Genomic DNA, 113,016 nt, shown 5'->3' on the forward strand with positions numbered 1-113,016 from the left:
TGACCACCCACCTTTCGATTCCCTCGCGCTATCTGGTGCTGCTGCCCTACAGCACCGTGCTTGGCGTTTCGGTGCGCATCGAGGACGAAACCGAGCGCATGCGCCTGAAGGAGATCCTGGCCGAATCGATCGGCGGAAATCCGCTCGGCTATATCGTGCGTACGAACGCCGAAGGGCAGACCCGCGAGGCCCTGGCCGAAGACATCGACTATCTCGGCAAGCTCTGGCGTTCGCTGCTCGACGGCATGGCGACGGCGCGCGTCGGCACGCGTGTCTACGAGGACCTGCCGCTGGCCTTGCGTGCACTGCGCGACCTGATGCGGCCCTCGATCGAGAAGGTCCGGGTCGATTCGCGCGAAACCTACGACAAGGCGGTCGAGTTCACCAGCCAGTTCATGCCCGATCTTGCCGATCGCATCGAGCACTATCCGGGCGAACGCCCGGTCTTCGACCTGTACGGCATCGAAGATGAAATCCAGCGTGCCCTGCGCAAGGACGTTCCGCTGAAATCCGGTGGCTACCTGATCGTCGACCAGACCGAGGCGATGACGACCATCGACGTCAACACCGGCAGTTTCCTCGGCACCCGCAACCTCGAAGAGACCGTCTACCGGACCAACCTCGAAGCCGCGCAATCGGCAGCACGCCATCTGCGCCTGCGCAATCTCGGCGGCATCATCATCATCGACTTCATCGACATGACCGACGAGGAGCACAAGCGCCAGGTGATCCGCCAGCTCGAAAAGTCGCTGGCCCGCGATCATGCCAAGACGACCGTGTACGACATGTCGCCGCTCGGCCTGGTCGAGATGACGCGCAAGCGCACCACGGAAAGTCTCGAACGCCAGCTCTGCGAGCCCTGCCCAGCCTGCAGCGGGCGCGGCACGATCAAGACCGCAGAGACCGTGACCTACGAGATCTTCCGCGAAATCACCCGCGCGGTGCGCCAGTTCGACGCCGAAAAGCTGCTGGTACTGGCGACGCCGGAAGTGGTGGCGCGCATCCTCGACGAAGACTCCACCGCGGTTGCCGAACTCGAGGAATTCATCGGCAAGACGATTCGCTTCCAGCCCGAAGAGCACTATTCGCAGGAGCAGTTCGATGTGGTGCTGCTCTAGGGAGGCTCTGAACAAGTGGCGCAACCGTCACGACACCTGCCTGCGCGCAGATCGCGACGCGCCGGCGCAGACAGACTGGCCGTCTCTCAAGTCGGCGCAACAAAGAGCTGCGCGCAAGCAGGCGTCGCCCAAGCGCTTGATCCGATGGATGAAGGGTGTCGTCCAGAAGGCCCGCCAAAGGCACCGCGCGGCTCGTCAAGACAACCAGCCTTCACTTCGCCACGCACTACGTTTGGCGAGCCTTCTGAACGCCATGACGATTGCGCCACTTGTTCAGAGCCTCCCTAGCGAAGGCCTGCTCCAATGGCGCAAGCGTCGAAATGCGCCGCTGCCCGGATCCCGCCTGGCGCTGGCGTGGCCGATGCGCGTCGGTCCGTCCCGATGACCCCATTTCGCCGACGTCTGCGAAAACTGCGCTTTTTCCTGCAGGCGGCGGTCGTCACCCTGATCATCACCGCCGCCGTGCTGGTCGGATTCGCCCAACTGGCCTTGCCGTGGCTGGCCGACAATCCGCAACGCATCGAAGGCTGGCTGTCGCAGCGGCTCGCGCGACCGGTCAGCATCGGCCATGTCGGCAGCCTGTGGACGCGGGCCGGACCACGCCTCGTACTCGACGATCTGCGGATCGGGACCGCTACCAGTGGGGAGTCCGCGCTGCTGCTGCCGCGCGCCGAACTCGCCCTGAACCTGTATGCGGCTTTCCAGCGCAACCGGGCCTGGAACGAATTCCGCCTGGTCGGACTGGACCTCAGCCTGGTGCGCGGCGCCCAGGGCGAATGGCACCTTCGCGGCATCGATGCGAGCAGCAGCACGGGCGGTTCGATGGGCGCCCTCGGCGCGGTCGTCCTGGTCGACCTGAAACTGGCGGTGGTCGACGAGCAACGCGATCTCAAGCTCGACCTGCGCGTACCCGAATTGCGCGTGGTCAACCTCGGCAACATCACCCGCATCCTCGGCCAGGTCGGCAGCAGCAACGCCGGCGCCTCACCCCTGACCCTGGTGGCCGACGTCGACGTCGCCGAGCGTTCGGGGCAGCTGTATGTCGGAGGCCGCAATCTCGATCTGGCCGAACTCGCGGCTGGACATTCGATCGGCGGCACCCGCATCGTCTCGAGCAGCGGCGATATCGGCATCTGGAGCAACTGGCGCAGCGGCCGCATCGAGGACATCTGGACCCGGCTCGCACTTTCCGCGACCGTGCTCGAGGCCACCAGCGAGGTGCAGGTAGACGACGGGCTTGCGGTGATCCCGCGCAGCGCATTCGACGAACTTGGCCTGACCGCCCACTGGCAGCGCGCGGGGCAGGGTTGGACGCTCGACGTCGCCGACGCGACATCGACGCGCCAGGGTCTCGCCAGTGCACCCGCCCGGTTCACCGTGCAGCGCATGGACGACGCGACCGAGCGCTACCAGGCCGCTGGAAACGCCATCGATCTCTCCGCGCTCGGCAGCCTCGGGATGCTCTCGAGCGTTGTTCCGGATGCCCTGCGCCACTGGCTGTATCTCGGCAATCCGCGCGGCAGGCTCAGCGCCATCGACCTGCACTGGAATTCCGCGCAGGACTTCGACATCGACATGCTGGTGGACGGATTTGGCTGCCGCAATGCCGGTTCGATTCCGGGCATCGAGCCGCTCGACCTGCGCCTGACCGGCGATGCCGGTGCCCTGCTTCTGGCCATACCGCGACAGGCGACCCAGGCGAGCTATCCGAAGGTCTTCCGCAAGCCCTTCGACTGGACCGCATTCGGCGGCGACCTGGTGGCCTGGCGCGATGGCGACGGTTGGCGCGTGCAGACCGACAGGATCTCGGCGGAGGCCACCAACTATGCGGTCGAGCTGCGCGGCGGCATGGAGCTGCAGGGCGACGGGTCGCGGCCGCTGCTCGATCTTGCGGCCCTCGTGACGCGCGGCGATGTCGAGGCCGCGAAATTGTTCTGGACGGTCAATACGATGCCGGCCAGTTCGGTCGACTGGCTCGATCGTTCCCTGGTCGCCGGCAGCGTGACCCGTGGCCGCGCCCTGGTTCGAGGCGATCTGGACAACTGGCCTTTCGACGACGATTCCGGTCGCTTCGAGGCGCGTGCGGACCTGCACGATCTCGAACTGGCCTACCTGCGTGACTGGCCGAGCGGTGAAAAGCTCGACGTGGTCGCGCGCTTCATCAACAACGGCATGCAGGCCGAGGCCAGCAGCGGCCGCTCGATGGGCGTCACCCTCGACCACGTCGACGCGACCATCGGCAACTTTCATGAACCGTTGCTGGAACTGGCGATCGACGGCCAGGCCAGTGGAGCCGATCTGCTGAGCTATCTTCGCGCGACACCGATCGGCACGCAGCATGCCGCGTATCTGGACGGACTCGGCATCGGCGGTCGCGGGCGTGTCCACGTCGACATCGCGGCACCGCTGAAGGACAGCGACAAGACGACACTGCAGGGGCGCGTCGAACTCGCCGACGCGGACCTCGACGAGTCGACCTGGGATCTTCATTTCAAGCAGGCCAACGGCCGGGTCCGGTTCGATCGGACCGGCGTGCTCGCCGAGCCGCTGTCTGCCCAATACGAGGGGCAGCCGGTCACACTCGGCATTGCCATCGGCAGTTCGGCGACCGATCCGGACAATGCCTTCGAGGGCCGCCTCGACGGAATTCTTCCGACCAGCCTCGTATTCGCGCGCGCCGCAGACCTCGCGCCCGCCATGCCCCATTTCCCAGGGGCAGCGAACTGGCACGTCGACCTGGCGATCGGCGCCGAACACGGTGCCGCCAGCGAGCGCAAGCGCTTGCGCCTGGAGAGCGATCTCGAAGGCGTCGCGATCGACTTGCCCGAGCCGCTCATGAAGGCCGCGACGACGAAAATGCCGTTCGCGCTCGAACTGCAGATGCCGCCGCTCGGGCAGCCGTTCACGGCCTCCCTCGGCGATGTCGCGCGTGTGCGCGGGCGGCTGCCCGGCCCGGCCAGCCCGCTGTCGGCACGTCTCGATCTCGGTCCCGGCAGTGCAAGCGAACCACCGCCGGAGAAGGGCCTCTACGTTGCCGGGCATCCCGCGATCGTCGATGCGGATGGCTGGATCAAGCTGTTCACCGCCGGTGGAACAGGCGGCGATTTCCTCAACGGCATGGCCATCGATGTCGACGATCTGCGCATGGCCGGCCGATCCTTCCCCAACCTGCATGTCGATCTCGTACCGCAAGAGGAAGCCACCTCGATCCGCGTACGCGGCGACGCGCTCGAGGGCGAGCTGGCCGTCTCGACGGTCGACCTCGCGCGGCGCGGCATCACCGCGCAGATGAAACGCGTGCGTTGGCCGGACCTGCCCCCTGGCGACGAGGATGCGCCGGCCCCGCTGTCCGGCGTCGCCCCGGCGACGCTGCCACCGCTGCATTTGTGGGTCGGTGAGCTGCAACTCGGCACTTCGAATTTCGGCGACATGCGACTGGAGACCTTTCCAACCGCGGACGGCATGCGCATCGATCTGCTCGAATCGAAATCGGCCAACCTGGACATGCGGGCGACCGGCGACTGGCAAGGTCCGGCCGGCGAGAACCGTTCGCACCTGGTCATCGACATGACCGCCAAGAGCCTCGGCAGCATGCTCGACTCGTTCGGCTATGAGGGCATCATCGAAGGCGGCCAGACCTTCGCCCGCATCGACGCCTCATGGCCAGGCGCCCCGACCGCGTTCGCGCTCGCCAACACCAGCGGGACGCTCGAGATCGGCGTCGAGAACGGACGCATCCTCGACGTGGATCCGGGCGCCAGCGGCCGACTGTTCGGGTTGCTGTCGCTGCGCGAGATCCCGCGACGACTGTCCCTCGATTTCAGCGACCTGTTCAAATCCGGCATGAGCTTCAACTCGATCAAGGGCTCGTTCGTCCTTGCCGACGGCAATGCGACGACCAGCGACCTGGTCATCGCCAGTCCGGCTGCCGACATCACGATCAGCGGCAGGACCGGATTGCGCGCCAAGGACTACGACCAGGAGATGGTCGTCGTGCCGCGAGCCGGCGTGGCCTTGCCGGTTGTCGGCGCACTCGCCGGCGGGCCCGTGGGGGCCGCAGCGGGCATCGTCGTGCAGACCCTGCTCGGCAAGAAGCTCAATCAGGCGACGCGCTCGCGCTATCGGGTCACCGGGAGCTGGGAGAAGCCCGTCATCGCGCTGGTCAGCAGGGAGTCCGCCAAGGAGCGGCGCAGTCCGGCTGCCGAAAAGCCGGCCGGACCGGAGCCTGCTCCGGTGGGCGTGCCTGGCGGGTTGGCCGAGGACCCCGAGAGAGCAGAAGGCGGTTCCGAACGCGGACCCGAGCCAACGCCACAGTCAAACGGCAGCGCGCCCAGTGGGACAGCCATCCTGCCAGCGCAGGCGCTGCCCGCGGCCGCTCCTCCTTCCGCGCCGGAGACGGTCAAACCCACCGACCCGCCAGCCGTCTCCGTGCCCCCGGCGGAAGATGATCCGGACCCGCAGACCGGAGCGCCTGCGCGTCGTGGTTGAGCCCGCCGCAGGACCGGCTGCCGATCAGATCCGCGAGTAGCTCCACGACTGCATCTGGCCGTCCCGATAGGGCATGACGCCATGGAATGTACGCGGATCGGCATCGAACACGAGCGGCAGGAAGTGGCGGTCGCCATCCCACAGCGGCAGATCGAGGATACGGTCGAGGGCGACCCATTCGAGGCGGCCTTCCTCGTTGCTATCGGGCGGCGTGCCGGTGTAGCGTTCGATCAGGAAGACGAAGCCTAGCCAGTCCTCGCCCTGCTTGCCGAATCCGGGCCAGCTGATCGTGCCGCGCAGGCTCATGCGCGTGCACTCGATGCCGGCTTCTTCATGGATTTCGCGGCGCATGCAGGCGACCACATCTTCTCCGGGATCCATTTTTCCGCCGAGGCCGTTGTACTTGCCGAGGTGCTGGTCGTTGGCGCGGGCATTTCGATGGACGAGCAATACCTGTGAGCGGTCCTCGGAAAGCACGTAACCAAGGGTGGCGACGATCGGGGTATAGGGCATGGGAACGGATGGGCGCGTGATGTGATCGACCATTTTCGCAGATTTGGCGCTGTTATCCGGCTTTGCCTCGCAGTCGGTCCGTGCCTGCATGCTCGAAATCCGTGGCGCGCAGGTGCGGAGACTTGCCCGGTTTTGGAGGGCTTGCGCTCCGCGCGCGGAATGCTGTGTAGTGAGTGAGTCCATTTCGGCGCGTGCGGCCACCTGGAGCGGCGTCTTTGCCATCCTGCTGTGGTCCTCGCTGGCCCTGCTGACCGTGGCCACGGCCGCGCTGCCGCCGTTCGAGGTGCTGGCCCTGAGCTTTGCTGTCGGTGGCCTCAGCGCGCTGTGCATTCCGGTCGCCGGCGGTGGCCGCCTCGCGGCCCTGCGCCAGCCGTGGCCGTCGTTCGGGCTCGCCGTTGCCGCGCTGTTCGGTTACCACGCCCTGTACTTCATCGCCTTTCGCCACGCGCCGGCGATCGAGGTCAACCTGATCAATTACCTCTGGCCGCTGCTGATCGTGGTGTTTGCCGCTTTCGTGCCCGGGGTGCGCCTGCTGCCTGCGCAACTGGCCGGAACCCTGCTCGGTCTGGCCGGCGTCGTGTTCATGGTTACGCGCGGCCAGGGACCGCGTATCGAGGCCGCTCATCTGCCGGGCTATCTGGCCGCACTCGGTGCCGCAGTGACCTGGTCGAGTTACTCGGTCCTGAACCGACGCTTCCAAGCAGTGCCAAGCAGCGCGATCGGTGGCGTGTGCCTGGCGGTGGCCGTGCTCGCCTTGCTTTGCCACCGGCTTTTCGAGAACTCGGTGATGCCGGGTCCCGGGCAATGGCTGGTCCTGGTCCTGATGGGGCTCGGCCCGGTCGGGGTGGCGTTCCGGCTCTGGGACCGCGGCACCAAGCACGGCGATCTCGCCCTGCTCGGCACGCTCTCGTATGCCGCGCCCCTGCTTTCGACCCTGCTGTTGCTGGGCAGCGGCCGGGTCGACGCGCACTGGAGCCAGGGCCTGGCCGTGCTCCTGCTGCTGGCCGGTGCCTGGCTCAGCGTACGCGCATCGATGCGCAGCAGGACGGCGCCTCGCTGATCCGGCTCAGCCTTTCGGCGGATGCGCTCGCTGCGCGGCGGCAAAGGCCTCGAGCTGTTCGGCGCTGGCTTCGCGTTGGTGACGTGCCTTCCAGTCGGCGAACGGTTCGCCGTAGATGCGCTCACGCGCCTGCTCCTTGCCGATATCGAGGCCGCGCTTCTCGCCGGCCTCGCGATACCAGTCGGCCAGGCAATTGCGGCAGAAGCCGGCCAGGATCATCAGGTCGATGTTCTGCACGTCCGGGCGCTCGCGCAGGTGTTCGAGCAGCCGGCGGAAGGCCGAAGCCTCGAGTTCGGTGGTGATGTCGTTCATCAGACTGCTCCGCTCGTCTGATTGCAATCCTAGCATCCCCGTTTGAGCGCGCTCGGCCGGGCATGGATAATGCGCGGTCTTCTGCGGGAGTACCGATGAGCGCACGTCTGCTGGACGGCAAACGTATTGCCGATGAACTGCTCGATCGCCTCGCCGTGCGCGTGCGCGACCGCATTGCATGCGGCAAGACCCAGCCCGGCCTCGCTGTCATCCTGGTCGGCGACGAGCCGGCCTCGGCGGTCTACGTGCGCAACAAGCGACGTGCCTGCGTGCGCGTCGGATTCTCCTCGATGGCCTTCGATCTGCCCGGCGACACGCCCGAATCCGAGCTGGTCGCGCTGGTCGAGCGCCTCAACGCCGATCCGACCGTGCACGGCATCCTCGTGCAATTGCCCCTGCCGGATCATGTCGATGCCAATGCGCTGATCAACCGCATCGATCCGCGCAAGGATGTCGACGGCTTCCAGGCCGAGAATGTCGGTCGCCTGGTCCTGCGCCAGCGCGGCCTGCGCCCGTGCACCTCGAAGGGCGTGATGACCCTGCTCGCGCACACCGACCGGCCGGTGCGCGGCAAGCATGCGGTCGTCGTCGGCGTCTCCAACCATGTCGGCCGGCCGCTCATGCTCGAACTGCTGCTGGCCGGCTGCACGACCACGGTCTGCCATCGTTTCACGGTCGGGCTGGCCGATTTCGTCGGCGCCGCCGACATCCTGGTGGTCGCGGTGGGCCGCCCGGACCTGGTCCGGGGCGAATGGATCAAGCCCGGCGCGATCGTCATCGACGTCGGCATCAACCGGCGCGCGGACGGCAGCCTGACCGGCGACGTCGAGTTCGCCGCCGCCGCCGAACGCGCCGCCTGGATCACCCCGGTGCCGGGTGGGGTGGGCCCGATGACCGTAGCCACGCTGATGGAAAACACGCTCGAGGCGGCCGAGACCTTCTTCGACTGAGCGGCGTCGGTCCGGGGAGGATCCCTGACGGCAATGGCGGGGCAGGGCCCGGAAACGATAGAATGGCGGATCGTCCCGCCGCCCCGCTCGCCCATGCGTCTACTCGCCGAAGCCCTGACGTTCGATGACGTCTACCTCGTTCCCGGTCATTCCGTCGTCCTGCCACGCGATGTCGACACCTCGACGCGACTGACGCGCAGCCTGAACGTCAATGTGCCGATCATCTCGGCCGCGATGGATACCGTGACCGAAGCCCGGCTCGCCATCGTCATGGCCCAGTGCGGCGGCATCGGCATCATCCACAAGAACATGAGCCTCGACCAGCAGGCCGCCGAAGTGCGCCTGGTCAAGAAATTCGAGGCCGGCGTGATCCGCGATCCGCTGACCGTGCGCCCGGACACGACGATTCGCGAGGTCATGCGCATCACCCGCGAACACGGCATCTCGGGCGTGCCGGTGGTCGACAAGGAGGAACTGGTCGGCATCGTCACCAGCCGCGACATGCGCTTCGAGAAGAAGCACGACGATCCGGTCAAGAACATCATGACCCGCAAGGACCGCCTGATCACGGTCAAAGAAGGCGCCAGCGAGGACGAGGTGCTGGCCCTGCTGCACAAGTACCGCATCGAGAAGGTGCTGGTCGTCAACGACGCCTTCCAGTTGCGCGGCCTGATCACGGTCAAGGACATCCAGAAGGCGCGCGACAATCCGCACGCCGCCAAGGATGCCCACGAACGCCTGCGCGTCGGCGCCGCGGTCGGCGTCGGTGGCGACACCGAGCGTCGCGTCGCGGCTCTGGTCGAAGCCGGCGTCGACGTGATCATCGTCGACACCGCACACGGCCATGCGCAGTCGGTCATCGACCGCGTCGCCTGGGTCAAGAAGAACTTCCCGAACACCCAGGTGGTCGGCGGCAACATCGTCACCGCCGAAGCCGCTCTGGCGTTGCGCGATGCCGGTGCCGACGCGGTCAAGGTCGGTGTCGGCCCCGGTTCGATCTGCACGACCCGCATCGTCACCGGCGTCGGCGTGCCGCAGATCACCGCGATCGACCTCGTCGCGAATGCGCTGAAGGACGAGATTCCATTGATCGCCGATGGCGGCATCCGCTATTCGGGTGACCTGGCCAAGGCGATCGCCGCCGGCGCATCGACCGTGATGCTCGGCAGCATGTTCGCCGGCACCGAGGAGTCGCCGGGCGATGTCGAACTGTTCCAGGGCCGCTCCTACAAGAGTTACCGCGGCATGGGCTCGATGGGGGCGATGGAGAAGGGTTCCAGCGACCGCTACTTCCAGGACGCCTCCGATCCCGAAAAGCTCGTGCCGGAAGGCATCGAGGGCCGCGTGCCGTACCGCGGTCCCTTGCGCAGCATCATCCATCAACTGATCGGCGGCCTGCGCGCCTCGATGGGCTATTGCGGCTGCGCGACGATCGAACAGATGCGCACGCGCCCGCAGTTCGTCCGCGTCACCAGCGCCGGCGTCCGCGAAGCCCACCCGCACGACATCCAGATCGTCAAGGAAGCGCCGAATTACCAGTTGAGCTGATTGGGGGCCGGGATTCGGGATTCGAGATTCGGGATTCGTCGAAGCGGTTCTTCGCGAATTGCCGGGACTGGCCTGAAATCTCGCTTCTTGCTCTTGCGAATCTCCAATCCCGAATCCCGAATCCCGAATCCCGGCACCATGAACCTTCACGACGACAAGATCCTGATCCTCGATTTCGGTGCGCAATACACGCAGCTGATCGCGCGGCGCATCCGCGAGATCGGCGTCTATTGCGAGATCTGGGCCTGGGATCACGATCCGGCCGAGATCGCGGCCTTTGGGGCGAAGGGCATCGTGCTTTCGGGAGGGCCGGAATCGACCACGTTGCATGGGGCGCCGAAGGCGCCGCAGGAAGTGTTCGACTCGGGCCTGCCGATCCTCGGCATCTGTTACGGCATGCAGACCCTGGCGGCCCAGCTCGGCGGGTCGACCGAAGCCGCCGACGCGCGCGAGTTCGGTCATGCCGAAGTCGAGGTCATCGACCGCGATGAATTGCTGCACGGACTCAACGACCATCCGGGCAAACCGCCACGGCTGAACGTTTGGATGAGCCATGGCGATCATGTCGCCAAAGCACCGCCCGGTTTCGTCGTCACCGCACGCACCGACCGCATCCCGGTGGCCGCGATGGCCAACGAGGAAAAGCGCTGGTACGGCGTGCAGTTCCATCCGGAAGTCACCCATACGCGCCAGGGCGAAACCCTGCTGCGCCGCTTCGTCGCCGAGATCTGCGGCTGCCGCACGCTGTGGACGGCGGCCAACATCATCGACGACCAGATCGCCCGCGTGCGCGAGAAGGTCGGCAATGACGAGGTCATCCTCGGCCTCTCCGGTGGCGTCGATTCCTCGGTCGTCGCCGCCCTGCTGCATCGGGCCATCGGCGAGCAGCTGACCTGCGTATTCGTCGACACCGGTCTGCTGCGCTGGCAGGAGGGTGACCAGGTCATGGCCATGTTCGCCGAGCACATGGGCGTCAAGGTGATCCGCGTCAACGCCGCGCAACGCTATTTCGATGCGCTGAAAGGCGTTGCCGACCCGGAGGCCAAGCGCAAGATCATCGGCAACCTGTTCATCGAGATCTTCGACGAGGAGTCCGCGAAACTGGCCAATGCACGCTGGCTCGCGCAGGGCACGATCTATCCCGACGTGATCGAGTCGGCCGGCAGCGGCACCGGCAAGGCGCACGTGATCAAGAGCCACCACAATGTCGGTGGCCTGCCGGCGCACATGAAGCTCGGCCTGGTGGAACCCTTGCGCGAACTGTTCAAGGACGAGGTGCGCCGGCTCGGCGTGGAACTCGGCCTGCCGCGCGCGATGGTCTATCGGCATCCGTTCCCGGGGCCGGGCCTCGGCGTGCGCATCCTCGGCGAGGTCAAACCCGAATATGCCGAACTGCTCGCCCGTGCCGATGCAATTTTCATCGAGGAACTGCGCAAGGCCGACCTCTACGACAAGACCAGCCAGGCCTTCGCCGTGTTCCTGCCGGTCAAGTCGGTCGGCGTGGTCGGCGATGCGCGCGCCTACGAATGGGTCATCGCCCTGCGCGCGGTCGAGACCATCGACTTCATGACCGCGCACTGGGCCCATCTGCCGTACGACTTCCTCGGCACGGTATCGAACCGCATCATCAACGAACTGCGCGGCATCTCGCGCGTGGTCTACGACATCAGCGGTAAACCGCCCGCGACGATCGAGTGGGAGTGAATTGACGCGCCGTGCCGTCGGCACGGCTGATCGAGGTCGCACGGGATCCGGTCGGCTTGACTGATGTGACCGACATTGTGGGCGTGTCGAAGCAGAGCATGCGCAAGTCGATGCTGGCCCATCCGGGCGATTCCAGGCGTCGGTACATGAGGGCAGCGCGTCACCATTGCCCCACATTCATGCTCACGCATCGCGCTGTTCCGGGCCTCCGTCTTTGCTTCGCACTGCTCGGATGGCCCTCCAGCCCCGTTTTGCGATCGCGGCCTGCGCGCTCCACTTGCCCGGCAAGTCCGCGTGGGAGGAGAGGGCGCTCTTCCTTTTGTTCCCTTCACCCTATAACGGCGTTCTCGCCGTCAAGGGCTGTGCGCCGCTGGCGCTTGTGGCCTCGGGGCCGGCTTCGGCCTCCTGACTGCTCCCTCTGAGTCGAATCGGGGTTTCCTATAGACAGACACGATCGGGGGTGTACTCGACGCAGTGTCGTCGGTACTCGATTTTTCGCCAGCAAGCCGAAGGCCGCGCCATTGCGCGGCCTTCTCATGTTCGAAAACCACCGGGTATCAGAGCGATTGCCCGCCCGAGACCTCGATGCGGGTGCCGTTGGTCCAGTGCATCGCGTCGGACAGCAGGGCCGTGATGGCGGCGCCGATGTCGTCGGCTTCGCCGACGCGGCCGAGGGCGGTCGTCGAGGCGACGAGGGCGTTGAGGTCGGCGTTGTCGCGCACGGCGCCGCCACCGAAATCGGTCGCGATTGCGCCGGGGGCGAGGACATTCGCGCGGATGCCGCGCTCGCCGAGTTCGCGGGCGACGTAGCGGGTCAGCACTTCGATCGCGCCCTTCATCGCCGCGTAGGCCGAGTAGCCAGGCAGCGTGAAGCGAGCGAGGCCGGATGAGACGAACAGCACGCTGCCGCCCGTGTTGATCATCGGCACGAGGGCCTGGGTCAGCAGGAACGGCGCGCGGACGTGGACGCGGTAGAGCTGGTCGAGTTGCTCGGGCGTCGTGTCGGCAAAGGCCGTGTAGCCGCCGACGCCGGCATTGTTGACGAGGTGGTCGAAGCGCCCGGTGCCGAATTCGGATTCGAGCGTCTTCTGAACCGCACCGACGAATGCAGCGATGTCGGTGGTTTCGGCGTCGAACGGCAGCATGGCAGCCTTGACGCCGTGCGCGCGGATCTCGCGGGCCACGCTCTCGGCTTCGTCCTTTGCCGATCGGTAGGTACCGATCACGTGTGTTCCGGCGGCGGCGAGGTGCAGGGCGGCGGCGCGGCCGAGGCCGCGGCTGGCGCCGGTGATGAGAGCGATCTTTGCGGTCATGGTGGGGTCCCTTTCAGATTCGAGGCCGAACGGTTCGGCCTCTCGGGACGAAAAGATAGGATCGCGCCCTTTGTTCGATAATATGGATAGAAACGTATACGGCATCCGGATTATCGAACAATGAATCGCGCAGACCTCAATACGCTCTCGCAATTCCTCGCCGTCGCCCGGCACCGCAACTTTCGCCGTGCCGCGGCCGAATTGGCGATGTCGACGTCGACGCTCAGCGAACGCATTCGCGATCTCGAGGAGCGCATGGGCGTGCGGCTGCTGAATCGGACCACGCGCAGCACGTCGCTGACCGAAGAGGGACAGCGCCTGTTCGATCGGGTCGGCGATGCGATCGCCGTGCTCGACGATGCCGTCGGCCACACCGGCCTGCACGTCGGCGACTCGGCACTGTCCGGAATGATCCGCATCAACGGCCCGGCGCCCGCGCTCGAACTCAGGCTCATGCCCCTGATCACGTCGTTCCTGCGCGCGCACCCCGGCGTGCGCTTCGACATCGTCTCGGAAGGCGAACTCGTCGACGTCGTCGAGCGCGGATTCGATGCGGGCGTGCGCTACGACGATACGCTCGACCAGGACGTGGTCGCGGTGCGACTCGGTCGCGAGCAGCGCATGATCATCGCCGGCTCCCCGGACTACCTCGAACGTCAGGGCGTCCCTTCGAGCCCCGACGACCTGCACGACCACGCCTGCATCGCACACCGCTTCGCGCGCGGCAACGTGTTGCCATGGTCGTTGCAGCGTGGCGCGGAAACGATCGAGTTCGTTCCCGATGGACGTCTCAGCGTGAATACGGCGGCGATGGCGCGAATCGGGGCGCTCGACGGCGTCGGACTGGTCTATTCCTTCGATGACGACCTTGAACGCGACCTCGAAGAGGGTCGACTCGTCCGCGTGCTGGGCGACTGGACGCCGCCGTTTCCGGCGCCGTCGCTGTATTTCACCGAGCGGCGACTGATGCCGCGTGCATTCCGGGCGTTCGTCGATCACGTCAGGCGTGAAACGCGGGAGGTCTGACGCTCCTGGCATGGCCTTCCGGCGTCTTCATAGGGCTACACGAATCTCGGAATTGGCCCGTCCCGCGGAGTCTGATCGGGCAAGTCGATCTCGATGCGGTCGACGTAGCACCAGCCCCAGCTTTCGGGTGGATCGTAGCCTCGATGATCGGACGGCCGGTGGCGTCGCAGTAGGCCGTGGCGCGCTTGTGCGGAGACGCGTCGCAGCAATCGGCGGGCCGCAGGTTCGGCACAGGCACGGGTGTGCACAAGCGTCTATCGATCGTCAGGCAGCCCTCAATGCCCGACGCACCGGAGTCACGATTGTGATCGTGGCGGTGAGGTCGCATCCCCTCATGGCGGGGGCCCGTGCGTGGCACTCGGAAATCGGCAGGGTGGGGTGATTTTCGTAGTCATCGCTCCAGCAGGCCAGCATGATCCTGGAACTGTGTAGAAGGCCATGGGATCACCGGAGTGGATGTGACCCGATGTGCCATCGGGACGGTGGAATTGAGTGCGAGCGACGATGGCGGTGAGCAGTCTGATCGCTGCAATGCTGCCCGGGCACTGGCATGATGGCGCGCGTCCTCGCCCCTGAACGTTCAACCTGGCCCGCATCCATCCTCAATGGAACTGACTTTGCCAAACCCTTCGCCGGATTTCTCCGCCGATGACGAGCGCTGGATGCGGCGGGCGCTGGAGCTTGCGGCCCACGCGCGCGACGCGGACAGCGAGGTGCCGGTGGGTGCCGTGCTGGTTGTCGACGGGCAGGTGATCGGCGAAGGCTGGAACCGTAACATCACGCTCAACGATCCGAGTGCGCACGCCGAGATCCTTGCCTTGCGCGATGCCGGTGCCAAGCTCGGCAACTACCGTTTTCCGGGTGCGACCCTGTACGCGACACTGGAGCCGTGCGCGATGTGTGCGATGGCCCTGGTGCATGCGCGGGTCGCGCGGGTCGTGTATGCCGCAGCGGATCCGAAAACCGGTGCTGCGGGCAGCGTGTTCGATACCTTGATCTCGCCGCTGCACAACCATCGCATCGAGGTGGGGGCCGGTCTGCTCGCCGTGGAAAGCGGCACGATGTTGCGCGAGTTTTTCCGCAGCCGTCGCTAGCTTGCCGGCAGCCGGATGGTGGATGCGCTGCGCCAATCCAGCCTGCGCATGGGCGCGATCGATCTGGGTGGAACGCAGGGCGGACACGCTTGGCGCATCCGCTGACCCTGCGTGGCGATCGGCATGCGCCGGCGCGTGACCGGATCGGGCTTGAGTGAGCGCGACTGCACGGCTGCTTAATCGAAGCCGTTGGCGAAGATCCGCACCGGTGCCTCGTAAGCGCCCACGTCGCAGAGTGCGATGCCATCGCCGTCGCCATCCTGCGGGCGTGGCATGCCACGGGCGTCGTTTGTGATGCACAGTTCCTGCCCCAGCGCGGGATCGATGGCGGGCGATCCATAGGCGGGAGCCAGCGTGGCAGGGAACGCCGAACGGTCCAGTGCCAGCGATCCGGTGGGACCGACGCTGCCGCCAGACGCGGAAAGCACGTCGCATGTGCTCTCGAACAGGTTGGCACTGGTCGGGCCGGTCAGGACGATGGATTCCAACGCACAACTCGTCCCCGAACCGGCGGCGGTGGGGCCGAACAGCGACCATGCCCACTCCGTCACCTCCACGCCGCTCAGCGCCAGATTCGCGCCGATGGCGGCCTGGTTGCCCGTGAAGCTCAGGTGTCGGGCACCCAGTCCACCTGGCGCCAACGCGAACAGCGCACCTCCGGCGCCGTCGTTGGCGCGATTGCCGCTGAAGCTGACATTGAGCATGGCCAGGCGCCCGCCCTGGCTGACCAGCGCTCCGCCGCCGATGGTCTCGCCGGAAACGTTGTTGTCGATGAAGCCGACATTGGTGATGTCCAGCAAACACTCGCTTTCCAGGCATGCCACCACCGCCGCGCCGCCAGCCGAGAGTACGCCGTCGGCATCGGCATCAATCACGCGATTGGATTCAAACTCGACGTTTTTGAGCAACACCAGCGAGGTCGTGGCCGCATATGCGGCCCCGCCCAGTCCCTGCACGACACCGCCCACACGCTCCGCCACGTTGTCGGAAAAGCGCGTGGAGGTGATTTTGACGCGCTGGCCATTGAGCGCGACCGCGCCGCCGAACATGTCCCTCCGGTTGCTGTTGCCGACGACGCCGATACTGTTGCCTTCGAAAATGCTGTTGTCGATGAACGTGGTGCTGCCGGCGCTGAACCAGGCGATCGCACCGCCGTACGCATTGCCCTGGTTGGCGACGGCCTTGCAGCCTTCGAAACGCGATTCGTACACGAGGAGATCGGTGCCGGTGGCAGGGGAGGAATACCACAGGCATCCGCCCACTCCCGTCGTTGTGCGCCCGCGCTGGAAGGTGAGGCCGCGCAAGGTGATTTCGCGCGTACCAGCTGCCACCGTGAGGATACGCACGGCGTTGCGTCCATCCAGCACCGGCGCACGGCCATTGCCTTCGATCTTCAGGATGTCGTTCGACCACGTTGGCAACGTGGTCTGCAGTTCGATGACGCCGCCAACAGGGAACGGCGCATTGAACTGGATGAGGCGGGGATACGTGGTATCCGTGCCCGCATCGATCAGCGCCTGCCGCAGCGAACCCGCGCCGCTGTCGGCGGTACTGGTGACGCTGAAGGTGGCCGCGTGCGAGAGCAGGGGCAGCGTGAAGGCGAGGACGACGGGCCATGGGCAGAAGCGACGCATGTACACACTCCGGAAATTCGACGACGAGACGGAAAAAACAGGAAACAGCGCCGAAACCGGACAGGGCGCGGACTTCGTCACGGCTGCGAAGTTGCGAGCCCGGCGTGGAAGCTGCCCGGGAGCCTGGGCGGCAAGAAGCCGACCCGGCTGCAAGCACGCCAGGCGAATCCGCGATTGCGCCTCGTCACGTGCGGAATGACGCCACAAAACCCCCTACACTCCCGCGCATGACCTCCCATGACGCAACGCCCGCTGCCGCTCGTCCTGCGCTCGAAGATCCCGGTCTGCGTGCGCTGATGGATCTGTTTTATGGAGATCTGCGCCGCATTGCGCGCCGCGAGCGGTTCCGCGCCGGGGCAGGTGCCACGCTGTGCACCACGGCGCTGGTCAACGAAGCCTGGCTGAAGCTTCAACGCACTCCCGCCTGGCAGGATCAGCGGCATTTCCTGGCGACCGCCGCCCTGGCGATACGGCAGGTACTGGTGAGCGACGCGCAGGCGCGCTTTTCCTTCAAGCGCGGCCAGGGTGAAAGCCCGATGAGCCTCGGCGAGGAAGGCATGCAGGTTCCGGATGCCGCGGATGAACAGATCGTGCAGGTCAATGATGCACTGGAACGACTTGCCGCCTTGAGTCCGCGCCTGGCGCAGGTGGTGGAGTGTCGCTTCTTCGCCGGCTACAGCGAATCCGAAACCGCGCAGGCGATGGGGCTCACCGATCGCACCGTGCGTCGCGACTGGGTGAAGGCGCGGGCTTGGCTGTTTCGCGAATTGGGCGAGGGCGCAGCCGATGGGCATGTCTGAATCGGCACGCTTCGCCCGCGTCGAAGCCTTGCTCGATGCGGCGCTCGAACAACCCGAAGGCGAACGTGAATCCTTCCTCCATCTGCAGGAATCCGATGCGGCGATTCGCACCGAAGTGCTGGAACTGCTGCGCGCCGTGTCTGCGTCCGAAGGCTTCCTCGAAGCATCCGCCGTGCCAGGAGGCGAACACGAAGGTTGTCGCGTGGGCGCATGGAAGCTGGTTCGCCGCATCGGGCGCGGTGGCATGGGCGAGGTCTGGCTGGGCGAACGCGATGATGGCCGCTTCGAGCAACAGGTGGCAGTAAAGCTGCTGCGCCACGGCGTTGAGGATGCGCCGCGGTTCCTGCGCGAGGCACGCCTGCTGGCGCGGCTGCAACATCCCGACATCGCGCGCCTGATTGATGCAGGCAGCCTGCCCGATGGCGCGCCGTACATGGTGATGGAACTCGTCGAAGGCGTGCCCGTGTCGCGCCATTGCCGCGAGCGCGGGCTGGAACTTCCCGCCCGGTTGGCGCTGTTCGCGCAAATCTGCGAAACGGTGGCGTTCGCGCACCGGCATCTCATCGTCCATCGCGATTTGAAGCCGGACAATATCCTGGTGCGTGCCGATGGCCAGCCCATGCTGCTGGATTTCGGCATCGCGCGTCCGATCGACGCGGCCCACGGCGATACCCGCGACTTGCGCCTCACGCCGCAGTATGCCGCGCCCGAACAGCTTTCCGGTGGCGAACAAAGCACTCTCACCGACGTGTACGCGCTGGGCGTCCTGCTGCATGAACTGCTCATCGATCGTTCGCCCTGGGGCGAGCTGGCCGGCGCGGGCGTGCTGGCGCTGCTGCAACGCGCACAGGCCGGACCGCCGCCGTCGCCAAGTTCGCAAGCGGCATCGAAGACCGCGGCAAGAAAGTTGCGCGGCGATCTGGATGCCATCGTCCACAAGGCGCTGCGGCCCGAACCTGCGGCGCGCTACGAATCCGCCGAGGCCTTGGCGCAGGACGTGCGCCGACATCTTGAGCACGCGCCAGTCGCCGCACGCGGTGGCGCGTTCGGCTATCGTGCGCGGCGCTTCCTGCGGCGCTACTGGCTGGCCGCAAGCGTGCTGCTGTTCGTCTTCGTCGGCCTCGTCGGCGCGCTCGCCGCGATCTCGATGGCGCGCCAGGAAGCACTGCGCGAACGCGATATTGCGCAGGTGGAGGCTCGTCGCAGCAAGGCCGTGCGCGATTACCTGGCTCACATGTTCCGCGACGCCGGGCAGCACGCCCGCGACGGCGAACCGCTAACCGCCAAGCAGGTGCTCGACCAGGCCGCCGCGCGCGTGCAGGACAGTTTTGCCGACGACCCGGCCACCGACGCGCAAGTCCTCAAAGCCCTTGGCGAGCTGCATTTCTATCTGGGTGATTACTCTGCCGCCGAGCCGCTGCTGCGACACTGGCTGGCCTTTGATGCCGTCATTGCCGATCCCGTCGCTGGTGCCGACGTGCGTTTCACGCTTGCCGAAACCGTACATCGCATGGGCAATCCAGACGAGGCTCGTGCGTTGCTCGAACAAGCGCAAGCATTCTGGAACACCGATCCCGAACGCCACGCCGACGTGCTGCTGACCTCGCGTGCCCTGCAGGCCCGCTTGCAGCGCGAGGCAGGCGATACGGCGGCGGCCCTTGAAACACTGGAGGCTGCGTTTGCACAACGCGTACAACACTCCGGTCGCGAACATTTCGAAACCGCCACACTTGCCACCAACATCGGCGCAGCATACGTGCAGGCCGGGCGCATCGATGAAGGCATTGCCGCATCACAGGAAGCAATGGCGCTGTGGCGCGCGTTGAAACTGGGATCCGGCAACGATGCCCTGAACACGCTCAACAACCTCGCCGCCGCGCAGTTCCGCAAGGGTGATCTGGCCGCCGCGCAAAGCGCCTTTGCCGAGGCCCTGGCCCTGCGTCGGCAATTGTTCGGCCCTTCTGCTGCGACGGCGGCATTGATCGGCAACTACGCCCGTACACTGCAAGGCCTGAAACGCTACGGCGATGCGCTGGAATATGCCGGCGAAGCGGAGGCCATGGCGCAACGGCACGCAGGTTCCGCCAGCCCGCTCACCCAGGCTGCACGCATCACCCGAGCCGAATTGCTGCTCGTCCTGCAACGCCACGAGGATGTGGGCGAGCCGCTTGCCGCCTTCATGGCCGAAGACACCAGCGCCTTGCCTGCCTCGCTGCAGCTGCGTGCCGCCTTGGCGCGTACCGAAAACCATCGTCATCGCGGCGAAGCCGATGCGGCGCGGCAGGCGCTGGCGCAGGCCGACGCCCTGTTCGCCACGCTCGGTGCCGAAGCCGAACCTTTCCGTGCCAATCTGGAAGCGCTGCGCGCACCCTGATCCTGACGACACCCTCGGCGGTGGTTGACGAACGGATGGCGTGGCCTGTTCCTGCCTGCAGCGGCGGACATCGATCACGCCTGGCGCTTCGACGTGCCGGATGCCGTGATCGAGAAGAGTGAAATTCGGGTCGAACAGCCGACCTGCCACGCCAGCGCCACTCCGATGACGACCCGCGAACCGCACGGAGGATCGCCAGGGTGGGGATCCTGGCGATTCGCACTCAGCCCCCGATCTTCGGCATCTCCTTCAGCGGCAGCGCAGCAAAATCGAAGCGGCCTTCGATCTGTGGCAGTGTCGTTCCCTTGAGCTTCTTCGCCAATTTCGATGCGGGAACGTTGGTTGCACTGAAGCTGCCTGAAATCGCATAGCTGCCGTCCGAATTCTTCTCGAAGCGCTCGATTGCGACTTCTGGCTGCGCATCCTTCTCGGTTTCGTGGAATTCGAACATCGCGCGCGCGTCAGGCCGATAACTCAGGCTGGCACGGGAAAGTTTCAGGTTCTTGTCGTCGAAGCTCAGTGCGATTTCCAGCTTGCCGCCGTCGGCTGCCTTGCCGCTTAGCGAAACCTGCAGCGACGAGATGATTGCCAGATTGCGCACATCCGAATCGTGGAAGACCTTGCCCGCCATGCCGCCCACGAAATCGCGCACGTCACCTGCGTCGATTCGCGTGCCGGTGCCCAGCTTGTCGAGCTTGCGGTTGGCGTCGTCGAGGGCCTTGCGGCCCGCGCCGGTGTCGAGCCTGGCGTCCATCTGTTTGCCGATGTCATCGGCGACCTTCGTCGCGAGTGAACGGAAGGATTGCATGCCGCGCCCGACGTCAGCCTCGATGGTGCCCTGAACGGTCTGTCCCGGCTGCAATGGCGCATCAGCTGGCGGCGATTTCGTGGCAGCGGCATCGATGACATCGCGCAATCCATCGGCAGGCGCTGCGGTGGTGGATGGGGCTTCCGGGTTGCCGCAAGCGGCCAGGGCGGCGGCGATCGCAAGAAAAAGGACAAATAGACTATTACGCATGGCTCACTCCGTGGGGGATTCGTCGGGGGGCGATTTCACGTCCGGCTTGATGGTGGCGTCCGGGACCTCGCCTTGCTCCGCGCCGCCTTCACTGGAATCCTCCTGCTCCATGATCGCGCTGCAGCCCATGTCGAAAGAACCGAACGGCCGGGCGTAATCGCTGGGCATGCTTGGAAACTGCGAGCCGTCGGGGATGCTGTAGTTTTCGCCATCGTAGCCAGGCTCGGTGAACACAAGGATGCCGCAGCCCGCCTTGCATGCGAGCGATTTGATGCCATTTCGCCACGCTTCCGGTACTTCGCGCACCCTGCTGTCCGCAGAGCCGCCCATCTGCATGCGGTTGCCGGTGTAGTTTTCCTGGTCATAGGCAACGCAGCCGTCGTTGAAATGGATTTCGGCGGTTTTCCCGGGTTCGACCACAGGCGTGGGTTCCTCCGTGATGGTTTGCAAGGCGCGATTGAGCTCGCCCGCGGCCCGTGCGGCCAGGTAGCGCCCGCCAGTGCTGCTGGCCAGGCATTGCAGCTGCTGCTGCGCCTGGCTGCCGGTTTCGATGTCGAAGCCGATCACATGTGCTGTGAAGTCGATGCCCAGCCCTTCCAGTTCCGCGCCCAGCGCACAGGGATCGGCCAGGCAGGTTTCATCGCCGTCACTGACCAGGATCACGGTGGCCTTGTGCTCGGTGAAACGCAGCTGTTCGGCGGCGCGGCGTACGGCGGCGGAAATCGGCGTCATGCCTTTCGGATTCAGTGCGCCAACCTGCCGGTGGATCGCGGCAGGGTCGAACCCGGTCGGCTCGATCAGAAGCTCGATGTCCTCGCAATCTCCCTTGCGTCTGTGGCCGTAGGCCATCAGGCCCAGATTGCCGTCGTTCCAGCCCTCCAGCATCGCATCCACGGCCTCGCGTGCGATCGCGATCTTTGGCTGGCCGTCGATCTGGCCCCACATCGAACCGGACGCATCGAGCACGAGGATGGATCGAGACTCGGCAGGGGCTTGCGCGCTGGCGGGTGCACAGGCCAACGCGCAGGCGGCCTGCAGGCACAGCGCTGACAAGAGGGCAGGTCGCATCGGGAAGTCTCCAGAAAGCCGCGAACGCGCGGCAGGCTTCCGGAGAAACAGGAAAGTGCGGGAAAAGCGGACATTGCCTGTCGCTGTGGAATCGCGCAGCGCATCCGCCGCCAGTCTCATGATCGAGTGAGCGATGTCTCAATCGATCGCGCGGCGGAAATCGAGGTCGTAACGGGCGCCGCCGGTCAGCGAGTGCAGGCGCATGTTGGTGATGCGGATCGGTGCGCCGGGTTCCAGTTCGGCGGCATTGGAATCGGCCATCTCGCTCGGATCGATCATGGTGACGCCGCCGCTGCCGATCACTTCCATGACGTTGTCGGGGCCGATGATGGCCACGGTCGAGGCATCGATGCCGACGCCGAGGGCGAACGGATTCAGCGCCAGCGCGGCGAGCAGGCGGCCAAGACGGTCGCTGGCGTGGCCACCCTGGTCGATCAGCACGCGATTGGTCAGGCCCAGGCCCGGCGCCAGCGAGGCGCTGCCGACCCGCGGCGTCGGACCCTGGGTACCGGACGCGAGCATATGTTCGCAAAGCACGGCCGCGCCGGCCCCGATCCCGCAGACCGGCATGCTGGCCGCATTGCGCTTGCGCAACAGCCGGGCCAGCGTGGTGCCGCCGATCAGGGTGCTCAGCCTGAGCGGTTGCTCGGCGTAGAGGATCACCATATCGGCCTGTTCGACCAGATCGAGCAGCTGGCGCTGTTCGGCGCTGGCGCGCGAGGTCAGGGCATGGCGATGCAACTGCGAACTGCCGGCTGCGGTCAGCATGGCCTCGAGTTCGATATCGTCGTCGTCGGACTGGTCCGGCGCCGAGACCAGGACCAGGCGCGGCGAGTCGCCGACCATGCCTATGATTCGCGCCAGCAATTGCGGCGTGCGCTGGTTCGACGGCAGTTCGCCACAGGCGATGATCGAGCCACGGTTGCGTTCGGGGGCGAGTTTGGCGGGCACGCGGTCGCTTCCGGAAGGGGAACCCGATACTACACCGCGGGTCCGGTCATGTATCGGGATCGAGTCCGGCAGCGATTCCGGGCAATGCGGGTAAGAGCATCGCGCGTGAACGCGCTCCTACGGAGGGCGGCGATTGTGTGACGCGGGCTTCGTGGGCGGGCGATGGGTGGGGCGGGGCTTGAGGGTAGGCGGAGAAGCGACCTTGATGGCGCCCGTCGGGATACTCGTTTCACTGGCTCGCGCGCGCGACCTTGCTCGAGGTTTCGCGGCCGAGCTGCTGCGAAAGCCAGAGCCCGGTCTCGATCAGCCTGTCGAGATCGATGCCGGTGGCGATGCCCATGCCTTCGAGCATGTAGACCACGTCCTCGCTGGCCACGTTGCCGGTGGCACCCTTGGCATAGGGGCAGCCGCCGGTACCCGACACGGCGCTGTCGACCACGGCGACGCCTTCCTCGAGGCAGGCCAGCACATTGGCCAGGGCCTGACCTCGGGTGTCGTGGAAATGCACGGCCAGGGCCTGCATCGGCACTTCGGCCGCAACGGCAAGCAGCATCTCGCGCGCCTTTTTCGGGGTGCCGATGCCGATCGTGTCGCCGAGCGAGATTTCGTAGCAGCCCGCGGCATGCATGCGACGGGCCACGCGAACGACGTCGGCCAGTGGTACCTCGCCCTGGTAGGGGCAGCCGAGCACGGTCGAGACATAGCCGCGCACCCTGACCCCGTCGGCGCGGGCGCGCTCGAGGACCGGGCCGAAGCGTTCGATCGATTCGTCGATCGAGGCATTGATGTTCTTGCGATTGAAGGCTTCCGAGGCTGCGCTGAATACCGCGACTTCGGAGGCGCCGACGGCGCGCGCCCGCTCGTAGCCCTGCTCGTTGGGCACCAGCACCGGGTAGCTGATGCCGGGCTGCCGGCGGATCGCGGCGAAAACCTCGGCGGCGTCGGCCAGCTGCGGCACCCATTTCGGGCTGACGAAGCTGGTCGCCTCGATCGTGCGCAGGCCGGTCTGCGAGAGACGGTCGATCAGCTCGACCTTGGTCGCCGCCGGAATGATCGTCTTTTCGTTCTGCAGGCCATCACGCGGCCCGACCTCGACGATGCGAACGCTGGCCGGCGGGGCGCTCACGACTTGCCGGCCTCGCGCCTGGCCGTGCGCTTGCGTTCGTAGTCCTCGAGGCTGAGCGGAACCTTCCTGACCTCGGCACCGGGTTTGGCTTCGAACAGGTCGTACTTGCGCAGGATCTCGAGGATGCGCGCGCGGTCGCCCTGGACGAACACGTGCAGGTCGTTCTTGCGGCTGTCGATCGTGCCTTCGAGATCCTTGTCGAGAATGCGATGGGCGGCACGCGTGGAGTCGACGCCGAAGATCTTCATGCGCTCGCCCTTCAATTCGTAGCGGGCCAGGTAGAAGGATTTTTCGGGAACCGGATCGACGCCATACACGGGATCGACCTTGACCACCCCCGAGAGCTGGTCGTCGGCGACGACCAGGTAGTGCTTGCCGCGGTCATGGACAAAGTTCAGTGGCACGTGGATCAGTTTCGGCGGACCGTCCTTCTCGGGACGCTCGATCATCTGGAACTGGCACTCGGAATCGACCAGGAAGGCCAGTTCATCGGGTTCGTCCTTTGACGCGTTCCCCGAGGCATCGACCCAGAGGCCCTTCCAGCCGGCATCGCAGGCCTCGATCCTGTCGCCCGGCGGCGATTCGAAGCGGGTCTCGGTGCAAGCGCCAAGGGTCAGCAGCAGGCACGCTCCCAGGGTGAGGCGCAGTTTCATTCGGTTGCCTCCAGTCGGACCAGCACCGCATCGGCTTCGACGAAATCGCCGTCTGCCGCCTGCACCGCCTCGATCGTGCCGACGCGCGGCGCTTTCAAGGTCAGTTCCATCTTCATCGCCTCCATGACCAGCAGTTCCTGACCTTCCGTGACGGCCTCCCCGACCGTCACCTTGACCACGACGACCCGTCCCGGCATCGGAGCCGCCACGCGGTCGCTGTCGACACCGCCGGCAGAGGCGAACGCGAATGCCGGTGCATGCTCGAAACTCTGGCGGAGTTCTCCATCGTGCACGGTGATCCGGTTGCCGTCGACGAATACCCGGTGGCGGCGGGACACGCCGTCATAACGGGCGCTGAGCCATCCCTCGCTGACGCTTGCTCCGACCACTTCGATCGCATCGGGCCCGCTGCCGAGCCGATAGTTGCCGCCGGCACCATGCGCCGACACCTCGACGCGCTCGTTGCCATGCAGCAGCGCGATGATGCGCTTGCCCGGATGGCCGAGCCGCCAGCCGTCGGCGCGCCGCCACGGCGAATGCGGATCGCCACTGGCGTGCGCCCAGGCCAGCGCTGCAGCTTCTTCGTCGAGCAGCGAAACGACTGCCGCCGCATGCAACAGCGATCTCTGTTCGGACGACGACCGGGTAGCGGCATCGTCCCCATCGATGAACTCATCGAGGTGGCGGTCGAGGTAGCCGGTGTCAATCGTTCCGTCGACGACGGCGGGGTGGCGGGCCAGCCGTTCGAGGAAGGCCACATTCGACTTCGGGCCGACCACGCCGACCTCGACCAGGGCTTCGCGCAGGCGCTGCAGGCAGGCCCGGCGGTCGATGTCCCAGACGATCATCTTGGCGATCATCGGGTCGTAGAAGACGCTGACGTTGTCACCCTCGACGACGCCGGAATCGATGCGCACGTGCCTGGACGGCTGCGGCAGGCGCAAGGTCTGCAGGGTACCCGAGCCGGGCAGGAAGCCCTGGTCCGGATCCTCGGCATAAAGGCGCACCTCGATCGCGTGGCCGTTGGCCGGGATCGACTTGTTGCGGATCAGCGAGCCGGGCAGGGCCTCGCCGGCGGCCACGCGCAGCTGCAATTCGACGAGGTCGAGGCCGAGCACCATTTCGGTCACCGGATGCTCGACCTGCAGGCGCGTGTTGATTTCCATGAAATAGAAATCGCCCTGCTGGCCGACGATGAATTCGACCGTGCCGGCGTTCGTGTAGTCGAGGGCGCGTGCGGCGCCGATCGCCGCTTCGCCCATGCGCGTGCGCAGCTCGGGGGTCAGGAACGGCGAGGGCGTTTCCTCGAGCACCTTCTGGTAGCGGCGTTGCGCCGAGCACTCGCGCTCGTTGAGATGGACGATGTTGCCGTGGCAGTCACCGAAGACCTGGAACTCGATATGACGCGGCTTTTCGACGTAGCGTTCGAGCAGCACGCGATCACGACCGAACGCGTTCTTCGCTTCGCGCTGGCATGACGCCAGGTTGGCGGCGAACTCATCGGCGCTGCGCACGATGCGCATGCCCTTGCCGCCGCCGCCGTAGGCCGCCTTGATCATCAGCGGAAAGCCGATGCGCCGCGCTTCGCGGGCGAGCAGGCCGGGATCCTGATCGTCGCCGGTATAGCCCGGCACGACCGGCACCCCATGCGAGGCCATCAGATCCTTGGCCCCGGCCTTGGAGCCCATCTTGCGCATCGAGGTACCGGATGGTCCGATGAAGACGAGCCCCGCCTCCACGACCGCATCGGCGAAATCGGCATTCTCGGAGAGGAATCCGTAACAGGGGTGGATCGCTTGCGCCCCGGCCTTCAGGGCCACCTCGATGACCGCGTCGCCGCGCAGGTAGGACTCGGCCGGGCGTGGGCCGCCGATCGGAAATGCGATATCGGCCTGGCGCACATGCTGCGCGCCGGCGTCGGCCTCGGAGTACACCGCGACGGTCCGGATGCCGAGACGGCGACAGGTGCGGATCACGCGGCAGGCGATTTCACCGCGGTTGGCGATCAGGATCGTGTTGAACATGTCGGAGTCATTGGCTGGAGTAGGGTTTGCGTGGCCGGCTCTGGATCGGATCAGGCCCGTCCGCGCGGCGCACTGCCGGCTTCAGGTCTGCGCCCGATCCGTGGGCGGCCAGCCCATGGTAATGCGGATGGCGCGCCGGCCGCTGCAGCGCGCCGGAATCACAGCCGGGACGACGCGCCATGCTCAGCGCTCCGCGGCCCAGCGCGGTGCGCGCTTGTCGAGAAAGGCGCCCAGGCCCTCCTGGCCTTCGGCGGACACGCGCAGGCGGGCAATCAGTGCGGCGTTTTCGGCGTCGACGGCTTCGGCGCGGTCGGGTGCCATGCCGGCCATGCGCAGGGCCAGCTGCTTGGCCTCGGCCTGGGCCAACGGTCCGCACTTGCGCAGGAAATGCAGGCTGCGATCGACCGCCGCGTCGAGCTCGCCGGCGGCGACCCGCTGATGCAGCAAACCGATGCGCAGCGCCTCATCGGCGTCGAATATCTCCGCACTGACGAACAACCGGCGTGCCTGGCGCACGCCGATGGCGGCAACGACATAGGGCGAAATGACCGCAGGAACGAGGCCGAGCTTGGCTTCGCTGAGCGAGAACTTCGCGCCCTCGACACCGATCGCGATATCGCAGCAGGCAATCAGGCCGACGCCGCCGCCGTAGGCCGATCCGTTGACCCGGGCCAGGGTTGGCTTGGGCAGGAAATTGAGGGTGTGCATCAGGCGCGCGAGACGCAACGAGTCCTCGCGGTTTTCGGCTTCGCTGGCGGACGCCATGGCGCGCATCCAGTTGAGATCCGCGCCGGCCGAAAAGGTGCTGCCGTCGCCGGTCAGCACGACCGCGCGGATTGCATCGTCGGCCGCGGCGGCGTCGAGGGCGGTGGTCAGTTCGCTGATCAGCCGGTCATCGAAGGCGTTGTGCACCGGGGCGCGGTCGAGGCGGATCTCGCAGGTGCCGTCCTGCACGGAAATGCGGATCGAATCGCTCATGCCAGGGTTCCAGGTGGGGAACCGCGATCATAGGGGGTCCTTGCCCGTTCCTGTACCCGGGGCGCCTCCGAACGCCGCCCGTTTCATTCTAATCCATTGTCCGGGCCACGCCTGCCTGCTGGTCGATCCTTGTTGCGTCGGCCCGGGAGACGGCCCGACTGCCTGCGTCTGCGCATCGCGATTTGCATGCAGGAGATGTGACGATCGAGCGACGGGCCCAGAGGCTTTCGGGGCACATTGCCGCGGAAATCGCCGGAATGATCCGAACCGCGTATAATGCGAACCATTCTTATTCGTCGTGGTCTTTACATGCGGTTGTCCGAGCTGGCTCAAGGGTCCGATGCCGTGGTTCAGGAAGTCGAAAACATGACCGAAGGGGATCCGATCGCGCGTCGCCTGCGCGACTACGGCTTCGTGCGTGGAGAGCCGGTCAGGCTGGTCGGACGCGGCCCGATCGGCGCCGATCCACTGCTCGTGCAGATCGGCTTCACCCGCTTCGCATTGCGCCGTGCCGAGGCCGCTCGCGTGATCGTCGAGAAGAGCGCGTGAGCGACGCGGTCGCCAGCCTGCGTCTCGCCCTGGTCGGCAATCCCAATTGCGGCAAGACCGCGCTGTTCAATCAGCTGACCGGCGGCCGCCAGAAGGTGGCCAACTACGCCGGCGTGACCATAGAACGCAAGGAAGGCCGGTTCCACGGTCCCTCGGGCCGGCAGTTCCAGTTGCTCGACCTGCCCGGCGCCTACAGCCTCGAGGCCGCCAGCCCGGACGAAGTGATCACGCGTGATGTCTGTCTCGGCCATTTCCCGGGCGAGGCGGCTCCCGATGTGATCGTCTGTGTCGTCGATGCGACCAACCTGCGCCTGCATCTTCGCTTCGTGCTCGAGGTCCGCCGCCTCGGCCGACCGATGGTGCTGGCACTGAACATGATGGATGCCGCGCGTCGCCGCGGCATCGTCATCGATGTCGGCAAGCTCGAGGCGGCGCTCGATATTCCGGTCATCGAGACCATCGCCGTGCGCCGCGGCGGGGCGGCCGAACTGGTCAGGCGACTCGATGGCGATCCGCCGGCGCCGGCGACCGCCGCGAATGGCGGCGACCTGCACGCCGAGGTGCGCGCAATGATCGCCGACGCCGTGCGCATGCCGCGACGCACCGCCGAGGTCGACGATGCGATCGACCGCATCGTCCTGCATCCGCTGCTCGGACTCGGACTGCTGGCCCTGATCATGTTCCTGATCTTCCAGGCCGTGTTTTCCTGGGCGGCCCCGCTGATGGACGGCATCGATGCCGGCATCGGAGCATTCGGAAGCTGGGTGGGCAGTGGGCTCGCGTCGATGCCACTGCTGCAGAGCCTCGTTGTCGATGGCATCTTCGCCGGTGTCGGTGGCGTGCTCGTGTTCCTGCCGCAGATCCTGATCCTGTTCCTGTTCATCCTCGCCCTCGAGGAATCGGGCTATCTGCCGCGCGCGGCCTTCCTGCTCGACCGGCTCATGTTCAAGGCCGGCCTGACCGGGCGCTCGTTCATCCCGCTGCTGTCGAGCTTCGCCTGTGCGATCCCGGGCATCATGGCGACGCGCAGCATCCAGGATCCGCGCGACCGCCTGACCACGATCCTGATCGCGCCGCTGATGACCTGCTCGGCGCGCCTGCCGGTCTATGCGCTGCTGATCGCGGCCTTCGTTCCCGAGCGCACCGTCGCCGGCGTGTTCAACCTGCAGGGCATCGTCCTGTTCAGCCTCTACGCGGCCGGTATCGTCAGCGCATTGGCCGTGGCCTGGGTGGTCAAGCTGATCCGCCGCGACAAGAGCGAACATGCCCTGCTCATGGAATTGCCGTCGTATCGGTTGCCGCATCCGCGCGACATCGCGATCGGTCTGTGGGAGCGCGCGATGATCTTCCTCAGGCGCGTCGGCGGCATCATCCTCTCGCTGACCATCATCCTCTGGTTCCTGTCGACATTTCCGGCACCACCCGCCGGGGCGACCGAACCGGCCATCAACTACAGCTTCGCCGGTCAGCTCGGGCATGCCCTGCACGCCCTGTTCGCGCCGATCGGATTCAACTGGCAGATCTGCATTGCCCTGGTGCCCGGCCTGGCCGCGCGTGAAGTGGCGGTGTCCTCGCTGGCGACGGTCTATGCGTTGTCGGGCAGCGAGGACGGCCTGCAGGCCATCGTCGCCACGCAATGGTCGATGGCCACGGCGTTCTCGTTGCTGGCCTGGTACGTGTTCGCACCGATGTGCCTGTCGACCCTGGCCACCGTCCGCCGCGAGACCAATTCGTGGCGCCAGGTCTGGATCATGGCCGGCTACCTGTTTGCGCTGGCCTACCTCGCCTCGCTGCTGACCTACCAGATCACCCGGATGCTCGGACCATGAACGCCGCGCTGATGCAGGACCTGATCGTCACGACGATCGTCACGTTGAGCGTTGGCGTGGCCGCGCGCCGACTGCTGCCGGCGCAGTTCCGGCGCCTGCAGGCCGGCCTCGCGCATGCGCTGGGCCAGCCCCGGCGCGGGCGCCTGTTGCGCGCCATCGGGCACTGGCTGCAACCGGCCGAGGCGCGCAATGGTGGCTGCGGCAGCGGCCTCGGGTGTGGCAGTTGCGGCGGTTGCGGATCCTCGACGCCTCCCGGTGATGCGATTCCGCTGGTCCTTCGCCCGCGTCGCGCCGCGGATTCCGCCAGGCACTGATCGGACGGCGCCCGGCATTGACAGGCGACCCGATGGGAGCGGCCAGCGGGGCGGGTTAGACTCTTCACCATGACAACCTACACGTTGCACCAGGGCAGCGCCCCGCTGCTGATCAGCCTGCCGCACGACGGCGTGGCGATTGCGGACGACCTCGTATCGCGACTGACCGATTCGGCGCGACGTGTCCCGGACACCGACTGGCATGTCGCGCGGTTGTATGACTTTGCGCGCGATCTCGGTGCGTCGATGCTGGTACCCCGGTATTCGCGCTACGTCGTCGATCTGAACCGGCCGCCGGACAATGCCTCGTTGTATCCAGGGCAGAACAGCACCGGTCTTTGCCCGCTCGTCGAATTCTCCGGTGCGCCGATCTATCGCGAAGGCGAGGAACCCTCGGCCAGCGAGATCGAGACGCGCGTCGAGCGGTACTGGCGCCCCTACCATCAGGCACTCGCTGACGAGTTGCAGCGCATCCATCGCGAGCATGGCCGCTGCGTGCTCTGGGAAGGCCATTCGATCCGCAGCGTCGTGCCATTCCTGTTCGAAGGTCGGCTGCCGGATTTCAATCTGGGCACGGCCGGCGGCCACAGTTGCAGTGCAACGCTGCGCGATCGCCTGGCCGGCGTGCTCGAAGCGCAGGCCGACTACAGCTACGTCGTCGACGGGCGCTTCAAGGGCGGCTACATCACGCGCCACTATGGCCGTCCGCAGCACGGCATCGAGGCGATCCAGCTCGAACTGGCGCAGGCAAACTACATGGATGAGGAGTCCTTCCTCTTCGACAGCGAGCGTGCGAGTGAAACCCGGGCCGTGATCCACCGGCTGCTCGAGGCAGCCCTCGAAGCCGGATAGGGGGGCGTATGCGGTCTCGTCGCCAGCGCGGTCGCGCGCTCCGGCTGGAATTCTGCAGGCCTTGCCTGGAGCAATCGCCTTTTCCGGCAAGGCGCTCATCGCCAGACTCGCGTAGCGAAACGGTGCCGATGCGATCACCCTGCTTGCCTTGAGCATGGCCGTAGTGCTGCGGCCAGGCGGCTTACGGCTTGCCAGGGAGGGTCTGATCAAGTAGCAGAGTCGTCACGTTGCCCAACTGATTGATTGGATGCTGAAAAGGTGGCGTCCAGAAGGCTCCCCACATGCACCGCGCGCCTCGTCAAGGCAACCCGCCTTCACTTCGCCAAGCGGCACCTGTGGAAAACCTTCTGAATGCCATGACGACTTTGCTACTTGATCAGACCCTCCCTGGCGCTCGTTGACGTGCGCGGCAGGAACCAGGCCAGCAGGCCGATCGCGGGCAGCCAGGCGCAGATCCGGTAGACCGTCTCGATGCCGACATGATCGGCGAGTTCGCCGAGCACGGCGGCGCCGATGCCACCCATGCCGAAGGCGAAGCCGAAAAACAGCCCGGAAATCGTCCCGGTGCGACCCGGCACGAGTTCCTGGGCGAACACCAGAATGGCCGAGAATGCCGAGGCCAGGACCAGGCCGATGACGACCGTCAACAGCGTGGTCCAGAGCAGGTTGGCGTGCGGCAGCAGCACGGTGAACGGCAGCACGCCGAGGATCGAGGCCCAGATCACGTAGCGCCGGCCGATGCGGTCGCCGACCGGTCCGCCGACGATGGTGCCGGCGGCGACCGAGCCGAGGAAAATGAACAGGTGGATCTGCGCGCTTTGCGCCGAGATCCCGAACTTGTGCATCAGGTAAAAGGTGTAATAACTGGACAGGCTGGCCAGGTAGAAATACTTCGAGAAGATCAGCATGCCGAGCACGAGCAGGGCCAGCAGGACCTGGCGCCGTGTCAGCACGGTGCCGGCGTGGCTGCGGGCGACCGTGCGATGGATGTGCGGCAGGCGCAACCGGTACCAGTGGCCGATCCGGGTCAGCAGGATGATCGCGACCAGGGCAGCCAGGGCGAACCAGGCGATGCTGGTCTGCCCGCGCGGCATGATGATGAACGCGGCGAGCAGGGGGCCGGTCGCCGACCCGAGGTTGCCTCCGACCTGGAACAGCGACTGGGCGAGGCCGTGGCGACCGCCTGAGGCCAGCCGTGCGATGCGCGAGGATTCGGGATGGAACACCGCAGACCCGGTTCCGATCAGGGCCGCGGCCAGCAGCAATACCGGGTAGCTCGGGGCCTGCGACAGCAGCAGCAGGCCGGTCAGGGTCGAGCCCATGCCGAGGGCCAGCGAATAGGGCTTCGGGTGGCGGTCGGTCAGGGTGCCGATCATCGGCTGCAGCAGCGACGCGGTGAACTGGAAAGTCAGGGTGATCAGGCCGATCTGGCCGAAATCGAGGGCGAACGAAGTCTTTAGCAACGGATAGATGGCCGGCAGCAACGACTGGATCATGTCGTTGAGCAGATGGCAGAAGCTCAGGCTGGCCAGGATCGGGAAGGCCGTGGCGGCCATATCCGGGCCGGATTCATCGTGCAAGGCAGGAGCGACGGCTTCGCCGGGAGTCGACATGGGACTGTGCTGGATGCAAAAGGAGTGGAACACACGCGCAAGGCGGCAGCACGCAGACGAACCGGGCGTTGGCCGCACCAGACTGCATTATCGACGAGATCGCCGGCCGCGCCCAGACCGCGGCCCGCCGCGCGGCGTTTGCGGCCACATGCGTCAGCGCCGGGCGGCAAATAGAGCATGTGCTCCAGCGCCGGCTGCTATTGGTGGCCATCGGTGGAACCTGTCCACCACGGAATCGATGAGCCATGCTCAAGTCCTTGCCGATCCGGGCCGCGGATCTGCGCGCCTACAACCGGCTCGCGATCGACGCGACCCTCGCCGTCACCGACCTGCTCGAGAACATGCACCACAATATCTCGAGGCTGCCGGGGGTGTTCGCGGCGCCGACGGCCGAACCGGCCCGCGGCATCACTGGCTTCGTCTACCGCAGCATCCGCGGTGTCACGCGCAAGGTCGGCGTGGGAATCGACGCGGTCCTGCGCTCGATCACCCCCGACTCGGCGCGCGACACTTCGTTGCAGCGTGAAATCCTGCTGGCGGCGCTCAACGGCGTGGTCGGCGATCATCTGCTGGCCACCGACAATCCGCTGCGCATCGAAATGAGCCTGCGCCGCGACGGCGCTGCGCTCGAGCTGACGCCTGCGGCGCTCGCGGCGTCGATTGCGCAGCCCACCGGGCGCATTGTCGTGCTGGCCCACGGCCTGTGCATGAGCGATCTGCAATGGCGCCGTCGCGGGCACGACCATGGCGCCGCGCTGGCCGCCGATGTCGGCTTCACACCGGTTTACCTGCACTACAACAGTGGCCTTCACATCTCGACCAACGGGCGCGAATTTTCGTCCCTGCTCGAAGCGCTGGTGGCCGCATGGCCGGTCGCGGTCGAGCAGCTGGTCATCATCGGCTACAGCATGGGTGGCCTGATCGCGCGCAGCGCCTGCGAGGAGGCTCGCCGCAGCGGGCGTTCGTGGTTCGACCACTTGCGCGACCTGGTCTTCATCGGCACGCCGCACGACGGTTCGCCGCTCGAGCGCACCGGCAATCGCCTCGACGCGCTGCTCGGCGCCAGCCCCTACACGGCGGCCCTTTCGCGCGTCGGCAAGGTGCGCAGCGCCGGTATCACCGATCTGCGCCACGCCAACCTCGACGACAGCGAATGGCTCGATCACGACCGCTTCGCCGGGCAGGTGCAGCGGCGCCAGGCCTTGCCGTTGCCGGAAAACGTGCGTTGCTTTGCCGTCGCCGGCTCGATCTCGAAAAAGTCCGGGGCCCTGGCCGAACGCCTGGCCGGCGATGGCCTGGTGCCGCTGTACAGCGCCCTCGGCCAGCATCGCAGCCCGCGCCGCAATCTCGGCCTGCCCGAATCGAGACGCCATGTGGCCTATGCGACGAGCCACCTCGGCCTGCTCGACAGCCGCGAGGTCTATGAGCGGCTGTATGCCTGGTTGAGGCAGGGTGATGGCACGGAAGAGCGCGCGGAAACCGCCGGGTGATTCCGGCGGTCTCCGGTCTCGGAGCGGGCCGTGCCCCGTTCAGCCGATCGCCGCGAGCATCGCTTCGGCGCTGGAAACCCGGAACTCCCCGGGCGCCTCGACCTGCAAGACCGTGACCACGCCGTCCTCGGCGTAAAGGGCAAAGCGCTTGGCCCGTTCGCCCATGCCGAAGGCGCTGGCGTCGAACTTGAGGCCGAGTGCCTCGGCAAACGCGCCGTTGCCGTCGGCGAGCATGGTCAGGCCGTCCGGAACGCCCTGCTGCCTGGCCCAGGCGTCCATGACGAAGGCGTCATTGACCGACATGCAGGCCACGTCGATGCCCCTGGCCTTGAATTCTTCCATTTTCTCCACATAGCCGGGCAGGTGCTTGGCCGAGCAGGTCGGCGTGAACGCCCCGGGGACCGAAAACAGCACGACCTTGCGGCCCTTGAACAGTTCGTCCGTGGTAACGGCCTGGACGCCGTCCTTGAGGGTATTGAGGGTGGCCAGCGGGATCTTGTCGCCTACATTGATGGTCATCGCATTCCTCGGGTTGGGGTGGAGAAGGGCGCCCATCATACGACGCCCCGGGTCCCGGACAGCCGCTCCCGACCACTTGAAACGGCGGCAGGCATCCCTACTTTCTGGCCAAGGCGGTGACGGGTCACCGCAAGCAAACAGAGGAGCACGAACATGAGCAATGCAAACATTTCGCCGTGGAGTGTGGGGAACGGGCTGCAGCGCGACCTGCATCAGGTTTTCGACCGTTTCTTCGCTGGCAATGAAGACGCCGACCAGTCCAATGTGGTCACCAGCCAGTGGGCGCCGCGCGTTGACATCCGCGAAGAAGACAAGCGTTTCGTCATCGTCGCCGATATTCCCGGCGTCGATCCGGCCAATATCGAAATCAACATGGACAAGGGAATCCTGGCCATCCGTGGCGACCGCGTCTCGGGATTCACCGAGAGCGGCGGCAAGTTCACCCGCGTCGAGCGTTCGCACGGTACTTTCCACCGGCGCTTTGCCCTGCCGGACAGCGCCGATGCCGACAACATCAGCGCCACCGGCAAGCACGGGGTCCTCGAGATCGTCATTCCGAAGAAGCCCGAGTCGACGCCGCGCCGGATCACGATCAATTCCTGATTCGGGGGCCAGAGTCGTCATAATCGACGGCCTGCGGCGGGAACCCCGTCGCAGGCCGTTTTCTTTTGGATCCGACAGCCCATGCAGTTCAAGGACTATTACGAAACCCTGGGCGTGAAGCCCGACGCCACCGATGCCGAGATCAAGCGCGCCTACCGCAAGCTGGCGCGCAAGTACCACCCGGACGTCAGCAAGGAGACCGGCGCCGAGGAGAAGATCAAGGCCGTCAACGAAGCCTACGAGGCGTTGAAGGACGAGGATCGCCGCCGCGAGTACGACCAGCTCCGCGCGGGCGGCTATCGTGCCGGCGACGAATTCCGGCCGCCACCGAACTGGCAAGGCCACCCGCGCGGCGGTGACGGGGGCTTCCACGAGACCGATTTCAGCGACTTCTTCGAGTCGGTGTTCGGACGGGGCGGCGGTGCGCGCGCGCATTCGCAGGCCGGGCCACGCCGCGGCAGCGACCTGCAGGCGAGGATCCAGATCGATCTGAAGTCGGCCTTCACCGGTGGTCGCGAGCGCATCACCCTGCGCGATCCGGTCCAGGGCGAACGCACGCTCGAAGTGAAGATACCGGCCGGCATCGAACCCGGGCGACAGATCCGGCTCAGTGGCCAGGGTAATCCGGGTATGCGAGGCGGCCCCGCCGGCGATCTCCTGCTTGAAGTCGGTGTGCGCGAGGACAGCCGCTTCCAGCTCGATGGCCGCAACATCGTTTCGGTGCTGCCGATCGCACCGTGGGAAGCGGCGCTGGGCGCGACCGTGACCGTGCCGACCCTGGCCGGGGAAGTGGAGCTGCGCGTGCCGGCAGGATCGGATAGCGGCCGCAAGCTGCGCCTACGCGGCCGCGGCTGGCCAGGCAAGGAGCCCGGCGACCAGATCGTCGAGTTGCAGATCCGCACGCCCAAGGCCGAAACCGAAGAGCAGAAAGCGTTCTACCAGCGCATGGCCGAGGCGTTTGATTTCGATCCGAGGCGCTGAAGCGCCGGGATTCGGGATTCGGGATTCGGAAAAGATCGATACACCGACCCCGCCGCCATTCCGTTCGCTGCGCTAAAAAGGCGAGGCTAGAATGGACGGGCAGGGAATTCGCAGGCCCGAATCGCGCTGTTACGAATCCCGAATCCCCAATCCCGAATCCCGAATCCCCAATCCCGAATCCCGGCCCTCAAGGCATATGCTCGTTGATCGCCTTGATCAGCTCTTCCTCGTTGATCGGCTTGGTCACGTACGTCTTGGCGCCCTGGCGCATGCCCCAGACGCGATCGGTTTCCTGGTCCTTGGTGGTGACCAGGATGATCGGGATGTGGCTGGTCTTGGGGTCCTTGGCCAGCGTGCGCGTTGCCTGGAACCCATTGAGGTTCGGCATGACGACATCCATCAGGATGAGATCGGGCAGCTCGCGCTTGGCCGTCTCGACTCCAGCCGATCCGTCCTCGGCAGTGATCACCTCGTGACCGAGTTTCTCGGCGATACGCTTCAGGCCGATCAACTGCGAAGGTGAATCGTCAACGATGAGTACTCGCGCCATATCTAGTTCCGTAATCCCCTGGTGCCGGCTGGCTCCTGCATTCTAAACAGGACTTGGCCGCGCCACCAGCGAACGCCGTCAGGCGATGCGAACGAGGCTGCGGCCAAACGACCCACCCTCGAGCATCTTCGAAAAAACGGACGGAAGTTCGTCGAAACCAAGCTCATTTGTTGCTATCGTGTCGAGATGTGCGGGCTTCCAGTCATCTGCCAGATGCTGCCAGAGGGCGTCACGGATATCGCGCGCGGTGCCTGCGGAGGCGATGCCGAGCAGGCTGACCCCGCGGATGATGAACGGCATGACCGTCGTGGCCAGGTCGATGCCGCCGGCGTTGCCGCAGATCGCGATATTTCCATAGGGCTCGATGACACGGGTCAGGCCCGCCAGCATGTCGCCGCCGACGTTGTCGATCGCTCCGGCCCAGTGGGCCGTCTCAAGCGGTCGCTGGCCCCAGTAGAGGTCTTTGCGCGCAATGCATTGGCGGGCGCCCAGTTCGATCAGGAAGTCGAACTGATCGGCCTTGCCGGTAATGGCGTGTGCCGTGTAGCCGGCCCGGGTCAGCATGTCGATCGCGAGCATGCCGACGCCGCCGGTGGCGCCGGTCACGACGATCGGACCCATCTCGGGTGTCTGGCCGTTCTGTTCCATGCGGAATAGCGAGAGTGCAGCCGTGAATCCCGCCGTGCCGAGTATCATCGACTCGCGCAGGCTCAGGCCGGAGGGCAGCGGAATCGTCCATTTCGATTCCAGGCGCGCGTATTCGGCGTAGCCGCCATCGCGCGTTTCAGAAAGCCCGCAGCCCGTGCACAGCACGGCGTCGCCTTCCTTGAACGCCGGATCGCGCGATTCCGCGACATAGCCGGCGAGGTCGATGCCGCCGTTGAGCGGAAACCTGCGCAGGATCTTGCCCTTGCCGGTCCCGGCCAGGGCGTCCTTGAAATTGACCGACGAGTAGGCGACCTTGACCAGCACTTCGCCGGGCGATAGCTCGCTGGCAGGCATCTCCTCGACGCCTGCACGGTAGCCGTCATCGTCGTTGTGGATGCGGAAGGCACGAAACGTCGGGTTCATGGGATGCTCTCATTCCTTCGCCCTCGCCCGGGCGGGGGCTTTCTCCTAGGGTAACCGCTGGAGGCGAATTCGGCGATCCGCGTCATCGGGAATCCGTTGGCGGGCAATGACGCCCGGTCGATACGGGCATCAGGCCAATTGGCATGATCCGAGCGTGGCTTGCCTCGTCGTCACTCCTGCGCAGGCTGAACTGTGCAGGTGGGCTGCCGGAGCACACCGTTCGCTCTGCGAATGGCCCGAAGGGCGAGTCGCGTATGCAGCGCGTCATCCATCCTGACATTCGTCCGTACGTGGCCTCATTCCGGCGCTTCTCCGACCAGCGAAGGATACAAATCCCGCCAATCCGGGTTCGATTCCTCGATCATGCGGATCTTCCATGGGCGCTTCCATGCCTTGATGGCCTTTTCCCGCAGGATGGCGGATGCCATGGTTTCATGCAGTTCGAACCAGACCAGATCATGGACGTGGTATCGGCTGGAAAATCCGTCAACGAGATCGTTGCGATGTTCGAAGATCCGTTTCGGGAGGTTCGAAGTGACGCCCGTGTACAGCGTTCCGCGTTGACCACTGGCGAGGACGTAGACACAAGGTTGGCGCTCGCGCATCAGGGCATGCCGGACTGGCAGGGTGGCTTACGGGAGATCTCGCGGCGCAAAATCTGCGGCATATCCGATCGGGATGATAGGAGTGGAGGTCTCCGGATCCTTGCAGAAGATCAAGATGGATTCCAGCCTGCGCTGGAATGACGTGAGGAAGAGTGCGACATCTGGCAGTAAAACCTGCCGGCAGGCACGCTTTAGGTTCCGGGAACGCTTCGTAGCGCCCTTAGTCTTGGCGAGCAAGCCCGGCCCCACGGTTGTCGACCGCAGGTGCAAGCAAGTCTGCTGCACGTATGCCCTCAACGCCCACACCACCTCTCGTCATTCCAGCGCAGGCTGGAATCCATTTTGACGTTCGAGCCAGCGGAATCTTGCGAGATGTATCGGACCTTGCAGGCAGTTGCCGAACGACGGCCATCCATGGCCTGTCCGGGATGAGCGCATCCTGCGCTCAATTGGCTTTGTGGATGGCGCGCTTGTCGACGGCGAGGGCGGCTTCGTGGACGGCTTCGCTCAAGGTCGGATGGGCGTGGCAGATGCGCGCGAGGTCTTCGGCGCTGCCCTTGAACTCCATCGTGACGACCGCTTCGGCGATCAATTCGGAAACCAGCGGTCCGACCATGTGCACGCCGAGGATGCGGTCGGTTTCGGCGTGGGCGATGATCTTCACCTGGCCTGCCGTTTCGTTCATGGCCACGGCGCGGCCGATGGCCGAGAACGGAAACGAACCGGTCCGGTAGGGGATGCCTTCTTCCTTGACCTGGGCTTCGGTCTTGCCGACCCAGGCAATTTCAGGTTCCGTGTAGATGACCCACGGCACCGTGTCGAGGTTGACGTGGCCCGCCTTGCCGGCGATCAGTTCGGCCACGGCGATGCCTTCCTCGGAACCCTTGTGGGCCAGCATCGGCCCGCGCACGCAGTCGCCGATGGCCCATAGGCCTTCGACGCCGGTCCAGTTGTGTTCGTCGACCTCGACGCGGCCGCGGTCGTCGAGCTTGACCCCGGTATCGTCGGCCAGCAGGCCCTTGGTCGCCGCCCTGCGACCGACTGCAACGAGCAGCTTGTCGACCTCGAGCGTCTGTTCGCCCTTGGCGTCGGAGTAGGTCAGGGCAATCCCCTTCTTGCCGACTTCGGCCTTGGTCAACTTGGTGCCGAGGCGGATGTCGAGGCCTTGCTTCTTGAATTCACGTGCGGCGATCTTGGTGATGTCCGCATCGGCGGCGGCGAGGAAGTCGGGCAGGGCTTCGAGGATCGTGACTTCGGCGCCGAGGCGCTTCCAGACACTGCCGAGTTCGAGTCCGATCACGCCGGCGCCGATCACGCCGAGACGCTTCGGCACGGACTCGAAGTCGAGCGCGCCGGCATTGTCGACGATGTGCTTGCCGTCGAACTTCGCGAACGGCAGTTCGATCGGCACCGAACCGGTGGCGATGATCACGTTGGTCGCCGCGTACTCGCTGGTCTTGCCCTCGCTGTCCTTGACCGAGACGACGCGGCCGGCCTTGAGCGTCGCGAAACCCGGGATCGCGGTGACCTTGTTGGCCTTGAACAGCTGGGTAATGCCACCCGTGAACTGTTTGACGATCTTGTCCTTGCGCCCGACCATCGTGCCGACATCGATCTTCGCATCCCTGGCGCTGATGCCGTGGGCCTCGAAGCCGTGGGTCAGGTTGTGGAACTGCCTGGACGAATCGAGCAGGGCCTTGGACGGTATGCAGCCGACGTTGAGGCAGGTGCCGCCGAGCGCCGGCTTGCCGTCCTTGCCGACGAAGTCGTCGATGCAGGCGGTCTTCAATCCGAGTTGCGCGGCGCGGATCGCGGCCACATAGCCGGCCGGACCGGCACCGATGACGAGGACGTCGTATTTTTCGCTCATTTCATTCGCTCAAAACGGGATTCGGGATTGGGGATTGGGGATTCGTCAGAGCAGGAGCGGGCCGGAGGCGTTTGAACGCCTTTTCCGAATCCCGAATCCCGAATCTCGAATCCCGGTTGTTGCCCGGCATCACATGCCGAGCAGCATGCGCTGCGGATTCTCGAGCTGGTTCTTGATGTCGACGAGGAACAGCACGGCATCCTTGCCATCGATGATGCGGTGGTCGTAGCTGATGGCGACATACATCATCGGCGCGGCGACGACCTGGCCGTTCTCGACGATGGCGCGCTCCTTGATCGTGTGCATGCCGAGGATCGCGCTCTGCGGCGGATTGACGATCGGGGTCGAGAACAGTGAGCCGAAGGTGCCGCCGTTGGTGATCGTGAAGGTGCCGCCCTGCAGGTCGTCGAGGGTGATGCCGCCTTCGCGGGCGCGCTTGGCGAAGTCGATGATCGCCTTCTCGATGTCGGCGAAGCTCATGTCCTGCGCATCGCGCAGCACCGGCGTGACCAGGCCCTTCTCGGTCGACACGGCGATCGAGATGTCCTGGTAACCGTGGTAGATCACGTCATTGCCATCGACCGAGGCGTTGACGATCGGGTGGCGCTTGAGCGCTTCGGCGGCGGCCTTGACGAAGAAACTCATGTAGCCGAGCTTGACCCCATGGGCCTTCTCGAAGGCTTCGCCCAATTGCTTGCGCATCGCGGCGACCTTGCCGAGGTTGATCTCGTTGAACGAGGTCAGCATGGCGATCGAGTTCTTCGACTGCATCAGGCGCTCGGCGATCTTGGCGCGCATGCGCGTCATCGGCACGCGTTCCTCGGAACGTTCGCCCGGCGTCGCGCGGGCCGGCGCAGACTTCGCCGGTGCCGGTGCCTGCGCGTGCTTGACCAGGTCTTCCTTGGTCACGCGTCCATCGCGGCCGGTGCCTTCGACGTCGGCCGGATCGATGTTCTCTTCGGTGGCGACGCGGCGACCGGCCGGGGACAGCTCGTCGACGCCTTTTGCCGGCGCCTTGGCGCCGCCCTTGTCGGCTTTCTCCGCGGCCTTGGGCGCTTCCGCCTTCGCGTCGTCCTTCTTGCCGACCTTTTCGTCCTTGCCGGCGGCTGCGGTGGCCCCTTCCTCGATGATGCCGAGGAGTTCGCCGCTGGTGACCGTGGCGCCGGCTTCCGCGCTGATCGACTTGAGCACGCCATCGGCCGGTGCCGGCACCTCGAGCACGACCTTGTCGGTTTCCAGGTCGACGAGGTTCTCGTCGCGCTTGACCGCGTCGCCGGGCTTCTTGTGCCAGGTCGCGATGGTCGCGTCGGAAACGGATTCGGGGAGGACCGGAACTTTGATTTCTAGGCTCATGGATGCTGTCCTGGGGCGTGCTGACGCGTCAGTTGAATGCGGGGTTGATCGAGTATCGGGGCGGTTATGGCGCTATTCCAGAGCGTAGTCGCTGCTGATCGGCGAGACCAGCGCGAGCTCGACCAGGGCGGCCTGCTCGGCCAGATGCCGGCCGAGATGGCCACAGGCCGGCGCCGGCGAGCGCGGTCGACCGGCATAGGCAACCGTGTGCCTCTCGGCAACCACGGCCTGGAAATGGTGCTTGATCTGGTACCACGCGCCCTGGTTCATCGGCTCTTCCTGGCACCAGATGACCTCCTTCGCCGCCGGGTACTTCTCGAGTTCGGCCTTGACCTCGGTGCGCGGGAACGGATAGAGCTGCTCGACGCGCAGGATCGCGACGTCGCTGATTTCACGCCTGGCCGCTTCCTCGACGAGGTCGTAGTAGACCTTGCCGGCGCAGAACACCACGCGCTTGACCTTCTTCGCGTTCTTCGCGGTCAGGTCGGGGATGACGAGGTGGAACCGGCCATTGACCAGGTCGTCGAGCGAAGACACCGCCATCTTGTGGCGCAGCAGCGACTTCGGCGTCATCACGATCAGCGGCTTGCGCGCCGCGCGCAGCATCTGCCGGCGCATCATGTGGAACATCTGCGCCGGCGTGGTCGGCACGCAGACCTGCATGTTCTCGACCGCGCACAATTGCAGGTAACGCTCGAGGCGGGCCGAGGAGTGCTCGGGCCCCTGGCCCTCGTAGCCGTGCGGCAGCAGCAACACGATGCCGCAGAGGCGGCCCCACTTGGCTTCGCCCGAGGAAATGAACTGGTCGATGACGACCTGGGCGCCGTTGGCGAAATCGCCGAACTGCGCTTCCCAGATCACCAGCGTGTTCGGCTTGGCCGTGGCATAACCGTATTCGAAGGCCATCACCGCCTCCTCGCTGAGCAGGGAGTCGATCACTTCGACGCTGGCGTCGGCGCGGATGGTCTTCAGCGGCACATGGTGCGAGCCGCTCTTCTGGTCGTGCATGACCGCGTGGCGGTGGAAGAAGGTGCCGCGACCGGCGTCCTGGCCGACCAGGCGCAGGTTGTAGCCGTCGGCGACCAGGCTTCCGTAGGCGAGGTTCTCGGCGAAACCCCAGTCGATCTCCTGCTTGCCGGCGGCCATCTTGTCGCGATCGGCGTAGATCTTGGCGACCCGAGAGTGCAGGGTGATGCCGGGCGGAACGCGAAGCAGCTCGGCGTTCACCGCGGTCATCGACTTCTTGCTGATGCCGGTCTTGACCACTTCGAAGATGTCGTTGGCCAGGTGCTTGGACCAGTCGACACCGTGCGGATCGTGGTAATCGGCGTCCACGCCCGGAATCGGCGCGCCGGCCTCGAGCAGCTTGCGGTAGTCGTCGACCATGGCCGTGGCGTCGGCGGCGGCGAGCACGCCCTCGGCGACCAGCGTTTCGCTGTACAGCTCACGCAGCGGCTTGCGCGCGCGGATCACCTGGTACATCAGCGGCTGGGTCGCGGCCGGTTCGTCGGCTTCGTTGTGGCCGTGGCGGCGGTAGCAGACCAGGTCGATGACGACGTCGCGCTTGAACTTCTGGCGATAGTCGAAGGCCAGCCGCGAGACGAACAGGACCGCCTCCGGATCATCGCCGTTCACATGGAATACCGGCGCATTGACCATCTTCGCCACGTCCGTGCAATACAGCGTCGAACGTGCGTCGTGCGGATTGGAAATCGTGAAGCCTACCTGGTTGTTGACGACGATGTGGATCGTGCCGCCGACGCAGAAGCCGTTGGCCTGCGACATGTTGAACAGTTCCATGACCACGCCCTGGCCGGCGAATGCGGCGTCGCCATGGATCAGCACCGGCACCACATGCTCGCGGTCACTGTCGGCGCGATGGGTCTGGCGCGCGCGCACCGAACCGGCCACGACCGGATCGACGATCTCCAGGTGGGAGGGATTGAAGGCCAGGGCAACGTGCACGGTGCGGCCCGGCGTGCGCACGTTGGCGCTGAAGCCCATGTGGTACTTGACGTCGCCGGAATGGGCCGGGTCCTCGGAATGCTCGAAGCGGCCCTCGAATTCGTCGAACAGTTTCGATGGCGGCTTGCCGAGGATGTTGACGAGGACGTTGAGGCGGCCGCGATGGGCCATGCCGATGACCATGTCCTTGAGGCCGGCGCTGCCGCCCCGGCGCAGCATTTCGTCGAGCATCGGGATCAGGCTGTCGCCACCCTCGAGGGCGAAACGCTTCTGGCCGACATACTTGGTATGCAGGTAGCGCTCGAGGCCATCGGCCTGGGTCAGCTTGCCGAGCAGATGCTTCTTTTCGTCCGCGCTGAGGCCGAAGCGGCCGCCGGCGCGCTCCATCTTCTCGTGCATCCACTGGCGCTGGCTGGCGTCGGAGATGTGCATGAACTCGACGCCGATCGTGGTCGCATAGGTCGCCTTGAGCAGGGCGATCAGGTCGCGCAGCTTGAGTCGTTGCGGTCCGGACAGCGAGCCGGTGTTGAATTCGGTGTCGAGGTCGGCGTTCGAGAGGCCGTGGAAGGCCAGTTCGAGGTCGGGCGCGGCCGGCCGTGGCAGCAGGCCGAGTGCTTCGAGTTCTTCCTGGCCGTAGGTGTTGGCGAGGTCAAGCGGATCGAGGTTGGCGGCAAGATGGCCGCGCGAGCGATAGGCGGTGACCAGCTTGAGCACGCCGGCCTGCTTCTGCGCCTCGACATTGTCGACAGCCGAGGACGCGGCGCGACGCTTCGGACCGCTGCGCTGCGCCGCCTCGATGCGGGCGATCACCCCGGAATGGCCGACCTCGCCGTTGGCGCGTCCTTTCAGCGACGTGAAATAGGTGTTCCACGACGGCGCAACCGCGTTCGGATCGTCGAGCCAGCGCTCATAGAGCTCCTCGATGAAGGCCGCATTGCCACCCGACAGGGCGGACGTGGTCTGGAACTGCTCAAGTAGGGTCGAGGAAGTCACGCGGGCTCCGTGAAGGCGGGGAGGGCCGGATTGGGGTTCTGGGAGCCGCTCGGACTTTACTCGACCGGGCTGCGAATCCGTCTGTGTGCTTCATATTTCTGCCGCTTTTCGACCCATGGCGCCACCCTGGGCCTGCAAATCGTCAAAAATCTGCCCACACACAGCCGAATTCTCGCCTCGACCCGCAACGTCCGACAGGCTCCCAGGCGATGGGCTTGATGCGCGGTCGCTCGAAAACTCGGCGGGCCCGCGCACAACCTCAGGATTATAGCCAACGACGCCGGCGATTGCTGCATTGCGTCAGCGTTTACCGGGGATTCCCGGTCGCCGGTTCAGCTCTTGGACATGCCGCCGGCAGGTCGACACCGGGGTTCGACCGGATGGCCGCTCAGATTTCGAGGCGACGCATCTCGCTGCAGTCCTCGCTGCGCTCCCAGACCGCGTTGAAGGCATCGTGCAACTGGGCCCTGCGCCCGGGGCCGTAGGTGCTGCCCTCGCCGTCGAAGCGGCTGGCCAGCGGCCGCTCGAACCAGGCGCCGCGGTCGCTGATCAGGTAGCTGCCGGCGTACTGGCGATCGACTTCCTCGACCGGCGTGCGGAAGGCGAAAATGCTGGTCAGGCGTTGCGACAGCGCCACCAGGCGATGGCCTTCGGCGCGGGCGCGTACCGGTTCGAGCACGAGGATGCGGATGCGCATCTGCGCCTCGCCGATGGCGACCCGCCGGAAGGCGTCGAGCAGCTCGGCATGCTCGAACAGGTCGGGATCGAGGTCGCGCGTGAACAGGCACAGTTCGCGGCGCGCGGTGGCCATGACCGCGAGCATCGCCGCCCGCGCGGTTTCCCGGTCACTGCTCGCCAGCGCGGTGGCTTCGGTGCTGGCGAGCGGTGCGGATGGACGCCGCTCGCCGGGTTCAAGATCGATGCGCATGTGCCGGTGGGCGATGCCGCACTCGTCGAATTCCTCGCCGTAGGCGACGAACCCGGCACGCTCATAGAAGGGCAGGGCGTGGCTCTGGGCGTGGATTTCGATCTGCGCGAAGTGGCGCGTCCGGGCCAATTCGAGGAGCACGCGCAGCAGCGCCTCGCCGACGCCCTTGCCGCGCCATTCGCGCAGCACCGCCATGCGGCCGATGGTTCCCTTCGGGGTCAGTCGTCCGGTGCCGATGGCGACTCCGGAGGCGTCGCGCGCGAGCACATGCTGGGACTGCGGATCGTAGGCGTCCCACTCCTCCTCTTCGGGAACCTGTTGCTCGAGCACGAAGACCTCGGTGCGCACGGCGCGCAATTCGGCCATGTCGGCAGGCCAGGTGGCCGGTTCCACGGTGAATTCGGCGTTGATCATCGCTTGCTCCGCTTGCGTACCAGGGCCAGATGCCCGGCGTTCAGGAGGTTCAGCAGCAGGTCGAGCGTCGGCGGCTCGAGGTTGCCGAGTTCCGCAGCGTCGAGAGGCTCACGCTGGCACAGGCGCTCGGCCAGCGTTCGTGCGCAGTGGAAGCTTTCCCCGGCCACGTACAACGTGGCGCCGCTGCGGGCCTTCGACCACGCGAATCGCGACCATGGGTTCGCCTGGAGGCTCGCACCAGCCTTGAACCTGCGGGTGAATTCGGCGGTACTCAAGGCCTTCGTCGGCGGCACCGCTTCATGGGCCGCACGGTAGCGGGTGATGAATGCGCCGAACCAACCACGAAGCAGCGACGCATCGACCGCCAACGAATCCCGCAGCGTAGATTCGATCTTTTCAAGCGCCTTGTCATCGATCTCCCCCGCCTTCTTCGCCGGCTCGATCCCAGGATCGGCATATCGGACCGATTCGCCCAGTCGCTCGGCGACGAAACCGGCAAAGTCCGCGATCATCTCGGCAACCGCAGGCGCGCGCATGCCGATCGAGAAGGTCAGGCATTCGCCCTCGGCAACGCCGTGGTGCGGAATGCCGGGCGGCAGATAAAGCATGTCTCCGGGCTCGAGCAGCCATTCGTGGGTCGGCACGAATTCGCGCAGCAAGCGCAACTCGACGTCGTCGCGAAATGCGGTCGATGCGGCGCGGTCCGTGCTGATCTGCCAGCGGCGCCGGCCCTGGCCCTGCAGCAGGAATACGTCGTACTGATCGACATGCGCGCCGACCGAGCCACCATCTTCGGCGTAGCTGACCATGACATCGTCGACGCGCCAGCTCGGCAGGAAATCGAATGGCTTCAGGAGTGCCGCGACGTCGGCGTCCCACTTGTCCACGTCCTGCACGAGCAGGGTCCAGTGCGAGGGCGGAAGACCGGCGAAATCGCTTTCCTCGAACGGGCCCGTGCGCACGCTCCAGCGATCGCCGTCCGCATCGTGGATCACGATCCGCGACAAGGCGAAGTCCTCGCAGGCGAGACCGCCGAGATCGTCGGGGCTCAGCGGGCTTTCGAAGTCCGCGAACGCGCGACGGATCAGCAGCGGACGCTGCTGCCAGACATCGCGCAGGAAATCGTGCGGCGACATGCCGAGCGGTGATCGTGCCGTTGCGCTGACTTCGATCATGGCGCGACCTGCCCACGTTCCCTGGCCAGGCGCGCATCGAGGCGTGAGGCCGCCGAATCGGCGTAGCGCCGGCATGCCGCGGTATCGACCAGCGCTTGGCTCGCGGCCGGCCCGATCCGCGCGAGCAGGCCGCTTGCTCCGGGATGCGGGGTCATCAGGATGTCGCAGGGCAGGGCGGCGACGGTCGCGAACGCGGTGCGGAACCGGGCGACGACATCGTCGTGATCGCTGAACCGGTAGTTGTCGCTCGAAACCGCGGTCAGGCTGTCGGCGTAGACGAGCGTATGGCAGGTCTCGCCTTCACAGGCATTCCACGTCCAGCTCGTCGAGCCGGCCGTGTGGCCGGCGGTCGCGTGGGCCGTCAGGCGCAATTCGCCGATGCTCACGGATTCCCCGTCGGCGATGCGGCGCACCTGCGCTACGGGCGAAAAACGTTCAAGCATACCGTTTTGCGGGTCGCTCTCGTCGTTGCTGCCGCGTTCGAGCGCAGTCGCCGCCGGTTCGCGGGCGACGACCGTCGCGCCGCTGTCTTTCGCCAGCCTCGCGAGGCCACCGATATGATCGAAGTGCTCGTGCGAATTGAGCAGATAGCGGATGTCGGCGATACGGAAGCCGAGCGCTCGGATGTTCGCCTCGATCGCCGGCGCCGCGACCTCGGTCGCGGCGTCGATCAAGACGTGCCCCTGCGGCGAGGTGACGAGGATCGCGCTGATCGTGCAGGTGCCGACATACCAGGTACTGGCGAAGATGTGTGCCGGCCGGGTCGGCTCACTCCAGCCCGCGTCGGCCGGGCACGGTCCCGGCAGCGCCAGGGACGCGGTTCGTTCCGCCGCGCACGCGTAATTAGCCGCGGCAAGCAGCACAAATCCAGCAAGAACGGGCAAGCGATTCGGCACGAGCGGGACTCCATGGAACGATGCGATCGAATCGGTGACTGGCGCGGCCTGCCGATCGACAGCACGAAGTCTAGGGCAACGCCAATCAGGTGGCACGACCGTCAGCGCGTCGGGACGGTTCGCCAGCCTTGCTGCGTGGCTAGATCTCGCGTGCGAGCTTCTCTGCGAGTCCGGTGTAACCGCCGGGGCTCATGCCGAGCAGGCGTTGCTTGTCGGCCTCGGGCAGTTCCAGCGTTTCGATGAAAGTCCGCATCGAGTCGCGGGTGATGCCCTGGCCGCGAGTGAGTGCCTTGAGCTGCTCGTAGGGGTTCGGCAGTCCGTGCCGGCGCATCACCGTCTGCACGGCTTCGGCGAGGACTTCCCAGCTTGCCTCGAGGTCGGCGTCGAGACGCGCCGGGTCGACCTGCAGCTTGCCAACGCCCTTGGCCAGCGAGTCGAGCGCGACCAGGCCATGCCCGAATGCCGTGCCGAGTGCGCGCAGCACGGTCGAGTCGGTCAGGTCGCGCTGCCAGCGGCTGATCGGCAGCTTCGCGGCGAAGTGCTCGAACAAGGCATTGGCGATGCCGAAGTTGCCTTCGGCGTTTTCGAAGTCGATCGGGTTGACCTTGTGCGGCATGGTCGAGGATCCGACCTCGCCGGCCTTGAGCGACTGGCGGAAGTAGCCGAGCGAAATGTAGCCCCAGATGTCTCGGGCGAAATCGATCAGCACGGTATTCGCGCGCCGCGTGGCGTCGGCGATTTCAGCAATGCAGTCGTGCGGCTCGATCTGGGTCGTGTAGGAATTGAAGCTCAGCCCGAGGCCCTCGACGAAGCGCTGCGCGAACGTCGGCCAGTCGACGTCGGGATAGGCGACGACGTGTGCGTTGTAGTTGCCGACTGCGCCGTTGATCTTGCCGAGCAGGTCGACCGCGGCGATCTGCCGGCGTTGCCGGCGCAGGCGCGCGACGACGTTGGCGATCTCCTTGCCGAGCGTGGTCGGCGAAGCGGTCTGGCCGTGGGTGCGCGAGAGCATCGGCTTGTCGGCCAGGGCATGGGACAACCCGGTCAGGCGCTCGTCGACGCGGTCCAGCGCGGGCAGCAGCACCGCGTCGCGCGCGTCGCGCAGCATCAGTGCATAGGCGAGGTTGTTGATGTCCTCGGAGGTGCAGGCGAAATGCACGAACTCCTTCGCCGCGGCCAGTTCGGGATGCGCGGCGATGCGCTCCTTGATGAAATACTCGACGGCCTTGACGTCGTGGTTGGTCTCGCTCTCGATGGCCTTGATGCGTTCGCCTTCGGTTTCGCCGAAGGAGGCCGCGATGGCCTCCAGGGCAGTCCGGGCTTCGGCCGTGAACGGCGCCACTTCGACGATGCCGGGCTCGTCGGAGAGGGCGATCAGCCAACGAATCTCGACCAGCACGCGGCGCTGCATGAGGCCGAATTCGCTGAAGATCGGACGCAGCGATTCGACCTTGCTCGCGTAGCGACCATCGAGCGGCGACAGGGCTAGCAGGGGGGAGCTCATTTCGTATTCTGTCCAGTGGCAACGGGGCGATGGGGTTTGACAGTGATGGCCTGGGCCCGTGCGCCCTTCATCGTGCGCACGGTCAGACTGAAGCCGTCGAAGTCGAGCGATTCACCCTCGGCCGGCAGGCGTTCGAGCCGGTGCACGATCAGGCCGCCGACCGAGTTGACCTCGTCGGGCGAATCGATGTCGAGGTCGAGCAGGCGTTCGAGCCGGTAGATCGGCATGCTGCCCGGTATCGTCAGCGAGCCGTCCGGCCCGCGCTGCGGTGCGTGCCCAGGCGTGCTGCGGTGTTCGTCCTCGATGTCGCCGACGATGATCTGGACGACGTCGAACAGGGTGAAGAAACCGACCACGCGCCCGCTGTCTTCGGTGACCAGGGCGAACTGGGTGCGGCCGGTGCGGAAGCGGCGCAGCATCTCGAGGATCGGCGTGTCGAGCGGCACCACGATGGCCGGCCGCAAAAGAGGAACCATGTCCTCGATCTCGCCTTTCTCGGCCATCGCCAGGAGCAGGTCCTTTACATGCAGGATTCCGCGCACGGTTTCGAGCTCGGCGTCGAACCAGGGGTAGCGGCTGAACTGCGACTTGCGGATCTCCGCCAGTACCTCCTGCTGGCTCTGGCCATCGTGCAGGGCACCGAGCTGGTCGCGTGTGCGCAACAGGTCGCCGGCGACCAGTTCGGGCAGGTCGAGGGCGTGGCTCATCATCGCGAAAGTTTCGCTGGAATCGCGCACGGCCCGGTTGGCGTGCAGGATCAGCTTGAGCTCTTCGCGCGAATAATGGTGCTCGTGTCCACTGGTCGCATCGAGGCCGAACAGTCTCAGCATCCAGTTGGCGCTCTCGTTGAGCAGCCAGATCGCCGGATACATGATCCAGTAGAAGACGTAGAGCGGCGTCGCCGTCCACGCCGACATCTGCTCGGGGCGGCGGATCGCCAGCGATTTCGGCGCCAGTTCGCCGAGCACGATGTGCAGGAAGGAGATGATCGTGAACGCGATGACCACCGAGATGACATGGATGGTCTCGGGTTCGAGCCCGCCGAAACGATCGAACAGCGGGCCGAGCAAGCCCGCGAACGCTGGCTCGCCGATCCAGCCGAGAGCCAGTGACGACAGGGTGATGCCGAGCTGGCAGGCGGACAGGTAGGCATCGAGGTGTTCGTGGACGCCGAGCAGGATGCGGCCGCGCCAGCCGATCCGTTCTGCAAGACCGACCGCCTGGGTATGCCGCAGCTTGACCAGGGCGAATTCGGCTGCGACGAAGAAGCCGTTGAGGACGACCAGCAGGAGCGCCGCGAGAATGTAGAAAACGTTGGCGAGCATCGCTCGAGCGAGAGTCTTCGGGCAGCGAAGTCTAGCATTCGATGCACGGCTGCCGGTCCTGTCCGCCCTCTTGAGCGGCGGCCGGAGCGCGACGTTCCGCCGCTCCAGGTCGTCCTGAGCCGGTTGAAGCCGGGTTCGGACGACGGGGTTCCATCGACACCGGCTATAATCGCCGACCCTTCCTTCCGATCATTCTCCAGGATCCAGCGATGAGCGACTTCCGCATCGAACGCGACAGCATGGGCGAGCTCAAGGTACCGGCCAAGGCGCTGTACGGCGCGCAAACCCAGCGGGCCGTGCAGAACTTTCCGATTTCGGGCCTGACCATGCCACGCGAATTCATCCGCGCCCTGGGCCTGATCAAGTCCGCTGCGGCCCAGGCCAACGCCGATCTCGGCCATCTGAAGAAGAGCAAGGCGAAGGCGATCCGCAAGGCCGCCGAGCGCGTGGCCAAGGGCGAGTTCGATGCACATTTCCCGATCGACGTATTCCAGACCGGTTCGGGCACATCGTCGAACATGAACGCGAATGAAGTCATCGCCCATGTGGCCGCCGACGCCGGGACCCAGGTCCATCCGAACGATGATGTCAACAATGGACAATCCTCGAACGACGTCATTCCGACGGCGATCCAGGTCAGTGCCGCGCTCATGGTCAGCGAGCAGTTGCTGCCGGCCCTGACCCACCTCAAGGTGACTCTCGACAAGCGCGCGAAGGAACTGAAAAAGGTCGCCAAGACCGGCCGCACTCATCTGATGGACGCGATGCCGGTCACGTTTGGCCAGGAGCTCGGCTGCTGGTCCGCCCAGATCGGCTCGAACATGGCCCGACTCGGCGACGCGCTCGGACGCGTGCGCAAATTGCCGCAGGGCGGCACCGCCGTCGGTACCGGCATCAACGCCGATCCGAAACTCGGTGCCAGCGTCTGCGCGGAACTCACGCGCATGACCGGCGTGCGCTTCGAAGCCGCCGGCAACCTGTTCGAGGGCATCAGCACCCAGGATGCCGCGGTCGAATTGTCGGGGCAGCTCAAGACGCTCGCAGTGGGCCTGATGAAGATGGCCAACGACCTGCGCTGGATGAATTCCGGGCCGCTTGCCGGCCTCGGCGAGATCGAGCTGCCGGCGCTGCAGCCGGGTTCCTCGATCATGCCGGGCAAGGTCAATCCGGTGATTCCGGAAGCGCTGGCAATGGTATGCGCCCAGGTCATCGGCAACGACACCACGATCACCATCGCTGGCCAGAGCGGCAACTTTCAGCTCAACGTGATGCTGCCCGTGATCGCGCTGAACCTGCTGCAGTCGGTCGAGATCCTGGCCAATGCCTCGCGCGCGCTCGCCGACAAGGCGATCGCCGGCTTCAAGGTTCGCGAGGACACCATTCGCCAGGCCCTCGATCGCAATCCGATCCTGGTCACCGCGCTCAATTCGGTAATCGGCTACGACGTCGGCGCGGCCACCGCCAAGAAGGCCTACAAGGAGGGTCGTCCGATCATCGACGTCGCCCTCGAGACAACCGGCCTTTCGCGCAAGCAACTCGAAACCCTGCTCGATCCGATGGCCCTGACCAAGGGTGGCATCCAGGGTGGTTCGGCCGGCGGCTGAGCGGGCCCCACGAGACTATTGAGGGCCTCTGATCGTTCCGGGGCGCAAATTCGGCCCGATTCTTGCTAGAGGCCGGTGCGCCAGCGTGGCCTATGGCACATGCCGGAATTCTTCAGACAGCACAGCGTTGCAGAAATGATTTCCCGAAATGGATGGATAGTGGAGTGATTCAGATGAACAAGCGTTTTCTCCTGCTGATGGCGTTGCTCGCCAGCAGCGCCTTTGCGCAGCAGAACACCGACATCAGTGCGGAGCAGTTCACCAGTGGCGATGCCAATGGGACATTGTCGGCTCTCGGTCGCCAGGCGGCCGCCTCCGGCAAGCGGCTGGTCGTGACGGCACCGCAGCACTGGCACGCGCAGATTGCCGCGAAGATCCGTGCCGGCGGTAACGCCGATGTCGTCCTCAAGGACGGCTTCTACGAGACCGTCCTCGTGCGCATCGAGGACAAGGCCGCTGAACCGGCCAGGCCTGAACCGAAGCCCGAGGCGACAGTCAAGGCGGAGCCCAAGCCCGCGCCGCCACCGGCACGCGCCAATACCCAGCCGGCCCCGCCACCGCCACCGCGTGTAACCGAAGCGCCTGCTCCGGCACCGGTAGTCGAGCGCGCGCCGCAGACGCCGCCACCGGCAGCCGCTCCGGCGGCATCACCGCCGCCCGCGCCCGTCGAAGCCGCTCCCGAGGCTGCACCGATTCCCGCGGCAGCCGCCACCGAAGCACCCGCAGCAACCGTGGACCCATCGGCGCCGGTCATGCTTCAGGCAGCGGAACCGGGCGACACCGATCCGGTCCGTTCGACCCTCGAGAAGCGCTACAACGAAGGCAAGCGGATCACCGAGCTGCTCGAGACCTCGGCGTTGCGGCGCGGCGACCTGATCTACACGGCCAAGGGTGCGGCCGTCGTGGTTCGGCGCGAAGGCAGCCGGCTCCTGCGTTTCTGGCTGGTCGGCGCGCTCAATCTCAACCAGATCGGCATCGGCAGCGATGGCGTCAACAAGTACAAGGTATTGAGCGGCAAGCTCGAGTGATTGCCGGTCCGGGCGAGCCGTTCGCCCGGACCGACGCACGTTCGGTCCACTGGCCGAACGAAGCCTGGAAAGCGAAGGGCCCGACGCTGGTGACAGCGTCGGGCCCTTTCGTCATGCGTCTCAGCTGGAAGTTTCGATGCGTGAGCGGCGCAGCCAGATTGCCGCAACGATCAGCGCCGTGCCGACGATCGCGCCGACCCAGACCCCCGGCGTAGCCAGCAGTCCATAGACGTGGGACGGGCTGAATACCTCGAGCATGTCGTCCCCGCGGAACACATTGCGGGTGAGGCGGAACTTCTCGCCGCCGTCCTCGAGCCACCAGCCCGGCATGATGCCGAACAGCAGCCGCGAGATGACGTCCTTGTAGAGGAACTCCTTGCTCAGGTGCGGCAGGCCCATCAGGCCGATCCAGCTGTTGGCGATGAACGCGAACAGGGGGACCAGCACCGCCCACAGGAACGGTTTGCTGCGAGCATAGGCCGACCAGAACAACAGCCATCCGACGGTCGGCAGGGCGACCAGGGCATCCACCGGCAGGGTCAGCAGGAACCGCCAGAACAGTCCGAGCGTGTGCGAAGCGCCGATCGCAGGGAGCGGATTGATGCCGTGCAGCAGGGCCCAGATCCCGACGATGACCAGCAATACGATGTAGGCAAGCGTGGCGATGGCCATCGAGATCAATGGGGCCAGCAATACCGCGGCGGCTACCTTCGACAGCACCGTCGAGGTATCGGAGACCGGCAGCGACTTCCAGAACAGCACGCTGCGGTCGCGGCGGTCGTCGTACAGGGCGCCGAGCAGGTAGAAGAACACGACAAAGAAGAACACCACGCAGAGCAGGCCCGCCAGCGCGACATAGGCAACGTCGAGGCCCGTACCCGCATGCACGAAGTCGCCGCTGCTCATGCGCTCGGAAATCTCGCGCCAGGGAATCCCGCCATTGACCTCGATTCGGGAAGCCGCGCTTTCGGCGACGACGATGCCGAGCAGGGTCAGCAGCAGCATGACCCCGCTGACCCAGATCGGCGCCCAGTAGAAGCCGCCCTTGTGCTCCCAGTACTCGCGTTTGACCAGCCATCCAAACGTGTTCATGCGTAGGTTCCTTTCATGGTGGCGACGAACAGGTCGACGATGCTCGGTTTGTGCATCTCGCCCAGCTCGGCCAGGCGCGAGCGGTCGACCCCGTCAAAGAGGAAAATCGACTTGCCGAAGATCTGGCGCTCGCTGAGCGGATTGAGCGCGCGCGCCGCCTCGGCCTTGTCCGGATTGACCATGATTTCCGAATAGCGATCGGCCACTTCGTCCATCGACGCGTCGAGGACGATCCTGCCATCGCGAATGAAGATCAGGTCGGTCAGGATGTGCTCGACTTCCTCGACCTGGTGGGTGGTGACGATGATCGTCTTGTTCTCGTCGAAGTATTCCGAGAGCAGGTTCTCGTAGAAGGTCTTGCGATAAAGGATATCGAGGCCCAGGGTCGGTTCGTCGAGGACGAGGACACGGGCGTCGATGGCCATGACCAGGGCCAGGTGCAACTGCACGATCATGCCCTTGGACAGTTCGCGAACGCGCATGTCCTTCCGGATCTTGGTGTGGCCCAGGTAGGCTTCGCACTTCTCGCGCGAGAAGCGCGGATGCACGCCGGCGACGAAATCGATGGCCTGGCCGACCCGGATCCAGCGCGGCAGGACGGCGACATCGGCGATGAAGCAGACCTGCTCCATCAGCTTGGGGCGGTCCGTGCGCGGATCGAGGCCGAGAACCGACAGCTCGCCGTCGAATTCGCTGAGTCCGAGGATGGCCTTCAGCGCCGTGGTCTTGCCGGCCCCGTTCGGACCGATCAGGCCGACGATGCGGCCGGCTTCGATCTCGAAATCGACGGCATCGAGGGCGACGGTGGTTCCGTATTTCTTGCTCAGTTTTCGCGCGTGGACGACAGCACTCATTGCGCATTCCCCTCGTGTTTCGGTGCGTGCTTGATCAGCGTTTCCAGATCGAGGCCCATGCGTTCGAGACGGGCATGCAGCGGCGGCCATTCCTCGGTCAGAAAGCGCTCGCGTTCGGATTTCAGCAGGGCGCTCCGCGCCCCTTCGGTGACGTACATGCCCAACCCTCTTCGTTTTTCCACGAGGTTCTCGTCGACGAGTTCCTGGTAAGCCTTGGATACGGTGATCGGATTGATCTGGAAATCCGCTGCGACCTGGCGAACCGAGGGCAGCGCATCTCCCTGCTTGAGCACACCGTCGAGGATCATCGCCACCACGCGGTCGCGTAGCTGACGATAGATCGGTGTGTTGTCGTTCCAAACCATGCTCATTGGCTTATTCCTTGATCGCGCGTGGCAGCAGCTTGCCAAAAGAATAGTAGGGCATGTCCAGACGCACATGAGGAAGGGCCGGCATGCCGAGGGCCGGTACGCTGGCCGAGGTCGATGCCACGAGGAATTCGCGTGCCGGTTCGGCCTGAGCAGGCGCGTCGGCGCGCACGACGACGACCGGGAGCGTCGGGATCTCGACCGAAGCGCGAACCATGACGGTCGGCAGCGTCGGGATGACCTCGGCGGGGCGCGCCGTGGCAACGGTAGCAGCCGGGGAGGTCAATTCCCTGGAGCTCGTGCCGGCCAGGCCCAGCGAGCCGACGATGGCGGCAATGGCCAGGGCAAGCATCAGGCGGGTATGGATCGTGCGGTTCATGGCGACCTCCCTGAGGTCATTTGATGAGTTAGTGTTGTAGGCAACTATAACACCTAAACTCGGGGTGTCAAGGGGGAGCCGGGATTCGGGATTGGGGATTCGGGATTCGGAACGACCAGCGGCGCGCCCGAACCTGACGGCGGCGCAAATCCGGTTGGCCTTGCGCCCCTCGCAGGAAGTTTCGGTTTGGATTTCCGTTGCGGATTGCCGGGCGCCTATGGCTTGATGGTCCCGAATCCCGAATCCCGAATCCCGAATCCCGAATCCCGAATCCCGAATCCCGAATCCCGAATCCCGAATCCCGTCCCAAGGAGTCCAAACATGCCCCGCATCCTGTTCGCCCTGTGCCTGCTTGCAGCCAGTGCCGCCTCGCACGCCTGCAGCGACCTGCTGTCCGCCGAATTCCGGCCGCTGGCCGGCAAGGAGAAGGTCGATCTTTGCAAGACCTATGCGGGAAAGGTGTTGCTCGTGGTCAACACGGCGAGCAAGTGCGGATTCACGCCGCAGTACGATGCGCTCGAGAAGCTGCATGCGACCTATGCGGACCGCGGTTTCGCCGTGCTCGGCTTCCCGTCCAATGATTTCGCCGGCCAGGAGCCGGGCACCGAGGCTGAAATCAGGGAATTCTGCACACTGACCTACGGCGTCAAGTTCCCGATGTTCGAGAAGGTCCACGTCAAGGGCGAGGACGCCGATCCGTTTTACCAGAAGCTTGCCGCCGCGTCGGAAGGCCGTGCCCCGACCTGGAATTTCTACAAGTACCTGATCGACCGCAACGGCAACGTCGTCGCCGACTTCGCCAGCAAGGTCAAACCCGACGACAAGGCGCTGGTGGCGAAAATCGAGGCGTTGATCGACGCCTCTGAAGAGGGTTCAGGCAGCGTCAAACATTAAGGAGGGTCTGATCAGGTAGCAGAGTCGTCATGGCGTTCAGAAATTTTTCCAAATGTGTCGCGTGGCTTAGTGAAGCCGGGTTGCCTTGACGAGGCGCGCGGTGCATGTGGGGAGCCTTCTGGACGCCACCTTTTCAGCATCCAGTCAATCAGTCAGGCGACGCCTGCCTGCGCGCAGATCCTTGTTGCGTCGACCTGAAAGACGGCCAGTCTGTCTGCGTCGACGCGTCGCGATCTGCACACAGGCAGGCGTCGTGACGACTTCGCTGCTTGATCAGACCCCACGTAACAGTGCGTTTCCACTGAGCGCGCTCGCCGTAATGTGTGCGGGCTGCACAAATGTATCGTCAATTATGGTGCATGGTCCGCACGCGCTGCTTCAGGCTGTTCCCGAGGTTTGTTCTATGTACGTGCGCCGTTTTGCGAAGGACCTGTCGATCGTCCGAGTTCAGTCAACCTGCGCATTCGCATGCAGCTCGCATTTCGTAGGAGCAGGCTTCAGCCGCGATGCTCTTCGTCTGCTGAGCGAGAAGCATCGCGGCTGAAGACGCTTCCTGCGGGGGCAATCCGCTGGCAGGTGCGGGTCGGGGTCGCTTCTGCAGCTCCCCATTCCCCATTCTCCATTCCCAACTCCCGGCTTTATTGTGCCGGCCGTATCAGTCCGAGCGCCTCGAGCTTGAGCACGATCTGCTGCACCGCCTGGTCGGGCGGCAGGCTGGTGGTGTCGATGCGCATTTCCGGGTTCTCGGGCACTTCATAGGGGTCGCTGATGCCTGTGAATTCCTTGATCTTGCCGGCGCGGGCGAGGGCGTAGAGGCCCTTGCGGTCGCGGCCCTCGCAGGTCTCGAGCGGGGTCGAGACATGGATCTCGACGAACACGCCGCCGGCGCTGACGTTTTCTCGGACGATTTCGCGCGAGCCCTTGTAGGGGGCGATAGGCGCGCAGATCGCGATGCCGCCGTTCTTGGTGATCTCGGCGGCCACGAAACCGATGCGCTGCACGTTGAGGTCGCGGTGCTCCTTGGAGAAGCCAAGCTCGCTGGACAGGTTCTTGCGCACGATATCGCCGTCGAGCAGGGTGACCGGACGCGTGCCGAGCTCGAGCAGACGCACCAGCAGCGCATTGGCGATGGTCGACTTGCCCGAGCCGGAAAGTCCGGTGAAGAACACCGTGAAGCCCTGCTTGTGGCGGGCCGGATGGGTCCGGCGCAACTCCTCGATGACTTCCGGATAGGTGAACCAGTCCGGGATGTCGAGTCCTTCCTGCAGGCGCCGGCGCAGTTCGGTGCCGGAGATATTGAGGACGGTGTCGCCGTCCTTCACTTCATCGGTCGGCATGTACTGCGCGCGTTCCTGCACGTAGACCATTTCCTGGAACGGCACCATCGTGATGCCGAGTTCGGCCTGGTGCTCGGCGACCAGGGCCTGGGCGTCGTAGGGGCCATAGAACGGCTTGCCGGAGCTGTCCACGCCCGGGCCGGCGTGATCGCGTCCGACGATGAAGTGCGTGCAGCCATGGTTCTTGCGGATGATCGCGTGCCACAGGGCTTCGCGCGGGCCACCCATGCGCATGGCCAGATGCAGCAGGGCCAACGTCGTGGTCTGGTCCGGGTAGTGACGCAGCAGTTTCTCGTAGCAGCGCACGCGCGTGTAGTGGTCGATGTCGCCGGGCTTGGTCAGGCCGACGACCGGATGGATGAGCAGGTTGGCCTCGGCGATCTGTGCCGCGCGGAAGGTCAGTTCGAGGTGCGCCCGGTGCATCGGATTGCGCGTCTGGAAGGCGACGATGCGCGACCAGCCCAGCTTGGCGAACAAGGCGCGCAATTCAGCCGGCGTCGAACGCAGATGGCTGAAGTCGTAGTGACGCGGCAGTTCAAGGCCATGCAGCCTGCCGCCGATGTAGACCGGATGGCTGCGCTCGAGCAGGTGACTGACGCCCGGGTGCTTGCGATCGATGGTGCCGAAGACCTTCTCGGCTTCCAGCGCGCGGTCGGGTTGCCAGCGGTCCTCGACGTCGAGGATGGCAAGCACGACCCCTTCCGGATCGCGCAACGCGATCTGCCGGGCATCGCCGATCGCATCGGCGAATTTCTGGTCGACATCGAGGGTGATCGGCATCGGCCACAGGCTGCCGTCGCTCAGGCGCATCTGGTCGCGTACCGACTCGTAGTCAGCGCGGACCATGAAGCCGCGCAGCGGGGAAAAGGCACCGGTCAGCAGCATTTCGAGGTCGCACAACTGGCGCGCGGTCAGGTCCCAGGAAGGCAGCGAACCGGCTGCATGCTTGAGTGATTCGACTTCGGCGGCCGGAACAAGGCCATCGACGAGGTGGCCACCATGGGGAGCGATCAGCTGGGACATCGAGTTTCCTGGCTAGTGGGTCAACGGGACAGTACCTGCCAGCCACGTCTTCGGCGCGACGCGGAGCAGGCGCCGGACGGCGGGCCCGGCATGGGTATCGAGCGCGGATGGAGCGCGGCACTGCGGTGAAACGACCGCGGGGCAGTGCCGGAGCCCGGGGATTATAAGGCCTTGCGCATTCTTTTGCGGTGCGCGCATCGGCCGGGTCGGGTTTTGCTCGACAGAAGAGCACCATCGGAGTGGCCAAGGGCCGGCCCCGGATTGTGCCAGGCCATTACCGGCTCGGCTCCGGCATGGCCGAATGCCCGAAAACGCGGCCGGGTGAACAGAATTTTCCGGATCGTTCAGGAGAATCCGGGAACCCGCGCGCCGCTTCGCGTTCTCAAGGGTCAGCAGGGGCGTCAAGGTACAGGGGGCCCAGGCAGGAATGCCGGTGTTTGCCATCAAAGGCGACCACCGCCACAATATGCGGCCCGCTTGCCCCACGGATTCTGTCGGGCGGCCAGCAGCCGTCCTCAATCGTTTTACCCAGGAGCTCTCATAAATGACCCGTTTCGTCCGCAAGACCCTTATCGCCATGGCACTGACCACGGCATTCGGCGCCGGCAATGCCCTGGCTGTCGATGCTTCGCTCAAGACCGAGAAAGACAAGGTCAGCTACATGGTCGGCGCCGACGTCGGCCGCGGCCTGACCCAGATCAAGGACGAGCTTGATCTGAAAATCGTCATGCAGGCCATGCAGGACGAATTCAACGGCGGCAAGACCCTGATGACCCAGGAAGAGGGCCAGCAGGTCCGCCAGGAGTTCATGCAGAAGCTCCAGGCCAAGCGCGTTGCCGAAGAGAAGGTGGCCGCCGAAAAGAACAAGAAGGAAGGCGATGCGTTCCTCGCCAAGAACAAGGCCAAGCCGGGCGTGAAGACGACCGCCTCGGGCCTGCAGTATGAAGTGATCAAGCAGGGCACCGGTCCGAAGCCGAAGGAAACCGATACGGTCAAGGTCGACTACACCGGCACCAAGATCGACGGTACCAAGTTCGACAGCTCGATCGACCGCGGCCAACCGGCCACGTTCCCGCTGAACGGCGTGATCAAGGGCTGGACCGAGGGCCTGCAGCTGATGCCGGTCGGTTCCGAGTACAAGCTGGTTATTCCGGCCGAACTCGCCTACGGCGAAAATGCGCCGCCGACGATTGGTCCGAATGCGACCCTGATCTTCGACGTCAAGCTGATCTCGATCGAAACCGGTGCCGAGAAGGCTGCGCCGGCCGCTGCCGAGAAGAAGTAAGTCTTAGAACCGCTGCAAACCAGGGGCGTGCCGCAAACGGCACGCCCTTGGCGTTTCTGGGGGCATCCATTGCGCGCGGTCGAGCACGCAAGGGCGATCGTGGCCGGGCGGCGCAAGTGCGGAAGCTGGCGGCAATCCGAGGTCGCCAGTGAGAATCAGGAGATCATGAGATGCGCGTTGCAATCTTTGGGACCGGCTACGTCGGACTGGTCACCGGAACCTGCCTGGCCGAGGTCGGCAACGATGTCATCTGCGTCGATGTCGACGCGCTGAAGGTGGCGCGCCTGGAGCGCGGCGAAATCCCGATCTTCGAGCCCGGGCTGAGCCCGCTGGTCATCGACAACCATGCCGCCGGGCGGCTGCATTTCACCACGGACGCCGAGAGCGCCATCGCGCACGGCGAGATCATCTTCATCGCCGTTGGCACGCCGCCGGATGAGGATGGCAGCGCCGATCTGAGTCATGTGCTCGACGTGGCCCGGACCATTGGCCGCACCCTGCAGCGCCCTGCCGTGATCGTCAACAAGTCTACCGTGCCGGTCGGTACCGCCGACCGCGTCCGCGACACGATTGCCGCGGAGCTGGCCGGGCGCGGGGTCGATGTCCAGTTCGACGTCGTGTCCAACCCGGAATTCCTCAAGGAAGGTGACGCCGTCCAGGACTGCATGCGCCCCGATCGCATCATCATCGGCAGCGACAGTGCGCGCGCGATCACGGCCCTGCGTACCCTGTACGCGCCCTTCAACCGCAATCACGATCGACTCGTGCTGATGGACGTGCGTTCTGCCGAGCTGACCAAGTACGCGGCGAACGCCATGCTGGCGACCAAGATCAGCTTCATGAACGAGATCGCCAACATCGCCGAACGCGTCGGTGCCGATGTCGAGCAGGTCCGCCTTGGTATCGGCTCGGATCCGCGCATCGGCTATCACTTCATCTATCCGGGCGCCGGCTATGGCGGGTCCTGCTTTCCCAAGGACGTCAAGGCGCTCGAACACATCGCGCGCAGCCAGGGCTATGAGCCGCGCGTGCTGAGCGCCGTCGAAGCGACCAATGCGGCCCAGAAGGAGCGCCTGTTCGAACTGCTCGGCAGCTACTTCGAGGCGCAGCTGAAAGGCCGCACGATCGCCCTCTGGGGGCTCGCTTTCAAGCCGAATACCGACGACATGCGCGAGGCGCCGAGCCGGACCCTGCTCGAACAGTTGTGGAACGCGGGGGCACGCGTGCGCGCCTACGATCCCGAGGCCCATGACGAGGTGCGCCGTATCTACGGCATGCGCGAGGACCTGCAGTTGTGCGATTCGCAGTACCAGGCACTGGAAGGCGCCGATGCGCTGGTCGTGGTCACGGAATGGAAGGCCTTCCGCAGTCCGGATCTGGGCAGGATCCGCGAGTTGCTGGCGACGCCGGTCATCTTTGACGGGCGCAACATCTTCGACCCGCAGGCGATCGAATCGGCCGGCCTGGCCTATTACGGCATCGGCCGCGGGCGCAGTGTCGCACGCTTCCAGGAGCGCTCCGGTCCGATGGCGCAATAGCCGCGTTGCAGGTGCGCACGCCTTTCGCCGCGTGCGATTGTCGGCTTGCGGACTGTACCTCGATGTCGGCCGTCGCTAACATCGTCCATTCCCGTCCGATCCGCGCGATCGGCGAATCTCCCTCCGAACGCAGATCCCACGATGGAAAAGAAACGTGCTTTGGTCACCGGCATCACCGGCCAGGATGGGGCATACCTTGCCGAGCTGCTGTTGTCCAAGGGCTACGAGGTGCATGGCCTGAAGCGCCGCGCGTCCTCGTTCAACACCGAGCGCATCGACCATCTCTATCGTGAACTCGACGAAACCGGCCCGTCGCTGACCCTGCACTATGGCGACCTGACCGATTCGACCAGCCTCATGCGCGTGGTCCAGGAGGTCGAGCCGCACGAAATCTACAACCTCGCCGCGCAGAGCCATGTCGCGGTGTCGTTCGAGGAACCCGAGTACACGGCCAACGCCGATGGCCTCGGTACCCTGCGCCTGCTCGAAGCGATGCGCATCCTCGGCATCCAGGAGCGCTGCCGCATCTACCAGGCCTCGACTTCCGAACTGTACGGGCTCGTGCGCGAGACGCCGCAACGCGAGTCGACGCCGTTCCATCCGCGCTCGCCTTATGGCGTGGCCAAACTGTACGCCTACTGGATCACCGTGAACTACCGCGAGGCTTACGGGATGTATGCCTGCAACGGCATCCTGTTCAACCACGAGTCGCCGATCCGCGGCGAAACGTTCGTCACGCGCAAGATCACGCGCGGCCTGGCCCGCGTGATCCACGGGCTGCAGCAGTGCCTCTACCTGGGCAACCTCGACGCGCGGCGCGATTGGGGCCATGCCCGCGACTACGTCGAGGCGCAATGGCTGATCCTGCAGCAGGACAGCGCGCACGACTACGTGATCGCGACCGGCATCCAGCACTCCGTGCGCGAGTTCGTCGTGCTGGCGGCGCGCGAAATGGGCGTCGAGATCGAATTTCGAGGGCAGGGCGCCGACGAGGTCGGCGTGGTCGCCGACATCCGCAACCCGGGTGGTCGCATCGCGCGCGGCGATATCCTGTTGCGCATCCATCCGCAGTACTACCGACCGGCGGAAGTTGAAACCCTGCTCGGCGATCCGACCTTCGCTCGCGAGAAGCTGGGCTGGATACCGAAGACGAGCTTCGCCGAACTGGTTCACGAAATGGCGACGGCCGATCACGCCCTGGCCGCCGGCGAAGCCGCGGGAACACTGGGTGCCCGCCATGGCCGCCACCTGATAGAGAGTCTGCCAAAACCATGAATTCGCTCGAGGAGCGCCTGACCGAGCTCGAAGTGCGGCTCGCCTTCATCGATGACGCGGTGGCCGCACTGAATGCGGCCGTGGCCATGCAGGACCAGTCGATGCTCGGCATGCGCGACGCGATCGACCGCCTGCGCAGCGACCTGCTTGGGCTGCGCTCGACGCTCGGCAACGACGTCAGCAACGAGCCGCCTCCCCCTCACTACTGAGTCCCAGCCTACCGACATGGCCGATTCACTCCGAGATCTACTGCTGAAAAGCGGACTGGTACAGAAGCTCAAGGCGGAAGCACGCGAGGTGCGCCCGGTCGAGCGCCCGCAGTGGCCGGCCAAGGCCAAGCCGCGTCCGGATCGCAAGCGCGTTCCGAACAAGGGCGCAGAGACGCGCAGCCAGGAGGAAATCGATCTCGCCCGCGCCTATGGTCTTCGCGAGCGTGCGGAACGCGAACAGCGCGAGCGGGAAAAGAGGGAGGCGGAGCGGCGCGCGAAGGAAAAGGCCGAGCGCAAGCAGAAGCTGGCCGCGCTGTTCGACGGCAAGGCCCTCAACAAGGAGGACGCCGAGATCGCCCGGCACTTCCCGCACGGCGAAAAGATCCGTCGCGTCTACTGTACGGCCGAGCAACTGGTCGAGGTCAATGCCGGCAGGATTGCCGTCGTGCAGTATCGCGGTCGCTATCTCTTGGTGGATCGGGAGGTCGCCGAACAGGCCCGCGCCATCAGTTCGGAATCGCTGGTGCTGCTGTGCGATCCGGATGCTCCGGCGGACGACGACATCCCGGACGATTTGATCTGGTAGTGACGGGACAATGGGAGAAGTGGTCGCTCCATTCCAGCAGTGGCTCGAACTCGGAACCGGCGAATCGATCCTGTCGACCGTGATGCGGGCAGGTGGAGCCACAGACCCGAGTTTTTCGCGGTAAGATTTTCGGGGCTGCCAATGGGTACCCCGTGACCCAGCGAGTTCGTCGAACACGCGCGGCGGCTTGCCGAACGACAGGAGATGATCGATCCATGGACCGCCGCTCAATCCGACCCCCACGCTTGAGCATGATCCTATTCCTGGCCGCCACAGCGATCGTGTGTGCCATGGAACCTGCATTCCCGGCGTCGTCGAACTGGCATCCTGTCGCCAGCATGCAAGTCCAGCGCAGCCATCACACGGCCACGCTGCTGTTGTCAGGAAAGGTGCTCGTCGTCAGTCATTACGAAGGGGAGGTGTATGACCCCTCGTCGAATACGTGGGCCGTCGCGTCGGGCCTTTCGGTTCCCCGCTTCGATCACACGGCAACGCGTCTTGCTTCCGGCAAGGTCTTGATTGCCGGAGGCTACGCCACGACCGTCGGGTTCTTGAAGAGCGCAGTGATTTTCGACCCGGCCGACAACTCGTGGAGCGACGCCGCGGACATGTCGAATGCGCGGACCGATTTTTCGTCGGTGTTGCTGCCTTCCGGCAAAGTACTCGTCGTGGGCGGGCGTAATGGCGCCGGCTATGTTGCCGAGGCTGAGATCTACGATCCAGCGCTTGATACCTGGAGCCCGGCGGGGAGCCTTGCGCACGAAAGGGTATACGCGACGGCGACGCTTACCGGCACGGGTCAAGTGATGGTGACCGGCGGCGCCCATTTCACGATCCACCTCGCGAGTACAGAACTCTACGACCCGAGCAGTGGACTCTGGACCGAAGTAGGGGATCTGCATACCGGCCGCTACTGGCAGACCGCAACCCTGATGCCATCCGGATCCATCCTGGTCAGCGGCGGTCAGATCGACACGCCGGAGTATTCAACGAGCACCGAGATCTTCGACGCCGGCACCGGAACCTGGAGCCCGGGATCCAGCATGGCCTACGGGCGTGGAATCCACGCAGCCAGTGTGCTCGATAACGGGAAGGTGCTCGTTTCCGGCGGATACTCCTGGAACGGACAGGATGTGGTTGCCGCGACGGAACTCTACGATGAAGTCCGCAACGAGTGGAGCCATGCGGGCATGTTGGCGGCTGGGCGCGTTTTCCATACCTCCACGGTGCTCGACTCGGGCGATGTCCTCGTCGTCGGTGGGATCGGGCCGTCCGGATCTCCGCTGGAAACCGCCGAACTGTACGACTGGGATGGTGAAGCCATCTTCAGCGGCGGATTCGATTGAGTCGACCGAATTGCGGGAGTTGTGTGCGGCACCAGGCGTGCATGCAAGTGAACGGCATTCGCGACGGGAAGGCATTCGTCTACGAAGCCCGAGGCTCGGAAGCCCCGCTTCAGAAATCCATGAAGTATCTGACTTGCGGTCTGATCAGATCTAGCCAAAGCCAGCGAATCGAACTTTGCCCCCTGATATAGCCGGGTTTCCAGCCTAGTTTCGTCTATTGCTGTCCAATGCAATCAGGCGGACAATGGGTAGCCAGAAGGGTAGTCAAGTCGATCAGCTACCCATTTTGGTGGCGACCGATGGCGAAGCGGCAAACCAAGATCCTTTCTGATCCCCAGATTCGCGCGTGGGTCGCTGATGGTGATCCGGTGGCAAAGAGCGATGGCGACGGGCTGACGTTCACCTTGTCCGCCGCAGGTCTTGCGGTCTGGGTGCTCCGCTACCGGATTGGCGGACGCCGTCGGGAATTGACCCTTGGGCGATACCCGGACTTGACCCTGAAAGCGGCGCGCGCCCGCGCTGCGGTGGAACGCATTAAGGTTTCGGATGGCGTAGACGTTGCTGCTGAGAAGCGGAGGGCGAAACACGCCAGCGTGGAAGCATGGACAGTCCGCCAACTGATCCAAGACTACGAATCCAAGAATCTGGCGAATGCTGCGACGTCCACGCGGAAACTCTACAGGGGCTATATCGCCAATTGGGTAGCGCCAAGACTCGGGGCCATGTTGGTTCGTGACGTTGCGCCCGCTGATGTCGTTGTAGTGCTTCGGGAATCCTCCACACGAGGGGCGGGAGCCATGCGCACGACCCATGCAGCTACGCGCGCATTGTTCGAGCACGCACGTGGGCAGGCGATTCGCATTGACAATCCGGCGGCAAACATCAATCGCGACACAATCGCGCCAGCGCCACCGCGAAGAAAGGGACTGTCGTTTGAAGGTGAGAGTTTGGCCGCGTTCGTCCGGGCTATCCCTGATGACGTGAAGGGCTGGGCATTGCGCCTGCACCTGATGACCGGTGTCCGACCGGGCGAGCTATGCGGAGCCGCATGGCGCGAGTTTGACGAAACCGCGGGGACATGGACGCTTCCGGCAGAGCGCACCAAGACCGGCAGCGAATACACGATCAGCCTGCCCGCTCAGGCTTGGGAATTGTTGCGAAGGATTCGGGACAATACGCAACAATCGGCGTTTGTGTTTCCGGCCGCGCGCGGTAGTGATCGCCCAATTCCCTATCAGACCTATCGGGCATGGCTCTGGCGCGTTATGGATGCGCTCGAAATACCACGCAAGACATTCAAGCCGCATGACCTGCGCCGAACAATGCGCGGCGGCCTTGCCTTACTTGGCGTGCGTTTTGAGGTTGCAGAACGCGCGATCAATCACAAGCTGCCCGGTATGGCTGAAATATACGATCGCAACGACTATGCGAAGGAGAGGAAAGCCGCGCTGGCGCAATGGGCGGACTATCTGGACTCTCTGCGAACGAGGGCGAATGTGGTGCCAATCAAGAAAGAGGCGGCAAGCTAGACGGGATCAAAGCGGGTTGGACTTGATTGTTCACAAGTGCGCCCTTAGACTATGTTTCGAGCGCCCCCCTTGAAAGAGGCATGGGCGCGCGCATCGGAAACCATGCGATGCGGTCCGACGTTCACGTTCTACCCTGCGAAAGCGGCAAGGGAACCATAGGCGTCCTAGCTCAGGGCTGCAAAGCATCAAGCGACGAAGCGCAACGGAGCGGATATTTGATCCGCATTTGTTGCCACGGCTCGCTTGATGTATTTCCCAAATACCAGCGAGCCATGTCGGAGTTCCCGCCATGGATTCGAGTGTTCCTGAGTATGGCTTTCTGCGGCTAAAGCAGATTATCGGCAACGCCGATGCACGCATTGACCCAATCATTCCAGTTTCTGCCGCTACATGGTGGGCTGGCTGTGCCAGTGGTAGATATCCCAAGCCGATAAAACATGGTGGCATCACACTTTGGCGTGCGTCTGACATTCGAGACTTGTGCGATCGAATTGCCAGCAACAAAGGGGCGCAGCTATGAGCGTCCAAAAGCAAGAACGAAGCCCGGCGGCAACCGGGCTTCGAGGTGGCACGAGCAGCAATTTACACGTTCAGAATGCCAGCCCCGACGCTCTGTTGCAACGCCTGGACCGCGTGCAACAGTCCAGCGAAACCCATTGGCGCTCTGCGTGTCCGTCATGTGGCGGGCAGTCTCGGAAACTGAGCATTACGTTTCGCGATGGCAAGGTTCTAGTCCACTGCTTTTCCTGCCACGACGCCGAGGGCGTGCTAGCCGCTGTCGGGTTGTCGTGGTCCGACCTGATGCCACCGAGGGCATGGCCCCAGAGCGCGGAAGAGCGGAGGGCCGCACGCCGAGCCGTTCGCGAGCACGCATGGTCCTGCGCCATTGAGATTGTCTGCGTCGAGGCAGTCATTGTGCATTTGGTGGCCCTGCAGATTGCAGCCGGCGAACCGCTGAGTGTCGAGGATTCCGACCGTTTTGCGCTGGCGTGTTCTCGGATTGACGCGGCTGCTCTGATCCTTTCGGGCCGGGACACATGGAAGCCGGACTACTGCTTCAAACCGGATCGCCTGATTGAAATCAAGCGTGGAGCCGTGGCCGCTATCCGGCGCCAATTGGAAGGCGCAGAGCATGAGCTTGCGGAGGTGTCCGCATGAGTAGGCTGGAACAACGCGCATTTGAGGCAACGGAGCAGCCATCCAAGCGGGAGGGGCGCCCCGTTGTCGCAGTCGGAGCACATGACCTGCTAGCGGCTGACTTTCCCCCGCGTGACATGCTGTTGTCGCCGTGGCTGCTGTCGCAATCGCTGGCGATGATTCACGCATGGCGCGGCATCGGGAAAACGCACCTGGCCATGCTCATCGCGTACGCACTCGGAAGTGGCGGACAGTGCCTTTCGTGGTCCGCACCCGCGCCCGTTCCGACCCTGTATATCGACGGAGAAATGCCCGGCGCTGCACTCCGCGACCGACTGGCCCGGATCGTCGAAATATCGGAAGAGGAACCGCCGGAGGGATTCTTGCGGTTTGTGACCCCGGACCTACAGCCGGACGGCATCATGCCGGACCTTTCGACCTATGAAGGGCAGAACGCCATCGAGCGGGTACTAGGTGACGCGAAAGTGATCGTGGTCGACAACCTGTCTTGCTTGGCGCGCACCGGAAAGGAAAACGAGGGTGATAGCTGGCAGCCGGTTGCGGAATGGGCGCTGCGGATGAGGGCGACGGGTAGAACCGTGATCTTCATCCATCACAGCGGTAAGGGTGGAACGCAACGCGGCACGAGCAAGCGTGAAGACCTGCTAGACGTCGTCATGCTCTTGAAGCGGCCCGCCGACTACAACCCCACGCAAGGGGCACGGTTCGAGATTCACTTCGAGAAGGCCCGGAGCCTGTACGGGCAAGAAGTGAAGCCTATCGAGGCCACGCTTGAGACTCTGCCGAACGGAAGGCAGACATGGGCCATGCATGAGGTGTCCGACGTCGCGGACGCCGCCATGATTGAGCTGGCAGAGCTTGGATTGCCGCACGCTGAAATTGCCCGCGAGCTTGGCTGTCACCGTTCCACGGTACTACGGGCATTGCGCAAGGCAGAACAAGAGGGTCGGTTCTCGCCGAAGAAGAAGCCCAAGCGGAAGGAGCGAGACCGCTATGGCGACGACTGAGCGGACCAGCCTGCACGAGTTGTTGCGCGTTGCATTCCCCAGTGTGCGCAACACGCAACAAATGACCAAAAACCGTGCAACAGCACGCGCAACAGGCACGCAACAGACAAGCCTAAAGGTGTTGGCGTTGCTGGCTTTAGGCCGCACCAACACGCGCAACAAGAGCGCAGCCGAGGGAGGGAAACCCGCGCAACAAACACCCGTTTTCGACCCTGCCTTTGTTGCGCAAGAATCCGACGTTCGAGGCCGATTGATCCGCATTGCCGAGGCCGATCTGTTCAACGTGGCCTTGCTTGATTCTCAGGAAGCCGATGATCTGGCGTTGCTGGCCAACCTGGACGACAACGGCCTGCGTGGATTCCTGCAATGCATACACGACGACAGCCTGCGCGTGCATGGCCATTGTTTACCCGACGATACAGCGCGCGCCTTGTGCCGATCCTGCGGCCCAGTCTGGATTGGTCCCGAAGTTGCCGCGCTTGCACCAATAATTGAAGGATGGCCGCGTGTATTGGGTTGTCCGTGGTGTCACGTAAAGAACCGCCAAGCGATGCGACGGCCTGCGATCAATTGCGGGGACTGTCGACACTTCATACCGGACCCCGTCAATCCCGGCGCGGGCATGGGTCGCTGCGGGATTGATCGCGAGCCGAAAGAATCGGAGCCGATGCATTACCCGGATGCGCAACGAGAGTGCGAGAAATTCAATCCAAAGGGCGTAAGGCCATGTCAGTAGGTGGAAAGCGAGAAGGGGCAGGACGCAAGCCCGGCTCTGTGAACAAGATCAGCAAGCGCGCAAGGGAAGCAGCGGCCAAAACTGGCGAACTGCCGCATGAGTTCCTTTTGCGGATCGCGCGCGGTGAAAAGATAGGTGAGCATGAGCCAACCTTTCAGGAGCGCGTTGATGCAGCCAAAGCAGCGGCTCCCTACTACGCAGCGAGGCTTGGCGCTGTCGATGTCAACGCCAAGGTGCGCACGGCTGCTAGATCGTTGCGCGAACTTTCAGACGAAGAGCTGATCCATCTCGCGGCAGGTGGCTCACTGGACGAAATAGGCCTTGGCAACGGTTCCATGCCCATCGCGGCTTTGCCTCCACCAGCATTTCAAATCCACCCGATTCGATCGATGCGGGATGATGAATGAAAATCAGAGATTCAGCCGGAGAGAATTGACGCGTGTAAATTGATTGAAATTGCTAGTCGCTTTTCATACGAAGTTCAACGAGCCGGTACACCTCCGGATCCCAATATGCCCCGAGGTTCCTACTCTTTGACAGAAGCTCCCAAACGACTGCCCAACTGAGAGTCCACGATCCGACGGATGCATAGGCAGTAAGCATGGATTGAAGCGTTTTAGCTGCGCGATACCGCTGTCGCCACTTGAGTCCCTGCACTACAACCGCCAATGCTATGGCGCTTCCAGCAAGCCAAGAAGAATTGAATGCCAATGCTGCGAATAAGATCGCAACAAAGATCAGCCATTTCAGGGCGCGCCATATCCAGCGAAGTGCGATTAACCATCTCTTCTCTGGGCTGCTCGCCATGCTTCCGATCGGGTTGAGAACGGCGGCATACGCGGAAATTTCTGCATACATCAGGACGTTGACGATCAGCCAGTCGAATTCGCGTCGATGAATTCCTCTCAAATGCTCAATGTAGTGCGCGGCTGAGCTTCGCAGTGAATCGCGGTGGTATTCAACTGAGTACAGAGATTCAGGCTCACGTGATGGGTGAAAGTGTCTCCACCCGTCTAACGGTTCCCCGTTTCGCCGTATCGAGGAATAAAAACTATTCAGGAATTCCTGACTCTCATCTCGTAACGAGAGATTCTCAGCCGTATCGTCGTCGGAGATCTGGCTGCGGATGATTCGATTTGCCTGCTCCCAAGAAAGGCTATCCATAAGGCCGTCCAAGACGCGAGTGTGTGATGACTAGCAGAGCATCATCGGCCGGGCTAATCAATCGCAGTCGACTGTACGATGCGACAGGCGAGGAATATTGGTAGCTATCCGGGTAGCTATGCTGAAAACGCAGGAGGATTGAAAGATAAAAATGTTTGAAAACAATATGATAAGTCTATCCGTCAGAAATCCATGAAGTAGCCGCCATTCACCGGAATGTTGGCGCCGGTTATGAAGCCGGAATCCTCGTTGCAGAGGAACTCGACGACGCGGGCGATCTCGGCCGGTCGGCCGAGTCGGCCGACCGGAATCCTCGAAACGATGTCGTTGCGCACGGTCTCGGGTACGGCCATGACCAGCGCGGTTTCGCAGTAGCCCGGCGAGACGCTGTTGACGGTCACGCCCTTGCTCGCGACTTCCCGGGCCAGGGCCATGGTGAATCCGTGCATGCCGGCCTTGGCCGCCGAGTAGTTGGTCTGGCCGAATTGTCCGGTCTGGCCGTTCACCGAGGAAATGTTGACGATGCGGCCGAAGCCGCGCCCGGTCATGCCGTCGATGAGTGCACGGCAGGTGTTGAAAACGCCGTCCAGATTGACCGTGATCACGTCCGACCATTGTTGCTCGGACATCTTGCGCAGGCTCGTGTCGCGGGTAATGCCGGCCGCATTGACCAGGATCGACACCGGTCCATGCCGGGACTGGATGTCGGCCAGGGTCGCCCCGCTGCTGGCATGATCGGAAACATCGAGCGGTTCGAACACGATGGCGTCGGAGAATTCGGCGACCTCGGCCCGGAAGGCATCGATCCGCTCGGCGCGCGCAGCGAGGTCGGCGGCGATGACGCGCTTGCCGGCGCGGGCCAGATGGCGACAGATTTCGGTTCCGAGGCCGCCGATACCACCGGTTACGAGGGCCACATGCGGGTTGCTTTCGGACATGGTCGGCAATGCATCCTGTCGATTCGGACGCAACGGTCACGGCTGCCGATCGTGCTGGCAGTTCGTCTGTGGGTCCGGGGGGAGGGATTTGCTGCGGGAGCTCTCAGGTCTTGCTGTCTTTCTTCGGCTTGGCCGGTGCCGCGCCCTGGCGAGCCTTGGCGACCGCATCGGTGAGGAATCCCTGCTGCACCGATTTCCACGCATCCATATTGCGTTCGGTCATGTCGTTGAGCATCGACCACGGGGTGCGTCCCATGATGTTGTTCAACTGGCTGCGGAACTGTTGCTGCTGGTCGAGGAAGACCTGCAGGCTCTTCTCGAGGTAGCTGCCCATGAACCCCTGCAGCGAGTCGCCGTAAAAACGGATGATCTGCGAAAGCAGTTGGGTGGTGAACATCGGCTGGCCGCGATCCTCGTGCTCGGAGATGATCTGCAGCAGCACGGAGCGGGTCAGGTCCTCGCCGGATTTGGCGTCGCGGACCTCGAACTGTTCACCATCGACGACCAGCTGCCGAACCTCTTCGAGCGTGATATAGCTCGAAATCTCGGTATCGTAGAGTCGACGGTTCGGATACTTCTTGATGATGCGGGATTCGGCCATCCAGCAACGCTAACAGATCGTGTCGTGCCGCACCAGTTTTATGCTGCGCAGCATCGAAACCGCGGTTCCAGGCCCGGGTCAGGGGCCCCCAGACGCCCCTGTCAGGGAGCCGGAGCGGGTCCGGCTCAATCCGTCGAATTGCTGCAGTACGGTGGAAGCAGGGTTCCTTCCACCGTCCGCAGCCCCTTACCAGCCCATGTAGTGGCCGCCATTGATGGACAGGTTGGCACCGGTGATCCAGGAGGCCTGTTCGGCGGTCAGGAAGCCGACCGCGTAGGCGATTTCCTCGGGCTCGCCGAGCCGGCCGACCGGGATCTGGGCGGCGATCTTGGCGCGCACGTCCTCGGGCACGGCGCGGACCATTTCGGTCAGCACATAGCCCGGGGAAACCGTATTGACCGTGATGCCGAATTTCGCGTTTTCCTGGGCCAGGGAGATGGTGAAGCCGTGCATGCCGGCCTTGGAGGCGGCGTAGTTGGCCTGGCCGTATTGCCCTTTCTGGCCGTTGATCGAACTGATCTGGACGATGCGTCCCCACTTGCGCGCGCGCATGCCGTCGATGACCGGGCGGGTCACGTTGAAGCAGGAATTGAGGTTGGTGTTGATCACTTCCTGCCACTGCAGTGCCGACATCTTGTGGAAGGTGGTGTCGCGGGTGATACCGGCGTTGTTGATCAGGATGTCGATCGGACCGAGCTGACTCTCTATTTCACGGACCATGGCCTCCGACGAGGCGACATCGGACACGTCGCCGGCAGCCAGGGCAAACTCGAAGCCGTCGGCCTTCTGTGCGGCCTGCCAGGCCTTGGCCTTGCCCTCGTCGCGGTAATTGGTGGCGACCCGGTGCCCCGCTTGCGCGAGATGTCGGCAGATGGCCGTGCCGATGCCGCCGATGCCTCCTGTTACCAGCGCTACTCGTGCCGTCATGCTGTTCTCCTCTCCAGTGGTGTATTTCTTGGCCGCACATTGGCGATTTGAAGATTGTGCCTGTCGGCCTCGCATTAGTCCTTCCGCAATGCGACATGCGTTTTGCGCTCGCATGGAATCCTGGCCGGGTCGAAGCGGTTCGCCGCAACGCGCAGAAATTCGCCGACGGTGGATTCCCGTGTGGCGTGCTGTCCGAGAAAGGCGAGGGCCGCGCGCAAGGCGGGCAGCGGGTCGGCCCGATCGACCGGACGGGCCAGGTCGTGCTTGCTGAGCTTTCGCCCTGAGGAGTCGAGTACCAGTGGCAGGTGCAGGTAGGCCGGTGTGGGCAGGCCGAGGGTACGTTGCAGATGGATTTGACGGGGCGTGGAATCGAGCAGGTCGGCGCCACGCACGATCTCGGTGACACCCTGGTCGGCGTCGTCGACCACGACCGCGAGCTGGTAGCTGTAGCAGCCATCCGAGCGGCGCAGGACGAAGTCGCCGACGCTTCGGGCCAGTTCCTGCGACTGCGCACCGCAGACGCCATCCTCGAAGTCGACGACGCTGGCGCCGACGCGCAGGCGCCAGGCCGGCGGCCGCCCGTCGGCCGCTCCCGACACGACGCAGCGCGATGGATGCACCCCACCGAATGCGGCGAGGTCGCCTCGGCTGCAGTGGCAGGGATAGGCGAGATCACGCTTGCGCAATTGCTCCAGCGCTCCTGCGTAGCGGACCGAACGTTCGCTCTGCACCAGCACCGGAGCGTCGGACTCCAGGCCGAAAGCCGCCAGGGTTTCGAGGATGTCCTCGGCGGCACCGGGGACGACCCGGGTCGTGTCGACGTCTTCCATGCGCACGATCCACGCACCACCTTGGGAACGCGCGCGCAGCCAACTGCCGAGCGCGGCCACGAGCGAACCGAAATGCAGGCGGCCGGTCGGCGAGGGAGCAAAGCGCCCGCGATGGGTTCCGCCAGGAGGCCGCTGGAGAACTCGGACGGGAACCTGGCTCACGGCTCGAGGTCAATACGCATGGTCTTGCCGTCGACTTGAATTCCCGGGCAGTCTACCCAAACTCCCGGGTGTCGAATGCTCGACACCACCCTGAATCCTGAGCGAGAACGCCATGCGTCGAGTCCTGTTGTTCATTGCAACGAATCTGGCCGTAATGGTTCTGTTGACGATCGTCGTCAAGCTGTTCGGCATCGACACCTACACCTATTCGCGCGCCGGCATCAATTTCAAGGGCATCCTCGTGCTGTCCGCCGTGATCGGCTTCGGCGGTTCGTTCATCTCGCTGGCGATGTCGAAATGGGTGGCCAAATGGCAGACCGGTGCCAGGGTGATCGAAAACCCGACCAATCCGACCGAATCCTGGCTGCTCTCGACCGTGCGCAGGCAGGCCGAGGGCGCCGGCATCGGCATGCCTGAGGTCGCCATCTACGATGCTCCGGAAATGAACGCCTTCGCGACCGGCGCAAGTCGCAACAGTGCCCTGGTCGCGGTCAGCACGGGCCTGCTCCAGCAGATGAGCAGGGACGAGGTCGAAGCGGTGCTGGCCCACGAAGTCAGTCACGTCGCCAACGGCGACATGGTTACGATGACCCTGCTTCAGGGCGTACTCAACACGTTCGTCATCTTCCTGGCCCGGGTCATCGGCACCGTGGTCGATCGCGCGATCAGCGGCAACCGCGACAGCGGTGGCGGCGGGCTGGCCTACTTCGCCATTGTCATCGTCCTGCAGATCGTGCTCGGCATGCTCGCCTCGCTCGTGGTCATGGCGTTCTCGCGTTGGCGCGAGTTCCGCGCCGATGCCGGCAGCGCCCGGTTGTCCGGCAAGGACAAGATGATCGCGGCCCTGGCGCGGCTTGCTCAGGGCCATGGCGAGAACAACCTGCCCAAGGCGATCCAGGCCTTCGGCATCGCCGGAGGCGGCATGCGCAAGCTGTTCTCGAGCCATCCGCCGATCGAGGAACGCATCGCGGCGCTGCGCACGGCGCAGTAGCGATCGGTGGGGCAAGAAAAAATCCCGTCTTGCGGGAATGGCACTTACTTGATACGAGCCGGATGACCATGCACAGGCGCGTATTCGCGCGCCGCAGGCCGCGGCTGCATCAGCAGCGGGTGGGTCTTGGGTCGTCGCTTCACGGTACGAGGCTTGCTGCTCCCCGGTCTTCGTCCGACGCGCCGTTGAGCAACGAGCAGCAGGATGACTTCGCTTGTCACCGCATTTCAATGACTCGCCCGCCACGCCAGTCATAGCTGTACGGCGTGCTTGAAGCTTCGCGGCGCGACGTCGGCGAGCAGTGCTGCGCGCGGCGTCAGGTCGCGCACCAGGTTGTAGGCGAGCAGGGAGATCCTCAGCTCCTTCATCGCCATCTCCAGCGTGCGACAACTCAGCGTTTGCATGCCCAGCGTGGTCTTGATGCAGCGCGGGTCCAACCCGCCGTGCCAGCGCTGCCGATAGCAGCACCTTGAGTTCGTCCTTCGGCGCCTGCCGCGGACACAGCAAGCGGGTCACGAGCAGCAGCTTGTCGCCGGTGCGTTGCTCGCGAACGGTCAGCGGTTCGGGGGCGGCGTAGTGTGCTTGCGACATCCATTCCGGCCGCGCGGTCGGCTGGCGCAGTTCGATGACATGATCCCGTTCGCCCAATCGTCGACCACAGCGAAAGTCGGTGCTGCGTCGGCGCGGTCCGAACTGCTCGAACAGTCGGTCGATGCCGCGACGCTGGAGTTCGGCGAGCAGGAAGTAGGTCGCGAAGAATGCGTCACCGAGCAGCACGTCGCCGGCCTGCGGGTGATCGAACAGCGAGCGCAGCAGGATCTGTTCGTCGTTACCCTTGCCCTGCGCCGGGCAGGCAGCGGTGTCGAGGACGGCGCCGCTGGACAGACACAGGAGCCCGGCAGAGGACACAGCTGAAGGCCCAGGCCGGGCTTCTGGCTGCGCGGCTGCGCGAAGGCGGCCTGGTTGGCCGCCATATCGGGCAAGGGAACGCACGATCCATCGACAAATCGCACCCGGCGTTCCTGCCAGTGGAAGCTGAGCGGAGCCTCGGCGCTCAGGTGATTTCCCGTGAAACGAAGCAAGGATTCCACCATGGCTTCGGGAAGACGTTGTCGTGCACGACAGAAGGCCCCGATCGCTGTGCTGCACGCCGACAGGCCGCCCGCCACGCGATGTGTCACGAAGGTATCCACGGCATGCTGGCAAGACCGATCCGCGCTCAGTGCCTGCGCCAGAAACATCGCCAGGATTTCGGTCGGCGGCAGCAGGCGCTCGCGATGCGCTGGCGGATGCGATTCGACCTTGTCGAGCATCGATAGATCGGCGACTAGGTCGAAGAACGCGTAGGCGTCGATCGAACGAAGGCCACGCTTGAGCGCGCGTCGTTGTCGCGCGCAGGCGCTGCGAACAGGATGCATGAGACCGGTTCCTATGCTCGCGGTGTTGTCTCGCAACTCCAACCTGGCATCGTGAGCGGGCTTTGCTTATGCAGTCAGAGGGTTGGCGCCAAGTCAGTGCCATTCCACACTGGCCCCTGTTTTCTTCCCTCGGGTCGAGGGCGACACCAAGATGCTCACCCAAGCGGCTGTACCCGATCCCTCCGAGTTCCTTCGCCGCCGCCGTTCGACCGGGGCATCGACCCAAGCGTGGCTGAGCTCTGGGCGGATAAGTGAACCTGACCCTGTCTTCCAGTCGAATGCAGGATAGGATGCGCACGCAGCCACCTCTCGTCCCTGCCCGGGACGATTCACCCAGTTGCAGGAGAGCCTCCATGCGCGTCTCGTCCACAGTGCTGTTGCTGGCCGTGCTGGGTGTCGCTGGCTGCGCAAGTGCCCCGAAGCACGAGGTGATTCCGGTACCGAATCCGCTGGCCGAGACCCGCTTCGAAATCGACGAGGCGCCGGATGGCTGCGAGCCTCGTTCGACGGCGCCCTGCTCGCTCGACAATCGCTGCCCGGTTCGCCCACGGCAGCCGCTGAAGTGCTACGGGCCCATCGTCACGCAGTTCTTCTGCTGCTGGAAGCAACCGTACTGAGTCGCCGCTGAGCCACGCACCGGGTCAGAGCACGTTGCGACCGGACGGCGACTCCGCGAAAGTCGCTCTAACCCGGTTCCTGCAAGCGCGCCCGGCCTCGGAACCGGAAAGTGAACCTGACCCGAATGGCACTGACTTGACGCCGTTCTGCAATAATGGGCGGCTCTTCTGTTCCATCAACTCAATCACTTGTGATTGCCCGGGCTGCGGGAAGCCGCTTGAGTCAGTGCCATTCCCGTCATGCGGGAGTTTTTCGGATGCAACCGGTTCCCGGCGATTCAGGTTCCGCCGAAATCGTAGGTCATGACCTGCTCGGGCTCCTGCAGGAAGTTGCCCTGCACGAAGTTGATGCCGCAGGAGAACAGGATCGACATGCTCGCCGCATCCTCGACGAACTCGGCGATGGTCAGCTTGCCGGCGTTGTGCGCCTGCTCGCACATGGCCTTGATGCGCTCCTGGTTTTCCTTGCTCTTCGGCAATTCGGCCATGTAGCTGCGATCGACCTTCAGGTAGTGCGCCGGGATGTGCTTGAGTAGCTGGAAGGAATTGAGCCCGGAACCGAACTGTTCGAGGGCGAAGCCGCAGTGCAGCTGCTCGAGTCCGCGGACGAAGGCGCGCGCCGGCTTGAGGTTGGTCACGACCTTGCTTTCCGGCATCTCGAAAACGAGGGCATCGCCCCGCTGGCGCGCGTTCTTCAGTTGCAGGGCGACCCAGGGCAGCAGGCCCTGGTCCTCCAGCGACTGCGGGGCGAGCTTGATGAAGAAGGTGGTCTTGCGCCCACCCTGTTCGCGTTCGGCCAGGGCACGGATGGCATTGGCGATGACCCAGCGGTCGAGCTGCGGCATCAGGCCATGCTGCTCGGCGATCGGCATGAAGAAGCCGGGCAGGATTTCACCCTTCGGTCCCTTCATGCGCAGCAGGATCTCGTAGTACTCGCCTTCGGCGCCCTGCAGGCTGATGATCGGCTGGAAATAGAGCACATAGCCGTCGTTGTCGAGCGAGTCCTTGATCAGCTTGAGCCAGTGCCGGTTCTTTTCGGCATCGGCTTTGTCCTTGGCCGCGGGGTCGAATACGCGGGCCATGTTGCCGCCTTCGGCCTGGATCGCGCGCAGGGTGACCGAGGCCTGGTCGAGTGCGGCGTTGCCATTGGCGGTCTTCTCTCCGATCAGGGTCGCGGCGACACTGATGGTCAGGTTGATCGAGTTCTTGCCAACTTCGAAAATGCGTTCCTCGAAGGCCTTGCGCAGCGTTTCGGCAAGCTGGCCGACGACTTCGGCGCTGCGATCATGGACCAGGATGCCGAAGGTGTGTTCACCGAGGCGGCCGGGTATGTCGCTCTCGAGAAGATGCCGGCGCAACAGGTTGGCCATGTCGCCGAGCAGGAGGTCGGTATTGCCGAGCCCGATGCCATCGAGCACGGTCTTGTAGTTGTCGAGCTCGAGCAGGATCAAGGCCTGTTCGGTCTTGCCCGAAGCGGCCGCCGCGGCGGCGCGATCGAGCTCGGTGGTCAGGTATTGGCGGTTGAAGAGCTCGGTGATCAGGTCCTTGGAGCGCAGCGCATCCAGTTCCTCAGCGATGCCGGGATCCGTCGCCTGCTGGCGGAACACGATCTGCTGGCAGGGCTCGCCTTCATAGATTGCCTCGGCGAACTCCATGACCGCATCGAAAATGGTGCCGTCGCCGCGTTGCGCCTTGAGGTTCAACTTCTGCGGCGGCCGCTCGCCCTTGGACAGGCGTTTGAGCAGCGACTTGAAGTCCTCGGCATCGTCGGGTGCGACCATGTCGAGAATCGACATGCTCTCGATGTCCTCGAAATCCTCGTAGCCGAAGGTCTCCAGGTAGGCGCGGTTGGCGCGCACGTGCATGCCCTCGTGGACGTAGGCGATCGGATCCCGCGAGGAGTCGAGCAGGTCGCTGCAGCGGCGTTCGGACTCGCGCAGCGCGTTTTCGAGGCGGCGCACGCTGCGCCGCGTGGTCAGCGATTCGAACTCGCGGCGCACGATCATCTGCAGGTGGTCGGCGCGGCCCTGCAGGGCGAGCGCGCGAGCGCCATCGCGAAAGGCCTCGACCACCGCGGCGTCGTCCGGTTTTGCGCCGTAGGCAATCAGGGCGATGTCCTTACCGGTGCGGTTCATGGCTTCGGCTGCCTGTCGCAACGGCAGGTCGCGGCTGCCGAGATTGGCCAGGATCAGATCGGGGGTCTGGCGTTCGAGCAGATCATCGAGTTCGGCCTCGTTGGCCGCCCGCGAGGGACGCACGGCAATACCGCCGTTGCGCAGCATGCTGATGATCTGCTCGGCCTCGTCGGCAGAGTCCTCGATCAGCAGCAGCTTGATCACATTGTCTGGTTTGGTCATGGATTACGCGCTTTCAGGGTAGGTGCGCACGGCACTGCCGGCCGAGGTGCGAGCCCAGACCAGGTCGGAAACTTGTACCGGAATCACTCGGGTATTTCCATACTCGACCGGACTTATTCGCAAATTCATCAAGCGAGGGCCTGAACATGCAGCGCAATCCTCATGGCACTCATAAGGCTCGCCACGAATGCGGCGTGGCGACGTGAAGGCGGGTGGCCGTGGCGTGCCACGCGGTGCCTTTGACAGCCTTCTGGACGCCACCCTAGTTCCATCGAATCAATCGCTTGGGCGATGCCAGCCTGCGCGCAGCTTCTTGTTGCGCCGCCGCCAGCCTGTCTGCGCCAACGCGCCGCGACCTGCACGCAGGCGGGTGTCGTGACGGTTGTGCTATGTGCGCAGAGCCTCCCTCGGCACCGGTGTCTTGCTGGCCGCTCCGGCCACTTCGCGGACCAGGCGCGGGACCAGATATCCCGGCAGGCGCTCGCGCAGGTCCGCGAGCAGGCCGGTGGCGCGATCCTCGGGCACTTCGAAATGGGCCGTTCCGCGCACTCTATCGAGCAGATGCAGGTAGTAGGGAAGCACGCCGCAGTCGAACAGGCGCTCGGAAAGGGAGGCAAGCGTTTCCACAGTGTCGTTGATCCGGCGCAGCAGGACCGACTGGTTGAGCAGGACCGCCCCGGCCCCGCGCATGGCCGCGCAGGCTTCCGCGACCGACTCGTCGATCTCGTTGGCATGGTTGGCGTGCACGACGACGACCTTCTGCATCGGCAGCCGTTCGAGCCAGTCGAGCCATTCCGCGTCCACGCGCTGCGGCAGGACGATCGGCAGGCGGGTGTGGATGCGCAGCCGCCGGACGTGCGGCAGTCCGCACAGGGCTTCGCCGAGCTCGGCCAGCTTGGGCGTGGACAGCGACAGCGGGTCGCCGCCGGACAGGATCACTTCGCTGATCGACGTATCGCCACGCAGGTGCTCGATGGCGGCGCCCCAGCGTGCGCTGGCTGCGGTCTGCTCGGCATAGGGGAAATGGCGCCGGAAGCAGTAGCGGCAATGGATCGCGCAGGAACCGGTGGCGATCAGCAGGGCGCGGCCGTGGTACTTCTGCAGGACACCGTGCCCGGTGCGCGCGGCCAGGTCGCCGACCGCATCGACGCTGAATCCGGGACTTTCGAGGAGTTCGCCCGCGCCGGGCAGGACCTGCAGCAGCAGCGGGTCCTCCGCATCGCCGTGGCGCATGCGCGCCACATAGCCCTGCGGCACGCGCAGGGCGAATCCGGTGTCGGCCGGGGCCAGCAGCCGGTCCGCGTGCCGGCCCAGGCCGAGCATCTCGAGCAAGGCCATCGGGTCGGTGATCGCCTCACGCCACAGGCGCTGCCAGCCGGGTCCGTCGTTGCCGGTCCGCGACGCAGGAATATGGGAGAAAAGCGGGCTTGCAGGTATCATTGTCGATCGGTCGCGGAAATTCCGCCCAGCGAATTCCCCATTCTAGCCGCTTTGCACGGGCGGCTATCCCTCTATCCACAGGAGCGCTCCATGGCTACACATGGAATGAACGACGTCAAGAACGGCCTCAAGATCATCGTCGACGGCTACCCATGCACGATCGTCGATACCGATTTCATCAAGCCCGGCAAGGGTCAGGCCTTCACCCGGGTCAAGTACCGCAACCTGAAGACCGGGCGCACGGTCGAGATGACGATGAAATCGACCGACACGGTCGAGGCCGCCGACGTCCTCGATACCGACATGGAATACCTCTACTCGGACGGCGAGTTCTGGCATTTCATGCACCCGACCACCCACGAGCAGATCGCCGCCGACGAAAACGCCGTTGCCGATGCGGCCAAGTGGCTGAAGGGCAACGAGATGGTCATCGTCACGCTGTGGAACGGCGCCCCGCTCAATGTGACCCCGCCGAACTTCGTCGAACTGCAGATCGTCGAGACCGATCCGGGCGTGCGCGGCGATACCTCGGGTGGCGGCGGCAAGCCGGCCAAGCTCGAGACCGGGGCCGTGGTCCGCGTTCCGCTCTTCGTCAACCAGAACGAAGTGATCAAGGTCGACACGCGCACCGGTGAGTATGTCGGTCGGGTCAAGTGATGCGGGCCGGATGACGGCTCCGCAGACCGTCGATCTGCTGATCGAGGCGCGCTGGGTCATCCCGGTCGAGCCGCACGGCACGGTCCTCGACGCGCACGCGGTTGCCGTCGATGACGACCGCATCGTGGCAATCCTGCCGATCGCCGAGGCGCGACGCCGCTTCGAGCCGCGCGAACGCGCCGAATTGACCGAGCACGCGCTGATTCCCGGGCTGGTCAACGCCCATGTGCACAATCCGATGGCCCTGATGCGCGGACTGGCCGACGACGTCCCGTTCGCGGTCTGGTTGCAGGAGCGGATCTGGCCGGCCGAAGCCAGGGTGATGGGGCCCGAGTTCGTCCGCGATGGCATCGAGCTGGCGATCGCCGAGATGATCCGTGGCGGTACCACCTGCTGCAACGAAAACTATTTCTTTCCCGACGTGCAGGCGGCGACCTATCGAAGACACGGTTTCCGTGCGCGCGTCGGTCTGCCGGTGATCGAGTTTCCGACCGCCTGGGCGCGCAGCCGCGATGAATATTTCGACAAGGCGCTGGCCGTGCATGACGACCTTCGCGACGACGCCTTGATCGGCACGGCCTTCGCGCCGCACGCGCCGTACACCGTTTCCGACGAAAGCTTCGAACGCATCCACCTGCTGTCCGACCAGCTCGACCTGCCGGTGCACCTGCACCTGCACGAGACGGCCGGGGAGATCAGCGACAGCCTGCGCGACCACGGCATGCGCCCGTTCGCGCGGATCAAGCAGATCGGCCTGGTCAACGAACGCCTGATCGCGGTGCACATGACCCAGCTGACCGACGCCGAGATCGCCGAGTGCGCGACCCGCGGCGTTTCGATCGTGCACAACGTCGAGTCGAACATGAAACTTCTCAGCGGATTCTGTCCGGCCGAGAAGATCCGTCGTGCCGGGGTCAATCTTGCGCTCGGCACCGATGGTTGCGCCTCGAACAACGATCTGGACCTGTTCGGCGAAATGCGCAGCGTCGCCCTGGTCGGCAAGCTCATCGCCAACGACGCCGCGGCGCTCGATGCGGCCAGCGTGCTGCGTGCGGCCACCTATGGCTCGGCGCGGGCGATGGGCTGGAGCGAGCGGATCGGCACGATCGAAGTCGGCAAGCAGGCCGACCTCGCCGCGGTCCGGCTCGATGCGATCGAGACCCAGCCGGTCTACAACGTCATATCCCAGCTGGTCTATGCCGCCGGTCGCCACCAGGTCAGCGATGTCTGGATCGCCGGCGTGCGCAAGCTGCGCGATCGCGTCCTCGGCGGATTCGACCTGGTCGAGCTGCTCGAGCGGACTCGGCGCTGGCGCGACCGCATCGCCACGGCATGACACGATGAACACGGGCAACGTCAATCCGGCCGAAGTGGCCAAGTTCGAGCGCCTCGCCAGTCGCTGGTGGGACAGCGAGGGCGAATCGCGTCCCCTGCACGATCTGAATCCGGCCCGGCTCGGCTATATCGCCGAACGGGCGGTTCTCAACGGAGCCCGGGTCGTCGATGTCGGCTGCGGCGGCGGCCTGCTCAGCGAGGCGATGGCGCGGGCCGGTGCCGACGTGATCGGCATCGATCTCGCCGCTGCCGTGCTCGAGGTGGCCCGACTGCACCTGCTCGAGAGCGGGCTCAAGGTCGACTATCGCGAAACCAGCGCCGAGACGCTCGCGCAGACGATGGGTGGACAGTTCGACGTGGTCACCTGCCTCGAGATGCTCGAGCATGTGCCGGATCCGGCCAGCGTCATCGGCGCCTGCGCCGATCTGCTGCGGCCCGGCGGCCGCCTGTTCGTGTCGACCCTGAACCGCACCCCGCGATCCTTCGTCACCGCCATCGTCGGCGCCGAACATGTATTGCGCCTGTTGCCGCGTGGCACCCATCACTATGCGCAGTTCATCAGGCCGTCCGAACTCGGCGCCGACCTGCGCGCCGCCGGCCTGCTCCTCGAGGACCTGCGCGGCATCGGTTACAACCCGCTGACCCGCAAGGCCTGGCTCAGCGATTCGGTTGCTGTCAACTACCTGGCCTGCGCCGTCAAGCCGGCATGAATGCAACGCCGGCGGTGCAGGCCGTCCTTTTCGATCTCGACGGCACCCTGGCCGACTCGGCACCGGACCTGGTCGCGGCCCTGGCTTCGCTGTGTGTCGAAATCGGCCACGCCGAGCCGGATCCCGTCGCGGTAAGGCGGGTCGTCTCGGCCGGCGGGCGCGCGATCCTGCGCTGCGGCTTGCCGGGCATCGAGGAACCCCAGGTCGAAGCCCTGCTGCCACGGTACCTCGATCTCTATGCGGCGCGTGGCAACGCCTCGACCCGGCTCTACGAGGGCATCGACGAAGTGCTGCGCGATCTCGAAGGGCAGGGCATCGCCTGGGGCATCGTCACCAACAAGGTCGGCTGGCTGGCCGCTCCGGTGGTCGAGAAGCTCGGCCTGACCCGGCGCTGCGGTGCGCTGGTCGCCGGCGATACCCTGGCCAGGCGCAAGCCCGATCCCGACCCGGTCCTGCATGCCTGCGCCCTGCTCGAGGTCGATCCGGCGCGTACCCTGTTCGTCGGCGACGACCTGCGTGACATCGAGGCCGGCCGCGCCGCCGGCACGCGCACGATCGCCGCGGCCTGGGGCTATCTGAATGGCGGCGACCCGGCTGACTGGGGCGCCGATGCGATCGCGGCCACGGTGGCCGCCTTGCCCGCGGTCCTGCGCCTGGATTAGGCGCCGTGACCGTCGAGGCACTGTCGAGTTTCGAGGCGAAGTGGGCGCTGGCGCATCCCGAACTGCCGCTGGCCCTGCGTTTTGCCTCGGCGTCGCAACGCCCGCTGATTTCCGCACTGGCCTGCCTCGGCCATGAAATCGCCCATGCCGCATTGCGCATCGATGAACCCGAGGTCGCCAGCACCAAACTGCACTGGTGGAGCGAAGAGCTGGCCGCGCTGCCGGCCGGAGGTTCGAGGCATCCGCTGACCGGCGTCCTCGCAGGCCATGCGCCGACGCGGTCGCTGGGCGCCGGAACCTGGTCCGCGCTCGTCGAGGCGGCGATGGCCCTGCGCGAGGCCGGTCCGGCTTCGACCCTGGAGGAACTGCTGGCCCGCTATCGCGCTTTCGATCTGCCGCTGGCGCGGGCCGAGGCAGCCATCCTGGAGCGCATCGACATCGATGCTACGGCGCAGGCGATGAGTCTGTCGCGGGCCCTGCATGAAACCATCCGGCTTCGCGAAGCGCTTGCCGGATCCGGCCTGCCGCTGCCGCTCGATCTGCTCGCCCGGCACGGCCTCTCGCGCGCCGAACTGGGTCGTACGCATGCCGAACGCGATGCCGCCCTGCGCGAGCATTTCGGCGTCCTGGCCTCGGCCCTGGACGCCAGCGACCACCGGCGCCTGTCGGCGCTGACCGCGATCACCGTGCATGTCGGCGGGCGGCGCGCGCGTCGCGCCGCGCGCGCACGCGATCCCCTTTCCATGGTCGCCCGCGACCTCGATCGCCTGCCGCTTTCGAGCGCATGGGCCGGGTGGCGGGCGGCGCGTCGCCTGCAAGCCGGGGCCTGATCCCGTACCCTGTGCGGCCTTGATCGGGGCGACGGACCACCCCACATCCTCGTTTCGGTGCCGGTGATCCGCGGCGCCGATCCGATCAGACAAGCGGGTAAACCAGATGACGACAACGCCGAACACCGCACGCGTGATGCCCGATATCGCCGCCGAGGCCGATGCCGGCAACGCCGGCCGCCTCGACTGGGTCGGCATGGACGAAATCGCCGTGCCGGTCCGCCTCGCCGGGGGCCATGGCGATATCGTGCAATCGCCGGCGCGCGTGGCCGCGCATGTCAACCTCAAGCGTGCCGACGTTCGCGGCATCCACATGTCGCGCCTGTATCTGCATGTCGATCGGCACCTGTCCAGCGAACCGCTGACGCCGTGTTCGCTGCGCCGCCTGTTGCGTGATTTCCTCGAATCGCATGCCGATCTGTCGGATCGCGCACGGATCAGCGTGCGCTTCGACCACATGGTCCGGCGCCCGGCGCTGGCCAGCGACAACAGCGGCTGGAAGACCTATCCGGTGGTCATCAACGCGAGCATGCAGGACGGTGCATTCGCCTTCGAACTCGAGACCGAAGTCCTCTATTCGAGCACCTGTCCGTGCTCGGCGGCGCTCGCCCGGCAACTGATCCAGGAGCAGTTCGAGGCCGACTTCGGCAAGGATAGACCGCTGGATCGTGGTGCGGTCCTGGAATGGCTCGGCAGCGAAGCCGGAATCCGGGCCACGCCGCACAGCCAGCGCAGCAGCGCGCGCGTGCGCGTGCGCCTGGCCAGCGCTTTCGAGTTTCCGATCATCGACCTGATCGACCTGGTCGAGAACGCGCTGCAGACGCCCGTGCAAACGGCGGTCAAGCGCGAGGATGAACAGGCCTTCGCCCTGCTCAACGGGCAGAACCTGATGTTCTGCGAGGACGCCGCACGACGCATGCAGCGCGCCCTCGACGGCGACGAGCGCATCGTCGATTTCTGGCTGCGCGCCGCGCACCTCGAAAGCCTGCATCCGCACGATGCGGTGGCCTATGCGACCAAGGGCGTCGAGGGCGGCTACACAGCCGACAGCGCCCGCTGAGGGAACCTCGAGGCCCCGTCCATGGTTTGACCCGTGGCGGCTGTTGCGGATGTCTGCGGGCGTCGTTGAGCCCCGCTTCTGCTGACGGTCTTTACCAGGAAGTTGACCGATCGCGATGCGTGCCGACCGGACCCGGTCGCTGACTCAGTATTTCTTGCGTGGCTTGTCGTGGCCGGAGCCGCCGCGGGCAAAGTGCTTCGGCTTGGCCCCCGCTCGCGGCGGTCGCGGGCCGCGCTCGCCAGCCGCATCATCGCGCTCGCCGTGCGGCTCGCCAGCCGTGCCGCGGCTGATGCGCAGGCGCTGACCGGCGACCCAGGCCTTCTTCAGGTGCTGCAGGATTTCCGACGGCATGCCCTCGGGCAGGTCGACCAGGCTGTGGTCCTCGCGGATCGTGATGCGGCCGATGTGCTTGCTGTCGAGCTCGGCTTCGTTGGCGATCGCGCCGACGATATTGCCGGGCTTGACCCCGTGCATGTGGCCGACCTCGACGCGGAAGGTTTCCATGCCCGGCTCGGGCGGCCGATGGTCCGATTCTGCGCGCGCACGCGGCTCGCGCGTCTCGACGGGGCGCTTGCGCCCGTCCTCGGCCGGATTGCTGAAGGCCTCGGTGCGCGCGGCGCGCGGATGGGGCGGCCGGTCGGCGCGCGGCCGTTCGCTGCGCTCGGCACGCAGCGAGCGCTCGTCGCGGCCACGCTCGCTGCGACTGGCGAAATCCTTGCGCTCGCGGCTAGCGGTCGGATCGAACTCGCGGCGCTCGGGCTTGGCCTTGGCCTCCAGCAGCAGCGGCTTGTCGCCCTGGGCCAGCCGGGCCAGGGCCGCGGCGATCTCGATCGCCGGCACGTCGTGCTCGGTTTCGTATTGCTCGATCACGCTGCGGAACACGCCGAGGTCGCTGGCGGCAAGCGCGGTCGTGATGCGGTCCTTGAAGCGGGTGATGCGGCGATCGTTGACGGTCTCGACCGAGGGCAGTTCCATGATCTCGATCGGCTGGCGCGTGGCGCGCTCGATCTGGCGCAGCATGTTGCGCTCGCGCGGCGTTACGAACAGGATCGCATCGCCTTCGCGTCCGGCACGGCCGGTGCGGCCGATGCGGTGCACGTAGGACTCGGTGTCGTAGGGAATGTCGTAGTTCAGCACATGGCTGATGCGCTCGACGTCGAGGCCGCGCGCGGCGACATCGGTGGCGACGAGGATGTCGAGCTTGCCGTCCTTGAGTTGCTGGATCGCGCGCTCGCGCTGGGCCTGGGCGAGGTCGCCGTTGATCGCGGCAGCGGCGAGGCCGCGCGCCTGCAGGCGTTCGGCCAGCTCTTCGGTGGCGACCTTGGTGCGCGCGAAGATGATCATCCCGTCGAATGGCTCGGCCTCGAGGATGCGGGTCAGCGCGTCGAGCTTGTGCATGCCGCTGACCAGCCAGTAACGCTGGCGCGTCTTCGCTGCGGTCGTGGTCTTGGACTTGATCGTGATCTCGACCGGTTCACGCAGATGGGTTTGGGCGATGCGCCGGATCTGGGTCGGCATGGTCGCCGAGAACAGCGCGATCTGACGGGTCGGAGGGGTCTTCTTGAGCACGGCCTCGACATCGTCGATGAAGCCCATACGCAGCATCTCGTCGGCTTCGTCGAGCACGAGGCAGGTCAGTTCGGAAAGATCGAGCGAGCCGCGCTCAAGGTGATCGATGACACGACCCGGCGTGCCGACAACGACGTGCACGCCGCGGCGCAAGCCACCGAGCTGCGGGCCGTAGGCCTGGCCGCCATAGATCGGCAATACGTGGAAGCCCGGGATATGCGTGGCATAGCGCTGGAAGGCTTCGGCCACCTGGATCGCGAGTTCACGCGTCGGCGCCAGCACGAGGGCCTGCGGTTTGCTCTTGCGCAGGTCGAGCCGGTTCAGGATCGGCAGGGCAAACGCGGCGGTCTTGCCGGTACCGGTCTGGGCCTGGCCCAGGACATCCCTGCCTTCAAGCAGATGCGGGATCGTGGCCGCCTGGATCGGCGAGGGTGATTCATAGCCGACCTCGGCAAGGACGCGTTGCAGGGGCTCGCCGAGGGCGAGGTCCTTGAAGCTCGGAATGGCGGGCGTGACGTCGGTCGCCGTGCTGGACATGGGGAATACTCGATGCGCCGACGGCCGGAATCCGGCAGGCCAGCGGGGAAGGAAGGGCTGCCATTGTAACGATTTGGCGGCCCGGCCGCGCGCATTCGCCAGAGCGGGCAACCCGGCGCTTTTGCGCCATTCAGGATTTCGGCGGGTGCTTGCCGCGCCCAGAGCCGGACTTGTTGCCGCCGCCGTCCTCCTTGTTGACGGTGGCCCAGGCACGCTTCTCGGCTTCCTCCTTCGATACGCCCTTCTCGCGATAACCCTCCTCGATATGTTCGGCCTTGCGCTTCTGCTTGTCGGTATAGGCGGATTTGTCTCCACGTGACATGGCTGCCTCCTGATTGCATATCCGGCTCCATCCTGCTCCGGCAGAGCTGACTCCAGCGGTAATCGGACACTGCATTAATCGCCAATAAATCATGGGCTTGCGTGTATCGAGCTTGTATCGCCGGGGGGCCGCCCCCATACGGGGGGTCTTCCCACACGGCAGATCCGACCCCATGAGCGAACTGATTGCGCAGGCCGAAAACCGACTGTTGCGCCCCGGCGGGCTGGCGGCCTCGGATCTCGATCGCGTGTTCGCTCGTCTGATGACACCGGCCGTGGACTGCGCTGATCTGTATTTCCAGCACTCGCGCAGCGAGTCCTGGATGCTCGAGGACGGCCTGGTCAAGGAGGGCAGCCACTCGATTGAACAGGGCGTCGGCGTGCGCGCCCTGTCCGGCGAAAAAACCGGATTCGCCTATTCGGATGACATCGTCATGCCGGCCCTGCTCGAAGCGGCCGGCTCGGCGCGGGCCATCGCGCGCTCCGGCAACGACGGCAATGGCCGCCCGCTGACGACGGTTGCTGCGCGTCCGCTGTATCCGGCGATCGACCCGATCGACACGATGTCGAGCGGGGTCAAGGTCGCCCTGCTGCGCGACATCGATGCCTACACGCGTTCGCTCGATGCGCGCGTGCGCGAGGTGATCGTCAGTGTCTCGGCCACGGTCGACACGATTCTCGTTGCCGCCTCGGACGGCACGCTGGCCGCCGACGTGCGGCCACTGGTGCGCTTCAACGTCCAGGTCATCGCCGAGCAGAACGGCCGTCGCGAGACCGGCAGCGCTGGCGGCGGCGGCCGTTTCGGCCTCGATGAGCTGTTCGCCAACGAACGAGCGCAGTCTCTGGCCCGCGAGGCCGTGCGCTCGGCCTTGGTCAACCTCGAAGCGGTCGATGCGCCGGCCGGCAACATGACCGTCGTGCTCGGGCCGGGCTGGCCCGGCGTCCTGTTGCACGAGGCGATCGGCCACGGCTTCGAGGGCGATTTCAACCGCAAGGGAACCTCGGCGTTTTCCGGCAGCATGGGCCAGCGCGTCGCCGCCAAGGGCGTCACCATCGTCGATGACGGCACCCTGGCCGGACGTCGTGGCTCGCTCAGCGTCGACGACGAGGGCACGCCGTCGAACTGCACGGTGCTGGTCGAGGACGGCATCATGAAGGGCCTGATCCAGGACAAGTTCAATGCGCGCCTGATGGGCGTCAAGGCGACCGGCAACGGTCGTCGCGAATCGTTCGCCCACTTGCCGATGCCGCGCATGACGAATACCTACATGCTGGCCGGCGACAGGGATCCGCAGGAGATCCTGCGCTCGGTCAAGCGCGGCCTTTATGCGGTCAATTTCGGCGGCGGCCAGGTCGACATCACCAACGGCAAGTTCGTCTTCTCGGCCAGCGAGGCCTATCTGATCGAGGATGGCAAGGTGACCCGGCCGGTCAAGGGCGCGACCCTGATCGGCGCCGGTCCCGAGGTGCTCAAGCACGTATCGATGATCGGCAACGACCTCAAGCTCGACCAGGGCGTCGGCGTCTGCGGCAAGGATGGGCAGAGCGTGCCGGTCGGGGTCGGCCAGCCGACCCTGAAGATCGACAATCTGACGGTCGGCGGAACGGCCGCCTGAGCGCGCGCTCAGGCGGAGGCGGATGGATCCGATGCGACCTGCAATTCGCGCAAGGTGCGAAACAGTTCGCGTGAGGCACGCGGCGGTTTCTGGTTCTTCGCTTCGCTGTTGGCCTGACGGATCAGGTTGCGGATGTGCTGGCGGTCGGCGGCTGGGTGCAGCAGCAGCAGCTCGTCGAGCGCGCTGTCGCCTTCGGCGATCAGGCGGTCACGCCAGGCTTCGAGCTGGTGCAGCGCGGCAGTTTCGCGGTTGGATTGCTGGCGATCGCTGTCGAGTACGGTGCGAACGGCGGCGATTTCCTCGTCCTCGAGCCGCCGCAGCAGTTTGGCCAGGTACTGGGTCTGGCGTTTGCGCGCGATCGGCTGCGGGATTGCGCGGGTACGGCGGACTTCATCGATCAACGCAGGTTCGAGCGGAATGCGGACCAGTTGGGCGTCGGAAAGCGTGGCCAGGGTCTCGGCCATCTTGAAAATGGCCATCGCTTCGCGGCGCAGCTGGCTGCGGCTCGGGCCATCGAAGGCATCATCGGTTTCATCGTGGGACATCGGCAATCTGCAGGTAAGGGCCCTCTCGAACAGACAGGGCGCAGGCAATGGATCCAGAGGATAAGGCGTGAACCAGGCAATCACCAATCACGATGACAGCATCACCGAGCTCGACCGGCTGGCGACGCTGACCGAGGACGTCCTGCGGCGCTGTCGCAGCAAGGGCGCCAGCGAAGTCGATGTCGGCGTCGGCGTCGACGTCGGCCTCGAAGTCAGTGTGCGCCTCGGCGAGGTCGAAGCGATAGAGCACACGCGTGATCGCGGACTCTCGTTGACCGTCTATTTCGGCAAGCGCAAGGGCTCGGCGAGTACCGCTGACCTCAATCCCGACTCGATCGAAAAGACCATCGAACATGCCTGCGCGATCGCGCGCCACACCGAGGAGGACCCGTGCAACGGGCTGGCCGATGCGGACCTGCTCGCGCACGAATTTCCCGATCTCGACCTCTGGCATCCCTGGGACATCACCACGGAGGAAGCCACCGAGCTGGCGCTGCGCTGCGAGGCAGCCGGTCGCGCCTTCGATCCGCGCATCAGCAATTCCGAAGGTGCCACCGTGCAGGTCGGATCCTCGCTCGCGGTCGGCGCTACCTCGAACGGCTTCTTCTCGCGCGAACGTGATACCCGGCACATGATCTCCGCGGCACTGCTGGCCGAGGATGCCTCGGGCATGCAGCGCGACTACTGGTACGAATCGGTGCGATGCGCCGGTGATTTCCCCGACGTGGAATCGATCGGTCGCAAGGCCGCCGAGCGTACCGTTGCGCGTCTCGGCGCCCGCAAGCTCGATACCCGGCAATGCCCGGTACTGTTCACGCCGCCGGTCGCGCGCAGCCTGATCGGGAACTTCCTCTCGGCGGTCAGCGGCGGCGCGCTTTACCGGCGCGCGAGTTTCCTGGTCGACCACATCGGCAAGCCGGTCTTTCCGGAGTTCATGCAGATCGTCGAGCGTCCGCATATCCGGCGCGGCCCGGGCTCGGCTGCGTTCGATATCGAGGGCGTCGCCACACGCGATTCCGACCTGGTCAGCGATGGTCGCCTCGCCCGCTACCTGCTCGGCAGCTATTCGGCCCGCAAGCTCGGCATGAGGAGCACTGGCAACGCCGGCGGCGTGCACAACATCATCGTCAGCAATGGCGGCGACGATTTGGCTGCACTGCTCCGGCGCATGGGCAGCGGACTGGTCGTCACCGAACTGATGGGGCAGGGCGTTTCCCTGGTCACCGGCGACTACTCGCGCGGCGCCAGCGGATTCTGGGTCGAGAATGGCGAGATCGCCTACCCGGTCGAGGAAATCACGATCGCGTCCAACCTGCGCGAGATGTTCGCCAACATCGTTGCCGTCGGCAGCGATGTCGATCGCCGTTCGCACGTCATGACCGGCTCGATCCTGCTCGATCGCCTGACCGTAGCCGGGGCATGACCTCCTGCCCTTGACTCGCCGCCACCGCGATCGCACTGTGATCCTGCAAGCTCGGTAACGGAGAACACGCATGAACGTCGAAGTCGAACCGCAGGTCCCTACGCATGACGACGTCGCGCCGGTCGGCGACGAGCGCACCTGGGCCCTGCTGGGCCATCTTTCCGCATTCAGTGCCTTCATCGTGACCGGCCTGGGCTGCGTGCTCGGTCCGCTGATCATCTGGCTGGTCAAGCGCGACACCCTGCCGTTCGCCGGTGATCAGGCCAAGGAAGCGCTCAACTTCAATATCACCGTGCTGCTCGCCGCGCTCGGGTTGTGGATCATCACCCTGATCACGTTGGGGCTCGGCCTGCTGCTGACGATTCCGCTCGGCCTGGCCCTGTTCGTGTACTGGATCGTGTTCACGATCATCGCCGCGGTCAACGCCAACAACGGCATCCGCTACCGTTATCCGATGACCCTGCGCCTGATCAACTGATCGCGAGATCAGTTGTCGCGTTCGGCGATGAAGCGGGCCAGGTCGCGCAGGTCGCGGGCGGATTCGCCCATCGGTTCCAGCACGTTGAGGGCTTCTTCGGTCAGTTCGGCGAGGTGAGCGGCCGAAGCCTGCAGGCCGAGGATGGCCGGATAGGTCGGCTTGGCCTGGTTGGCATCCTTGCCAAGGGTCTTGCCAATGCGTTCGACCTCGCCCTCGACATCGAGGATGTCGTCGCGAATCTGGAAGGCCAGGCCAATGCAGTGGCCGTAGCGTTCGAGGGAACCGAGCAAGGACGGGTCGCTGCAGCCTGCGGCCAGGGCGCCGAGGCGCACCGAGGCACGGATCAGGGCGCCGGTCTTGTGCACGTGCATGCGTTCGAGATCATGCGCACTGAGCAGCTTGCCGACCGCGGCCAGGTCGAGGGCCTGGCCGCCGGCCATCCCATGCGATCCACAGGCATGGCCGAGCACGCGCAGCATCTCGAGGCGGGTACGCGCATCGATTCCGGCCATGGAATCATTGGCCAGCACCTCGAATGCGAGCGCCTGCAGCGCGTCGCCGGCGAGGATCGCCATCGCTTCGCCGAACTCGATATGGCAGGTCGGGCGACCGCGGCGCAGGTCGTCATCGTCCATGGCCGGCAGGTCGTCGTGGACCAGCGAATAGGCGTGGATGACCTCGACCGCCACGGCGCAAGCGTCGAGGCGTTCCAGCGGTGCACCGAATGCGCAGCCAGTGGCGTAAACCAGGAGAGGACGCATGCGCTTGCCAGCGCCCATGACCGCGTAGTGCATGGCCCGGTGCAATTCCACGGGCGGCTGCTGCACCGCGGGCAGGGAACGGGCCAGGGCCGCGTCGGCGTGCGCGGCCAATGCGCGCAGAGTCGGCGTCAGTTCGAATGCTGTGTCGGGAGGATTGATGGCGGATACCTGCGCGGAATTCGGAGCGTGTCCGCGTTAGAAGAGGGCCGGTACTAGGGCGTGTCGGGATCGAACGGCTCGGCCGACTCCGGCTTGGCCGGGTCCAGCAACTGCCTGACCCGCAGTTCGGCCTGCTCGAGCGCACTCTGGCAGTTGCGGTAAAGGGCGACGCCACGCTCGAATGACTTGAGCGATTCGTCCAGCCCCATTTCGCTGTCTTCCATGCGCGAAACGAGCTTCTCGAGCTCGTCGAGAGACTGCTCGAATTCGGCGACCTTGTCGGGGTTTTCAGGGCTGATTGTGGACATGCGGCGAAGGCTAGCCTGCCGCCCTCATGCGGTCAATGCATGGTTCCAGTGCAATTGCCGGCGCAGTCGTGTGAACAGCGAGCGGCCCGAATCGCTCAGCCACAGATCGCCGACGCCCAGCAGCTCGCCATGCTCGTCGAAAACCATCGGAATCCTGCCGCGTTTCCAGGGTGGAATGCCCGCCTCCTGGAACAGGTCGCGCAGTTCGCGTCGGTGCGCTCCGGCCGCCAGCCGCAGGGATTCACCGCCGTGGCGAAAGCGTACGCGCAGGCGTTGGCCGTTCGTCAGCGGCGGGCTTTCTCCATCCACGCCGACGAGGCTAAGGGTGCCGAGTGAAGCCGGCAACTTGAGCGCGCTACCGTCCCAGTCGCGCTCCCAGCCCACGCTCGGCGCGGGCAGCGGCTGCAAGGCGTACACGAGGTCGCGGTAGCGACGCAACTCGGCGCCGGGCCAGCGGATGCAGGGAAGCTTGTCCTCGCCCGCTTCGGCAAGCTGGCGGACCAGCTCGGCGACCTGGTACTGATTCGGCCCGGGCAGCCCGATGCCACGCAGCCACCGCCGCAAGACCGGGTCGCGCAGGGCTTCGGGCAGAGCCAACCAGTCGCGATGGCGCAGCGTGTGCGGATCCAGACCCTGCACCCGCGCCAGGGCCTGGATCGATTCCGCTTCGATGAAATCGGCGGCGGCGCGTACCCAGCTCGCGCTTTGCACGATGCTGGCATCGGCCTCGGGCCAGCGCGCACGCAGTCGCGGCAGGATCTCGATACGAAGGAAGTTGCGGTCGATCAAGGTGTCGGCATTGCTCGGATCGCTGACCCAGCGCAACTGCTGCGCGTCGGCGTAGCTGTGCAACAGCGATCGCGAAATCCCGAGCAGCGGCCGCCAGGCGAGAAACTCGCCGAGTCGCCGCAGCGTGCGCATGGCGCCGAGCCCCTCGGGCCCGGCGCCGCGCAGGAGCTTGAGCAGCACGGTTTCGGCCTGGTCGTCGCGATGATGGGCGAAGGCGACGATCTCCCCCTCGACGAGCGCGGACTGCAGGGCTGCAAAGCGGACACGCCGGGCTGCGGCCTCCAAGCCGCTGCGGCCGCGTTCTACCTCGGTGCGCAGCACGGTCAGGGGCACCTCGCAGTCGGCGCACGCCCGCGCGCACTGTGCCGACCACACGCCACTGTCGGCGTGCAAGCCGTGATCGACATGGATGGCGCGCAGGCCGCGCTGGCGAGCCTCGGGAAGGCCGCTGAGCAGATGCAGCAACACCGAGGAATCGAGGCCTCCGCTCAGGGCCACGGCAATCGGGCCCTGCGGCAGCGTGCCCAGTGCGTTGCGCAAGAGGTCGCGCAGTCGACCGGGCATGGCGGATCTCAGGGCGCCCGGCAGGAACGGTGCCGGTGGCGGATCAATTCCATGAGCAAACGACCTTGCCGCAGTGTCCGGATTCCATCAACTCGAAGCCCTTCTGGAAATCGTCGATCGGAATCTGGTGGGTGAGCACCTTTTGCAGTGGAAATCCGCTGAGGACCATCTGCGTCATCTTGTACCAGGTTTCATACATGCGCCGGCCGTAGATGCCCTGCACGGTGAGGCCCTTGAAGATGATCTTGTCCCAGTCGACGCCGGCGCCGCGCGGCAGGATGCCGAGCAGGGCGATCTTGCCGCCGTGATACATGCATTCGAGCATGTCGTTGAAGGCTCGCGGGTTGCCACTCATCTCCATGCCGACATCGAATCCTTCGATGTGCAGATCCTTGACCACGTCGAGCAGGGATTGCTTGGAGACGTTGACGACGCGGGTCGCGCCCATGTCGGCAGCGAGCTTGAGGCGATAGTCGTTGACGTCGGTGACCACCACGTTGCGGGCGCCGACGTGCTTGGCGATGCCGGCGGCGATGATGCCGATCGGGCCGGCGCCGGTGATCAGGACGTCCTCGCCGATCAGGTCGAATTCGAGCGCGACATGCGCGGCATTGCCGTAAGGATCGAAGAATGCGGCCAGCTCGGACGGGATCTGGTCGGGGATCGGCCAGAGATTGGAAGCAGGCACGGCCACGTATTCGGCGAAGGCGCCGGCACGATTGACGCCGATACCGACCGTGTGCGGGCACAGGTGCTGTTTCCCTGCACGGCAGTTGCGGCAGACGCCGCAGACGATGTGGCCTTCGGCGGAAACCCTCTGGCCGATCTCGTAGCCGCGAACGCCGGCGCCAATTTCGACGATGCGGCCGACGAATTCGTGGCCGATCACGAGCCCGGGCTTGATCGTGCGTTGCGACCACTCGTCCCAGAGGTAGATATGCAGGTCGGTGCCGCAGATTGCGGTCTTCTCGAGCTTGACCAGGACATCGTTGGGGCCGATCTCCGGAAGCGGCACCTGTTCCATCCAGATACCCTTGGCCGCTTCGCGCTTGACCAGCGCCTTCATCGTGTTCGACATGTCCTGATACCTGAAAAACCGGAGCCGCATTATACGGGTTCAGCGGCGACCCACGGCGGCCTTGCCGGGCGGGCCGTTCAGGCGGCCATCACCTCGGTGCTGTCCTCAGGAAACCGGCATCTGCCGGCTTGCGACAGCGGGTTCGCCGAGTCGGAGCAGGTCGATGACGGCATCCTGGGACATCGAGCGATGGAAATGGAAGCCCTGCAGGCGATCGCAGCCGGCCGACTGGAACCATGCCAGTTGCGCTGCGGTCTCGATGCCCTCCGCGACGACCTCGAGGCCGAGGCTGTGGGCCAGCGACAGCATCGCCCGCACGATCGCCGCATCGCGAGGATCGATCAGGACGTCGACGACGAAGCTGTGGTCGATCTTTAGGCCGTCGAAAGGCAGCTGGCGCAGGTGCTTTAGCGAGGAAAAGCCGGTGCCGAAATCGTCCAGCATGACGCGGACGCCGAGGTCCCGCAGGCGGTCGATGCTCAATGCCGCATGCTCCGGATGCCCGAGTGCGATCGATTCGATGATTTCGATCTCCAGGCAGGCCGCGGCCAGGCCGGTGCGCTCGAGCAGGGCATGGATCATGTCGGGGAAGGAGCGACGCTGGAAGCTGTAGGCCGATACGTTGACCGCTACCGTCAGTGCCTCGCGGTCGGGTCGCTGCCACTTCCGGGCGCAGTTGCAGGCCTGTTCGAGCACCCAGATGTCGAGTGCCTCGACCAGGCCGAGCGGTTCGAGCTGGCCAATAAAGGCATCGGGAGCGAGTAGCCCGCGTTGCGGATGCTGCCAGCGCACCAGCGCCTCGAAACCGCAGATTTCGAGGCTCCAGCCATCCAGGATCGGCTGGAATTCTAGGACGAATTCGTTGTTGATGAAGGCGGTCCGCAACTCGGACTGCAAGGCCAGCTGACTGCGTGCGGCAGCATCGAGGTCGGGTGCATAGAAGCGATAGCGCATGGCGCCTTCGGCCTGGGCGCGCGCGCGCGCCATCTCCGCGCACGATTGGAGGGCGTCGGCGGTGACCGCATCCTTGGGCGCGAGGGCTACGCCTACGCTGGCCTCGAGTGCAATCTCGCGGCCATTCCAGAATACCGGCAACGCCAGGGCGGCGAGCACCTTTTCGGCAATGCGCTGGGACACGGTTTCACTGCCCAGGCCAGCGCCGTGCAGGGCGATATGATCGGCGCCCGGTCGCGCTGCAACCATGCCGTTCGACCGAGCCACCTCCTCGATGCGTTCGGCACTGGTTGCCAGTGCGATATCGACGCCATCCATGCCGGTGGCAACGGCGATGTTGCCGAGATTGTCGAGGCGCACGAGCAACAGCACGGCACCGTTCGGATGCTGCATCTGCTGGCCGAGGTGACCCAGCATCTGCGAGCGGTTGGGCAGTCCGGTCAACTGGTCGAACAGGCGCAGGCGTTCGGCGGCATCGGTCGCGCTTTCGGCGCGGTCGCGTTCGTTTTCGAGCAGCCAGATGACCAGGCCGTAGCCAATGAACAACTGCGTGATCAGGCTGAATACGTTGGTGAACTTTGCCCATGGCCAGTTGCTGCCGCCGCTGGCAATCAGCGCGTAGGAGGAAAACACGTGCAACTGGTCGAACCCGTAGAGGGTCAATGCGACCGCGGTCAACTGCTGGCCAAGCCGGCCCCGAGGCCAGACCCGGGCGATCGCAATGCCCATGCCCAATGCGGCCAGTCCGGTGATCAGGTAACGCAGTCCGACCCGGAGGAAATGCCGCTCCTGGGCGTATTGCGGATCAAAGGCAAAAGCCAGGCCGCTGAGCAGTCCGAACAGGCTGGCGAAAATCAGGGCCTGGCCGATCTGGACCCGCGTCCAGCGCTGCGTTCGCCAGATCGCCATCGTGCCCATGATCAGGGCCGCTACCTGGGTGTAGGCGGCGACCAGCGACAGACAGGACAGGCCAAGCCGGAAAGGATGCCCGGAAGGCATGGCATTCATGAGCATCCAGGAGGAGCCGGACGCGGCAAGATAAATCGACAGCGACAGGAAGCTCACCGACCACAGCAACAGGTGGTCGCGTCGGAACAGGCGAAAATAATGCGCAAAGACTATCGCCTGGGTCAGGGCGACCAGCGACCCGACGAAATACACCACCAGGTCGAGGATCGACCAGTCGTTCATTGTGAAGAGTCCGCCCTTGCGCTCGCAGACAGGTATGTGAGCCTAGTGGAGGCGCATTTGTCAAAGTTTTTGCATCAAAGGCCCAAAAGCGCGAGCGGTTAGCCTCAAGCCGACCAGGGACGTGACCGCCGCGTGCTCGCTGCGTGGAATAGAATCGCCCCATGAATCGCGAAGACCGTCGACCGCGCATCATCTTCCTGATGGGGCCGACCGCTTCGGGCAAGACCCGGCTTGCCTGCGGACTCGCCGCTGAGCATCCGCTGGACCTGGTCAGCGTGGATTCTGCGCTGGTCTACCGTGGCATGGATATCGGCACGGCGAAGCCGAATGCGCAGGAACTGGCCGCGCACCCGCACCGGCTGGTCGACATCCGCGATCCCGACCAGCCCTATTCGGCGGCCGAATTCCGCGACGATGCGCTTGCCGCGATCGGCGAGATCGTGGCGGCGGGAAGGATTCCGCTGCTGGTTGGCGGAACCGGCCTGTACTTCCGCGCACTGGAACGCGGCCTGTCGCCGCTGCCGCCGGCCGATGCGGCGCTTCGTCGCCTTCTGGCCGAGGAAGCGGGCCGGCTCGGGAAGGCGTGCATGCACGAGCGCCTGGCCCGGCTCGACCCTGCAACCGCAGCGCGGCTCGATCGCAACGACGGCCAGCGCGTGCAACGCGCGCTCGAGGTCATAGCGCTCAGCGGCAAGCCGCTTTCGGACCAGCACGGCGGGATCCGGTCCCGGCTGCCCTATCGGGTGCTCAAGCTGGCCCTGCTGCCGCGCGACCGGGCGCCCTTGCATGCACGCATCGCGACTCGCTTCGACACCATGATCGAGGCCGGTTTGATCGAGGAATTGCGCCGCTTGCGCGGCCTCGCGGAGGTTTCGGCGGATCTGCCATCGATGCGCGCCGTCGGCTATCGTCAGGCCTGGGCCTACTTCGACGGAAGGATCGGATTCGACCGTTTTCGACTCGACGCCATACACGCCACCCGGCAACTGGCGAAGCGCCAGATCACCTGGTTGCGCTCGGAACTGGATGCGCGTCTGTTCGATCCCGACCTGACCGAGGTTCCGGACCGCCTCGACAGGGCCGTTCGGGACTTTCTCGAAAGCTGAGCGCAATTCCCATGCGAACGTTCTCTTCGGGCGCCCATTGGTTTAGTATTCAGGTCTGTGTGCCGGGGCGCTGCGCGTTCGATCCCTGGCCCCGTTCGGGGCCGGCTCGAAGATGGCGCAGGGCTTTTTTCCCGGTTCGGGGCAAGGGTTCAGGAGAATAATAATGTCCAAAGGACAGTCACTGCAGGATCCGTTCCTCAATGCGCTGAGGCGCGAACGCGTTCCTGTCTCGATCTACCTGGTCAATGGCATCAAGCTTCAGGGCACCGTCGAATCGTTCGACCAGTTCGTCGTCCTGCTGCGCAACACGGTCAGCCAGATGGTCTACAAGCATGCCATCTCGACCGTCGTGCCGAGCCGCAACGTGCGCATCAGCGGCAACGAAGAAGCCGATGCCGGCGAACCCCACGAATCCGAGTAGACGAACTGTTTGATCGATCGAAAAAAGGCGAACGCGCGCTGCTGCTGCAGGCGCAACCGCCCGGTCAGCACGATCCGGCGCTGCTCGAGGAGTTCGCGGAGCTCGCCCGTTCGGCCGGTGCCGGCGTGGTCGGCACGCTGACTGCGCGACTCGACAAGCCCAATCCGCGCTACTTCATCGGCACCGGAAAGGCCGAGGAGCTCAAGGCCCAGAAGCAGGCCCTCGATGCCGATCTGATCCTCGTCAACCACACCCTGAGTCCGGTCCAGGAGCGCAACCTCGAGAAGTTCACCGAGTGCCGCGTGGTCGATCGCACCGGCCTGATCCTCGACATCTTTGCCCAGCGCGCGCGATCGCATGAGGGCAAGCTGCAGGTCGAACTGGCCCAGCTCAAGCATCTGTCGACGCGTCTGGTCCGCGGTTGGACCCATCTCGAGCGCCAGCGCGGCGGTGCGATCGGGCTGCGCGGCCCGGGCGAAACCCAGCTCGAAATCGACCGCCGTCTGCTCGGGGCGCGCGTCAAGCAATTGCAGAAGCGCCTCGACAAGGTCGAGGTCCAGCGTGCCCAGGCGCGCCGCTCGCGTGAGCGCAGTGCGCTGCCCCTGGTCGCCCTGGTTGGCTACACCAATGCCGGCAAATCGACCCTGTTCAATGCGATGACCGGAGCCGGCGTATATGCCGCCGACCAGTTGTTCGCAACGCTCGACCCGACCCTGCGGCGCATCGACGGACTCGAATGCGGGCCGATCGTGCTGGCCGATACGGTGGGCTTCATCCGCGACCTGCCGCACGATCTGGTCGCCGCGTTCCGCTCCACCCTGGCCGAGGCGCGCGAAGCGGACCTGCTCCTGCATGTCATCGATGCCTCGGATCCCGAGCGCGATACGCGCATCGCCGATGTCGAGCGGGTGCTGGCGGAAATCGGTGCCGCCGATCTGCCCCAGGTGCTGGTGTTCAACAAGATCGACCGGTTGCAGTCGGATGTACCGAGAGTCGAGCGCTTCGAGCAGGACGGTCCCCTACGGGCCTGGGTCTCGGCTCGTGACGGGATCGGCATCGGATCCCTGCTCGAGGCGGTCGGCCAGGCCCTGGCCAGCGAGCGGGTACACCAGGTCCTGCAGGTGCCGGCGACCTCGGGACGGCTGCGCGCAAGGTTGCATGAACTTGGCATGGTGGCCTCGGAGCAAGCCGACGAAAGCGGCTGGCGCATCGAGATCGATGCCCCGCGGTCGTTGATCGAACCGCTGTTCGGCATGCCTGGAGGCCATGGTGCATGGTTGAAAGGCGCCTTGCTTGCCCCGACTGATGGGGCTACCTACAATCATTCGAAAGACACTCATTATTGAAGCGCCTCCGCGGCAGTCCAGTCGCGGCTACCCTTGGGCAAGGCGCTTGGCATCAGCTCTCCGGTCTCCAGCGCATGATTCCACCGGAATTGGCGATCGGATGGCGCGGCAGAGTCCAAACAGGAATGGCTCAATGGCTTGGAACGAACCCGGTAGCGGCAAACAGCGCGATCCTTGGAAGGACAATGGAGGCGGCAAGAATGATCTCGACGACGCCATCCAGCGCATCAAGGGCGCGTTCGGGCGGCTGTTCGGCGGTGGCGGTGGCGCCCCAGGCGCGGGCCGCAATGGCGGCGGCGTCCTGCTTGCGATCATCGGCCTGCTGATTGCCTGGGTCCTGTTCGATTCCTGGGTCCAGGTGAACGCCGGCAAGGAAGCCGTGGTCCTGCGCTTCGGCGAGTATTCGCGCACGATGCCGCCAGGCTTCAACCTGAAATGGCCACGTCCGATCGAGAGCGCGAGCGAGGTCAACGTGCAGGAGGTGCGCAACATCTCGGACACGGTGCGCATGCTGACGCGCGACGAGAACATCGTCCAGGTCGAATTCAACGTCCAGTACGAGGTCGCCGATTCGACCTTGTTCCTCTACGCAACCCGCGATCCGGACCAGACCCTCAAGCAGGCGGCGGAAAGCGCGGTACGCGAGGTCATCGGCACCAGCAAGCTCGATGCCATCATGCCGGATCAGCGGGTCGAACCGCTCGAGGGCGAGAAGCCGGTCGCAAACCCCAGCGCCGAACTGGCCCAGCAGGCGAAGAAGGTGCTCCAGCAGACGCTCGAGCGTTACCACGCCGGCTTGCAGGTCAACGACCTCAACTTCCAGAACGTGCGGCCACCGCAGGAAGTGAAGGATTCCTTCGACGACGCGATCAGCGCGCGCGAAGACCGCCAGCGCGCCAGCAACGTCGCCGATGCCTATGCCAAGCGCGTCGTTCCCGAGGCGCGTGGCGAGGCGGCGCGCATCCTGGCCGAGGCGCAGGGCTACAAGGCCGAGCGCATCGCCAAGGCGGAGGGCGACGCCCAGCGCTTCGACCTGATCGCCAGCCAGTACCGTGCCGCGCCCGAAGTGACGCGCAAGCGGCTTTACCTCGAAACCATGCAGCAGGTCGTCAGCGGCACGCCCAAGATCATCGACTTCACTGGCGGCAAGAACCTGTTGCAGATCCCGGTGCCCGCCGCCGGCCCGCCCCCGCCATCGGCCGACGCCGCAGCGGCGATGAGCGCCGCCGAATCCGACAAGGGAGGTCGCTGACATGCGCCCGATCGTGAGCATTCTTATCGCCGGCGTGATCCTGCTGGCGATCAATTGCGTCTTCGTCGTACGCGAAGGGCAGACCGCCATCCTCCTGCAGTTCGGGCGCATCGTCGAATCCGGCTACAAGCCCGGCCTGCATTTCAAGATTCCGCTGATGCAGCAGGCGTTGCGCTTCGACAGCCGGTTGCAGACGCTCGATGCAGCCGCAGAACGCTACCTGACCTCGGAAAAGAAGGACGTCAACGTCGACTTCGTGGTCAAGTGGAAGATTTCCGACCCGACCCGCTTCTACACCTCCGTGGCCGGGGACCAGGACCGCGCGCAGCAGCGACTCGCACCGACGATCAAGGACGGCATGCGCACCGCGATCAATTCGCGCACGCTCAAGGAAGTGGTGTCGAGTGCGCGCTCCGACCTGACCGACACCCTGGTCGAGAACGCCAATCTGAAGACCCGCAACCTCGGTATCGAGATCATCGATGTGCGCATCAAGCGGGTCGATCTGCCCGAGGCCAGTTCGGTGCTGCGTTCCGTGTACGAACGCATGCGCTCGGAACGCAAGCAGGTCGCCGATGCATTGCGTGCTGAAGGCAACGAGGCGGCCGAACGGATCCGCTCGGATGCCGATCGCCAGGTCCAGATCATCAAGGCCGAAGCCTATCGCGAGGCCCAGAGCGGGCGCGGCGAGGGCGACGCCAAGGCCGCCGAGATCTATGCCTCGTCGTACGGCAAGGACGCGGAGTTCTACGCGTTCTACCGCAGCCTAGAGGCCTATCGTGAGGCCTTCCAGGCCAACAACGGCGTACTCGTCCTCGATCCGAAATCCGAGTTCCTGCACTACCTGCAAGACAGCAAGTAGGCCCGGCATGCCGGTCGAACTCGTTTCGGCGCTATGCCTGGTCGTAGTCATCGAAGGACTGTTCCTGTTCGCCGCGCCGGGCGCCTGGAAGCGCATGGCCGACCGCATCCAGCAGATCGACGAGCGCACCTTGCGCATCGTCGGTGCGATCATGATGGGCTGCGGGCTGGTAGCTTTGAAGATGGTGCATTGATGGACGGGAATGGGGAATGGAGAATAGGGAATGGGTTACAGCAGAAGCGGCTTCCCGTTCTGCTTTGCCCACTCCCTATTCTCCATTCTCGATTCCCGCTCCACTGACATCGCCCCATAACGGGGACCGACAACGAACACAAGAGAACATCATGGGCAATTCGGTAGTAATTCTGGGTGCGCAGTGGGGCGATGAAGGCAAAGGCAAGATCGTCGATCTCCTGACCGAGCGGGTCGGCCTGGTTGCGCGCTTCCAGGGCGGCCACAACGCCGGCCACACGCTTGTCATCAACGGCAAGAAGACGGTCCTGCACCTGATCCCCTCGGGCATCCTGCGCGCGGGCGTGCAATGCCTGATCGGCAATGGCGTCGTACTCTCGCCGGCCGCGCTGCGCAAGGAAATCACCGAACTCGAGGAGGAGGGCGTCGAGGTCCGGACGCGCCTGAAGATCAGTCCGGCCACGCCCCTGATCATGCCGTACCACATCGCCGTCGATCAGGCCCGCGAAAGGGCATCGGGGGCCAAGGCGATCGGCACGACCGGACGCGGCATCGGCCCGGCCTACGAGGACAAGGTGGCCCGGCGCAGCATCCGCGTGGCCGACCTCATGTATCCGTCCGAACTGCCCGAAAAGGTCCGCACGGCTGTCGACTACCACAACTTCATCCTGACCCAGTGGCTGAAGACCGACGGCGTCGACTATCAGAAGGTGCTCGACGAAGCGCTCGACTACAGCGAATACCTGCGTCCGATGATCGATGATGTATCGACGCTGCTGTACGACGCGCGCCGGCGCGGCGACCACATTCTCTACGAAGGGGCGCAGGGCGCGTTGCTCGACATCGATCACGGCACCTACCCCTATGTGACGTCTTCGAATACGACCATCGGCGGCGCCCTGGCCGGGACCGGCGTCGGCGCCAGCGACATCGACTACGTGCTCGGGATCTGCAAGGCCTACGCGACCCGCGTGGGTGGCGGTCCGTTTCCGACTGAACTCGACGATGAAATGGGCGAAGCGCTGCGCAAGCGCGGCAACGAATTCGGCGCGAGCACCGGCCGGCCGCGCCGCTGCGGCTGGATCGACCTGGTCGCCCTCAAGCGTGCGACCCAGATCAATGCGATCAATGGCCTGGCCATCACCAAGCTCGACGTACTCGATGGCCTGCCGACGATCAAGGTCTGCATCGCCTATGAGTACCGCGGCAAGCGCCGCGACCTGGCTCCGCTCGATGCGGATGGCTGGGATGAATGCAAGCCGGTCTATCTCGACTTTCCCGGCTGGGAAGAGCCGACCTCGGGCGTGCGAGAATGGAACCGGCTACCGGCAGCGGCGCGGGCCTACCTGCGCGCGGTCGAGGAGTTGTCCGGATGTCACCTCGCGCTCGTCGCAACCGGTGCCGACCGCGACGACACGATCGTCCTGCGCGATCCGTTTGCCTGATTGAAGCGGGAATGGGGAATGGAGAGCAGGGAATAGGGAGTAGGGGAAAGCAGACAATTGAAGGTACGTTGTCGCGATTCCCGGGATTTGAACTCTGGCAGGATCCGTTTCATCCATTTCCGGTTCCCCATTCCCCATTCCCCATTCCCCATTCCCCATTCCCGGATCGAAAAAAAACCGCCTTGCGGCGGTTTTCTTTCGATATGGTGCCCAGAAGAGGACTCGAACCTCCACGGGTCGCCCCGCTAGCACCTGAAGCTAGTGCGTCTACCAATTCCGCCACCTGGGCAAACCCCGACGCGCTGTCGCCACCGGGGGCGCGAAAGATACGTGGGCCATGGCAGACTGTCAATGATCCAGCGCGCACAATGACTCCGGATTCATCGCTTGCCGGTGAATCCGCCTGAACACCAGGCTCCAACCCTGCCTTGCGCAGGCACGAAACAGGACCCGTCCCAGTGCGAAAGAAAACTTCCGGAACCTCCAAGCCCGGACCGAAAAAGACCGCGAAATCCAAGCTGCCGCCGTGGATGCCGCAAAGCGCGACGACCTCGCCGAAGTCCGGCAAGCGCGGCACACCCGGCAAGCCGGACAAGCGCGCGGGGTCTGCCGCCCGCGCGGGCTCGTGGTCGCCCAGGCCGAGCGACCCGTTTGCCCAGCGCGAAGCCCAGCGCTACGAGCGCCCGATTCCAAGCAGGGAGGCGATCATGAGCCTGCTGGCCGAACAGGCCTCCCTGCTCAAGACCGAGGCGGTGGCCGCCGCCCTGGGCCTGCGCAGCGAACAGGATATCGATGCCCTGACCAAGCGCCTCGCGGCCATGGTTCGCGATGGGCAGTTGCTGCAGAACCGTCGCGGCGGCTATGGCGTCGCCCAGAAGCTGGATCTCATTCCCGGTGTCATCATCGCCAATGCAGAGGGCTTCGGTTTTCTGAAGCCCGATGAAGGTGGCGACGACCTGTACCTGTCGCCGGCACAGATGCGCACGGTGCTGCATGGCGATCGCGTGCTCGGCAGCGTCGTCGGCGTCGATCGCCGGGGCCGCCGCCAGGGCGCGATCGTCGAAGTCCTTGAACGGCGTCCATCACGCCTGGTCGGACGCGTCATCGTCGAGGACGGCTTGACCCTGGTCGCACCCGATGACCGGCGCGTGCATCAGGACATCCTGATCCGGCCGGGCGACGAGCAAGGCGCTCGCGCCGGGCAAATCGTGATCGCCGAGATCAGCGACCCGCCGACCCAGCATCGCGGACCGATGGGGCGCATTCTCGCCGTGCTCGGCGAGCGCCTGACCCCCTCGATCATCGTCGAGATGGCGATCGCCAGCCACAACCTGCCGCATGCGTGGCCGGAGGCGGTAATCCACCAGGCAGCCGAGGTCGATCCGCAGGTATTGGCTTCCGAGATCAAGGGTCGCGTCGACCTGCGCTCGCTGCCCCTGGTCACGATCGACGGCGAGGATGCGCGCGACTTCGACGACGCGGTCTATGCCGAGGCGAACGCGAAGGGCTTCCGTCTGATTGTCGCCATCGCCGACGTTTCGCACTACGTCAGGACCGGCAGCGTGCTCGACGAGGAAGCCTACCTGCGGTCCACGTCGGTCTACTTTCCCGGCTTCGTCGTGCCGATGCTGCCGGAGACCTTGTCCAACGGTATCTGCTCACTGAACCCCAAGGTCGACCGCCTGTGCATGGTCTGCGACATGCAGGTCGATCGCACCGGCGAGGTGGTTTCGTCCGACTTCTACGATGCCGTGATGCGCTCGCATGCCCGGCTCACCTACACGCGGGTTTGGGAGGCGGTCGGCGAAAGGCAACCCGATGCGCGCGCCGAACTGGCCGACCTGGTGCCGCGCCTCGAGAGCCTGCATCAACTCTACAAGATGTTGGCCAGGGCCCGCCAGAAGCGCGGCTCGATCGATTTCGAAAGCACGGAAGTCAAGTTCCGCCTGGCTGCCTCGGGCGAGGTCATCCAGCTCGGCTCGGAGCCGCGCAACGACGCCCACAAGCTGATCGAGGAGTGCATGATCGCGGCGAATGTCGAGGCGGCGAAGTTCCTGCTCAGGAAGCGCATCCCGGCACCGTACCGCGTGCATGAGCCGCCACCGGCGTCCAAGTACGAGGACCTGCTCGAGTTCCTGCGCGAGTTCAAGCTCAAGTTGCCGCCGGCCGGCGAAGTCAAGCCTGCCGACTTCGCCGCGCTGCTGCGCAAGATCCGCAACCGGCCCGACGTCAGCCTGATCGAGTCGGTGATCCTGCGTTCGCAGAGCATGGCCGTGTACCAGCCCGAGAACACCGGGCATTTCGGCCTGGCGCTGGACGCCTATGCGCATTTCACCTCGCCGATCCGTCGCTATCCGGACCTGCTCGTGCACCGTGCGATCCGCTTTGCGATCAGCGGTGGCAAGCCGGCCAGCTACACCTATTCGCCAACCCGGATGTCGTCGATGTCGGTGCATTGTTCGCACAACGAGCGCCGGGCCCAGGAAGCCGAGCGCGACGTCGACGAGCGCTACAAGTGCGCGTGGATGGAGAAACACGTCGGTAGCGAGTTCGATGGCGTGGTCTCGGGGGTCACTTCGTTCGGCCTGTTCGTCGAGCTCAGCGAATCGAAGATCAATGGCCTCGTCCACATCACCCAGTTGCCGAACGACTATTATCACTTCGATCCGAAGCGCCACCTGCTCAGCGGCGAACGCCGGGGCCTGTCGTTCCGCCTCGGCGATCCGGTCCGCATCCAGGTCTTGCGCGCAAGCCTCGAGGATCGCAAGATCGATTTTCGTCTGGTGGCCGAACCGGCTTCGGCCAAGGGCAATCGCTAGGAACCGGTTCCGGATTTCCGGACCAGGGCGGGCTGGGGTTTGGCGGGCGGCCTGCCTGGCATTCCGCCTGTGCTCAGTCGGGGCGGCGCGAGCCGGGAATGCAACGGAGATGGGCGTGTGGGCGAACAAGTCGGGGCACCGCAAGCGCCCCTGTGCGGCGCTGCGGCTGGTCGGCCGCGCCGCAAGGCGTCACACTGTGCATTGACCCTGAAAGCGATTTCCAATGAGCACTGAACTCCTGTTTGGCATCCATTCGATCGAGGCCGCGCTGAACTACGATGCCGGCAACATTGCCGAACTCTATGTCGAGGCCGGCCAGCAGAATCCGCGCGTGCGCGATCTCGCCGAACGCGCGCGCGACATGGGCATCAAGCCGCATGCGCGCGACAGGGCGGATCTGGACCGCATGACCGGTGGAGCCCGTCACCAGGGCATTGCCGCCATGTACAGGGCGCCGCCGCCGCGAAGCGAGAGTGAATTGCCCGCGCTGATCGAGCGCGCCGGCGAGGAGGCCCTGTTCCTGGTGCTCGACGGCGTCACCGATCCGCACAACCTCGGTGCGTGTCTGCGCAGTGCCGAGGCGGCCGGGGTCACCGCAGTGATCGTGCCGAAGGACAAGGCCGTCGGCATCACGCCTACGGTTCGCCGCGCCTCGGCCGGGGCGGCCGACCGCGTGCCGTTTTTCGCGGCGACCAACCTGGCACGGAGCCTCAAGGTGCTGAAGGATGCCGGGGTCTGGCTGACGGGCTTTGCCGGCGACGGTACGCAATCGCTGTATGCCGGGGATTTCAAGGGGCCCGTTGGAATCGTCATCGGTAGTGAAGGGGAGGGGATGCGTCGCTTGACCCGCGAGGCCTGCGATTTCGTCGCCCACATTCCGATGCGCGGCAGCGTCGAGAGCCTCAATGTGTCGGTAGCCACCGGGATCGTGCTCTTCGAGGTCCTGCGCCAGCGAACCTTGTAAGAGGAGGCAGGAAGTGCGGATGCCCGGACTTGACCTGTTGCGAATCGTTGCCGGCGTCGCGCTGATCGTCTGCCATGGCGGTTACTGGCTTGCGCCGTTCCATCTGCCGGACACCCTGTGGATGCTGCTCGGGCACATGGGCGTCGAGGTGTTCCTCGTCTCCTTCGGCTTCCTGCTCGCCGAACGTGCACTGAGAAGGACGCCCGCACCTTCCGTGCGGCAGGACTCGCTGCGGTCGCTGGTGCGCCTATGGCCGTTGTACGTGGTATTCCTGCTCTGCAATCTGGTCCTGCTCCCGGCCGACGCGGAACGACCGCACTTGATTGCCTACCTGACCCTGACCCAGAACCTGGCCTGGCCACATCCACGATTCTTCGGCGAAGCCTGGATCGTGGCGGCGGCGGCGATGGTCGCCCTGGCCGTACCGATCACCTGCCGCATGTTGCGTCAACAGACGTTCCGTTCGGGGCTGCTGGTGATTTTCGGCCTGCTGGTCGCGGGTCAAGCCGTGCGCGGCCTTCTGGTGGTGCTCGGCGAGCCCCCGTTCGACGAGGGAGTGCGCAGGATCCTGATCGCGCGCCTGGACTTGCCGTTCTATGGCGTCCTCGTCGCCTGGTTCTGGATCCATCGATATGAAGCCATCATGCGCTGGCGTGGATGGCTGGCCGTTGTGTCGCTCTGCATGCTCGTGGCCACCTCCTCGATCCACCTGTGGGTTCCGCTGGACACGTCGTTGGCGGCCCGGATCCTGCTGTTTCCGCTCGGCGATTTTACCTGGGCGGCCCTGTTGCCCTGGGTGTGTTCGATGGACGCGAGCAGGACGATGGGGCGATCGGCACGCGTACTGGCAGCCAGCGCCTATTCGGGTCTGCTGACGCACATGACCCTGCTTCGTCTGGCCGATGCCAAGGGCCTGTCGATGACCGCGTCCGAACCCGCAACCGGCGTCCTGTTACTACTGTCCTACGCGCTGCTCTCGATCGGTGTGGCCCTGCTGGTCAGCCTTGCGCTCGACCGCAGCCTGCTCGATTTTCTCGCCCGCCGGTTCGCGCCGGTTGCGGAACATGGCGTGCCAGTCGCGGAAAGGTGACAGGGTTGCCCTGAGCGGGCCATTCAGGTCTTCGGCCGAATGCAGTCCCGTAGCGGGGTATTCGCCCTTGCGTGGCCTGCAATAGGTGCCGAACACGAGATCGAAGACTGGAAACAGCGACGCGAAATTGCGATCCGTGTGCTGCGGTTCCACCGAGTGGTGCAGGCGATGCCACTGCGGCCCGGCTATGACGGGTGTCAGCGGACCGAGCGGTAGCCGGATGTTGAGATGCACGTAGTAGCCAATCAGCATCATGCCGGTCGCGATCCAGCCGACGGTAACCGGCTTCTGGTCGAACAGCAGTCCGACCGGCAACAGGATCAGCCAGATCCGCAGAGGTTCCTCCAGCCAGTGATGGCGGAGCGTCGTGGTGACGTTCACCGACACTTCGGAATGGTGGAGCTTGTGCAAGGGCCAGGCGACCGCGAATGTGTGCTGGGCGCGATGGAACCAGTAATAGAAGAAATCGAAGATGAAGAAGAACGCAAGGGCCTGAAGGACCTGCCAGCCGGCCCCGTCCGGAAAGGCGAGGGGAATGGCGAGACCGTGATCGCGGACGATCGGCTGCATCAGTGCCATCAGTGGCGGCAGGATCAGCGTATTGAGAAAAATGACAAACGCGACGTAGGCCAGGTTGAAGGCGATATATCGGAGCGGCTGCCTGCGTTGTGCGGGCATCAGCCGTTCGATCAGCAAACCCGACCAGGAAGACGACAGCGACGATCTTGAGGTTCACCCAGGACTGGGCGAATGCGTCGGCGAAGCGTTGCATGGGCGGGGTGATTCCGGTTCGTGGACCTGCGTTTCCGGCGTCCCCGGGATGGGATTCAGGGCGTGCTGCCGCGCCCGGCGAATTACAGCGCCCAGCCAAAGCAGCGTCGAAGGACCCGGTGGCCGCCCCACAGCCGGGCGGTTGGCCATTGCCGGGCAACTTGTCGCGCCTGGAAACCGTGCCGCACATTGGCGGCCGAACGGGCCAATACTTGTCTGAGCTGGCTGAACAGGACAGACTGATCCTTGCAGTCACAGGGGAACAGGGAATGATTCGAATCGTCCTCATCGACGACCATGAACTGGTACGCACGGGATTTCGCATGATCCTCGAGCAGCAGGCGGACATCAAGATCGTGGGGGAGGCGCCGGACGGGGAGCTCGGCCTGGCCCTGCTCAAGAAGCTCAAGCCCGACCTCGCGCTGGTCGATGTGCACATGCCCGGCGTCAGTGGCATCGAGGTTACCGAACGCGTGCGCAAGCTGAAGCTGAAGACGCGCATCGTGATCGTGACCATGGTCAGCGAGTCGCCATTTCCTCGTCGCCTGCTCGAGGCCGGCGCAAGTGGCTACATCACCAAGGCATGTCCGTCTCCGGAACTGCTGCGCGCAGTCCGCCAGGTCGCAGACGGCCGGCGCTACCTTGCGCCTGGCATCGCAGAGGCGATGGCGCTGGAAGTCGTCGATGGATCTGGACAATCACCCTTCGAAAGCCTGTCGACGCGTGAACTTGAGGTTGCCCTCCTGCTCGCAAGAGGCCAGCCGATGCCCCTGATTGCCGAGCGGCTCAGTCTCAGCAGCAAGACGGTTGCTACCTACAAGTATCGCCTGTTCGAGAAACTGGCAATCGACAACTCGGTAACCCTCGCGCACATGGCCGGCCTGCACGGCCTGCTCGATGCCAACGGCACCCGCTGACGGGGCTGGCCGCTGAAAAGGCTCGCTGGACGGATTGAGGTGCGAGACGCGACAGCGGGCGCCGTCGCGTCTCGCCCGATCGTTAGGGCTTGTCGTTCCTGGACTCCGAAGCATCCTCGCTGACGGTCGACTTCACGCTCTTCTCGGTCGGCGTTGTCGATGCAGTCGCTTCAGGCTTTGTTGCAAAGGTCTTCGCTACTTCGGCAGCGACTTGCGGCTGCATGGCGAGGATCGGCGACGGCGCCGTGATGGGCAATTCGGAGCGGCCACGGGTCGAGCCTGTCGGAACCGAAAACAGGTCCTGGACCGGCGCGTTACCCTGGGGCCGTGTCGGTGTCGGTGCTGGCGTCGGCTTCACCTCGGCGGTGCCGACCGGCGCGGAAACCTGGACCGGAGCCGAAGTCTGGGTCGGAGCCGAAGTCTGGGTCGGAGCCGAAGTC

General features: G+C 65.1%; 98 protein-coding genes, 1 tRNA gene and 2 pseudogenes (1 of these 101 running past the window's edge). 53 read left to right on the plus strand and 48 right to left on the minus strand.

Annotated features, from left to right (window positions below; genetic code table 11):
- Positions 1–1,118, plus strand: partial view of a ribonuclease G gene (rng, locus tag BM125_RS05715; protein WP_092405792.1) — the 3' portion only. The gene continues 361 nt to the left of window position 1, outside the view; the window shows 1,118 of its 1,479 coding nt (coding positions 362–1,479); its start codon lies beyond the left edge, outside the window; it ends in the stop codon at positions 1,116–1,118.
- A 381-nt stretch (positions 1,119–1,499) separates the two neighbouring features.
- The gene (locus BM125_RS05720; RefSeq protein WP_175497929.1) at positions 1,500–5,606 is read left to right on the plus strand and encodes a YhdP family protein; all 4,107 of its coding nucleotides are present in this window, start codon (positions 1,500–1,502) and stop codon (positions 5,604–5,606) included.
- 24 nt (positions 5,607–5,630) lie between these two features.
- On the opposite strand, the gene BM125_RS05725 is transcribed toward BM125_RS05720, so the two are convergent.
- Positions 5,631–6,119 carry an NUDIX hydrolase gene (locus tag BM125_RS05725; protein ID WP_092406035.1) on the minus strand — a complete coding sequence of 163 codons (489 nt, stop codon included), beginning with the start codon at positions 6,117–6,119 and terminating at the stop codon, positions 5,631–5,633.
- A gap of 169 nt (positions 6,120–6,288) precedes the next feature.
- Between BM125_RS05725 and yddG the strand changes: the two genes are divergently transcribed.
- Positions 6,289–7,179, plus strand: coding sequence for an aromatic amino acid exporter YddG (yddG, locus tag BM125_RS05730; RefSeq protein WP_217647811.1), 891 nt, complete (start codon positions 6,289–6,291; stop codon positions 7,177–7,179).
- Positions 7,180–7,185: 6 nt separating this feature from the next.
- Here the strand turns inward: yddG and BM125_RS05735 are convergent, their stop codons facing one another.
- On the minus strand, positions 7,186–7,491 hold the full coding sequence (locus tag BM125_RS05735) for a DUF1244 domain-containing protein (RefSeq protein WP_092405796.1): 306 nt from the start codon (positions 7,489–7,491) through the stop codon (positions 7,186–7,188).
- Between the two features lie 95 nt (positions 7,492–7,586).
- Between BM125_RS05735 and folD the strand changes: the two genes are divergently transcribed.
- From folD to guaA, 3 genes are all read left to right on the plus strand, one after another.
- Complete coding sequence (gene folD, locus BM125_RS05740; RefSeq protein ID WP_092405798.1) at positions 7,587–8,441, plus strand: bifunctional methylenetetrahydrofolate dehydrogenase/methenyltetrahydrofolate cyclohydrolase FolD; 855 nt, start codon at positions 7,587–7,589, stop codon at positions 8,439–8,441.
- 93 nt (positions 8,442–8,534) lie between these two features.
- On the plus strand, positions 8,535–9,989 hold the full coding sequence (gene guaB / locus BM125_RS05745) for an IMP dehydrogenase (protein ID WP_092405801.1): 1,455 nt from the start codon (positions 8,535–8,537) through the stop codon (positions 9,987–9,989).
- A 138-nt stretch (positions 9,990–10,127) separates the two neighbouring features.
- Positions 10,128–11,693: a glutamine-hydrolyzing GMP synthase gene (guaA, locus tag BM125_RS05750; protein ID WP_092405803.1), complete on the plus strand. Its 1,566-nt coding sequence runs from the start codon at positions 10,128–10,130 to the stop codon at positions 11,691–11,693.
- Between the two features lie 557 nt (positions 11,694–12,250).
- Here the strand turns inward: guaA and BM125_RS05760 are convergent.
- Positions 12,251–13,006, minus strand: coding sequence for an SDR family NAD(P)-dependent oxidoreductase (locus BM125_RS05760; protein WP_092405805.1), 756 nt, complete (start codon positions 13,004–13,006; stop codon positions 12,251–12,253).
- 120 nt (positions 13,007–13,126) lie between these two features.
- On the opposite strand from BM125_RS05760, the gene BM125_RS05765 reads away from it, so the two are divergent.
- On the plus strand, positions 13,127–14,032 hold the full coding sequence (locus BM125_RS05765) for a LysR family transcriptional regulator (RefSeq protein WP_092405807.1): 906 nt from the start codon (positions 13,127–13,129) through the stop codon (positions 14,030–14,032).
- A 35-nt stretch (positions 14,033–14,067) separates the two neighbouring features.
- On the opposite strand, the pseudogene BM125_RS20945 reads toward BM125_RS05765, so the two are convergent.
- A pseudogene (locus BM125_RS20945) lies at positions 14,068–14,368 on the minus strand (ubiquitin carboxyl-terminal hydrolase family protein).
- Positions 14,369–14,637: 269 nt separating this feature from the next.
- Here BM125_RS20945 and tadA point away from each other — a divergent pair.
- The gene (gene tadA, locus BM125_RS05775) at positions 14,638–15,126 is read left to right on the plus strand and encodes a tRNA adenosine(34) deaminase TadA (protein ID WP_092405809.1); all 489 of its coding nucleotides are present in this window, start codon (positions 14,638–14,640) and stop codon (positions 15,124–15,126) included.
- 176 nt (positions 15,127–15,302) lie between these two features.
- On the opposite strand, the gene BM125_RS05780 is transcribed toward tadA, so the two are convergent.
- Positions 15,303–16,760 (minus strand): choice-of-anchor Q domain-containing protein, encoded by a 1,458-nt coding sequence (locus BM125_RS05780; protein ID WP_092405811.1) that lies wholly within the window; start codon positions 16,758–16,760, stop codon positions 15,303–15,305.
- A gap of 104 nt (positions 16,761–16,864) precedes the next feature.
- On the opposite strand from BM125_RS05780, the gene BM125_RS05785 reads away from it, so the two are divergent.
- Both BM125_RS05785 and BM125_RS05790 read left to right on the plus strand, forming a co-directional pair.
- Positions 16,865–17,560 carry an ECF-type sigma factor gene (locus BM125_RS05785; RefSeq protein WP_217647812.1) on the plus strand — a complete coding sequence of 232 codons (696 nt, stop codon included), beginning with the start codon at positions 16,865–16,867 and terminating at the stop codon, positions 17,558–17,560.
- Positions 17,553–19,934: a serine/threonine-protein kinase gene (locus BM125_RS05790; protein WP_175497930.1), complete on the plus strand. Its 2,382-nt coding sequence runs from the start codon at positions 17,553–17,555 to the stop codon at positions 19,932–19,934. The genes BM125_RS05785 and BM125_RS05790 overlap by 8 nt, the downstream gene beginning before the upstream one ends.
- A gap of 223 nt (positions 19,935–20,157) precedes the next feature.
- Here BM125_RS05790 and BM125_RS05795 read toward each other — a convergent pair whose 3' ends face one another.
- The 7 genes from BM125_RS05795 to BM125_RS05830 form a co-directional block, all read right to left on the minus strand.
- Positions 20,158–20,952: a hypothetical protein gene (locus BM125_RS05795; protein WP_139224875.1), complete on the minus strand. Its 795-nt coding sequence runs from the start codon at positions 20,950–20,952 to the stop codon at positions 20,158–20,160.
- Between the two features lie 3 nt (positions 20,953–20,955).
- Positions 20,956–22,140, minus strand: coding sequence for a vWA domain-containing protein (locus tag BM125_RS05805; RefSeq protein ID WP_217647813.1), 1,185 nt, complete (start codon positions 22,138–22,140; stop codon positions 20,956–20,958).
- A gap of 18 nt (positions 22,141–22,158) precedes the next feature.
- Complete coding sequence (locus tag BM125_RS05810) at positions 22,159–22,971, minus strand: cyanophycinase (protein ID WP_175497931.1); 813 nt, start codon at positions 22,969–22,971, stop codon at positions 22,159–22,161.
- 229 nt (positions 22,972–23,200) lie between these two features.
- Complete coding sequence (locus BM125_RS05815) at positions 23,201–24,097, minus strand: hydroxymethylglutaryl-CoA lyase (RefSeq protein WP_092405821.1); 897 nt, start codon at positions 24,095–24,097, stop codon at positions 23,201–23,203.
- Positions 24,094–24,750: a hypothetical protein gene (locus tag BM125_RS05820; protein ID WP_092405823.1), complete on the minus strand. Its 657-nt coding sequence runs from the start codon at positions 24,748–24,750 to the stop codon at positions 24,094–24,096. Before BM125_RS05820 ends, BM125_RS05815 begins: the two co-directional genes overlap by 4 nt.
- Entirely contained in the window at positions 24,747–26,774 is a 2,028-nt protein-coding gene (locus BM125_RS05825) for an acetyl/propionyl/methylcrotonyl-CoA carboxylase subunit alpha (protein WP_092405825.1), read from the minus strand. The genes BM125_RS05820 and BM125_RS05825 overlap by 4 nt, the downstream gene beginning before the upstream one ends.
- 183 nt (positions 26,775–26,957) lie before the next feature.
- Positions 26,958–27,752 carry an enoyl-CoA hydratase-related protein gene (locus BM125_RS05830; protein WP_092405827.1) on the minus strand — a complete coding sequence of 265 codons (795 nt, stop codon included), beginning with the start codon at positions 27,750–27,752 and terminating at the stop codon, positions 26,958–26,960.
- A 309-nt stretch (positions 27,753–28,061) separates the two neighbouring features.
- Here BM125_RS05830 and BM125_RS20580 point away from each other — a divergent pair, with 309 nt between their 5' ends.
- The 4 genes from BM125_RS20580 to hutG all read left to right on the plus strand — a co-directional run bounded on the left by BM125_RS20580 (position 28,062) and on the right by hutG (position 31,296).
- Positions 28,062–28,301, plus strand: coding sequence for a FeoA family protein (locus BM125_RS20580; protein ID WP_245778815.1), 240 nt, complete (start codon positions 28,062–28,064; stop codon positions 28,299–28,301).
- Positions 28,298–30,130, plus strand: coding sequence for a ferrous iron transporter B (feoB, locus tag BM125_RS05835; protein WP_245778812.1), 1,833 nt, complete (start codon positions 28,298–28,300; stop codon positions 30,128–30,130). The genes BM125_RS20580 and feoB overlap by 4 nt, the downstream gene beginning before the upstream one ends.
- A complete protein-coding gene (locus BM125_RS05840) occupies positions 30,127–30,444 on the plus strand; it encodes a DUF6587 family protein (RefSeq protein ID WP_092405831.1) in 318 nt (105 codons plus the stop codon). Before feoB ends, BM125_RS05840 begins: the two co-directional genes overlap by 4 nt.
- Before the next feature lie 69 nt (positions 30,445–30,513).
- The gene (gene hutG / locus BM125_RS05845; protein ID WP_092405833.1) at positions 30,514–31,296 is read left to right on the plus strand and encodes an N-formylglutamate deformylase; all 783 of its coding nucleotides are present in this window, start codon (positions 30,514–30,516) and stop codon (positions 31,294–31,296) included.
- Between the two features lie 368 nt (positions 31,297–31,664).
- On the opposite strand, the gene BM125_RS05850 is transcribed toward hutG, so the two are convergent.
- Positions 31,665–32,852, minus strand: a complete 1,188-nt coding sequence (locus tag BM125_RS05850) for an MFS transporter (protein WP_217647816.1) — start codon at positions 32,850–32,852, stop codon at positions 31,665–31,667.
- 302 nt (positions 32,853–33,154) lie between these two features.
- On the opposite strand from BM125_RS05850, the gene BM125_RS05855 reads away from it, so the two are divergent.
- Positions 33,155–34,399 (plus strand): esterase/lipase family protein, encoded by a 1,245-nt coding sequence (locus BM125_RS05855; RefSeq protein ID WP_092405837.1) that lies wholly within the window; start codon positions 33,155–33,157, stop codon positions 34,397–34,399.
- 39 nt (positions 34,400–34,438) lie between these two features.
- Here the strand turns inward: BM125_RS05855 and BM125_RS05860 are convergent, their stop codons facing one another.
- Positions 34,439–34,918 carry a peroxiredoxin gene (locus BM125_RS05860; RefSeq protein WP_092405839.1) on the minus strand — a complete coding sequence of 160 codons (480 nt, stop codon included), beginning with the start codon at positions 34,916–34,918 and terminating at the stop codon, positions 34,439–34,441.
- Between the two features lie 153 nt (positions 34,919–35,071).
- Between BM125_RS05860 and BM125_RS05865 the strand changes: the two genes are divergently transcribed.
- Together BM125_RS05865 and BM125_RS05870 are read left to right on the plus strand one after the other, a co-directional pair.
- Positions 35,072–35,521: an Hsp20/alpha crystallin family protein gene (locus BM125_RS05865; RefSeq protein ID WP_092405841.1), complete on the plus strand. Its 450-nt coding sequence runs from the start codon at positions 35,072–35,074 to the stop codon at positions 35,519–35,521.
- A gap of 81 nt (positions 35,522–35,602) precedes the next feature.
- Complete coding sequence (locus BM125_RS05870) at positions 35,603–36,502, plus strand: DnaJ C-terminal domain-containing protein (RefSeq protein WP_092405843.1); 900 nt, start codon at positions 35,603–35,605, stop codon at positions 36,500–36,502.
- A 187-nt stretch (positions 36,503–36,689) separates the two neighbouring features.
- Here BM125_RS05870 and BM125_RS05875 read toward each other — a convergent pair whose 3' ends face one another.
- Together BM125_RS05875 and BM125_RS05880 are read right to left on the minus strand one after the other, a co-directional pair.
- The gene (locus BM125_RS05875; protein WP_092405845.1) at positions 36,690–37,052 is read right to left on the minus strand and encodes a response regulator; all 363 of its coding nucleotides are present in this window, start codon (positions 37,050–37,052) and stop codon (positions 36,690–36,692) included.
- Positions 37,053–37,130: 78 nt separating this feature from the next.
- Positions 37,131–38,123, minus strand: coding sequence for an oxidoreductase (locus tag BM125_RS05880; protein WP_092405847.1), 993 nt, complete (start codon positions 38,121–38,123; stop codon positions 37,131–37,133).
- Between the two features lie 254 nt (positions 38,124–38,377).
- Here BM125_RS05880 and BM125_RS20950 point away from each other — a divergent pair, with 254 nt between their 5' ends.
- Positions 38,378–38,869, plus strand: coding sequence for a hypothetical protein (locus tag BM125_RS20950; RefSeq protein ID WP_425429597.1), 492 nt, complete (start codon positions 38,378–38,380; stop codon positions 38,867–38,869).
- 304 nt (positions 38,870–39,173) lie between these two features.
- Here BM125_RS20950 and lpdA read toward each other — a convergent pair whose 3' ends face one another.
- From lpdA to BM125_RS05930, 8 genes are all read right to left on the minus strand, one after another.
- Positions 39,174–40,598 (minus strand): dihydrolipoyl dehydrogenase, encoded by a 1,425-nt coding sequence (gene lpdA / locus BM125_RS05895; protein WP_092405853.1) that lies wholly within the window; start codon positions 40,596–40,598, stop codon positions 39,174–39,176.
- A 129-nt stretch (positions 40,599–40,727) separates the two neighbouring features.
- Complete coding sequence (gene odhB / locus BM125_RS05900; protein ID WP_092405855.1) at positions 40,728–41,951, minus strand: 2-oxoglutarate dehydrogenase complex dihydrolipoyllysine-residue succinyltransferase; 1,224 nt, start codon at positions 41,949–41,951, stop codon at positions 40,728–40,730.
- 72 nt (positions 41,952–42,023) lie between these two features.
- Positions 42,024–44,909 (minus strand): 2-oxoglutarate dehydrogenase E1 component, encoded by a 2,886-nt coding sequence (locus BM125_RS05905; protein WP_092405857.1) that lies wholly within the window; start codon positions 44,907–44,909, stop codon positions 42,024–42,026.
- 388 nt (positions 44,910–45,297) lie between these two features.
- The gene (locus tag BM125_RS05910) at positions 45,298–46,251 is read right to left on the minus strand and encodes a GNAT family N-acetyltransferase (RefSeq protein ID WP_092405859.1); all 954 of its coding nucleotides are present in this window, start codon (positions 46,249–46,251) and stop codon (positions 45,298–45,300) included.
- Positions 46,248–47,426: a cupin domain-containing protein gene (locus BM125_RS05915; protein ID WP_092405861.1), complete on the minus strand. Its 1,179-nt coding sequence runs from the start codon at positions 47,424–47,426 to the stop codon at positions 46,248–46,250. Before BM125_RS05915 ends, BM125_RS05910 begins: the two co-directional genes overlap by 4 nt.
- The gene (gene bla / locus BM125_RS05920; protein ID WP_245778813.1) at positions 47,423–48,322 is read right to left on the minus strand and encodes a subclass B3 metallo-beta-lactamase; all 900 of its coding nucleotides are present in this window, start codon (positions 48,320–48,322) and stop codon (positions 47,423–47,425) included. The genes BM125_RS05915 and bla overlap by 4 nt, the downstream gene beginning before the upstream one ends.
- A 139-nt stretch (positions 48,323–48,461) precedes the next feature.
- Entirely contained in the window at positions 48,462–49,826 is a 1,365-nt protein-coding gene (gene purB / locus BM125_RS05925) for an adenylosuccinate lyase (RefSeq protein ID WP_092405863.1), read from the minus strand.
- Positions 49,823–51,151 carry a hemolysin family protein gene (locus BM125_RS05930; protein ID WP_092405865.1) on the minus strand — a complete coding sequence of 443 codons (1,329 nt, stop codon included), beginning with the start codon at positions 51,149–51,151 and terminating at the stop codon, positions 49,823–49,825. Before BM125_RS05930 ends, purB begins: the two co-directional genes overlap by 4 nt.
- A gap of 209 nt (positions 51,152–51,360) precedes the next feature.
- Between BM125_RS05930 and BM125_RS05935 the strand changes: the two genes are divergently transcribed.
- Together BM125_RS05935 and BM125_RS05940 are read left to right on the plus strand one after the other, a co-directional pair.
- Positions 51,361–52,755, plus strand: coding sequence for a class II fumarate hydratase (locus BM125_RS05935; protein WP_092405867.1), 1,395 nt, complete (start codon positions 51,361–51,363; stop codon positions 52,753–52,755).
- A gap of 173 nt (positions 52,756–52,928) precedes the next feature.
- Positions 52,929–53,783 (plus strand): hypothetical protein, encoded by an 855-nt coding sequence (locus tag BM125_RS05940; protein ID WP_092405898.1) that lies wholly within the window; start codon positions 52,929–52,931, stop codon positions 53,781–53,783.
- A gap of 120 nt (positions 53,784–53,903) precedes the next feature.
- Here the strand turns inward: BM125_RS05940 and BM125_RS05945 are convergent, their stop codons facing one another.
- From BM125_RS05945 to BM125_RS05960, 4 genes are read right to left on the minus strand one after another with little or no spacing between them, the layout of a single operon-like run.
- Positions 53,904–54,875, minus strand: coding sequence for a hypothetical protein (locus BM125_RS05945; RefSeq protein ID WP_092405900.1), 972 nt, complete (start codon positions 54,873–54,875; stop codon positions 53,904–53,906).
- On the minus strand, positions 54,872–55,729 hold the full coding sequence (locus tag BM125_RS05950) for an ABC transporter ATP-binding protein (RefSeq protein WP_092405902.1): 858 nt from the start codon (positions 55,727–55,729) through the stop codon (positions 54,872–54,874). Before BM125_RS05950 ends, BM125_RS05945 begins: the two co-directional genes overlap by 4 nt.
- Positions 55,726–56,100: a GntR family transcriptional regulator gene (locus BM125_RS05955; RefSeq protein WP_092405904.1), complete on the minus strand. Its 375-nt coding sequence runs from the start codon at positions 56,098–56,100 to the stop codon at positions 55,726–55,728. Before BM125_RS05955 ends, BM125_RS05950 begins: the two co-directional genes overlap by 4 nt.
- A gap of 4 nt (positions 56,101–56,104) precedes the next feature.
- Entirely contained in the window at positions 56,105–56,476 is a 372-nt protein-coding gene (locus BM125_RS05960) for a hypothetical protein (RefSeq protein ID WP_092405906.1), read from the minus strand.
- A gap of 321 nt (positions 56,477–56,797) precedes the next feature.
- Here BM125_RS05960 and BM125_RS05965 point away from each other — a divergent pair, with 321 nt between their 5' ends.
- Positions 56,798–57,370, plus strand: a complete 573-nt coding sequence (locus tag BM125_RS05965; RefSeq protein ID WP_092405908.1) for a glutathione peroxidase — start codon at positions 56,798–56,800, stop codon at positions 57,368–57,370.
- 638 nt (positions 57,371–58,008) lie between these two features.
- Here BM125_RS05965 and BM125_RS05970 read toward each other — a convergent pair.
- A complete protein-coding gene (locus BM125_RS05970) occupies positions 58,009–59,730 on the minus strand; it encodes a bifunctional sulfate adenylyltransferase/adenylylsulfate kinase (protein WP_092405910.1) in 1,722 nt (573 codons plus the stop codon).
- 544 nt (positions 59,731–60,274) lie between these two features.
- Here BM125_RS05970 and bamJ point away from each other — a divergent pair.
- The 11 genes from bamJ to BM125_RS19720 all read left to right on the plus strand — a co-directional run bounded on the left by bamJ (position 60,275) and on the right by BM125_RS19720 (position 70,806).
- Positions 60,275–61,015, plus strand: coding sequence for a BamJ family beta-barrel-assembly machinery protein (gene bamJ, locus BM125_RS05975; RefSeq protein ID WP_092405912.1), 741 nt, complete (start codon positions 60,275–60,277; stop codon positions 61,013–61,015).
- Positions 61,016–61,185: 170 nt separating this feature from the next.
- Complete coding sequence (locus BM125_RS05980; protein WP_092405914.1) at positions 61,186–62,553, plus strand: UDP-glucose dehydrogenase family protein; 1,368 nt, start codon at positions 61,186–61,188, stop codon at positions 62,551–62,553.
- A 141-nt stretch (positions 62,554–62,694) separates the two neighbouring features.
- Entirely contained in the window at positions 62,695–63,828 is a 1,134-nt protein-coding gene (gene gmd, locus BM125_RS05985) for a GDP-mannose 4,6-dehydratase (protein WP_092405916.1), read from the plus strand.
- Positions 63,825–64,037 carry a SlyX family protein gene (locus BM125_RS05990; protein WP_092405918.1) on the plus strand — a complete coding sequence of 71 codons (213 nt, stop codon included), beginning with the start codon at positions 63,825–63,827 and terminating at the stop codon, positions 64,035–64,037. Before gmd ends, BM125_RS05990 begins: the two co-directional genes overlap by 4 nt.
- Positions 64,038–64,053: 16 nt before the next feature.
- Entirely contained in the window at positions 64,054–64,623 is a 570-nt protein-coding gene (locus BM125_RS05995) for a DUF2058 family protein (protein WP_092405920.1), read from the plus strand.
- Positions 64,624–64,874: 251 nt separating this feature from the next.
- Entirely contained in the window at positions 64,875–65,969 is a 1,095-nt protein-coding gene (locus tag BM125_RS06000; RefSeq protein WP_245778816.1) for a Kelch repeat-containing protein, read from the plus strand.
- Between the two features lie 299 nt (positions 65,970–66,268).
- The gene (locus tag BM125_RS06005; protein ID WP_175497933.1) at positions 66,269–67,498 is read left to right on the plus strand and encodes a tyrosine-type recombinase/integrase; all 1,230 of its coding nucleotides are present in this window, start codon (positions 66,269–66,271) and stop codon (positions 67,496–67,498) included.
- Positions 67,499–68,422: 924 nt separating this feature from the next.
- Entirely contained in the window at positions 68,423–68,656 is a 234-nt protein-coding gene (locus BM125_RS19710; RefSeq protein WP_139224876.1) for a hypothetical protein, read from the plus strand.
- Entirely contained in the window at positions 68,653–69,663 is a 1,011-nt protein-coding gene (locus BM125_RS06020) for an AAA family ATPase (RefSeq protein ID WP_092405930.1), read from the plus strand. The genes BM125_RS19710 and BM125_RS06020 overlap by 4 nt, the downstream gene beginning before the upstream one ends.
- Positions 69,650–70,399 (plus strand): hypothetical protein, encoded by a 750-nt coding sequence (locus BM125_RS19715; RefSeq protein WP_139224877.1) that lies wholly within the window; start codon positions 69,650–69,652, stop codon positions 70,397–70,399. The genes BM125_RS06020 and BM125_RS19715 overlap by 14 nt, the downstream gene beginning before the upstream one ends.
- A gap of 38 nt (positions 70,400–70,437) precedes the next feature.
- Positions 70,438–70,806, plus strand: coding sequence for a hypothetical protein (locus BM125_RS19720; RefSeq protein ID WP_139224878.1), 369 nt, complete (start codon positions 70,438–70,440; stop codon positions 70,804–70,806).
- Positions 70,807–70,858: 52 nt separating this feature from the next.
- Here BM125_RS19720 and BM125_RS19725 read toward each other — a convergent pair whose 3' ends face one another.
- The 5 genes from BM125_RS19725 to gluQRS form a co-directional block, all read right to left on the minus strand.
- Complete coding sequence (locus tag BM125_RS19725; protein WP_139224879.1) at positions 70,859–71,563, minus strand: hypothetical protein; 705 nt, start codon at positions 71,561–71,563, stop codon at positions 70,859–70,861.
- Between the two features lie 182 nt (positions 71,564–71,745).
- The gene (gene phbB / locus BM125_RS06030) at positions 71,746–72,501 is read right to left on the minus strand and encodes an acetoacetyl-CoA reductase (protein WP_092405934.1); all 756 of its coding nucleotides are present in this window, start codon (positions 72,499–72,501) and stop codon (positions 71,746–71,748) included.
- A gap of 103 nt (positions 72,502–72,604) precedes the next feature.
- On the minus strand, positions 72,605–73,102 hold the full coding sequence (phaR, locus tag BM125_RS06035) for a polyhydroxyalkanoate synthesis repressor PhaR (RefSeq protein WP_092405936.1): 498 nt from the start codon (positions 73,100–73,102) through the stop codon (positions 72,605–72,607).
- 186 nt (positions 73,103–73,288) lie between these two features.
- Positions 73,289–74,029, minus strand: a complete 741-nt coding sequence (gene phbB, locus BM125_RS06040) for an acetoacetyl-CoA reductase (RefSeq protein WP_092405938.1) — start codon at positions 74,027–74,029, stop codon at positions 73,289–73,291.
- Between the two features lie 74 nt (positions 74,030–74,103).
- Entirely contained in the window at positions 74,104–75,021 is a 918-nt protein-coding gene (gene gluQRS / locus BM125_RS06045) for a tRNA glutamyl-Q(34) synthetase GluQRS (protein ID WP_092405940.1), read from the minus strand.
- A gap of 112 nt (positions 75,022–75,133) precedes the next feature.
- Here gluQRS and htpX point away from each other — a divergent pair, with 112 nt between their 5' ends.
- Positions 75,134–76,012: a protease HtpX gene (htpX, locus tag BM125_RS06050; protein ID WP_092405942.1), complete on the plus strand. Its 879-nt coding sequence runs from the start codon at positions 75,134–75,136 to the stop codon at positions 76,010–76,012.
- 44 nt (positions 76,013–76,056) lie between these two features.
- Here the strand turns inward: htpX and BM125_RS06055 are convergent.
- Positions 76,057–77,430 (minus strand): annotated as a pseudogene (locus BM125_RS06055) (IS4 family transposase).
- 353 nt (positions 77,431–77,783) lie between these two features.
- Here BM125_RS06055 and BM125_RS06060 point away from each other — a divergent pair.
- Positions 77,784–78,047, plus strand: a complete 264-nt coding sequence (locus BM125_RS06060) for a hypothetical protein (RefSeq protein ID WP_092405944.1) — start codon at positions 77,784–77,786, stop codon at positions 78,045–78,047.
- A 278-nt stretch (positions 78,048–78,325) separates the two neighbouring features.
- On the opposite strand, the gene BM125_RS06065 is transcribed toward BM125_RS06060, so the two are convergent.
- Both BM125_RS06065 and epmB read right to left on the minus strand, forming a co-directional pair.
- Positions 78,326–80,404, minus strand: coding sequence for an EAL domain-containing response regulator (locus BM125_RS06065; RefSeq protein ID WP_092405946.1), 2,079 nt, complete (start codon positions 80,402–80,404; stop codon positions 78,326–78,328).
- A gap of 387 nt (positions 80,405–80,791) precedes the next feature.
- The gene (gene epmB / locus BM125_RS06070; RefSeq protein WP_092405948.1) at positions 80,792–81,844 is read right to left on the minus strand and encodes an EF-P beta-lysylation protein EpmB; all 1,053 of its coding nucleotides are present in this window, start codon (positions 81,842–81,844) and stop codon (positions 80,792–80,794) included.
- A 90-nt stretch (positions 81,845–81,934) separates the two neighbouring features.
- On the opposite strand from epmB, the gene efp reads away from it, so the two are divergent.
- From efp to folE2, 6 genes are all read left to right on the plus strand, one after another.
- Positions 81,935–82,501 carry an elongation factor P gene (gene efp / locus BM125_RS06075; protein WP_092405950.1) on the plus strand — a complete coding sequence of 189 codons (567 nt, stop codon included), beginning with the start codon at positions 81,935–81,937 and terminating at the stop codon, positions 82,499–82,501.
- 10 nt (positions 82,502–82,511) lie between these two features.
- Entirely contained in the window at positions 82,512–83,837 is a 1,326-nt protein-coding gene (locus BM125_RS06080; protein WP_092405952.1) for a TRZ/ATZ family hydrolase, read from the plus strand.
- Between the two features lie 4 nt (positions 83,838–83,841).
- Positions 83,842–84,546, plus strand: a complete 705-nt coding sequence (gene ubiG, locus BM125_RS06085; RefSeq protein WP_092405954.1) for a bifunctional 2-polyprenyl-6-hydroxyphenol methylase/3-demethylubiquinol 3-O-methyltransferase UbiG — start codon at positions 83,842–83,844, stop codon at positions 84,544–84,546.
- Positions 84,543–85,208, plus strand: a complete 666-nt coding sequence (locus tag BM125_RS06090; protein ID WP_092405956.1) for an HAD family hydrolase — start codon at positions 84,543–84,545, stop codon at positions 85,206–85,208. Before ubiG ends, BM125_RS06090 begins: the two co-directional genes overlap by 4 nt.
- 5 nt (positions 85,209–85,213) lie before the next feature.
- The gene (locus BM125_RS06095) at positions 85,214–86,038 is read left to right on the plus strand and encodes a squalene/phytoene synthase family protein (protein ID WP_092405958.1); all 825 of its coding nucleotides are present in this window, start codon (positions 85,214–85,216) and stop codon (positions 86,036–86,038) included.
- A 106-nt stretch (positions 86,039–86,144) separates the two neighbouring features.
- Positions 86,145–87,098, plus strand: coding sequence for a GTP cyclohydrolase FolE2 (folE2, locus tag BM125_RS06100; protein ID WP_092405960.1), 954 nt, complete (start codon positions 86,145–86,147; stop codon positions 87,096–87,098).
- A gap of 144 nt (positions 87,099–87,242) precedes the next feature.
- Here the strand turns inward: folE2 and BM125_RS06105 are convergent, their stop codons facing one another.
- Positions 87,243–89,204 carry a DEAD/DEAH box helicase gene (locus tag BM125_RS06105; RefSeq protein ID WP_092405962.1) on the minus strand — a complete coding sequence of 654 codons (1,962 nt, stop codon included), beginning with the start codon at positions 89,202–89,204 and terminating at the stop codon, positions 87,243–87,245.
- Positions 89,205–89,334: 130 nt separating this feature from the next.
- Positions 89,335–89,526: a hypothetical protein gene (locus BM125_RS06110; RefSeq protein ID WP_217647817.1), complete on the minus strand. Its 192-nt coding sequence runs from the start codon at positions 89,524–89,526 to the stop codon at positions 89,335–89,337.
- 172 nt (positions 89,527–89,698) lie between these two features.
- Between BM125_RS06110 and tldD the strand changes: the two genes are divergently transcribed.
- The gene (gene tldD / locus BM125_RS06115; protein ID WP_092405964.1) at positions 89,699–91,141 is read left to right on the plus strand and encodes a metalloprotease TldD; all 1,443 of its coding nucleotides are present in this window, start codon (positions 89,699–89,701) and stop codon (positions 91,139–91,141) included.
- Between the two features lie 8 nt (positions 91,142–91,149).
- Here tldD and yjgA read toward each other — a convergent pair whose 3' ends face one another.
- Positions 91,150–91,686 carry a ribosome biogenesis factor YjgA gene (yjgA, locus tag BM125_RS06120; protein ID WP_092405966.1) on the minus strand — a complete coding sequence of 179 codons (537 nt, stop codon included), beginning with the start codon at positions 91,684–91,686 and terminating at the stop codon, positions 91,150–91,152.
- A gap of 67 nt (positions 91,687–91,753) precedes the next feature.
- Between yjgA and pmbA the strand changes: the two genes are divergently transcribed.
- Together pmbA and BM125_RS06130 are read left to right on the plus strand one after the other, a co-directional pair.
- Entirely contained in the window at positions 91,754–93,109 is a 1,356-nt protein-coding gene (gene pmbA / locus BM125_RS06125) for a metalloprotease PmbA (protein ID WP_092405968.1), read from the plus strand.
- 70 nt (positions 93,110–93,179) lie between these two features.
- Positions 93,180–93,587 (plus strand): DUF4870 domain-containing protein, encoded by a 408-nt coding sequence (locus tag BM125_RS06130; RefSeq protein WP_092405970.1) that lies wholly within the window; start codon positions 93,180–93,182, stop codon positions 93,585–93,587.
- Positions 93,588–93,595: 8 nt separating this feature from the next.
- Here BM125_RS06130 and ispA read toward each other — a convergent pair whose 3' ends face one another.
- The 5 genes from ispA to BM125_RS06155 form a co-directional block, all read right to left on the minus strand.
- Positions 93,596–94,480 (minus strand): (2E,6E)-farnesyl diphosphate synthase, encoded by an 885-nt coding sequence (gene ispA / locus BM125_RS06135; RefSeq protein ID WP_092405972.1) that lies wholly within the window; start codon positions 94,478–94,480, stop codon positions 93,596–93,598.
- Positions 94,481–94,560: 80 nt separating this feature from the next.
- Complete coding sequence (locus BM125_RS06140) at positions 94,561–94,815, minus strand: exodeoxyribonuclease VII small subunit (RefSeq protein ID WP_092405974.1); 255 nt, start codon at positions 94,813–94,815, stop codon at positions 94,561–94,563.
- 24 nt (positions 94,816–94,839) lie between these two features.
- Positions 94,840–96,168 (minus strand): tRNA lysidine(34) synthetase TilS, encoded by a 1,329-nt coding sequence (gene tilS, locus BM125_RS06145; protein ID WP_092405976.1) that lies wholly within the window; start codon positions 96,166–96,168, stop codon positions 94,840–94,842.
- Positions 96,169–96,211: 43 nt separating this feature from the next.
- Positions 96,212–97,234 carry an L-threonine 3-dehydrogenase gene (tdh, locus tag BM125_RS06150; RefSeq protein ID WP_092406043.1) on the minus strand — a complete coding sequence of 341 codons (1,023 nt, stop codon included), beginning with the start codon at positions 97,232–97,234 and terminating at the stop codon, positions 96,212–96,214.
- Between the two features lie 117 nt (positions 97,235–97,351).
- Complete coding sequence (locus BM125_RS06155) at positions 97,352–99,391, minus strand: putative bifunctional diguanylate cyclase/phosphodiesterase (protein WP_092405978.1); 2,040 nt, start codon at positions 99,389–99,391, stop codon at positions 97,352–97,354.
- A gap of 161 nt (positions 99,392–99,552) precedes the next feature.
- Between BM125_RS06155 and miaA the strand changes: the two genes are divergently transcribed.
- The 7 genes from miaA (at position 99,553) to BM125_RS06190 (ending at position 106,015) form a co-directional block, all read left to right on the plus strand.
- On the plus strand, positions 99,553–100,497 hold the full coding sequence (miaA, locus tag BM125_RS06160) for a tRNA (adenosine(37)-N6)-dimethylallyltransferase MiaA (protein ID WP_092405980.1): 945 nt from the start codon (positions 99,553–99,555) through the stop codon (positions 100,495–100,497).
- A gap of 163 nt (positions 100,498–100,660) precedes the next feature.
- Positions 100,661–100,918: an RNA chaperone Hfq gene (hfq, locus tag BM125_RS06165; RefSeq protein ID WP_092406045.1), complete on the plus strand. Its 258-nt coding sequence runs from the start codon at positions 100,661–100,663 to the stop codon at positions 100,916–100,918.
- 5 nt (positions 100,919–100,923) lie between these two features.
- Entirely contained in the window at positions 100,924–102,264 is a 1,341-nt protein-coding gene (hflX, locus tag BM125_RS06170) for a ribosome rescue GTPase HflX (RefSeq protein WP_092406047.1), read from the plus strand.
- Positions 102,265–102,397: 133 nt separating this feature from the next.
- Positions 102,398–103,516, plus strand: a complete 1,119-nt coding sequence (gene hflK, locus BM125_RS06175) for an FtsH protease activity modulator HflK (RefSeq protein ID WP_092405982.1) — start codon at positions 102,398–102,400, stop codon at positions 103,514–103,516.
- Between the two features lies 1 nt (position 103,517).
- Positions 103,518–104,378, plus strand: coding sequence for a protease modulator HflC (gene hflC, locus BM125_RS06180; protein ID WP_092405984.1), 861 nt, complete (start codon positions 103,518–103,520; stop codon positions 104,376–104,378).
- Positions 104,379–104,385: 7 nt separating this feature from the next.
- Positions 104,386–104,571: a DUF2065 domain-containing protein gene (locus BM125_RS06185; protein ID WP_092405986.1), complete on the plus strand. Its 186-nt coding sequence runs from the start codon at positions 104,386–104,388 to the stop codon at positions 104,569–104,571.
- A 151-nt stretch (positions 104,572–104,722) separates the two neighbouring features.
- Positions 104,723–106,015, plus strand: a complete 1,293-nt coding sequence (locus tag BM125_RS06190; RefSeq protein WP_092405988.1) for an adenylosuccinate synthase — start codon at positions 104,723–104,725, stop codon at positions 106,013–106,015.
- Positions 106,016–106,219: 204 nt separating this feature from the next.
- Here BM125_RS06190 and BM125_RS06195 read toward each other — a convergent pair.
- Positions 106,220–106,304, minus strand: a tRNA-Leu gene (locus BM125_RS06195).
- Positions 106,305–106,545: 241 nt separating this feature from the next.
- Between BM125_RS06195 and rnr the strand changes: the two genes are divergently transcribed.
- The gene (gene rnr, locus BM125_RS06200) at positions 106,546–108,834 is read left to right on the plus strand and encodes a ribonuclease R (protein ID WP_092405990.1); all 2,289 of its coding nucleotides are present in this window, start codon (positions 106,546–106,548) and stop codon (positions 108,832–108,834) included.
- Between the two features lie 223 nt (positions 108,835–109,057).
- The gene (gene rlmB, locus BM125_RS06205; protein ID WP_092405992.1) at positions 109,058–109,798 is read left to right on the plus strand and encodes a 23S rRNA (guanosine(2251)-2'-O)-methyltransferase RlmB; all 741 of its coding nucleotides are present in this window, start codon (positions 109,058–109,060) and stop codon (positions 109,796–109,798) included.
- A gap of 955 nt (positions 109,799–110,753) precedes the next feature.
- Here rlmB and BM125_RS06210 read toward each other — a convergent pair.
- Complete coding sequence (locus BM125_RS06210) at positions 110,754–111,566, minus strand: sterol desaturase family protein (protein ID WP_139224880.1); 813 nt, start codon at positions 111,564–111,566, stop codon at positions 110,754–110,756.
- Between the two features lie 362 nt (positions 111,567–111,928).
- Here BM125_RS06210 and BM125_RS06215 point away from each other — a divergent pair, with 362 nt between their 5' ends.
- Positions 111,929–112,576 carry a response regulator gene (locus tag BM125_RS06215; RefSeq protein WP_092405996.1) on the plus strand — a complete coding sequence of 216 codons (648 nt, stop codon included), beginning with the start codon at positions 111,929–111,931 and terminating at the stop codon, positions 112,574–112,576.
- 82 nt (positions 112,577–112,658) lie between these two features.
- Here the strand turns inward: BM125_RS06215 and BM125_RS20145 are convergent.
- The coding region (locus BM125_RS20145; protein WP_217647814.1) for a hypothetical protein at positions 112,659–113,016 on the minus strand (358 nt) is incomplete at its 5' end.

It is taken from the genome of Dokdonella immobilis, assembly GCF_900115085.1.
GTDB lineage: Bacteria > Pseudomonadota > Gammaproteobacteria > Xanthomonadales > Rhodanobacteraceae > Dokdonella > Dokdonella immobilis.

What these genes read in the sequence shown, in the direction of transcription:
- BM125_RS05720 (WP_175497929.1), top strand. Translation starts at nt 1,500, where the DNA reads ATGACCCCATTTCGCCGACGTCTGCGAAAACTGCGCTTTTTCCTGCAG.
- BM125_RS05725 (WP_092406035.1), bottom strand. Translation starts at nt 6,119, where the DNA reads ATGCCCTATACCCCGATCGTCGCCACCCTTGGTTACGTGCTTTCCGAG.
- BM125_RS05735 (WP_092405796.1), bottom strand. Translation starts at nt 7,491, where the DNA reads ATGAACGACATCACCACCGAACTCGAGGCTTCGGCCTTCCGCCGGCTG.
- folD (WP_092405798.1), top strand. Translation starts at nt 7,587, where the DNA reads ATGAGCGCACGTCTGCTGGACGGCAAACGTATTGCCGATGAACTGCTC.
- guaB (WP_092405801.1), top strand. Translation starts at nt 8,535, where the DNA reads ATGCGTCTACTCGCCGAAGCCCTGACGTTCGATGACGTCTACCTCGTT.
- guaA (WP_092405803.1), top strand. Translation starts at nt 10,128, where the DNA reads ATGAACCTTCACGACGACAAGATCCTGATCCTCGATTTCGGTGCGCAA.
- BM125_RS05760 (WP_092405805.1), bottom strand. Translation starts at nt 13,006, where the DNA reads ATGACCGCAAAGATCGCTCTCATCACCGGCGCCAGCCGCGGCCTCGGC.
- BM125_RS05765 (WP_092405807.1), top strand. Translation starts at nt 13,127, where the DNA reads ATGAATCGCGCAGACCTCAATACGCTCTCGCAATTCCTCGCCGTCGCC.
- tadA (WP_092405809.1), top strand. Translation starts at nt 14,638, where the DNA reads ATGGAACTGACTTTGCCAAACCCTTCGCCGGATTTCTCCGCCGATGAC.
- BM125_RS05780 (WP_092405811.1), bottom strand. Translation starts at nt 16,760, where the DNA reads ATGCGTCGCTTCTGCCCATGGCCCGTCGTCCTCGCCTTCACGCTGCCC.
- BM125_RS05790 (WP_175497930.1), top strand. Translation starts at nt 17,553, where the DNA reads ATGTCTGAATCGGCACGCTTCGCCCGCGTCGAAGCCTTGCTCGATGCG.
- BM125_RS05795 (WP_139224875.1), bottom strand. Translation starts at nt 20,952, where the DNA reads ATGCGTAATAGTCTATTTGTCCTTTTTCTTGCGATCGCCGCCGCCCTG.
- BM125_RS05805 (WP_217647813.1), bottom strand. Translation starts at nt 22,140, where the DNA reads ATGAGACTGGCGGCGGATGCGCTGCGCGATTCCACAGCGACAGGCAAT.
- BM125_RS05820 (WP_092405823.1), bottom strand. Translation starts at nt 24,750, where the DNA reads ATGAAACTGCGCCTCACCCTGGGAGCGTGCCTGCTGCTGACCCTTGGC.
- BM125_RS05825 (WP_092405825.1), bottom strand. Translation starts at nt 26,774, where the DNA reads ATGTTCAACACGATCCTGATCGCCAACCGCGGTGAAATCGCCTGCCGC.
- BM125_RS05830 (WP_092405827.1), bottom strand. Translation starts at nt 27,752, where the DNA reads ATGAGCGATTCGATCCGCATTTCCGTGCAGGACGGCACCTGCGAGATC.
- BM125_RS20580 (WP_245778815.1), top strand. Translation starts at nt 28,062, where the DNA reads ATGCGGTTGTCCGAGCTGGCTCAAGGGTCCGATGCCGTGGTTCAGGAA.
- BM125_RS05840 (WP_092405831.1), top strand. Translation starts at nt 30,127, where the DNA reads ATGAACGCCGCGCTGATGCAGGACCTGATCGTCACGACGATCGTCACG.
- hutG (WP_092405833.1), top strand. Translation starts at nt 30,514, where the DNA reads ATGACAACCTACACGTTGCACCAGGGCAGCGCCCCGCTGCTGATCAGC.
- BM125_RS05850 (WP_217647816.1), bottom strand. Translation starts at nt 32,852, where the DNA reads ATGGCCGCCACGGCCTTCCCGATCCTGGCCAGCCTGAGCTTCTGCCAT.
- BM125_RS05855 (WP_092405837.1), top strand. Translation starts at nt 33,155, where the DNA reads ATGCTCAAGTCCTTGCCGATCCGGGCCGCGGATCTGCGCGCCTACAAC.
- BM125_RS05860 (WP_092405839.1), bottom strand. Translation starts at nt 34,918, where the DNA reads ATGACCATCAATGTAGGCGACAAGATCCCGCTGGCCACCCTCAATACC.
- BM125_RS05865 (WP_092405841.1), top strand. Translation starts at nt 35,072, where the DNA reads ATGAGCAATGCAAACATTTCGCCGTGGAGTGTGGGGAACGGGCTGCAG.
- BM125_RS05870 (WP_092405843.1), top strand. Translation starts at nt 35,603, where the DNA reads ATGCAGTTCAAGGACTATTACGAAACCCTGGGCGTGAAGCCCGACGCC.
- BM125_RS05875 (WP_092405845.1), bottom strand. Translation starts at nt 37,052, where the DNA reads ATGGCGCGAGTACTCATCGTTGACGATTCACCTTCGCAGTTGATCGGC.
- BM125_RS05880 (WP_092405847.1), bottom strand. Translation starts at nt 38,123, where the DNA reads ATGAACCCGACGTTTCGTGCCTTCCGCATCCACAACGACGATGACGGC.
- BM125_RS20950 (WP_425429597.1), top strand. Translation starts at nt 38,378, where the DNA reads ATGCAGCGCGTCATCCATCCTGACATTCGTCCGTACGTGGCCTCATTC.
- lpdA (WP_092405853.1), bottom strand. Translation starts at nt 40,598, where the DNA reads ATGAGCGAAAAATACGACGTCCTCGTCATCGGTGCCGGTCCGGCCGGC.
- odhB (WP_092405855.1), bottom strand. Translation starts at nt 41,951, where the DNA reads ATGAGCCTAGAAATCAAAGTTCCGGTCCTCCCCGAATCCGTTTCCGAC.
- BM125_RS05910 (WP_092405859.1), bottom strand. Translation starts at nt 46,251, where the DNA reads ATGATCAACGCCGAATTCACCGTGGAACCGGCCACCTGGCCTGCCGAC.
- BM125_RS05915 (WP_092405861.1), bottom strand. Translation starts at nt 47,426, where the DNA reads ATGATCGAAGTCAGCGCAACGGCACGATCACCGCTCGGCATGTCGCCG.
- purB (WP_092405863.1), bottom strand. Translation starts at nt 49,826, where the DNA reads ATGAGCTCCCCCCTGCTAGCCCTGTCGCCGCTCGATGGTCGCTACGCG.
- BM125_RS05930 (WP_092405865.1), bottom strand. Translation starts at nt 51,151, where the DNA reads ATGCTCGCCAACGTTTTCTACATTCTCGCGGCGCTCCTGCTGGTCGTC.
- BM125_RS05935 (WP_092405867.1), top strand. Translation starts at nt 51,361, where the DNA reads ATGAGCGACTTCCGCATCGAACGCGACAGCATGGGCGAGCTCAAGGTA.
- BM125_RS05940 (WP_092405898.1), top strand. Translation starts at nt 52,929, where the DNA reads ATGAACAAGCGTTTTCTCCTGCTGATGGCGTTGCTCGCCAGCAGCGCC.
- BM125_RS05945 (WP_092405900.1), bottom strand. Translation starts at nt 54,875, where the DNA reads ATGAACACGTTTGGATGGCTGGTCAAACGCGAGTACTGGGAGCACAAG.
- BM125_RS05950 (WP_092405902.1), bottom strand. Translation starts at nt 55,729, where the DNA reads ATGAGTGCTGTCGTCCACGCGCGAAAACTGAGCAAGAAATACGGAACC.
- BM125_RS05955 (WP_092405904.1), bottom strand. Translation starts at nt 56,100, where the DNA reads ATGAGCATGGTTTGGAACGACAACACACCGATCTATCGTCAGCTACGC.
- BM125_RS05960 (WP_092405906.1), bottom strand. Translation starts at nt 56,476, where the DNA reads ATGAACCGCACGATCCATACCCGCCTGATGCTTGCCCTGGCCATTGCC.
- BM125_RS05965 (WP_092405908.1), top strand. Translation starts at nt 56,798, where the DNA reads ATGCCCCGCATCCTGTTCGCCCTGTGCCTGCTTGCAGCCAGTGCCGCC.
- BM125_RS05970 (WP_092405910.1), bottom strand. Translation starts at nt 59,730, where the DNA reads ATGTCCCAGCTGATCGCTCCCCATGGTGGCCACCTCGTCGATGGCCTT.
- bamJ (WP_092405912.1), top strand. Translation starts at nt 60,275, where the DNA reads ATGACCCGTTTCGTCCGCAAGACCCTTATCGCCATGGCACTGACCACG.
- BM125_RS05980 (WP_092405914.1), top strand. Translation starts at nt 61,186, where the DNA reads ATGCGCGTTGCAATCTTTGGGACCGGCTACGTCGGACTGGTCACCGGA.
- gmd (WP_092405916.1), top strand. Translation starts at nt 62,695, where the DNA reads ATGGAAAAGAAACGTGCTTTGGTCACCGGCATCACCGGCCAGGATGGG.
- BM125_RS05990 (WP_092405918.1), top strand. Translation starts at nt 63,825, where the DNA reads ATGAATTCGCTCGAGGAGCGCCTGACCGAGCTCGAAGTGCGGCTCGCC.
- BM125_RS05995 (WP_092405920.1), top strand. Translation starts at nt 64,054, where the DNA reads ATGGCCGATTCACTCCGAGATCTACTGCTGAAAAGCGGACTGGTACAG.
- BM125_RS06000 (WP_245778816.1), top strand. Translation starts at nt 64,875, where the DNA reads ATGATCCTATTCCTGGCCGCCACAGCGATCGTGTGTGCCATGGAACCT.
- BM125_RS06005 (WP_175497933.1), top strand. Translation starts at nt 66,269, where the DNA reads ATGGCGAAGCGGCAAACCAAGATCCTTTCTGATCCCCAGATTCGCGCG.
- BM125_RS06020 (WP_092405930.1), top strand. Translation starts at nt 68,653, where the DNA reads ATGAGTAGGCTGGAACAACGCGCATTTGAGGCAACGGAGCAGCCATCC.
- BM125_RS19715 (WP_139224877.1), top strand. Translation starts at nt 69,650, where the DNA reads ATGGCGACGACTGAGCGGACCAGCCTGCACGAGTTGTTGCGCGTTGCA.
- BM125_RS19725 (WP_139224879.1), bottom strand. Translation starts at nt 71,563, where the DNA reads ATGGATAGCCTTTCTTGGGAGCAGGCAAATCGAATCATCCGCAGCCAG.
- phbB (WP_092405934.1), bottom strand. Translation starts at nt 72,501, where the DNA reads ATGTCCGAAAGCAACCCGCATGTGGCCCTCGTAACCGGTGGTATCGGC.
- phaR (WP_092405936.1), bottom strand. Translation starts at nt 73,102, where the DNA reads ATGGCCGAATCCCGCATCATCAAGAAGTATCCGAACCGTCGACTCTAC.
- phbB (WP_092405938.1), bottom strand. Translation starts at nt 74,029, where the DNA reads ATGACGGCACGAGTAGCGCTGGTAACAGGAGGCATCGGCGGCATCGGC.
- htpX (WP_092405942.1), top strand. Translation starts at nt 75,134, where the DNA reads ATGCGTCGAGTCCTGTTGTTCATTGCAACGAATCTGGCCGTAATGGTT.
- BM125_RS06060 (WP_092405944.1), top strand. Translation starts at nt 77,784, where the DNA reads ATGCGCGTCTCGTCCACAGTGCTGTTGCTGGCCGTGCTGGGTGTCGCT.
- BM125_RS06065 (WP_092405946.1), bottom strand. Translation starts at nt 80,404, where the DNA reads ATGACCAAACCAGACAATGTGATCAAGCTGCTGCTGATCGAGGACTCT.
- epmB (WP_092405948.1), bottom strand. Translation starts at nt 81,844, where the DNA reads ATGATACCTGCAAGCCCGCTTTTCTCCCATATTCCTGCGTCGCGGACC.
- efp (WP_092405950.1), top strand. Translation starts at nt 81,935, where the DNA reads ATGGCTACACATGGAATGAACGACGTCAAGAACGGCCTCAAGATCATC.
- BM125_RS06080 (WP_092405952.1), top strand. Translation starts at nt 82,512, where the DNA reads ATGACGGCTCCGCAGACCGTCGATCTGCTGATCGAGGCGCGCTGGGTC.
- ubiG (WP_092405954.1), top strand. Translation starts at nt 83,842, where the DNA reads ATGAACACGGGCAACGTCAATCCGGCCGAAGTGGCCAAGTTCGAGCGC.
- BM125_RS06090 (WP_092405956.1), top strand. Translation starts at nt 84,543, where the DNA reads ATGAATGCAACGCCGGCGGTGCAGGCCGTCCTTTTCGATCTCGACGGC.
- folE2 (WP_092405960.1), top strand. Translation starts at nt 86,145, where the DNA reads ATGACGACAACGCCGAACACCGCACGCGTGATGCCCGATATCGCCGCC.
- BM125_RS06105 (WP_092405962.1), bottom strand. Translation starts at nt 89,204, where the DNA reads ATGTCCAGCACGGCGACCGACGTCACGCCCGCCATTCCGAGCTTCAAG.
- BM125_RS06110 (WP_217647817.1), bottom strand. Translation starts at nt 89,526, where the DNA reads ATGTCACGTGGAGACAAATCCGCCTATACCGACAAGCAGAAGCGCAAG.
- tldD (WP_092405964.1), top strand. Translation starts at nt 89,699, where the DNA reads ATGAGCGAACTGATTGCGCAGGCCGAAAACCGACTGTTGCGCCCCGGC.
- yjgA (WP_092405966.1), bottom strand. Translation starts at nt 91,686, where the DNA reads ATGTCCCACGATGAAACCGATGATGCCTTCGATGGCCCGAGCCGCAGC.
- BM125_RS06130 (WP_092405970.1), top strand. Translation starts at nt 93,180, where the DNA reads ATGAACGTCGAAGTCGAACCGCAGGTCCCTACGCATGACGACGTCGCG.
- BM125_RS06140 (WP_092405974.1), bottom strand. Translation starts at nt 94,815, where the DNA reads ATGTCCACAATCAGCCCTGAAAACCCCGACAAGGTCGCCGAATTCGAG.
- tilS (WP_092405976.1), bottom strand. Translation starts at nt 96,168, where the DNA reads ATGCCCGGTCGACTGCGCGACCTCTTGCGCAACGCACTGGGCACGCTG.
- tdh (WP_092406043.1), bottom strand. Translation starts at nt 97,234, where the DNA reads ATGAAGGCGCTGGTCAAGCGCGAAGCGGCCAAGGGTATCTGGATGGAA.
- BM125_RS06155 (WP_092405978.1), bottom strand. Translation starts at nt 99,391, where the DNA reads ATGAACGACTGGTCGATCCTCGACCTGGTGGTGTATTTCGTCGGGTCG.
- miaA (WP_092405980.1), top strand. Translation starts at nt 99,553, where the DNA reads ATGAATCGCGAAGACCGTCGACCGCGCATCATCTTCCTGATGGGGCCG.
- hfq (WP_092406045.1), top strand. Translation starts at nt 100,661, where the DNA reads ATGTCCAAAGGACAGTCACTGCAGGATCCGTTCCTCAATGCGCTGAGG.
- hflK (WP_092405982.1), top strand. Translation starts at nt 102,398, where the DNA reads ATGGCTTGGAACGAACCCGGTAGCGGCAAACAGCGCGATCCTTGGAAG.
- hflC (WP_092405984.1), top strand. Translation starts at nt 103,518, where the DNA reads ATGCGCCCGATCGTGAGCATTCTTATCGCCGGCGTGATCCTGCTGGCG.
- BM125_RS06185 (WP_092405986.1), top strand. Translation starts at nt 104,386, where the DNA reads ATGCCGGTCGAACTCGTTTCGGCGCTATGCCTGGTCGTAGTCATCGAA.
- BM125_RS06190 (WP_092405988.1), top strand. Translation starts at nt 104,723, where the DNA reads ATGGGCAATTCGGTAGTAATTCTGGGTGCGCAGTGGGGCGATGAAGGC.
- rnr (WP_092405990.1), top strand. Translation starts at nt 106,546, where the DNA reads ATGCCGCAAAGCGCGACGACCTCGCCGAAGTCCGGCAAGCGCGGCACA.
- rlmB (WP_092405992.1), top strand. Translation starts at nt 109,058, where the DNA reads ATGAGCACTGAACTCCTGTTTGGCATCCATTCGATCGAGGCCGCGCTG.
- BM125_RS06210 (WP_139224880.1), bottom strand. Translation starts at nt 111,566, where the DNA reads ATGCCCGCACAACGCAGGCAGCCGCTCCGATATATCGCCTTCAACCTG.
- BM125_RS06215 (WP_092405996.1), top strand. Translation starts at nt 111,929, where the DNA reads ATGATTCGAATCGTCCTCATCGACGACCATGAACTGGTACGCACGGGA.